The sequence below is a fragment of the Pseudoalteromonas sp. CR1 genome (assembly GCF_019392235.1).
Classification (GTDB): Bacteria; Pseudomonadota; Gammaproteobacteria; order Enterobacterales; family Alteromonadaceae; genus Pseudoalteromonas.
This window is the reverse complement of the sequence record NZ_JAHXRM010000006.1, coordinates 1-115,343: the sequence shown is the minus strand read 5'-3', so window position 1 is coordinate 115,343 and position 115,343 is coordinate 1. Positions and strand designations below refer to the sequence as shown.

The window sequence follows — 115,343 nt, the reverse complement described above, 5'->3', positions numbered from 1 at the left end:
CAGTTTAGTACAGCAGAAGGGCTTTTATCTGCTGAGTTTAATAGCTCTGCAATGGCTAAGCTTAAAGACGGACGAATTGTATATGGCGGTTTAAAAGGGTTAACGTATTTTCATCCAATGGAAAACCAAAGTTACCAACCACTAATAGAGCATGTAAATATTACACGAGTAAATTTAATGTCGCGAGAATTATCCCGCGATTTAAAACAGCCCCTCAATGAAATAATATTAAACCACGATGATATTGGTCTTGAAGTGGCTTTTTCTGCAATGGCTTTTAGCAATCAAGAACGCATTATTTACGAGTATCAACTCGATAACGGGCAAAAAACCTATGCGCGTAACAATAACCGGGTCCTTTTTCCTAAGTTAAACCCGGGTAACTATACATTAAAAGTATGGGCAAAAGACCCGTTAACGGGAAGCTATACCAAGCCTGCAACATTAAAAATAAAGGTTAAATATCCCCTTTGGCGCGCTCCTTATTTTATGGTGCTGTATGCCGCGTTATTTTTATTTTTTATTGCAATGTGGGTAAGGCGACGTAATAAAATTCAACGTATTTTGTTAGCCGCTCATAAAGAAAGTAAAGAGAGTGAGTCGCGCTTAAAACTCGCATTAGAGGGCAGTGAGTCGGGTGTATGGGATTGGCAGTCAAGTAATCCAAGTATTTACCAGCCTCGCTTAAGTAATGAGCTTGGTTACAATAACGATACTGTTAACCTAGATGAATATTTAGCTAAAATACATCCTCAAGATAAGCAATTATTTCGTTTAGAGTGGCTAGAGTTTTTATCTACCGATAAGGGCTACTTTAACTGCACATACCGTGTGCGTCATGCCAAAGGCTATTGGCGTTGGTATAAAGACTTTGGCAAAGTGGTTGAGTGGGATGAAAGAACGCCCCAAAAAGTAGCGGGTACATACACTAATATGACCCGTGAGATGGTTTACGAAGAACATGCTCGCTTATTTACCGCTGCGTTTGAGCAAACCCGTGATTGGGTATTTATTCTCGATAAAAACTTTAATGTACGTGCCTCTAATAAGTCGTTACAAACGGCGTTTAACTTTGCTGCAGAGCCCACCTCAAGCCGAACGCTACACTTGGGGATGTCGCCAAAAAATCGTGTTGATTACTTACGTATTATGAAAAAGCTCTCGGAGGGAGAGCATTTTTCCTGCGAAGACACTGTGTGTCTTCATAACGGCGAAACGCGTCATGTGTTAGTAAAAATAAGCGCGGTCGCCGATACAGAGCAACGTTTAAGTAGTTACGTGATAATTTTAACTGATATACACGCACAAAAATTGGCCGAAAGTGAATTACACCAATTAACTAATTTTGATGTTTTAACGGGACTACCTAATCGTACTCTGTTTAATGATCGTGTTGAACATGCTCTTGAGCAAGCTCAAAAGCACCTATGCAAAGTTGCTTTATTACATATTAATATTAAGCGTTTTAAATATTTTAATGATTCACTTGGGCATGAGGCCGCCGATGAACTTATTAAAAAAGTAGCCGAGCGATTAAAGTGTTCATTGCGTTCCTCAGACAGTATCGCACGGTTTGGAGGAGATGAATTTGTTGTGCTTGTTGAAGATATTCAACAAATTGAAGAAGTGCTTCTTATTTGCACAAAGCTAATGGATTGCGTGAACCAAAACATCAGCATTAACGAGCAAGTGGTAAATATTAATTTAAGCATTGGTGTTGCTATTTCTCCCGATGATGCAACGCAAAGTAGTGCGTTGTTGAAGGCCGCTAATATTGCGCTTTACCATGCCAAGGGAGCGCTTGAGAGTAATTATCAATTTTATAAACAAGAAATGAATAAGCATGTTCAAAAAGCGCTTCACTTAGAATCGCAGCTGACAAAAGCTTATCAACAGCATGAGTTTTGTAATTACTATCAACCTATTATAAATGCCCAAACTTATACAACAGAGGGCTTTGAGGTTTTACTACGTTGGCCTGAAAATAAGCTTATTGAAACGCAGGAGTTTTCTCTTGCGGCTGAAGGTGTTGGGTTAATAACTAAAATAATGCTGCAAACATTTGCAAGAGCATTAACAGAGCTTAATAAATGGCGAAAAGTATCGCCCGAGTTGTATTTATCAATTAACTTATCGGCTTTAGATTTTGAGTTTATAGAGCTCGTGCCAGAGATAAAAAAAGCACTTATTAATGCTAATGTGCCATCGGAGGCAATTGTATTTGAAATAACCGAATCTATTTTAATGCGCGACTCGAGCCTTGCACTGCAAAGTATGAAAAAGTTAAAAGAGCTAGGCTGTAAGCTGTATATGGACGACTTTGGGACTGGTTATGCATCGCTTACTTATTTAAAGCGTTTTCCTATTGATGTGCTTAAAATTGACCGAAGCTTTGTTCAAGACATAGGTATTGACTCTGATGATGAGGCCATTATTGAATCAACACTCACACTGGCGCATAGTTTAGGAAAAGAGTGCGTAGCGGAAGGTGTTGAAAGTAAGCAGCAACTTACATTTTTAAGCGCGTTAGGGTGTAAACATTTTCAAGGTTATTTGTTTAGTAAGCCGGTGCCTAGTTTAGATGTTCCTGCGCTTATAACACGTGACTGGCAAGGTACTTTTAGCGAGAGCTAAAAAACATTAAACCTCATAAACCCAGGTATAGGCGCTTTGCGCCTTGCCTGAGCGTTGTATTATTTTGTGTTGAGTACCATGTTAATACTGCCTTCTTCAAAATCGCGGCTAACTTTAAAGCCCAACTTACGGGCGAGTTCAATCATCCCTGTGTTTTCTGGTAATGTTATGCCCTCAATCCATTCAATGCCTTGGCGTTTACAGTGATTAATTGCTGCGTTCATTAATATTCGTCCAAGGCCCAGACCTTGGCAATCAGAACGTACAACAATAGCAAATTCTGCGTGTATATTATCAGGGTCCATAATTACACGCGAAACCCCTAAGGTACGTGTTTTTCCCTCTGAGCGTTGGCAAACAATAAATGCCATTTCGCGGTCGTAATCAATTTGAGTCATTTTTGCGAGTTGGTCATGATTAAACTGAGGTAACTCACCAAAAAAGCGTTTGTAACGATCTTCTTTATTAAGTGATTGATCAAATGCCTTATGGGCCTGTTCATCTTCAGGTTTAATAGGCCTTAGCGTTGCTTGGGTATTATTTTTAAGGGTCACTATTTCAACAAGTTCAATTGGGTAAGGGCGAATACACAAGCGTTTACGGTTACTTTTTGACTGGTATTTATTTAGGGTTATGGTGGCATCAAGCACTAAAAACTGCCCATTACTAGCAAGAATAGGATTAAGTTCCATTGCGCTGATATCGGATTGATCGATAACCAGTTGCGAAATCCGTGTGAGCAACGCGCATAAACGATATTTGCCGACCTTTTCGGGCAAAATGCGATCTTTAAGCACGCCTTTATCGTGAGCTGCGGCAATTAAATACTTAGCTAGGTTCATGTTAAGGGGAGGGAGAGCTACTGCTGCTTGAGCGTATTCAAGCCCGGTACCTGCTTCGCCAAGTAAAATAACGGGGCCAAAATTAGGCTCTGTTTTAATGGCAATACGCAATTCATTAGCACCTGCACGAGGGGCCATTTTTTGTAAGGAAAACCCATCAATCGTCGCATCTGGGTAAGTATTTTTAATACGAATCAGCATCGCAAAAGCCGTTTGTTCAACTTCACTTGCATCATTTAGGTTTAATACCACGCCACCGACTTCAGACTTTGAAGCAATACTTGGGCTTATGAGCTTAAGTGCGACCGGAAAGCCAAGTTCAATGGCTTGCTCTTTAGCTTCGGTTGGGGTGTAAGCTACTTTAGTTTCAATGCATTCAACACCGTAGTGGCTTAATATCTGGCTTGCACTGTGAGTGGGTAAATAGGTTTGCTCCTCGTCTAAAAATTCAGAGATTAATGCTGTAGCGGCGGCTTTATTTATTTTTGCATCGTCGGTGTTTGACTCAGGTGTTTGCGTTAAATGCTTTTGGTTTCGACGATATGTTACTAAGTGCATAAAGGCGCCAACGGCCCCTTCAGGTGTTCGATAAGTAGGGATTGCATTGTTAGCGCATATTTTTCTGGCTGCAAAAGAGGCGTCTTCTCCCATAAAGTTGGTAAACACATAAGGACGAGCCATTTTTGGCAACGTTTGCAGCGCTTGAACAATAACATCGGCATAGTCTTCACTTGGCGCCAGTGCCGATGGTGTATGTATTATTAGTAAGTTCTTCACTTCTTTTGCATGCAATAATATTTCTAATGCTTGTTTGTAACGCGCTGGTGCTGAGTCACCAAAAATATCAATTGGGTTAGAGGTTGTTTCTGAGCGGGGGATAACGTGATTAAGCGCACTGCGTGTTTCGCTACTAAGCGCCGCTAACTTTCCAGAACGTTGAATTAGCTCATCAACCGCCATAACACCCGGCCCCCCACCATTTGTTAAAATAGTAAGCTGTTCAACTTGTAATAATTTTGGGTGCATTGCTAGTGTTTGTGTTGCTGCAAATAGCTCGCGTAGGTCGTTAACGCGCAGCATACCCGCACGTTGAAAGAGCGCATCGTATACGGCATCAGAGCTTTGTTTTCCACCGCTATGGATCTCTGCCGCAAGAGCGCCAGCATTTGTTTTTCCTGTTTTTATGGCAATAACGGGTTTACTAAATGCAGCCGCTCTTGCTGCAGAAATAAAGCCACGAATATCTTCAATGTTATCAATATAAAGCAAAATGGCTTTAGTTTTTGCATCACGCCCTAAAAAGTCGAGCAGCTCGTCAAAATCTATATCTAAACACCCACCCACAGAAACAAAGTACGAAAAGCCAATATCTTTATTTTTAGCCCAATCTAATATGGTTGAACATACCGCTGCAGATTGCGATACAAATGCAATTTTACCCGGGCTTGCCACTGTATGAGAAAAGCTGGCATTTAAACCAATATGGGGAATTAATAGCCCTAAGCTATTAGGGCCTAACAAAGTGACGTTATGTGTTTGAGCGCATGTTTTTAGCGTACTTTTTTGATCATTCGTTAAGCCATCGGCAATAATAATAGCGCTTTTACAGCCAAGCTCGCCAAGTTGGCTAATGATGTCTAACAGAGTATTTTTATTGGTACAAATAACGGCAAGGTCAGGCACTTTAGGTAACTCAGTAATACATGAGTATGCAAGCACGCCATGAACAGCACTATAGCTTGGCGTTACGGGCATGATCGGCCCTTTAAAACCGCCTTGTAACAAATTACGCATAACGACAAAACCGGCACGAGAGGCGTTATTTGACGCACCTATTACTGCCACTGAGCTTGGGTTAAAAAACTGACTAATTCGCTTTAGGCTCATTGCGTTTCCTTAGCTTTAAAATTTTGCGTTATGTATTGTCTCAATGTACTCTGTTTGAAAGGTTATTTCGAGTTTATAGATGCGTATTATTGATATCAATCAAGGAGTGTTCTGTGATTAAAACACCTGGTTTTCATACTGTGCTGGCGGCTATTTTTTTAAGCCTTGGCTTAATTAGCTTAGGGTTTATTTTAAAAAGTGCAGCACTCAATGTAAAAGAAATGGAGCGCACCGTACAAGTTAAAGGGCTAGCAGAGCAAGAGGTAATTGCCGATACTGTTATATGGCCTTTGCAATTTAGCGATGCAGATAACGACCTTGAAAAGTTAGTGAATAGGGTTGAGAAAAAAAACGCCGCCGTGATCGCATTTTTAAAACTGCATGGTTTTGATGACGCTGAAATATCACTTGGTAGCCAATCGATTGTAGATAAACAGGCGCGCGAGTACGGCAATGAAAACCAGCAATTTAGGTACATTGTTCGTTCAAATATGACCGTGTATTCTAGCGCTGTAGACAAGGTACAAAATGCACTGAGCAAAGTAAGCCAATTAGCTAAACAAAATATTGCCATAGTGCAAGATAGTTACGAAACACGTGTTGAGTATATTTTCACAGGCCTAAACGATGTAAAACCGGCCATGGTGCAACAAGCAACTGAAAAAGCGCGCGAAGTGGCTAACAAGTTTGCGAGAGATTCCAATTCAAAATTAGGCAAAATAAAAACAGCTCGCCAAGGGCAGTTTAGTATTACTAACCGCGATTCAAATACACCACAAATAAAAAACGTAAGAGTAGTAACCACTGTTGAGTACTACTTAAACGACTAAGGGCTATTTAATATTCGAGATTAAATTTACAGCGGTGTAATTAGTATTTATGTAGGGAATAACCTATCAGGGTGAGTTATTCCTCATAAATAATTAATAACGAGTATAGTCAAAAGCATACGCTGAAAAGAGGGCCGTTAGGAGGGGGTAAATCTAGCTCACTCGGTTATAAATCTCGTCCCCCGGAAAGTAGCCCTTAGCGTGGGCTACTTTTAATTCACCAAGGTTATCATGACCTAAACCGCTTGAACTAAATGTGCAACTTGCGCGGTTGAGCGTTGCAGGTATGCAGCACTAAGTAAAATACTGGTTTCGTTAAGGCTCATGCCTTTTAATATATTTGCCAGCTGCTGTTTAGCTGTTGGGTTTTGTTTTTGTTCTATCTCCATCAGAGCTAACAGCGCTGAAAATTCATGCTTAACCGGTGTGTTTGGTTTATTTGCATACGCAATATAACAAGCAACAGGTGTTAGGCCTCGAGCATTGGGTTGAGCAAGCGCTTTTACTAGGTCCTCGTTAGACTCAAATAACATTAATGAGCGTACATAATTAAACGCCAGCTTTTGGGCATTAGCGTGTTTAAATACAGTGTGTAACACGTTATTACCTTGGGTGTCTTGTGCTAAAAAGCCCTGGTTTTCCTTAAGCGCAGGCGTAAAAAACGTCAAGGCATCTGTGGTTGTTAACTGATTGATAAAAGGTGCAGGTGGCGTATTGGTTGTTAAAATACGTGTTGCTACATTTTGCATAAAGTCGTACTTAATACTCATACGTAAAGCGCTTTCGTAAAGATGATTAAGCTGCTGTGTTTGTTGGGCTGGACTTAACTGCTTAAAATCATTATCTAGCTCATCTAACTGATGCTTTGAAATGCGTGCGTTAAGTAATTGTATGCATAACTCCATAATTTTTACGCCTCTAAAATACCTTTTTGTTTAGCTTAACCTATTATTGCGAATAGGTATAAGGTACAAAATGCAAAAAAGGCCGCATAAGCGACCTTTTAGTTAACTCTATAAATGAGTGTTAAGCTTTTTTGCTTGCTACCCATTCATTTACAAAGTTCTCTAGTACGTTTAGTGGTACCGGGCCATTTTTAAGCACTACATCGTGAAATTGACGAATATCAAACTTGTCGCCAAGTTTCTTTTTAGCGTCTTCACGTAGCTCTAAAATTTTCAACATACCTACTTTGTAAGCGGTTGCTTGCGAAGGCATTACAATGTGACGCTCAACCATTTTAACACCGTCAGATGTGGCATTAGGCGTGTTATTTACGTAGTAATCAATCCCTTCTTGACGAGTCCACTTCATTGCGTGAATACCGGTATCAACTACTAAACGACACGCGCGCCATAACTCCATAGAAAGGCGGCCAAAATCTGAATATGGGTCTGAGTACATACCCATTTCTTTAGGTACAAGCTCAGAGTATAAACCCCAACCTTCAATGTAGGCTGTGTAGCCACCAAATTTACGGAACTTAGGCACGCCTTCAAGCTCTTGCGAAATAGCTATTTGCATGTGGTGACCCGGAATACCTTCATGGTAAGCCAATGCTTCCATTTGGTACGTTGGCATCGCTTCCATATCATAAAGGTTTGCGTAGTAAATGCCTGGGCGTGAACCATCTGGCGCCGGCTGTTGGTAAAATGCTTTACCTGCCGCTTTTTCACGGAAGGCTTCAACTGCTTTTACTTTAAGATCGGCTTTTGGCTTAACAATAAATAGCTCATCAAGACGCACTTTCATTGTGTCGATCATGGCTGTTGCTTCGTCAAGGTAGCGTTGTTTACCCTCAGCTGTATTTGGGTAGTAAAATTGCTTATCAGTTTTCATAAACTGCATAAACGCTTTTAGGTCGCCTTTAAAGCCTACTTTATCTTTAATTTCACGCATTTCGTCATGTATACGGCTTACTTCTGATAGGCCAATAGCATGAATTTCTTTTGCAGTTAAATCAGTGGTGGTTGTGCGTTTAAGTGCATTATTGTAAAAGGTATTACCTTCAGGTAATTTCCATGCGCCATCACGGTCATCTGCACGCTTTTCAAGTTGTGCTAGGAAGTTAATAAGCTTTGAGTAAGCTGGTTTAACTGCCGATTTTAACGCGTCAGTTGCTTCGTTAATAAGTGCATCTTTTTCGTCTTGGCTGATTTCAAGTGCCGTTACTTTGCGTTTAAAGTCTGCTAAAAGTGTTGAGTCGTCACCTTTTTCAAACGGTGCACCTTGAATAATGTTTTTGCTTGAATCAATAACATGTGGAAACACAAATTTAGGCGCAATAATGCCTTTATCTGCACGTGTTTCTAAGTCAGTTACTAATTGGTCAAATACCGTAGGCACGCCATTTAAACGCGAAATGTAGTCTTTTGCTTCTTTAACGTTACTAATTGAATGTTGGTTTATTAAAAATGCAGGCACCATAGAGTGCGTACCAAACATTTGGTTTACCGGGTAGTTGTGGTAACGCCATTTAAAGTCAGCAATTGAGCTTTCTAGGTCTTGTTTTTTTAAGTCGTAGCTTACTTTTGTTGCATCGTCTAGCAGGTCGCGGTTTATTGCGTTTAGGGCAACTAAATCGGCTTTAGTTTCAGCTAGGTCTTTGAGTTTTTGCTCTTCGCTGCCGTCATCCCACTTATCGTAATCTTTTTTAATACCCATGTAAGTTTGGTAAACCGGGCTGCTCATTACATCACGGTTAAAGGTATCTTCAAAAAACGCATTGGCTTTGTCAATTTCGCTTTGCACAGGTTGCGCTTGTACAATAGGAGTTGTTACAGATTGTTGTGGTGCTTGTTGGCAACCAGCAAGGAGTGCAACACTCACAGCTGCTGCAATAAAGGTAAGTTTACGCATTGTTTTCCCTTTTGTTGTTAGAAACCCATTAGGGTATTTTAATTTTTCATGTATTCGCTTTGCATGACGTATAACGCCCAATGCATTATACGAACAATTCTAGCAGGTCATTTAAAAAGCGATGCCCTTTAAGGCTCACTTGCCAGTGACCGTCTTTTTCTATTAATAAACCGGTGTTTATGGCTTTATTTAAAGCTGCTTGTTGGCTTTGCAATGGCTGATTAGTCAGCGCACTGTAGTCTTCAATCGGGCATGGTTCGACAAGGCGAAAGCGATTCATAAAAAACTCAAAGGCCAAATCGTCTTGCTCAACGTGCCAACTTTTGTACAAATAAGGTTTTACCATATCCATGTAGCCACGGGGATGTTTGACCTTTTCAGTTCGGGTAATTATGCCAGTTTTTGCATTGGTGACCTTACCATGAGCACCACAGCCAATCCCTAGATAATCGCCAAACCGCCAATAATTTAAGTTATGTTGGCATTGATAGCCCGGTTTTGCATACCCTGAAATTTCGTATTGTATATAACCTGCCTTTGCAAGTAAGGCTTGGCCTTGCTCTTGAATATCCCACAGAGTTTCATCTTGAGGCAGTGTTGGCGGTTTAGATGCAAACTGAGTATTAGGTTCAATAGTGAGTTGGTACCACGAAATATGTGGGGGATCGAGCGCAATAATTTGCTTTAAATCACTTAATGCATCGTCTAGGGTTTGCCCTGGTAAGCCGTGCATTAAATCAAGATTAAAACTATTTAAACCAGCCTCTTTGGCTTGCTCTGCTGCATGAGTTGCTTCGTTAGCACCATGAATGCGGCCAAGCGCTTTTAGCTTATCGTTTTGCAGGCTTTGTACGCCAATTGAAATGCGGTTTATACCCGCTTTTACGTACTCTTTAAAGCGGCCTGTTTCTACTGTACCTGGGTTTGCTTCGAGGGTTATTTCACAGTTATCTGCGAGGCCTATAAGGCTATCTACTTCGCTTAGTAGGCGTGTGTAAGCATCACCAGTTAATAAACTTGGCGTACCGCCACCAATAAATATACTGTGAATTTTGCGCCCTTGCACTAAGTGTAAGTCGGCTTTTAAATCGTCTATTAAATGCTGAACATATTCGGCTTCTGGTATGTCACCTTTTTGTCCATGGCTATTAAAATCGCAATAGGGGCACTTTTGCACACACCAAGGTACGTGCACATATAAACTTAAAGGAGGAAGAGTCACAGGCCGCCTTTTAATTTTAGCTCATTTAGCAAAGCCTGCAATGCTTGACCGCGGTGGCTCACTGCATTTTTTTGTGCTTTTGTAAGCTCGGCGCTTGTACACTCAAGTGACGGAACATAAAAAACGGGGTCGTATCCAAAGCCACCTTCACCATGTTGAGTTTTTGTAATCTTACCTTCCCAACTCGCACTACAGATGAGTGGAGTCGGGTCGTCTGCGTGGCGCATTAATACCAACACACACCAAAAGCGGGCGCTACGCACTGGGTTATTGGCAAGCTCAGCTAATAGCTTGTCTATGTTATCTTGATCGCTTGCGCCTTGTCCTGCAAAACGAGCAGAGTAAACACCAGGTGCACCATTTAAGCCATCAACTTCTAAGCCGGAATCGTCAGCAATTGCTGGCATACCGGTAATTTTAGCTGCGTGGCGAGCTTTAATAATGGCATTTTCAACAAACGTAGTGCCCGTTTCTGCTACTTCGCCAACGTTAAAATCACTTTGTGGAACTACATTAATATTAAGTGGGCTTAGCATGTTGGCCAGCTCACTTACTTTGCCAGGGTTGCCCGTGGCAAGGACTAAAGTTTTGTTCATAATATTATTTATCTACGTAAAATTTTTGCTGAAATTGCAATGTTTGAAATTGATTATTTTGCTGTATTTCAATTTCAAAGCGCAGTATTTCTTCGTTTGTAAAGTCGACTTGGGCAAGATAATAAACTGACTCACCTTCAATTACTTCTTTAAAGTTTAGCGTTTGTTTATTACCAAGTAGGTTTCTAGCTGTGCCAGATAACGTTGCCTTTTGAGCTGTGTTCTCTGGATTGTTTTTTAACACAGAAATATTAACAATCCCTTTATAGCCACTGCGTTCAAGCCCATATGCTTTGGCGATTTGTGGCTGAATAAAGGTTGATGGAAAGGCAATGTAATGTACTTGCCACGGACCTAATTCTTTATATTGCCCGCCCAATGTTTGTTCGCTGTGTGCGTTAAACGCGAGTGTTAAACAAGCAATAAAACAAAATTTAATTAACCGATTCATTGTTCACTCCAAAAAATATAAAAAAGAGGCCATAAGGCCTCTTTTGCTAAAAACAAAAACTTAGGCTAAAAAGTCCATCAACAGCATTTGTAAAAATTGAATACCAATAATTAATACAAGTACTGATAAATCTAAGCCGCCCATTGGTGGAATAATTTTACGAAGTGGCTTAAGCATTGGCTCAGTAAGTTGATGGAAAACCGCTTCAATAGGGTTATAACCTTGGCTTACCCAGCTTAAAATTGCGCGGATAATTAATACCCAAAATACCAAGTTTAAGCCTTCTTTTAATACGGTAATTAGGGCTTGAATAAACACCGGTTGCGCAGCCCATGCGCCGTAAATTACCAACATTAAAGTACTAATTTTGGCAATAGCTACAATAAATGCCAGCAATAGTGAGGCTAAATCAAGCCCCCCTAACCCGGGTATAATTTTACGCAAAGGGTTAACTGCAAACGACGTTGCTTTAACCACAAATTGGCTCATTGGGTTGTAAAAGTCGGCTTTTGCCCACTGTAGCCAAAAACGCAGCAGTACCACCATCAAAAACAAATCAAACAGGGTACTGATTAAAAATTGCATGGCATTCATAGTGTAACCTTCAATAAAAAGTAGTTTTAAAGTTCTTTTTCCATTTGCATCGCTCGAGCAATGCACGCATCCATGGCATCGCCAACGGTTTTAGTTAAGCCTTCGTCTTTTAAGTGCTCAACTGCGGCATGTGTAGTACCGCCTTTAGATGTTACGTTTGCGCGTAGCTGAGAAATACTAATTTCTGGTTGGCTTAACGCCATTTCGGCAGCGCCAAGTGCTGTTTGTTGTACTAAGCGACGGGCATCTTCATCGTTAAAGCCCAGCGCTTTAGCTTTTTCTTCAATGGCTTCCATAAATAAGAAAAAGTAAGCTGGTGATGAACCTGTTACTGCGATGATGTCGTTAATCTTTGCTTCTTGGTCAACCCACACCACAATACCAGTGCACTCGAATACTTGCTGAACAAATTCATGTTCTTGGTGCGTTTCGCCAGCACCAAATAAGCCAGACACGCCACGCCCTAGTAAAGACGGTGTATTTGGCATGCAACGTACAATTTTTACATCTTGCCCTAACATTTCGCGCAAACGGCTTACTGTTAAACCAGCAGCTACTGAGATAAATAGTTTATCACTGAAGTCGATGCCCGATTCTTGAAACGATTTACATAGGTCGCCCATCATTTGCGGCTTAACAGACAAAACAATTACATCAGCATCGCGTAGGGCTTCGTTATTGTCACTGGTGGTTTGCACCTTGAAATCGGCTGCTACCTTTGCAAGCTTTTCTTGGTTGCGGTTAGTCGCAATGATGTTATTTGCGTCAAAGCCGTTTTTTACCATGCCACCAATAATAGCGTAGCTCATGTTACCTGTGCCTATAAATGCGATTTTTTTATCTGACATAAATCTGTTTTTACCTTTTAAGTTCGTGTTCCAAAAATGTCGGTTCCAATCCTCACCATAGTTGAGCCTGCACTAATTGCGGTTTCAACGTCATTACTCATACCCATAGATAGAGTGTCTAACTGTGGATATTGGGCCTTTAGTTTATCAAAGCAAGTTTGTAATTGCTCAAAATATTGAATTTGCGTACTTGGGTCGTCACTTTTTGCGGGAATAGCCATCAAACCACGCAACATTAGCAGGTCACATTGGCTAATAAATTCAGCAAGACTGGCTATGTCATCGGGATGACAACCTGATTTAGCCTCCTCGGCGCTAATATTTACTTGAATAAGTACATTCAGAGGTTGTTTAGTGGTTGGACGCTGAGCATTAAGCCGCTTGGCTATTTTGATCCGATCAACGCTTTGCACCCAATCAAAATTTTCTGCTACTAAAGCACTTTTATTTGATTGAATAGGGCCAATGAAATGCCAAATGATATCGCTATATGAGTGCAGTTGAGCTATTTTATCTACAGCCTCTTGAACATAAGACTCACCAAACTGGCGTTGGCCATGATTATAGGCAGCAACAATATCGTCGCTAGGTTTGGTTTTAGACACCGCCAGCAAGGTTATTTCATCTTTGCTTCTGTGTGTATTTTTTGCTGCGTTTGCAATTCTTGCATAGGCGCAAGTGAGTCGTTCTGCTATTGTAACCATATAATTATCAGCCAGTTGTGGAGTCATAAATGGATATTACCGAATTATTAGCGTTTAGTGTGCAACACAATGCATCCGATTTACATTTATCGTCGGGTGTTTCACCTATGATACGCGTAGATGGTGATGTTCGCCGCATTAATATACCAGCCCTTGCAGATAAAGACGTAAACAGTTTAGTTTACGATATTATGAACGATACTCAGCGCAAAGACTACGAGCAAAACCTTGAAGTGGATTTTTCGTTTGAAGTTCCCAATCTTGCGCGTTTTCGTGTTAATGCCTTTAATTCAAACCGCGGCCCTGCGGCAGTATTTCGTACTATACCCAGTGAAGTATTAACACTTGATGATTTAGGCGCGCCAGATATTTTTAAAACAATATCTGACAACCCACGCGGATTAGTGCTTGTTACTGGGCCAACGGGTTCGGGTAAATCAACAACACTTGCGGCTATGGTTGATTACATAAATCAAAATAAACATCACCATATTTTAACGATTGAAGATCCAATTGAATTTGTTCACGATAACAAGTTAAGTCTAGTCAACCAACGTGAAGTACATCGCGATACGCACAGTTTTTCAAACGCATTACGCAGTGCTCTGCGTGAAGACCCGGATGTTATATTAGTGGGTGAGCTTCGTGATTTAGAAACTATTCGTTTAGCAATGACCGCTGCGGAAACTGGTCACTTAGTGTTTGGTACGTTGCATACAACTTCAGCACCTAAAACTATTGACCGTATTATTGATGTATTCCCTGGTGAAGAAAAGGCAATGGTACGCTCTATGTTGTCAGAGTCATTGCGAGCGGTTATTTCGCAAACACTCCTTAAAAAAATTGGTGGCGGGCGAGTGGCAGCCCATGAAATTATGATAGGTGTACCTGCCATACGTAACTTAATTCGTGAAGACAAAATTGCACAAATGTACTCGTCTATTCAAACTGGCGCCTCAATTGGAATGCAAACAATGGATCAATGTTTAACAAATTTAGTTAACCGAGGCATTGTTACCAACACCGCAGCGCAAGCTAAAGCGCAAGACAAAACACAATTTGGTGGTTAAGGAATTATCATGACTTTATCTTTAAACCGTTACTTAATCACTATGATTGAGAAAAAAGGCTCTGATTTATTTGTATCTAGCCGTTTACCTGTGAGTGCAAAAATAAACGGTGAATTAATTCCTTTAGGCGACGACAAACTCAATGACGAAGAGTCTCTTCAGTTGGTTGAGTCTGCGATGAGCGAAAAACAAAAAGCAGAGTTTCATGCTACCAAAGAATGTAACTTTGCTATTGCAACGGATGAAGGCCGCTTTCGTATTTCAGCGTTTTGGCAGCGCGATAGAGCGGGTATGGTTATTCGCCGAATTGTGACACAGATCCCCGATGTCAGTGATTTGGGCTTACCCTCTACACTCACCGACGTCATTATGGCAAAGCGTGGGTTAGTTTTGTTTGTTGGTGGAACAGGAACCGGTAAGTCGACCTCATTAGCCGCCTTAATTGGATACAGAAACCGAAATCAACGGGGCCATATTTTAACAATCGAAGATCCTATTGAGTTTGTTCATGAGCACCGTAAAAGTATCATTACCCAGCGCGAAGTAGGCCTTGATACAGATAGTTTTGAGTCAGCGCTTAAAAGCTCATTACGTCAAGCTCCTGATGTTATTTTAATTGGTGAAATACGTTCGCAAGAAACCATGGAATACGCATTAAGTTTTGCTGAAACGGGTCACTTATGTGTGGCTACACTGCATGCCAACAATGCTAACCAAGCAATCGACCGTATTATGCATTTGGTGCCAAAAGAAAAACACGACAAGCTAAAATACGATTTAGCACTTAACTTACGCGCCATTGTAGCGCAACAATTAATCCCCACCTCTGATGGTGACGGCCGCGTTGCCGCCATAGAAATATTGCTTAACTCACCGATGGTGGCAGAGCTGATTAAAAACGGCGATATTGGCGGCATTAAAGAGGCTATGGCTAAATCTAATGACATGGGCATGCAAACCTTTGACCAAGCCCTTTTTGAGTTATACAGGCAGCAACGTATTAACTATGCAGACGCATTGCATCATGCTGACTCACCAAATGATTTACGCTTGATGATTAAGCTGCGCAATAACGAACAACAAGGTGCAGGGTTTTTACAAGGTGTTACCATCGATGGAATGGGAGATGACGATAACTAATTTGTTATTTTCATTAAAAAACGCGACTTTTAAGTCGCGTTTTTAGTATTTAACAACCCTAATTGCAGTGTTACTCGCCGTAAAATGATTCAAAAAAACTTTCTAAAATAATTACCGCAGACATATTATCTACATTTCCTTTACCCAGATTTTTATAACCACCTTGCTCAAATAAACGGGCTTTTGCATCTGCGGTTGTTAGGCGTTCATCTTGTGTTTGCACAGGAATGCCATAGTGATTATGTAATCTATTAGCGAACTTTTTAGCTTTAAATGTCACCTCTTGTGAAGTGCCATCCATGTTTAGCGGTAAGCCGACCACCATTAAATCTGGCTGCCATTCGTCTACTTGCACTGCGATATGATCCCAGTTTGGAATACCGTCTTGTGCTTTAACTGCTTTGAGACTTGATGCGCTGCCAGTGAGTTCTTGCCCCACGGCAATACCGATACTTTTGGTGCCAAAATCAAACCCCATTACTGTGCGTTCGCCTTGTGGCTTAAATGTTCTTTTTGTCATTGATAATGTTTTACTTAGGCTGATTTTCAAGCCGTTATGTTAAAGGTTTACATAAAAAATTCACTTGTAATAGCGTATCTATTTTCAAGTGAATTTATATTATGAACTTAATTTAGAGAGGGTATATTTACGCATGCCCAGCTTCAGGGCTGAGTTGGCCTATATCAAAGCCAAGCATCGAAACGGCTTTTTCCCATCGCTTTTCAGCGGGCGTGTTAAAAATAATAGCCGGGTCAGCTTCTATTATAAGCCAACTGTTATCAAGCAGTTCTTGTTCTAATTGACCCTGTTCCCAACCTGCATACCCTAAGGTGATGATAAACTGCTCGGGGGCATGCGACGTCGTTAAGCTTGCAAGCACATCTTTAGAGGTTGTGATCATAATGTCACTGCTTAGTTTTTGACTTGAGGTATACCCGAGTTTTGGGGAGTGAAGAACAAATCCTCTGTCAGTTTTAACTGGGCCACCGGCAAATACTGCCACTTTTGCAGCTTGCTGGGTTTTGTCGTTGTCTATTTCTATTTTATCTAAAAGCTCACCAACGGTAACATCAATAGGTTGGTTGATTACCAACCCCATAGCCCCATCTTCATTGTGCTCACAAATATAGGTAACGGCACGTTTAAAAAAAGGGTCTTGCATCGACGGCATTGCGATTAAAAAATGATTTTCTAATGATTGCATAGATTTCACCCTTTTAGTTTATGAATACTATTTGAACTTTGAGTATGGCATAGATATATACATAGCGTATAAAAAGTCCATTAATGGCATGAAATACTTATATTAATGGACTTTCTTGTGGTGTTTATTTAGCGAGCTTGCGTTCAATTGCGTCAAATAAAATACCGGTAATAGATATATCATAAGCGGCTTCAATTTCACGTACGCAAGTGGGGGCCGTTACGTTAATTTCGGTGAGCTTGTCGCCTATAATATCTAATCCTACAAACACTAACCCTTTTTCTTTAAGTGTAGGTGCAACCGCTTGTGCAATTTTTAGATCTGATTCGCTAAGTGGACGCGCTTCACCACGACCGCCTGCAGCAAGGTTTCCACGCGTTTCACCATTTTGTGGAATACGCGCTAAACAGTATGGAATGACCTCGCCATCAACAACCAATACGCGTTTATCGCCTTGTGTGATCTCTGGCACATAATTTTGCACCATCGCAAAGCGGCTGCCATGCTCGGTTAGGGTTTCGCAAATAACACCTATGTTTGCATCATCATCTTTAACACGGAAAATTGAAGCGCCGCCCATACCATCTAGTGGCTTTAAAATAATGTCTTTGTGCTGTGCTAAAAATTCACGAATTTGTTTTTGGCTGCGCGTAACTAAGGTATCTGGCGTGTGTTCGCTAAACCATGCAGTAAATAGCTTTTCGTTAGCATCACGTAAGCTTTGTGGTTTATTGATAATTAACGTGCCTTCATCTTCAGCGCGTTCTAAAAGGTACGTTGCGTAAATGTACTCCGTGTCAAACGGTGGATCTTTACGCATTAAAATTACGTCAAGATCGGCAAGTGCAATGGTGGTTTTTTCTTCCAGCTCGTACCATTTTTCTTGGTTGTTGAATACACGCGCTTTTGCTGCGGTGGCGTACGACTTACCTTTACGAAGTGATAAATCATTCATCTCCATGTAGTAAATTTCGTAGCCACGCGCTTGCGCCTGCATCATCATTGCAAAACCGGTGTCTTTTTTAATGTTAAACCCACTAATAGGATCTGAAATAATACCTAATTTAATTGCCATGCGCTGTGCCTTAATCTATGTGTAATTGCTACTAGAGTTTACTAATAGCTTTGATATGAGGGTGTTTTTAGCTATTTCAATTAGCTAAATCGCCAAATTGCAGCTGTAATGCACTTAAGACCGTTAAAGCGGCGGTTTCAGTTCGCAAAACACGTGGGCCTAAACGAATATCAACAAATTCTTGCCGTTTAGTTTGTGCTATTTCTTCGTCAGTAAAGCCGCCTTCTGGGCCAACTAAAAAACGAACGCCATCCTTAGGTACTGTAATGGTTTTAATGCTGTGTTCTGCGCGAGGGTGAAGCGTGAGTTTTATTGCGTTGGTTGATTTCTCAAGCCACTGCTTTATGTTTATAGGAGGGTGAACAACCGGCACATAATTACGCCCCGATTGTTCGGCTGCTGCAATCGCTATTTTTTGCCATTGTTGATGCTTTTTAGCAAGGCGGTCGCCAATGAGTTTTACACCACAGCGCTGACTAAAAATAGGGGTGATTTCAGTGATACCTAGCTCAACTGACTTTTGAATTGTAAAATCCATTTTGTCACCACGCGATACACATTGACCCAAATGAATTTTTAATGGTGATTCAACATCGTGAGGATTAAATTGCTGCGGCATAACCACCACATTTTTTTTACTTACTTCAATAATTTCACTGAGGTATTCACCGCCTTCACCGTTAAAAATAGACACATGCTCGCCTACTTTCATACGAAGTACTCTGCCTATGTGGCCAGCTGCATCGTCATCGAGTGACACGGGAGTGTTAAGTGTAATAGAAGACGCTTGGTAAATATGAGGAACTCGCATGTGCTTTCACTTATAAGTTGGCGATAAAGTTATATATCGCTATGGTAAGTAAGCTGCGAGCTAGGTGCAATTATTTATTGTTTATTAAGTAATTCTGTTAACTCAATTATATCAACAGAGGTATCGGCTATGTCGGTATGACAAGATAAGTGATTTGAAAAACCTTCGTCTGTTACAGGGCTAAAGGCAAAACCGCTTTCATCTTGAGTGACTAAAAAACGTTTGTCATGCAATGAGTTATAAATAAATCGTTGTTTTTCATCAGCCAGTAAATAATCTGTTTGATTAAACAATACGCCCTGTATATCGTGATGCTCATGCAAGTAGCTGGCAAGTTCCGAAACGCTAATTTCGTTTTCAAAATCGCAATAGCAGTAGTCTTTAATGAGTTCATCAAACATCATTTTAACTAACTGGCGGGTGTTGGCCCCTGCAATTACTAGGGTGCTAGGGGCACCTCGCTTTGCACTATCAAAATAGTGACCAGCAAACGCTCTGCTAAACTCGTTATCTATATCAATTAATAGATAGTTAGTAACTTCAAATGGCATAATGTCCCAGTGCAATTAAGCAAAGTGTTATGTAAGCAGGTTTAGTGTAAGCCCAAGCGAAACATTTTTAATGTTAAATAGAAAACATGCTAATTAGTAAATAGCCTATTGCACAAAAAACGGCAAATTCAATACACGCTATACCTATGTTGTCTTGGTGATCAACTTCAAGTGCAGCATCAATATTAGGTAGCGATATTTTTTTTACAACAAATGTTAATGCATATAAGAGTATCCACATTACACCGCAATGCATTACCAGTGTAAACAGGTTTTCAACCATTTTACCGTTTTGAAACGTTGCACTTGATAAACCCGCATAGGACGCAAGTGCTAAACCAATTGATTTACCAGCATATCGAATACCAATTGAGGTGTTTTCTAAATTAAAATTACTTTGTAAAGACGCACCTTGATTGGCTTTTGCAAAGCGATGTTCACGAATTTTACTATCAAGTGCAAACATTCCTTGCAGTAAAAAAAAGCTAACTAACGCGATTAATAAGTTACTAAAACCTTGAGTGTGGGTCCATGTATAAATACCGAGTGTCATAATAAAGTTAGCTATTAACATGCCTGAATCAACCAATGCGGCGCATACATTTTGTTTTAAAATAGCGGCTTCTTCATTAAAGCGATGCAATATCCATTTTCGGTGAATTAAGTGTCCCACTTTTATAAATGAAAATAACAGTACAATTAATACAGCCACTTTAAGTGGATTGGACTGTGCGGTGTTGACACTTATTTCATCAAACAAAAAGGCAATGGTTGCAATAACAACCGAAATCTCTGATGCAAAGTTGATCCCCATAGCAAAGTTATCATGCTGGGCTAATTCATCTTTAAGCGCTTGTTTTAATTTAATTTGAGTTATTATTCTTAATAAAAAAATAGTTAAGCAAATAACAGCAAAACTAATAGTAATCGCAACAAAACTAGTGTTAGATAAAGATAAATATGACATGGTTATCCTAATTAGAGTTAACCTTTAAGGTTTTAATCATTCTAGTACGGTTACTGATGATATAAAAGAGAGGATTGATGAGTAACGTAATACAACTTCCTATTCAATTACAAAAACTTGGCCTGCAGCGTTATGAACAGCTTTACCCGCAGCACACGATAGAAAATGAAGTTGTAAGGTTATTAGCGTTAAGCGACTTTGCTTGGCGCTGTATTCAGTCGCAGCCTGATTTAAAAAGCGGGTTACTATGCGAAGCAGAAATTAAAAGCAGAGACATACCTTCTCCCTTTGAAAACTTAACATTGTCAGATATAAACGAAGCACAATGTCATCAGATACTTCGTAAATATCGTGAAAAATACTGGCTAAAAGTCGCTTTTCTAGATTTATGTTGTAACAACCCGATTGCAGATAGCATTGAATATATTAGCCTACTTGCAGATAAATTAATCCAAAGCGCTAACGAATGGGCGCACGCGCAAGTAGCCGCACTCAATGGTGAGCCTTTAGATGAGCAAGGACACGCTTTGCCTTTAATGGTGCTTGGTATGGGCAAGTTAGGCGGTAAAGAACTTAACTATTCTTCCGATATCGACCTTATTTTTGCATACCCTCGCAGTGTTAAAACTCAAGGCGGCCGAAAAAGTATCGAGGCGCAGGTGTTTTACACAAAAGTAGCCCAAAAGCTAATAGCTGCACTTAATCAAACCACAGGGGATGGACAGGTATTTAGGGTCGATATGCGCCTTAGACCGTTTGGTGAAAGTGGCCCGCTGGTCATGAGTTTTAACGCCATTGAAGATTATTACCAAGAGCAAGGGCGTGATTGGGAGCGTTATGCCATGCTCAAAAGCCGTTTAATTGGTACGCCTAATCATTACTGGGATGAATTTAATCAATTACTTAAACCTTTTGTATACCGGCGCTATATTGATTTTTCGGTGATTGAATCGCTTCGTAAAATGAAACTTATGATTGCGCAAGAAGTCCGCCGTAAACGTTTAACCAATAATATAAAATTGGGGGCTGGCGGGATTCGAGAAGTTGAATTTATTGTTCAAGCACTGCAAATGGTGCGCGGTGGGCGAGAGGCTAATTTACAAACGCAATCGTTACTCAATGCGTTAAACCAATTAGCGTTAAACCAAGTTATTGATGATAGCGAAGCAAAAGAGTTAAAAAGTAATTATCTTTATTTACGAAAAGTAGAGCAATACCTGCAAATATTTGACGATCAACAAACGCAAACTCTGCCAGATGATGACATAAACCAGCAGCGATTAAATTACTTATTAGCAAAGCCAGACTTTGCTGCCTTAGTAAACGACATAGAGCGGGTAATGGGGCAGGTGCATAATGAGTTTATACAGGTAATAGGGGAAGAGACCGAGCCGCTAGATACCAATGAAGGCGCCTTTATAAGTGCGTGGGATCATGGCGATGTTAGTTTTTTAAATGAGCCTAAAGACGAATGGCAAGCTCCTTTACAAGACTTTAAGCTTCGTTTGTCTAAAGTCAAAGTAGGAAATAGAGGGCGTGAAATACTCGACAAACTCATGCCTGCCATGCTTAAACAGCTGAGCGACTTTAATGCCAGTGCAAGCGTATTTAGTACTGTGTGCCAAATTCTTAATAAAATTATTTCCCGCACGGCTTACTTAGAGTTGCTCTATGAAAACCCAGGCACGTTAAAGCAGTTGGTTTCTTTATGCTGCCACAGTAAGTGGATTGGCGAACATATTTCTCGCTATCCTATTTTACTTGATGAGTTAATTGACCCTGCCGTGCTTTATAAGCCAACACCATTAAGCGCCTATAAAGACGAGATTCGTCAGTATTTTTTACGAATAGAACACGACGATTTAGAGCTACAAATGGAGTCGTTGAGGCAATTTAAGCAAACTCATCAATTACGTATTGCCGCAGCAGATGCAACCGGTGTTCTTGATGTAATGAAAGTAAGCGATCACTTAACTGCATTGGCAGAAGCTATAGTTGAGCAGGCGGTAAATATTGCATGGCACAACACAGTAAAGCGCTTTGGTATGCCGCCCAATACCGACCACGAACATAAAGGGTTTGCTGTTATTGCCTATGGTAAAACGGGTGGTTTTGAAGTGGGCTACGATTCAGATTTAGATCTTGTGTTTGTGCATAATCACGATGGTTCGAGTCAAACCAGTGGCGATAAAGCAATTGATTCACGCCAGTTTTATTTAAAGCTTGCCCAACGTTTAATGCACTTATTTAATACGCGAACGGCATCGGGTATTTTATATGAGTTAGACACGCGTCTTCGCCCTGAAGGTGCCTCGGGGTTACTTGCTATTAATTTAGAGAGCTTTAATCACTATCAACAAACACAAGCGTGGACATGGGAGCATCAAGCGCTGGTTCGTGCACGTATTATTTTAGGTCAAGATGAGTTAGCCGAGCGCTTTTCACAAATTCGTAAAAATATACTTTGTCAGTCGCGTGAAACGGCTATGTTAAAAGATGATGTCATTAAAATGCGAGAAAAAATGCGCGGTCACCTTGCTAAAGGCAACAGCCAGCAATTTGATTTAAAGCAAGATGCGGGTGGCATGGCCGACATTGAATTTATTACGCAATACCTTGTTCTTAAAAATGCACATGATAACGAGCAGCTAAGTGTATTTTCTGACAATGTAAGAATACTGACTGATGCTGCTAAAATAGGGAGTATTACAAAAGAGCAAAAGCAGCAATTAATTAAAGCGTATATTGACTACCGTTCGTGCTACCACGTATTAAGCTTAAATCAGCAAGGAAAGCTAGTTGAACGCGAACAGTTTTTACAAGATATAACGAATGTAACTGCAATTTGGAAAGCAGTTTTTGAACTGGAGTGATATGGATTTTTTAATCATATTCATTCGCTTTGTAAGCAAATAAGTTTTAGTGATGTGCTGATATAAAAAATCACGCAAAAGCGTGATTTTTTTATACGACTCAAATATTGAGTTTTAAACAATTAGCGCGCACATATTCAGAGGGTAATTCAGTTATAACAGCCGCTCTTTGCTTATTACAAAAGTAGGTATAGACCTCGTGTTCAAAGTCATCATTTATAGCTCTGCCCACTTGGTACAGGGCTGAGGTGAAATTACTGTCGACCCTAAAATGGTCTTTAACGACATAGTCTTTACTTAAGTACCAATAAAGCTCAATACCTTCACTTTTAGCGTACTCAATTAAAACATCTTTTAATGTTGAACCGTTTTCGAAGCGTCTAGGCTCCACACTCCCTGTCCAACTTGCAGGCATGGGGGTAACAGTGCGGGTGCGTTCAGCTAAAACTCTATCGACAGTTTGATCTGGCTTTTTTAAACTCAATACGTATTGATCGCGTTCTTTGTTGCTTTTAACTTGATTTCGAATAGAGGCGTAAAAGCGGGATAATCCTTCGGCAGCAGCATTTTTAGATTCTTTTAAATCCAATGTAGGCACATTTCCCATTAAAAAATAGGCCGCAAGCGCTATTAATATTACCGCAAATGACAAATATCTAATCCAAAACCACATTACAACGACCACCCTTATTTATTCTTATTATTGTTATACCATTACTACTTGTAAAATGAAGGAGTATTTTTATCAGGTCGTGTTTTAAAGCGGCGGTGAAGCCACATATATTGCTCTGGCGCTGCATTAATTGAGAGCTCCATGCGTTGGTTTACGCGTGTAACATCGGCTTTGTCATCACCGCTTGGGAAGTTTTCAAGCTCTGGGATAATTTCTAAATGGTACTTTCCATTTTCGTCTCGGCGGGTAATTAAGCTCATTGTTTCGCAATTTTTACTGCCAGCAAACATCAGCGTACCAGTTGTAGTTGCGGTATCTTGTACAGCGTAAAAAGGCACAAATTCACAGCGGTTACGGCCGTAGTCTTGATCGGGTAAGTAGTAACACACTTTTTTATTTTTTAATGCTTTTAGTAAGCCTTTTACGTCTTTTTTACCGACCAAATATTCATTGGAGCGGAGGCGACCATTAGTCGTAAAGTATTCCATTAACGGGTTATTGTGCGGGCGATAAAAACCAATGCCCATGCAGCCTAATCCCATTAATCGGCCTGCCATTTCAAGGTGTAAAACATGGGGTACTAATAATAAAACCCCTTTGCCAGAGCGCTGCACTCGCTCAAAGTGTTCAAGCCCTTTTAAAGACCCTAACGCTTTTTGTGCACGCCACTTTGGCCACCACCATGCCATTCCGGTTTCAATCATCGCAATGCCGGTGTTTTCCATATTTTTTAGCACTAATGCTTTTTGATCTTCGTCACTCATTTCAGGAAAGCAACGTTTAATGTTTACTTCGGCGATGTGTCGGCGGCGTTTCATGTATTTATGAACTAAACGGCCAAGTAATTTACCCATGGCTAATTGAAGTTTTTGCGGAAGCCAAGAAATTAGGTATAAGAAAAAAACGCCAATCCACGTTAGCCAGTATCGAGGGCCTAAAAAAGATGCTTTAAAAGGAGATGAGGTGACCACAAAAATTGCTCTAATTATAAAAAGGCTAGTTTAACGCTTAGCGCTGAAAAATACAAAAAGCCAGCATGTAGCTGGCTTTGGGTAACCATTTTTGGAAATTTAAGCTGCTTTTAACCCTTGGTTTATAGCTGCTAAATCTTTGCTTGTAAGTGTACCCGCTGCTTGCTTTAAGCGCAGAGTAGACAGCACATAACGATAACGTACATCAGCAAGATTACGTTTAGCATTGTATAGGTTTTGTGTGCTTACAAGTACATCAACAATTGTACGTGTGCCTACTTCAAAGCCCGCTTCTGTTGCTTTTAAAGCACTTTGGGCAGATACAACAGCTTGCTCTAATGCTTTGTAGGTTGCTATGTCAGACACTACTTGATTGTAAGACGTAATAACCGTGCGGGTAATTGCGCGGTAATTGGCTTCGTAATCTTGGCTAGCAGCAACGTAAAATGCACGTGCTTGATCGGTAGCTGCAACTGTCGCACCCCCAGAGTATAGAGGGAGACTAAAGTTAAGCCCTACTGAGGCAGAGTCTGCACGTGGTTGCCTAGTTAGGCTTGTGCCATTTATATCGGTATCTGTTAAAGAGTCGCCATAACTTGCGCTTAGGGTTAGCTTTGGATAGTGACCCGCCCTTGCCAGTTTAATTTGATCTTGCGCTATATCTACCGTTACTTTAGCAACTTGCAAGCTAATGTTTTTATCTTTAGCAATATTTAAAAAATCGCTAGAGTCTCGAGCTGGCTTAGTTGTAGAAAATGTCTCTGTATTTAAAAAGTCTAACTTTGTGTGGTATTTACCCGTAATTTCACGCAGTTGCTCACGCGCTGTTTCTACTGAGTTATTAGCAATAATTTCTTGTGCTACTGAATTATCGAACTGTGCCTGTGCTTCGTGTACATCGGTAATAGCCGTTAAACCAACAGCATAGCGTTGTTTAGTTTGTTCAAGCTGGCGCTCGATGGCGCGTTTTTCCGTTTTAATAAATTCAAGGTTATCAATCGCACTTAAAACATTAAAGTAGCCTTCAGCAACACGAACAATTAAATTTTGCTTAGCTGAATCGTATTGAGCATTTGCTTGCAAGGCTTGTTTGTCTGCAATGTCTAATGAGTTCCATGCGCCTAAATCAAACAAAGTTTGGCTTAAGCTAAGGCCACGTGTGAACTGATCAGAGTCGCTTTCGACTTTAACTTGGTTTGATAAATCCGTCACACTTTCAAAAGAGGTTGAGTCAGTTTTTGTGTAACCCATTGTTAAACCAATTTGCGGCAATAATGCAGCCATTGCAGTGTCTGCTTGGTAAGATTGTGCGTCTGCTTGGGCTTTTGCTTTTAAAACGGTAGGATCGTTGGCCGTTGCAATTTCAAAAACTTGTAGTAAATCTTCAGCGTTTGCTGCTGTTGTGCCTAATGCGCATGATAAACTAACTAGCGCCGCAAGAATGTTCTTTTTCATGTGTTGTTCGGTCCTTAGACAATTTTTATACTAAAACCATGGTAACCTGTTTTACGTAATAACAAAAAATAAAAAGAGTAAAACAGTGCGTCGAAATGTAACAGAATATATTAACGTACTTCAAAGTTTTTCATAAGTAGAGGATGCTTACGTGCCAGATAAAAAACTTGTTCAGTTTACGCATAGAGATGTCAGCGTAAAGCCGGTCAAAAATTTGTATAAAGGCTTTTTTCAGGTTGATTTGTATCAGTTTGAACACGCCTTGTTTGCGGGCGGTAAATCAAAACTTATTAGTCGCGAGATTTTAGAGCGTGGAGACGCCATTGCCGTGCTGCCTTACGATCCGGTGTCAGATACTGTGCTTTTAATAGAACAAATACGTATAGGGGCTATTAAAAGCAAGCATTCTCCCTGGCTGCTAGAATGTATTGCTGGCATGACTGATGGCAGTGACGATTACGAATCGGTAGTAAAAAAAGAGGCGTATGAAGAGGCTGGGCTTAATTTAACAGAACTTGAATTTATGCTTTCGTACCTTTCAAGCCCTGGTGGTACAACAGAGCGACTACATTTGTACCTTGCACGAGCCGATTTAAGTGAGGTTGAATCTGGTGTGTATGGCCTTGAAACCGAGGGTGAAGATATTAAAACTCACGTACTTAGCGTTGATGATGCACTCGCTCGCCTCAATAACGGTGAAATGGATAATGCCGCAACGGTTATTTGTATGCAGTGGCTTGCGCTTAACCATGAAAAAATGAAACACAAGTGGACAGACTCTTCTTCATAGCCGCAAATGGGCTAACAGTATAATGGTGGTATTTTGACAGTACAATTAGCAACAAATCGATATATCCAAAGCCTCCCAAAGTATTTAACGCTTTGTGAGCACAATTACTTACGACTTTTAAAATTATTACCGCCTGAGCGAACGGTTGGCAACAGCCGAGAAGTAAAGCTGGGCAGCAGTGAGTTTGCGACTAAAGTTGATGGTAGTGCAAAATACACCATGGATATTTCGATTAAGCAGCTAAGCGGCATGCTAAAAGGGATTGCACCGCTTTATTTAACGGTTAGGTTGTATCACGATGCTAAAGTGGCTGAAATTATTCATCACGATTATCATCAGCGCATTAAGCCTTCTTATGGTTATCCTAATCCCAAAATGCATCAAAAAGATGAAAAATATCAACTTAATGCATTTTTATACGATTGGCTTGTAGCCTGTGTAGAGCATGGACAAGCAACATTAAATTGGGATGTAAACAATGGCTTGGTTTGATGACCCTTATCGCATTGATAAATCGTCGCTACGCATAGCACACATTACCGATTGCCATTTATTTTCTGATAAAACGGGTGAGTACTTTGGCGTAAATACCGCACATTATTTTGTACATGCGCTGGCTCATATGGCTAAACAATCCCTTGATTTTGTAATATTTGGCGGCGACCTTACGCAAGATCACAGTGCAGAGTCCTATTTTTTGTTTAGTGAGCTTATTGAGCAAAGCGATTTAACGTGCCCTGTTTTTTGGGTGCCGGGTAATCACGATGACATCATGTTAATCAACAGAATGAGTGGTGGGCAAATAAATCGCGCTAAACATATAGTCGCAAATGGCGTTGAGTTATTACTTATAAATTCAAAAGGGCCAACCCCTGCAGGGTGGGTGACTGAGTTACATTTGGATGAAATGACCGAGCGCCTTATCGCATCTTCTAGCCCCAAAATAATATTTTGCCACCATAACCCACTCCCCATTAATGGCTACTTAGACAAACACATGCTGGAAAACGGGCCACAATTACTTAATATATTAGTTAATAGCGAAAACGTTTTTGGTTTGTTTCACGGCCATGTTCACAATGAATACATGCAAACATTTAGAACGCTCCCCATCTACGCGACTCCTGCCAGCTCGGTACAGTTTAAAAAACACAGTCCTGATTGGATACAGCAGGACTTTGGGCCAGCATACAGGCTGATATGTATAAGCACGAAAAAAGATAATATAAGCACAGATATGGAAGTAGTATGGCTAAACGGGTAATCTATATTCATGGTTTTAATAGCTCAGATAAATCATATAAAGCTGTGCGCTTTGGCGAGCTTATGTCACACTATGACGTTGACTATTGTGTACCGTGCCTAAACCATGAGCCCATACAAGCCATCATAGCGCTTGAGCAATTACTTACACCTAATACTGTTTTATTAGGAAGCTCATTAGGTGGATTTTTTGCCACGTATTTATCGCAGCGTTATCAAATTCCTGCAGTGGTTATAAATCCCGCGGTTGCGCCATACAGTTTATTAAAGCCGTTGCTTGGTTTAAATTATAATCCGTATCAAGATTATCATTATGAATTGAATAACAGCCACATAGCGGCTTTAAAAGCATTGGCTGTGGATGACTTAAAACACCCTGAATTGCTGTATTTATTACAGCAAACAGGTGATGAAGTCTTAAATTTTCAGCACGCAGTAAATTATTATTCGCAATGTAAACAAAGGGTCGAGTTTGGTGGCGATCATAGCTACCTTGGTTTTGAACAAACCTTTGCAAGTATTGTAGATTTTCTTAAAATCACGTAAAACTAGTTAAGCATAGCCTTAGCGAATATAAAGATAAAAACTATGAGTGATCAAAATTATAACGCCGAAGCCATTGAGGTACTCAATGGATTAGATCCGGTAAAAAGACGCCCAGGGATGTACACCGATACTGTACGTCCAAACCATTTAGGCCAAGAGGTTATCGATAACAGTGTCGATGAGGCTATGGCGGGTCATGCAACTAAAATTGACGTAATTCTACACGAAGACAACTCGCTTGAAGTCAGTGATGACGGCCGTGGTATGCCAATCGATATTCACCCAGAAGAAGGTATTCCTGGGATAGAGCTTATTTTTACTAAGCTGCATGCCGGTGGTAAATTCTCAAACAAAAACTACCAGTTTTCAGGTGGTTTACACGGGGTAGGTATTTCGGTTGTAAATGCATTATCTACACGTGTAGAAGTAACCGTTCGCCGCGATGCACAGCAATATAGAATGGCGTTTGAAAACGGTGATAAAGTTGAGGATTTAAACGTTATAGGCACTGTTGGTAAACGCAACACCGGGACTACCGTGCGCTTTTGGGCCGATGCCAGCTATTTTGACTCTGCTAATTACTCCATAACCAAGCTTAACCATTTATTGAAAGCTAAAGCGGTACTTTGCCCTGGTTTGCGTATCAAATTTGTTAATAAACAAACAAAAGAAACCCAAGAGTGGTTTTACGAAACCGGCTTAAAAGATTATTTAATTGAAGCGGTTAAAGGTTTTGAAACGCTGCCACAAGACCCATTTGTAGGTGAGTTTAAAAGCGCTATTGAAGGCGTAGATTGGGCCGTAGTATGGCTGCCAGAGGGCGGTGAATCTATCGCTGAAAGCTACGTAAACTTAATCCCCACTGCGCAAGGCGGCACGCATGTTAATGGTTTACGCCAAGGCTTACTTGAAGCCATGCGAGAGTTTTGTGAATTTAGAAACCTATTACCTCGTGGTGTAAAGCTTACCCCAGACGATATATGGGAGCGCTGTAGTTATGTGCTTTCGGTTAAAATGCAAGACCCTCAGTTTGCAGGCCAAACAAAAGAAAAACTATCATCACGCACGTGTGCGGCACTTGTTTCGGGCGTTGTAAAAGATGCATTTAGCCTTTGGTTAAATGAACACACAGATACAGCAGAGTTGTTAGCTGAACTGTGTATATCTAATGCACAAAGTCGTTTAAAAGCCGCTAAAAAAGTAGTGCGTAAACGCGTAACAGCAGGCCCCGCATTACCGGGTAAACTTACCGACTGTAGTGCCGCCGATAACGACCGCACCGAACTATTTTTAGTAGAGGGTGACTCTGCTGGTGGCTCGGCAAAACAAGCCCGAGACCGTGAATTTCAGGCAATTATGCCTTTGCGTGGTAAAATTTTAAATACGTGGGAAGTAGAGTCTGGGCAAATACTAGCATCACAAGAGGTGCATGATATCTCGGTTGCGTTAGGTATCGACCCCGACTCAGCCGACATGAGTGGGCTACGCTATAATAAAATTTGTATTTTGGCCGATGCTGACTCCGATGGTCTTCATATTGCCACTTTGCTGTGCGCCTTGTTTGTTCGTCACTTTCCGCAGTTAGTAAAAACGGGTCATGTATACGTAGCAATGCCGCCATTATTTAGAATCGATATTGGTAAAGAGGTATATTACGCCCTTGATGAAGAGGAAAAAACAAGCATCTTAGCGCGTATTGAGGCAGAGAAAAAACGCGGTAAAGTTAACGTACAGCGATTTAAAGGATTGGGTGAAATGAACCCACTGCAGCTTCGCGAAACCACCATGGATCCAAACACCCGACGCTTAGTTCAGTTAACACTGGATGAAGAGGCACAAACTATGGAAATGATGGATATGTTGCTTGCTAAAAAACGTTCACCAGACAGACGCCAATGGCTTGAAGATCATGGTAATAAGGCGCAAGTATAATTACTGGTGTTTGTCATTAGGAGATACAAATGAATAAATTACTAGCAAGTGTATTGTTGCTGTGTATAACAAGTGCCCCTGTTATGGCTAAAAATATACTCGATAAGCTCACTGTAGCACCTGGTTTTGAACTTAGCTTATTTGCAGATGACGTTGAAAATGCGCGTCAAATTGCGGTATCTAAAAAAGGTATTGTTTATGCGGGCTCTCGTAAAGCGGGCAATGTGTATGCATTAATAGATCATAATAGTGATGGTGTAGCAGACAAAAAAATTGTGGTAGCGAGTGGCTTAAACATGCCATCAGGGCTCGCAATTAAAGAGGGGGATTTATACGTTGCTGAGGTGCACCGTATAATTCGATTTAAAAATATTGATACCCAATTAAAAGATCCAAAATTTGATGTGATTTACAGTGCACTTCCATCAGAGCGCCACCATGGCTGGAAGTTTTTACGCTTTACACCCACAGGGGAATTACTCATTCCGGTTGGTGTGCCCTGTAACATTTGTGCTGAAGATGAGCGCTTCGGTCGTATTTTCTCACTTAATGTAGAAACCAAACAAATTAAAACTGTAGCGCAAGGTGTTCGCAATTCGGTTGGGTTTGATTTTCATCCAAGTACTCAGGCTTTGTGGTTTAGTGATAATGGCCGCGACATGATGGGCGATGATATTCCACCAGATGAAATAAACCGCGTTAGCACTGAAGGTGAGCATTTTGGTTTTCCTTATATTCACGCCGGCGCAATTGTTGATCCTGAATTTGGTGAAGGTAAAAATATTGCTGATTACACTTCTCCTGCGCTGGCACTCCCTGCCCATGTTGCCCCATTAGGTATTCATTTTTACAATGCAAAACAATTTCCAGCAAGCTATAAAGAGCAATTGTTTGTTGCCGAGCACGGGTCGTGGAATCGTAGTAAAAAAGCAGGCTACAAAGTCGCTGTAGCAAACATAGAGCAAGGCCGTGTGACTAAATACACACCGTTTATTACCGGCTTTATGAAAGACGAAACAACATTTGGACGCCCAGTTGCATTTGCAGAGTTAGGTGACGGCAGTCTGTTAGTAAGTGACGATTACGCCAATGTAATCTACCGCGTAAGCTATAAGAAAAACTAGGTAAGCTTTAATGAGTGATACAGATACCTTGCTGATGCAAGGAATAGAGCAACAAACAATGGGGCGCTTTACTGAAGACGCCTATTTAAACTATTCCATGTACGTGATCATGGATCGTGCTTTACCCCATGTGGGTGATGGCTTAAAACCCGTGCAGCGTCGTATTATTTACGCGATGAGCGAATTAGGTTTATCGGCCGCTGCTAAATATAAAAAGTCAGCCCGTACCGTGGGTGACGTACTCGGTAAATATCACCCGCATGGAGATAGTGCCTGTTACGAAGCGATGGTACTTATGGCGCAACCGTTTTCGTATCGGTATCCACTTGTTGACGGCCAAGGAAACTGGGGCGCTGCTGATGATCCTAAATCATTTGCTGCAATGCGTTATACAGAAGCGCGTTTATCTAAATTTTCAGAAGTACTACTAAAAGAGCTTGGCCAAGGCACTGTTGATTGGACGCCAAATTTTGATGGCACAATGGATGAACCCTTAGTATTACCTTCGCGCTTACCGCATATTTTACTTAACGGCATTACCGGTATTGCTGTTGGTATGGCGACTGATATTCCGCCGCATAACGTGCGAGAAGTTGCCAGTGCATGTTGTTTATTACTCGATAAACCAAAAACAGAACTTGATGAATTATTAGAGCTAGTACACGCACCTGACTACCCAACCGATGCAGAAATAATTACCCCAAAAGCCGACATTCATAAAATATATAAAACCGGTCGAGGCTCGATTAAAATGCGTGCGGTGTATACCGAAGAGCAAGGCGATATAGTGATCACCGCGCTTCCGCATCAGTGTTCAGGCGGTAAAGTACTTGAGCAAATAGCAGCGCAAATGAACGCGAAAAAACTGCCTATGATTGCTGATTTACGTGACGAGTCAGATCACGAAAATCCAACACGTATAGTGATTATACCGCGCTCTAATCGTATTAAAGCTGAGCCATTAATGGCTCACCTGTTTGCGACCACCGATTTAGAGAAAAACTACCGTGTTAACTTAAACATGCTCGGGCTAGATGGCCGCCCGCAAGTCAAAGACCTGCGTAGTATTTTAAGTGAATGGCTCATGTTTAGGCGCGAAACTGTTCGTCGTCGTTTGCAGTATCGTTTAGATAAAGTACTCGCACGCTTACATATTTTAGAAGGCTTATTAGCAGCGTTCTTAAATATTGATGAAGTGATTGAGATTATCCGTAGTGAAGATAAGCCAAAGCCTATTTTAATGCAGCGCTTTGATTTAACCGATATACAAGCAGAAGCTATTTTAGAGTTAAAACTTCGCCATTTAGCTAAACTAGAAGAGTTTAAAATTCGTGGCGAGCAAGATGAGCTTGCCAAAGAGCGTGATAAGTTAGAACTAACACTAGGTTCAGATCGTCGTATGTCAACGCTGCTTAAAAAAGAAATTCAAGAAGCTGCAGAAATGTATGGCGACGATCGTCGCTCACCAGTTATTGAACGTAGCGAAGCTAAAGCCCTTAACGAAAAAGATTTAATACCATCAGAGTCAGTGACTGTTGTTCTTTCAGACAAAGGGTGGGCACGTGTCGGTAAAGGCCATGACTTGGATGCAGAAGGCTTAAGTTATCGTTCGGGTGATGCCTATAGGGCTTCTGCTCGTGGTAAGAGTAACCAGCCTGCTGTGTTTTTAGACTCAGCTGGGCGCGCTTTTGCTACTGACGCACATAGTTTACCGTCGGCGCGTAGCCAAGGCGAGCCTATGACGGGGCGCTTTAACTTAACATCGGGTGCTAACTTTGAGCATGTTGTTATGGCTGAAGATAACCAAGTGTTGCTTATGGCGTCAGATGCCGGTTATGGTTTTATCACTGATTTTAAAGATCTTGTGAGTAAAAATAAAAACGGTAAAGCGTTAGTGAGTGTGCCTAAAGGCGGTATTTTACTGCAGCCGATTAGAGTGAGCGATGTAGCTAGCGATTACTGTATGGCTATTTCTAATGAAGGGCGAATGCTTTTATTTCCACTGCGCGATTTACCTAAGCTAGGTAAAGGTAAGGGCAATAAAATTATTTCTATTCCTGGTGCAAAGGTACAGGCTAGAGAAGAGTTTGTGAAAGTACTGGCTGTTGTTCCGCTTGGAAGTAGCGTTACATTACATGCCGGCAAACGCAAGCTAACCCTTAAACCAACAGATTTAGAGCATTACCATGGAGAGCGAGGTCGTCGAGGTAACAAATTACCGCGAGGCTTGCAACGTGTTGATGAAGCCGTTGTTGAGTTAACACCTCAAGATGAAGAGCCTGTTGAAAGTGCAACAGATGAATCATAAGCGTTGAGTTAAAGTATTACGGCCTGCAATTGCAGGCCGTTTTTGTTTATACAACTCTATTTTTATCACCTTATTGTTTTGTGTTAGTCAATTAATTTTAGCATCGACTCTATTTCAGCGTACAGTTGTTCGCTATTGTCTCGTCTGTGTCACAAAATAACGCTATAATAGTGTCATAGTGCGTAATGACATGCGCACCGCACACAATTGATTTGGAGAACGAGTTTGTTAGCTGTAATACGTGTTTTTATTATGTTTATGTTTATATTATTGAGTTGTATTTTTGGTTTATTGCTTTCATTAGTTAGGCCCTTTCACCCAAATAATGTTCACATAATTGCAGGTTGGTTTGGTTCTATGGCCAAAATGATCGGTGTTAAATTAGTGCTTACACGCCATAAAGATGCTGAAAATATTGGCCCTGCAGTGTACGTTGCTAATCATCAAAATAGCTATGATTTATTTACAGTACCAGCAATGGTACCAAAAAACTGTGTAAGCCTTGGTAAAAAGAGCTTAAAGTGGATCCCATTTTTTGGTCAGCTTTATTGGCTGTCAGGTAATATTTTAATAGATAGAGCAAATCGTTCAAAAGCGGCTGGTACTATTTCAAAAGCAGCTGAAAAAATAAAGAAAAATGGTTTATCGGTTTGGGTTTTTGCTGAAGGTACTCGCAGCTATGGGCGCGGTTTATTGCCTTTTAAAACAGGTGCTTTTCATACCGCTATGAGCGCCGATGTGCCAGTGGTTCCCGTATGTATGAATACAACGCACAAAAGCATTAAGCTAAATCGTTGGGATAATGGTACAATTTACATCGAAATGTTAGCGCCTATATCACTTGATAAAAGTATAAGTGCGCGAGAGCACGCTCAAAACGTACATACTGTTATGGCTGCTAAAATAAACGAATTAGATGCTCAAGTGAGAGAGAAATAATGGAAAACTGGCGCGAAATAAGTGAAGACATCGTAAGTTCATTACTTGAAGATGGATCAGATCCTGAAATACTTTATGAAGTAGAACACCACTTTGTGTGTGAAGACTTCCCTAAGCTAGAGCAAGCTGCATTGGCTGCTTTTAAACTAGGTTACGATGTTGAAGAGCCAGCAGAGCTTGAGCTTGAAGATGGCAGCAAAATTTGGAGCTTCGACATAGTAGTAGAAGCTGAGCTAGACGTAGACGTCATTATGGAAGACGTTGATAAACTAGCAGCGCTTGCTATTGAGTGCGACGTTGAATACGACGGTTGGGGCACTTACTTTCAAGAGTAATTAATAGCTCTATACAAATATCAAAAAAGGCGAGCATTTAACAATGCGCGCCTTTTTAGTTTTTAATTGATTGCTATATCAGGTTCATATCAATACTTAATAAACTTGAAGGGCTAAATCTGGGAGGCCATGGTTTAAACTTATGTATTTAGAATAACTAAACATTTGCCCTGTCATGACATGATTTTTCAGCCTCAAGATAGATTACTTAATACTATTAGAGCCATTTTTTATTTTTAAAATACACGCCAATACCACCGGTAAGTATCACTAAAAACACAATAAATAGCGTAAATGCGTAAGGGTTGTCTGTTCCAGGTATACCGCCTACGTTAACCCCAAGCAAACCAGTTAAAAAGCCTAAAGGTAAAAACAAGGCTGCCACTACTGACATCACATACATACGTTGGTTTAACTGCTCAGAAACATGGTTAGTTACTGTTTGTTGAATAATTTGTGCGCGCTCTATTGAGCTGTCTAGCTCTTCAAGGTAGCGAATTAGTAGGTTAGTGGTTTCGTTTAGTTTTGCTTTATCGTCATCCAAAAGCCACTCATAATTACCGTTTACCATTGTAGTGAGCGCCTCTTTTTGAGGTTTTAAATAACGTTTTAGCGCAATAGTTTGGCGGCGTAACTGCGATAGCGCTTGGTTGTCAAAGCGCTTACTTGGCTCGTCAATTTCTTCTTCAAAGTCATCAAGTGTTTCATCTAAAGAATCAATAACACTTTGCATGCGTGAAGTCAGTTTTTGTGTAATAGCGCACACAAGCTCAGATATAGAGCACGGGCCTTTATTATCCTTTAATGAAGTGAGTACATCGTCAATAGATAAAAGGCGACGCTTACGAGAAGTAATAACTATATTTTCGTTAATAAATAAACGTACCGACACCATGTCTTCTGGGCTTTGCGCCGGATTTAAGTTTACACCGCGCAAAAACAGCAAGTGCCCATTTGTAGACTGAGTAATACGTGGGCGTGTTTCATCTGCTATAAACGATTCTAATTCGTAATCGGTTAAAAGCTCACAGTGTTTGAGCCAGTTCACAACATCGGTTTGGCTATAATCCATATGGACCCATAACTTACCTTGCTCAGGTTGCCAGTTGTGAAGATCTTCGCTGCTTTGTATAGCGCGAGCACCGCCTTTTTCATCAAGCACTAGGGCGTGAAGCAAACCGTTAATCATAATAATGTCTCATAATAGTGTAATTTTAATACTATAAACTATAGTGTATCTAACTGACCAAAACATATTTACTTTTAATAAGTTAAGATACTTTTTAAATTATTGGTCTAGCCTAAATGCTGGCTTAATTATATTGCAGCAAGACGTGCATTGTGAGACTAATAGGCATTAAAGATCAATCAAATCGATTCATCGGTAAGATAAATTTATTTTGTTGGTCTTTTTATTTCTATAGCGTATAAACCTCTTTTTTACTAAGGGCACATTTATGACGACAAAAATAACAATAGGTTGGCGTGAGTGGTTAAGTTTACCTGAGCTTGGTATTGAGCGGATCAAGGCTAAAGTTGACACCGGAGCACGTACTTCATGTATTCATGCTATTAACATTGAAGAATACGAAGTTGATGGCGAAAAGTGGGTTAAATTTATAGCTCAACCATTACAAGATGACGAAGAGACTCAGATTACTTGTAATGCTAAAGTGAAAAAAATGAAATACGTAACCAGCTCTAGTGGTGAAAAGCAATTGCGTTATTTTATAGAAACAATATTACACGCGGGTGAACATAGCTGGCCTATTGAAGTCACCCTCACAAGCCGCGCAACCATGAAGTTTAGAATGTTGCTAGGTAGAACAGCCATGGAGAATCGTGTCGTTGTTGACACGGCATTATCTCATTTATTATAAAAAGTATTGGGCTTATGCTGCAAAAAGCAGCCATTAAGCACCAATGCTGTAAAATTTAGTTAAGGTTTTAACTATGAAAATCGGTATTTTATCTCGTAACAGAAAGTTATATTCAACACGTCGTTTAATCGAGGCTGCAGAGGCTCGTGGGCACGAAGTGAAAGTAATAGACGCACTTCGCTCTTACATGAATATAAACTCTGAACAGCCAGAAATTCACTATCGTGGTGAAAATTTAAAAGATTTTGATGCAATTGTGCCGCGTATTGGCGCATCAGTCACCTTTTACGGCTGTGCAGTTTTACGCCAATTTGAAATGATGGGGGTATACCCAGTAAACGAATCTGTGGCTATTTCTCGTTCGCGCGATAAATTGCGCTCATTGCAGTTATTGTCACGCAAGGGCGTAGGCATGCCTGTTACAGGTTTTGCGAGTAAACCAGATGATGTAAAAGATTTGTTAGAAATGGTTGGTGGTGCACCGGTTGTTATTAAATTACTCGAAGGTACACAAGGGATTGGTGTTGTACTGGCTGAAACGCGTAAAGCTGCAGAGAGTGTAATTGAAGCATTTATGGGCTTAAAAGCTAACATTATGGTTCAGGAATACATTAAAGAAGCGGGTGGTGCGGATATTCGCTGTTTTGTATTAGGTGATAAAGTAATTGCAGCAATGAAACGTCAAGCACAAGAAGGTGAGTTCCGCTCAAACCTTCATCGTGGCGGTAGCGCAACATTAGTACGTATTACTCCTGAAGAGCGTAAAACAGCAGTTGCTGCTGCTAAAGCGATGGGATTAAACGTAGCGGGTGTGGATTTACTTCGTTCATCTCGTGGGCCTTTAGTGATGGAAGTTAACTCATCACCAGGTCTTGAAGGTATTGAAATAGCAACAGGTAAAGATATTGCAGGTATGGTGATTGATTTCATCGAAAAGAATGCCTCAAGTAAAGGAACCGCAACTCGTGGCAAAGGTTAAAATTAACCGCCCTTTCACTTTACTAGGTGAAAGTATTGGTGTTGGTGAACGTAAAACGTTAGCTTTAGAAGCTGCAAAACTTTATACCCACTCACCCCTTAATATTCCTATAGAGGTTGTTAATGGCGTAATGGAAGGCCCTGTACTGATGGTATGTGCCGCTATCCATGGCGATGAGCTAAATGGGGTAGAAGTTGTTCGTCAATTACTGGCTAAAATTGATCCAAACCAGTTACGTGGCACGCTTATCGCTGTGCCAATTGTGAATGTGTTTGGCTTTATTCATAAGTCGCGCTATTTACCTGACCGTCGCGATATGAACCGCAGTTTCCCTGGTTCTGAAAGAGGGTCGCTAGCGGGTCGTATGGCTTATATGTTTTTCAATCAAGTTGCGGTGCATTGCACGCATATTATTGATTTACATACAGGGGCTATTCACCGAACAAACTTGCCACAAATACGTGCAAATTTGGCGGATGAAGCTACTGCGCAGATGGCCAAAGCCTTTGGTACACCGGCGGTGATTGATGCCTCGCTACGCAATGGCTCACTAAGAAGTGAAGCGGCTAATTTAGGCATACCGGTTATTACTTATGAAGCGGGTGAGGCACTGCGTTTTGACCCAATTGCAATAGCCGCCGGCGTGCAAGGGGTTGACTATGTAATGCGCCATTTAAAAATGATGCGCGGCAAACGCCCTAAAAAACTACCAGAGCCTGTCATTGCAAGCTCTACAAGCTGGGTACGTGCTGAAGTAGATGGCATTGTACGTGCTCAAGTGTCGCTGGGTGAGCGCGTAACAAAAGGGCAAATACTTGCTTATATAAGTAGCCCGCTTGGTGACTCTGAACTTGAGTTACTAGCACCACGAAGTGGTATTGTAATTGGTCAGCAAACTATGCCATTGGTTAATGAAGGTGATGCAGTTTTTCATATTGCTTATTTTGCTCATGCTAATAGCTTGGTTGAGCAGCAATTAGAAACATTTATTGATGAAATAAATGATTTAGATGAAGAACTAAAAACGGCAGAGTTAAATAACTAACCCTTTAGCAGCTATTAAAAAGCCGTTTTAGTTACTAAAACGGCTTTTTTTATGCAAAATTTATGATTTTTTAGGGCCTATAATTCGCTTAATTACCGGCGCTTTTGATGGTTTAGGCTCTGCGTTTAAAACGAGTACAGGGCGCGTAACAAATAAATTATTTGGGTAAATTACGCGGTGCCCATCAATATGTTCAAGTACAACATTCATTAAGCCCATCTCGACAATTCTACCTTCAACATGATTTGCGCCGTCAATAATACGTACCCAAAAACCAACACGGCAGTCGTTTTGAATAAACATTAATAAAAATGCGGTTAGATTGCTCAGTAATGACCATGCTGCAAATAGCGCGACACCTAACATTGCAAAGAGTGACGAGCCCAGAACCAGTAGCCCTCGTAGTTCAATACCCCAAAATACTAACACTAAACATAACATGACAAAGGCGAGAATAATTTTAAGTAGTAACTCTGCGCGGTATTTACGATGTAAATCTACTTTACCTTTAATGGCTTGCTCAAGTAACTTTTTAGTTAGCTTTAATAGCACTGGAAAAAGTAACAAGGCAATAACGGTCACGATGAGTTTATATTGATCGGTGAGTAATTCTAAAACATCTAAAAATTCCAAAATAGCGCCTTTTACAGTTATGTGGTAGTTAAAAGTAGTAAATAAAGCAACACGTTAGGTTGAATTTCAACTAGCTTAAAGGCCTTAGTTTAGCGTGTTATTTTGGCGCTAAGTAGCAATTTAAAAAGATTTTTTTACACTGACAAGCCACTGCACAGAGTCGACATCATCAGCGCTATCTATGGGAGCGGCTATATCAAGATGGATCATAGTGCCTGCATTTGCTCTACTCGGCGCTAGGCGCAAACCAACGCCCACATTTTTGAGTACATGATTATTTTCGCCATTTGTTTGGTTATTAAACCATGCTCTACCAATATCTATAAAGCCCGCGCCACCTACTTTGAATAGTTGTAGTAAATCGTACTCCCAGTAGTAGCGTTTTTCTAGGCTCACTAAAAAGCTACGGTCGCCATGTTGGTAACCCATAGGGTAGCCACGCAGGCCTGTTTCGCCACCTAAGGTAAGCTGTTGGTCGGCAGTTAGGTTTTTTGTGTATTGCACGCGGCCTTTTACATACCAAGATTGATCAACACTTGTATTTAGATAATATTGTACTTGCGATGTCGCTTTAAAGTTTTCGAGTTGCTTTTGTTCTTCGTTCCAAAATCCCTCTAAATCCGTGCTAAAACGCCAAAGCGTATTATCGCCAGAAAAATGCGCTGTTTTCACATTAAGCGAATAAACAAGGCGGCTATCATCGTTACTCAACGATTCATCTGAATAACCCAGCAGTGCTTTTGCATTCCAACCTAGGTTTAAATCTTCAGTGCGATAAATGCTGTCAAAATTACGCACCTTAATAAAATTATCCTCAAACCAATGACCACTAATATAGGGATAACTGTAGCTTCTATCTTTAGCTAAAGGCTCAAATGTGGTTTGAATAGCAGTAAATGTATGCTGCTCATCTACATAACCTAAGCTAATTCGCTGAGTCCAGTTATTACTGAGTGCCTTAGAGTGGCCGATAAAAATGCGATTTAGATCAGTTGTTTGATCAAACTCACTGATCTCTTTACCACGTCGGTATAGTGATTCTTCTCGTTGTTCTGAATAGCTTAAAATACCGTAACTGTAAGGTGTATCTATGGCATAAAATGGATAAGTAAGCTCAAGTAAATGACGCTTACCATCGCTGTTATCTGCATACTCTATGCGACCACGGTAGCGGCTAGAAAAAATATTAGGATCGTCGTAAACAAATAAGTAACCACTGCGGTCGCTGTCGGTTGTGCGAGAAAAAGACAATCTTTTTCCCCAGCCAAACAAGTTTGATTCTCTAAAACCAATACTCGATTTATTTTCTCCACCGCTGCGGCTAAAGTTTATTTCTGGCAAGAGCGTCCATAAATCACGGGTAATTACTTTAACATCTATATCGCCATCACAGTTTTCTGTTGCGCTAATTTGTGCGTCGTAAAGGTAGTTTTCTTTTCGCAGCAGGCGCTCCGATTCAGAAAGTTTTTTAGCATCGTAAAGGTCGCCAGAGTTAAAAAGCAGTAGGTTTTTGATTACTTCAGGTTCGGTTTGAATGTGCGCGCGGTTAGCAAATCTAAACAGTGCGTTATTTTCTTCTTCCAGCGCAGTATTAAATACATTGAGTTGTTCTAGCGTAATAGTGGCTATTCTAGCATTTGGTTTTGTAGCAACCAGTAGCGTTTCATCGCTGAGTTGGCGACGTAATTTTTCTTCACTCAAATGTATTGATGATTCAAGCGGGCAGGTACCTGTGTTTGTAGGAAATGGCTCTGCATAAGCATTAGACATTAATAGACACAGAACAATAACCCCAACACAACAGGGTGAAAACCACGTATTACTGATCATTTAACCCCTTATTTACTGCGTAGTAAACTACACCCGTAATATTAGCTTACATCATTGTTATTTAAATGTAAGTAAAAAGCATAGGGGGTTAAAAAATAATTAATTTAGTTTATTAAAAACTATTTGTTAAAAAGAGTCGTTTAGGTGTTAACTATTGCCCGATTATAAAAACAGTTTATTCATCCATCGCTAAATCGGGTTAATTTAAATAAAAAGCCAACGCGGCTAATAAATGTTCTGCTTCAGGCCCTTCGCCGTTAATCCAAATACTTTGACTGTAATGCTCGTAATTTAAATTAAATGTTTGTTGGCTATAAGAAAAGCGCACCTGATGCCTATCGGCTCCCGCCGAATACTCGCTAATAGCGATATCGTCCGAATGTAGGAATAATGTACTCCACAGCTCAAAGTCTTCATCGTGAGGTGGCTCTGTCGGGGTAATGATGATGCATTGGTGTGTGTGGTCGTAATCTATTTTGCTCATATTATGCTTATTGTGTGGCTAAGTAGTTGCGAATTGCTGTTAAAAAAGCACCGCCATATTTATTTAATTTGGTAAAACCAACCCCCGACACTTTTAAAAATTCACTGTCGTTGGTAGGCATGAGCTGCGCCATTTCGGCTAACGTTTTATCGTTAAATACCACATACGGTGGCACATCGTCGGCATCGGCTAGCTCTTTGCGTAATGAACGCAAGCGAGCGAATAGTTTTTTATCGTAATTAAATTGCGCGAGCTTATCTTGGTATACGTGTTTTGCTTGTAATCGAGGCTCAGCTAATTGCAGTGCATATTCGCTTTTTAATATAGCGCGGGCGGCTTCGGTTAATCGCAACGAAGCGCCTTGCGTTATATCTTGGCTTAGTAACCCTTGGTGAATGAGTTGGCGTAAAATACTCAGCCAAAACTCACTACTTCTGTCTTTACCAATACCATAGGTGCTCAACTGGTGATGATTGTTATCGCGAATACGACTCGTGTTGGCACCGCGTAATAGTTCTACAATGTACCCTAAACCAAATCGCTGCTCAGCTCTGTATACACACGAAAGTGCTTGCTGGGCAACAAGCGTTCCGTCAAAGCTTTTAGGTGGATTTAAGCAAATATCGCAGTTACCACATTGTTCTCGTTGGTATTCACTAAAGTAGTTAAGCAGTATCTGACGACGACACGTTTGCGCCTCAGCAAAGCTTGCCATAGCATTAAAGCGTTGCTCTTCTACTCTTCGACGTTGTTCATCGTCAATGTCTTCAAAAAATCGCCTTACACGGCCTATATCGGCAGGATCAAAGTACATGATTGCTTCTGCGGCTAAGCCGTCGCGTCCTGCTCTGCCTGTTTCTTGATAGTACGCTTCTATGCTTTTAGGTATGTCGTAATGCAGTACAAAGCGTACATTGGGTTTGTTTATACCCATACCAAAAGCCACAGTAGCAACGACTATTTGGATATCATCACGGGCAAACCCTGTTTGCACAAACTGGCGTTGTTCATTACTCATACCTGCATGGTAAGCGGCTGCATTAAGGCCTGCATCGGCCAGCTTTTCTGCTATGTCGTCAACACGCTTTCGACTAGTGCAATAAATAATGCCACTTTGGTTTTTTTGTTCTTTTAGGTAGCGCAACAGTTGCACCATAGGTTTAAATTTCTCTTCTATGGTGTAACGAATATTAGGTCTGTCGAAACTGCCAGTGTGAATGTAAGGCTGCTGAAGTTTTAACTGTTCAACAATATCAAAGCGTGTGGCTTTATCTGCGGTGGCGGTCAGGGCCATCATAGGCACGTGAGCAAAACGCTGCTTAAGTTCGTTTAAGCGAAAATAATGCGGCCTAAAATCATGCCCCCAATGCGACACACAATGCGCTTCGTCAATGGCAAATAAGCTTATTTTTAAATGCGATAATCGCTCTAAAAAGTCACGTTGTAATACTTTCTCTGGGGCTACATATAATAGTTTAATAAGCCCTTGGTGAAGTTGCTGATAAACTGACTGCTGTTCTTCGCGTGCTAGGCTGTTATTCACATAAGCCGCTTTTACACCTAAAGCTTGAAGCTGCGCAACTTGATCTTGCATAAGTGAAATAAGTGGTGAGATAACAATAGTAACCCCTTCAAGAACTAATGCCGGAATTTGATAACACACAGATTTCCCGCCACCAGTGGGTAGCAAAACAAGTGTGTCCTGACCATTTAAAGCGGCATCAATAACGGCTTTTTGGCCATCTCGAAATTCGCTGTAACCAAACACTTGTTTGAGGACAGTCTCGGGTTTTCGCACTAACGTGCTTGAAGGAAGCGTAGATGTATTCATTGGCGGGTATTTTAGTGTTTTTTTTATAAGATGTCTTTAGCTTTACGCTCGTAGTTTTACACAAGGTATGTTTTACTCGTTGTACCTATTAATTTCAGAGAATAATAATGAATAAAGAAATGTTAATTGAACAAGTGGGTGCGCTATTTGTAAATGGCATGCCGTTTAATCAATTTTTAAATATATCGGTAGAATCACTTAGCCCAGAACAAGCTAAAATTACATTTCCCTGGCAGGATGTTTTTATAGGTAACCCAGCTCAAAAAATTCTTCATGGTGGGATTATTTCAGCCGTACTTGATAACGTAGGCGGCATGCTTGCAGCGGCCAGTGTGATAGACAAGCTAACCGATTTAGATATGAACAGTGTGCAAAAAAAATTAGCAACACTTGGCACTATTGATTTACGCACTGATTATTTGCGCCCGGGAAAAGGGGATGTGTTTACCGCCAGTGCCACGCTTATTCGTTCAGGTAATAAAGTGTGCGTGTGCAGAATGGAATTACATAACGAGCAATCAGTGCAAATAGCTTTTGGAACAGGCACGTATTTAGTTGGATAAAATCTGTTAGGCGAGTAAACTGGCGACCTTTTAAATCACTAAGTGTTTACTATGCCAATTGTTACCGAGCAGCGTAAAGGCGCAATTTTTGCTTGTCTTGCTTTTGTTATGTGGGGTCTTGCCCCCATTTATTTCAAGTTAATCCAACATGTGACCGCATTTGAAATCTTAATGCATCGTGTGGTGTGGTCAGTCGTATTTTTAATTTTAGTGGTGAGTGTTTTAAAGTACTGGCGTAAAATTAAGCACATTATAATACAGCCTAAGCTGATGCTAATGTTAGTTATTACCTCTGGTTTACTTGGTTTTAACTGGGGTTTATTTATATGGGCGATTAACAATAACCATATGCTTGATGCAAGTTTAGGTTATTACATAAATCCGCTTTTAAATGTTTTGTTAGGCATGCTTTTTTTAGGTGAGCGCCTCCGAAAATTTCAAGGGGTTGCTGTTGGGTTGGCATTCTCTGGGGTGATACTTCAATTAGTAAGCTTTGGCTCGTTTCCTGTGGTGGCCTTTTCACTTGCTATATCGTTTGCACTGTATGGCCTATTACGAAAAAAGCTGCCTGTTGAGGCGTTACCCGGTATATTACTCGAGGCATTAATATTATTGCCAGTAGCACTGGTTTACTGGTGGATGATGACACCTTCTGCTACATCAAGTTTGCCTAATAACGATTGGCTTACCAACTTATTACTTATAAGCGCAGGCATTGTTACCACACTACCGCTGCTTTGCTTTACAGGTGCGGCTAAACGCCTGCAATATACAACCCTTGGCTTTTTCCAATACATTGGGCCTAGTTTAATGTTTATACTTGCTGTGGTGTTTTACGATGAGGTATTTGATACTGAAAGGCTTATTACCTTTGCGTGTATTTGGAGTGCACTGGCTATTTTTAGTTGGGATTCTTACCATCAATCACGTAAGCGTAAAAAAGCGGCCATTACAGCCGCCGAAATTGCTTAAATTTTAGTTTAACTGACTACCTTATTTCGGCCGGATTCTTTCGCCTCGTAAAGTTTTTGGTCGGCCTGTTTTAATAACGTATCCATTTGATAAACAGGCCCTGTAGAAAAGCCTATTGAAATAGTCAGTTTTATTTTGTCTTTACTAAATTCTTGGCTGTTATTCTCTACAAAATACCTAAACCCTTCGAGTCGTTTAAGCGCTTCTTGCGGGGTTTCATCTGCAAAATAAACAGCAAATTCTTCGCCACCTAAACGCGCAACTAAATATTTTTCAAAGTATTTTTTAAGGCAGATAGCCAGCCCTTTTAAAACCTGGTCGCCTGCATCATGGCCATAAGTGTCGTTAATAGATTTAAAGTGATCTATATCAATCATGGCCAGCGCGCCGTTTACCTTTTTGAGACTGAGCTCTTTAAGAGAGTTATTTGCTTGCTCAAAGAAATAACGACGATTAGGGAGGTCAGTTAGGTAATCTGTGTTGGCTTGGCGTTTTATTGTCGCTATTTGTTCAAGCATGCCAACGTTTTGGCTTAGCCTGCAATAAAACTCTTCGTTATTAAACGGTTTATGCAGGTAATCGTTTGCACCATTTTTTAGGAATAAGCTTGATAGCTCAGATGAATCAGCGCCAGAAATACCAATAATTGCCTTTTCATCGTTACTGTAAATTCTGCGAATTTCGCTACACAACTCATCGCCGTTCATATTGGGCATTTCGTTGTCGGTAATGATCACTGAGATATCGGGTGAGTTAGCAAGAACTTCTAGTGCTTTTTTTCCATCTTCAGCTTCAGATACTTGATATTTGTGACGTAACAATAAGCTCACAACATAGTGGCGGGTAGATATAGAGTCATCAACAACTAGTACTTTTACATTTTCATTGCGAGGTAAACGTTTTAACTGTTTTTCAAGATATTGATAGGCCTGTTTATTTTCTTTTATTATATAGTCAATAATAGGGTACTTTTCTACCATGTTACGCGTTTTTTTATCTATATTTCCCGTCATAACAATGGTAGGAATTTCAGCGTCAACGGTGCAGGTAATCGCTTCACCCATTGGTGCGTCAGGCAAAATAAAATCAACAACCGCACAAAAATAATCGTTTTGACTAATCAATACTTTTGTTTGTGCTAACGTTTCTGCTACATCTACCTCGTAGCCTACCTTTAGCGCTATGTGTTTTTGCACAAGCGCTATAGCAGGTGTATCTTCAACTATTAATATCTTTCGCTTCACGGAACACCTAAATCATATTATGCAAAAATGCTGCTTAATACATGTTGTAACCGTAAAAGCGCCAAAAAGCAAATTGGTTACGTGTTTATAAGCTGTCAGATTCTGAATAACTTTCATGATTTATTGGCGCAGGGCTCGATATTTTAGAGCGCCCAAACAAGGTATGAAACTTCGTTTTACACGTCGTAAGCTTTAGGTATTTTAGCCATGCTCGCTCAATCGGATTAGTTGGTTCTTGTGAGCCAGTTACTACGGCTACAAAATTTTCTTGGTGCTCATTTTGTGGTTCAATCGTCTTACTATATAAACCTTTTAAAACAATGCCATGTTGTTCTAGTATACTGGCTTCTAATAAGGTGAAATTTCCGCTGCGGCTAAAACCACGTGGAAAATTTTGATCATCATAAAATTGACGTTGGCTAACAAATGCTTGGCGTAGTAATGAAATGTTAATGCTCATAGCTATATCCTCATACCCTATTAATTAGTTGGAGTATGATGCAAGTTTGGCAATTTTTTAAACAAGTTATTTTTATCGTGAGGATAAAAAAGTGGATATCGATTTATTAAAAACATTTGTTGAAGTAGTGCGCACGCGTCATTTCGGTAAAGCCGCAGAAAACCTATATATAACGCAGTCGGCGGTAAGCTTTCGTATTCGCCAATTAGAGCAAGGACTTGGCGTTAATTTATTTATTCGCCAGCGTAATAATATTCAATTAACAGCGCCTGGTGAGCGGTTATTACCTCACGCGCAAATGATCATAACCGGTATGCAGCGCGCGAAGGTAGATGTGGCCCTTGCCGACAACATGCATAAACAAATTAGCTTAGCGGGCACCCCTAATATCTGGGATGCTTTTTTGCAGTTTGGTATTACTAATATCGTGTCGGCTATGCCGGGAGTGTCTTTGGTGGCTGAAGTTAAAGCCCAACAAGAAAGTACGCGATTATTGCTTGAGCGCACGCTTGATTTGGCCATTTTATTCGATCCACCAAAAGTGGATGAGTTAGTTGTTGAGCGTATTTGTGAACTACCTATTATTCCTGTGAGTGGGTATGACACGGCAACAAACGAGAATTTTTTTGATAATCAGTACGTGTATGTTGACTGGGGGACGACATTTTCGCTTTGGCATGCACGCCAGTTTACCGGTAAAACCCCTCCTTACTTTAGAACAAGCACCGGCCGAATTGCACTCGATTTAATTTTGCAATGTGGTGGCAGTGCATTTATTCCTCATGTTTTAGTAGAGCAACATTTAGAAAATGGTGAATTATTTCATGTAAAAAACGTAGAAAATACGTCAAGAGATATATTTGTAGCCTACCATAGAGATAACGAGCAAAAGGAACTAATAGAAACACTAATAAATTTACTTCCTACTATTGAGCTTAACGCTTAAACGTTGGAGGTTAAGTGGGTACATATTTGCTTGATTAGTGTTCGTGTCCTTTTGATTTCAAAAATAATGCAGTTTTATTAACTTTAAAAGTCAAAAATATTTCATTTGTAATATTTCTGTCATTTAGTGGTGACAAACTGCAGTCGTTTTAAAAATTAGTCTTTTGTGATTATCGAGGAAATAACATGAAATTTGTAAAATCGAGCTTATGTGTCGCTTTGCTAAGTGGTTTATCTTTTAATGTACTTGCAGACGTGGATGTTTACGGTAAAGCAAATGTAACTGTGCAGTCTACAGATGACGGTGAAGGGTCGTTTACTGAAATTAAAAGTAACGCATCTCGCTTTGGTCTTAAAGGTTCTGAAAAAATTACCGATGGCTTAGAAGCAGTTTATAAGTTTGAGTTTCAAGTTGATGTAACTGATGCAGACTCAAAAGGCGACGACGATAATATTTCTGCGCGTAACCAATACGTTGGTGTTAAAGGCTCATTTGGTCAGGTAGTAGTGGGTCGTAACGACACGGCGTTTAAACAAGCGCAAGGTAAACTCGATTTATTTAATGACCTTGAAGGCGATATTAAAAACGTATTCAAAGGTGAAAACCGTTTAGGTGATTCAATTTCTTATGCGTCAAACTCATACGAAGGCTTTAAAGTACTTGCTACTTTTATTGCTGAAGATGATGTAGATGCAGATAACGGTTATTCAATGGCTGTAACATACGGTGATTCAGCGCTTAAAAAGAGTGCAATTTATGCCTCAATTGCAGCTGACAGCGAAGTAAACGGTTATGATGTAGTGCGCGCATCAATCCAGGGTAAAGTTGAAGACTTTAAACTAGGTGCTATGTACCAAACTCAAGAAAAAGTAGACGGTTCAGCTGAAGGTGACGGTTACTTATTAAATGCGGCATACAGCATGGGTAAAAATACATTTAAGGTTCAGTATCAGGCAATGGACTTTGACGATAGCGATGATAAAACAGCTATTTCGGTTGGTGTTGATCACAAGCTTAACAAAAACATTAAAGTATTTGGCTTTTACTCAAGCTTTGATATGGACAACAACGTAGACCAAGATTACTTAGGTTTAGGTATGGAATATAAGTTTTAACGGCAGGACGTGTTGAACTTTGGTGGTTGAATTTCCAGCAGTATGTTTGGTTTTTAGGCAAGGCAGAGCCTGTGCAATGTGGTTATTCCCCATAAATAGGCGATAACGTAGCATAAATACCAAACATGCGCTGCCCTCTGGGTTCTTTCTAGGGACTATTAACTCTTTGTTGCTCGGTTTTTACTTAGCCCACTAGGTTACAAACCTCGCGCCGCGATTTAATCGCCCCTAGATTGAACAAATTTAAATCCACAAAGGTCAACACGCCCTAGTTAAAACACTCCCTTTTTAACCGCGCTGTTATTAGCGCGGTTTTTTTTGCTTTAAATTATTTACTTACCCGCCCATAATAGAGCTTCATTTGGAATGAGGTGCAATTCCTCAACTGTTCCCGCAACTGTAATTAGCACTTTGCTTTAAGTCAGATACAAATCAATTTTTAATGAGCGGGCCTACTCATGCTAATTTTAATGTACTCCTTTTTGGTCGTTGCATTACAAGTGGGTACTCGTGTCTAGGACAGAGTATTGCAAACTAAAGCACCATTATTAAGCGTTCAAAACCTCTCGTGGGGAATAGCAAATAAATCTATTCTCAAACATATTAATGTGCAAATACCCGCAGGTAAATTTGTTGGCTTAATAGGGCCCAATGGTGCAGGTAAATCGAGTTTACTGCGTTGTTTATATCGTTTTAATAAGCCAAGCGAAGGGGTTGTAGAGTTTAATAACCGAGATATTTGGCAGCTCAAAAGTGACGAATATGCAAAGTGCGTTGCTGTTGTTTTGCAAGAAGCACCATCGCATTTTAACTTGTCGTTATTTGATGTTGTGGCGCTTGGCCTCACTCCTCATAAATCGTTATTTAGCTCTACATCGCAAAGCGAAAAAACACAGATCACTCAAGCTATAAAAACGGTAGGGCTTGAGCAGCACACCAATCAAAATTTTGAATCGCTCTCTGGAGGAGAAAAACAACGCGCACTCATTGCACGTGCTATTGTTCAGCAACCTCAACTGTTAATAATGGATGAACCCACTAGCCACCTTGATGTTAAGTACCAAATACAGGTTATGGAATTGGCAAAGTCTCTAGGTGTTACGGTGTTTGCTTCATTTCATGATCTTAATTTAGCCGCGGCTCTTTGCGATGAGCTCGTAGTCATTAAAAACGGAGAAATAACGCATACCGGTTCGCCCGCAGAAGTACTCACTGAGCACATGCTTGATGATGTATTTGGTGTATGCGCACAGATAAATAGCCACCCACAAGAATCTCAGCTTGGCAAAAGCACACCTCATATTACTTATTTTTATGGTTATAAATAACATGCTGGCCTCTCGATTTCGCCATTCTGCGGCGCTATTTATGTTTATTGTCATTGCTACAGTAAGTCTGTTTTTAGCTTTGAGCTTTGGCGCAACAGATACGTCAATAAACGATGTATTTAACAGTCTTGTGCATTTTAATGATTCGTCACTGACCAGCCGTATTATTTTTGAATTAAGAGTGCCGCGCACATTATTGGCGTTTTTGGCCGGTGCAGGTTTAGCTATTGCGGGGCTAATTTTACAAACTGTGACACGTAACCCATTAGCCGATCCCTATTTATTTGGTATATCGTCAGGTGCTTCGTTTGGTGTAGTTATCCTTATGGCATTTGTGGGTATTAGCGCGGGCGTTGCCCTTTCTGCGGCGGCGCTACTAGGTAGTTTATTAGCAATGAGCTTGCTTATATTAATAGCCACAAGGCAACAAGGTGGGCAGGTTGAATCGATGTTGTTAGCTGGTGTTGCACTCTCATTTTTATTTAGTGCATTTACTAGTTTGTTACTTTATTGGAGTGAGCCGCAAGCCGTTGCCGCTATTTTATTTTGGACCTTGGGTAGTTTTGCACGTGCGCAGTGGGCAACACTATGGATACCATTTTTAGTGATTACATTGTGTACCTGCGTAATGATTAGCTTTAGGCGCCAACTTAATGCCATGTTATTAGGTGATGAAAGTGCCATAACTCTTGGTGTTAAAGTGAAACGATTTAGGTTACTGATGCTAATTTTAAGCTCATTAATAACCGCTGTGCTGGTGGCAATGTGTGGTGGTATTGGTTTTGTTGGGTTAATGGTGCCACACATTGTGCGCTTTTTTATCTCGCAGGGAACCGTCGCAGGGCTATTAATAACAAGCTTAGCAGGAGGCACATTTATGGTATGGGTCGATGTACTGTCACGTTCTTTACTACAAAATCAAGAGCTACCTGTTGGGGTGATCACGGCCGCTGTGGGGAGTGCGTTTTTCTTAAGTTTACTCTTTTTTAGAAAGTCGAAGGTATAGCCATGAAAACGCTTATGATACAAGGCACGACCTCTGATGCAGGAAAAAGCACCCTAGTGGCTGCGCTTTGTCGAGTATTTGCAAATCAAGGTATAAAAGTCGCACCGTTTAAGCCACAAAATATGGCACTTAATAGCGCAGTGACAAACGACGGTGGCGAAATTGGCCGAGCACAAGCTTTGCAAGCTATTGCTGCTAGAGTTGAGCCCGAAACTGACTTTAATCCCATATTACTTAAACCCAATAGCGACACTGGCGCGCAAGTTATTATTCATGGTAAAGCGATTAGCAACATGGAAGCGGGTAAATACCACGATTATAAAAAAGTCGCTATGGATGCCGTCATTACATCACACGAGCGTTTAGCAAAACGGTTTGAGTTGTTATTGGTGGAAGGTGCGGGAAGCCCCGCTGAGATAAATTTGCGTGAAAACGACATCGCTAACATGGGCTACGCTGAAAAAGTAGACTGCCCGGTGATCATCATTGCCGATATAGATAAAGGTGGTGTATTTGCTCATTTAGTGGGGACATTGGCATTACTTAGCGAGTCAGAGCAAGCACGTGTAAAAGGGTTTGTAATTAACCGTTTTAGAGGAGATATAAGTTTACTGCAAGGAGGGCTTGATTGGTTAGAGAACTATACAAATAAGCCTGTTTTAGGTGTACTGCCATACCTCCACGATTTGACTCTCGACGCGGAGGACGCTGTTGCAATAGGCAATAACGTCACCCATGCAACTATCAATATTGCAATATTATTAGTGCCACATATTAGTAACCATACCGATTTTGACGCACTGCGTTTACACCCAAATATTAATGTTAATTATGTACGCCATACGCAGGTAATTCCTGATGTTGATCTTATTATTTTACCAGGCAGTAAAAACGTACTTGGCGATTTAACTTTCTTAATAAATGAAGGGTGGGATAGGCAAATAAAACGCCACTTACGCTATGGGGGTAAAGTGCTTGGAATTTGTGGTGGCATGCAAATGCTGGGTAATATTATCCACGATCCAGAGGGGGTTGAGTCGTCATTAAAAAGGGTGAATGGGTTGGCCTTATGTGATTTTGAAACCACACTGAGCGCGCAAAAAGTACTTTCTAAATTATCAGCGACGATGCAGTTAAATGATTTACAAACACCGTGTAGTGGCTACGAAATACATGCAGGTATTAGCAAAGGGGCCGCGCTTAATAAGCCATTTTTAACTTTTAATGAGCATCCAAATGGATTTAAAACGGATGGTTTTATAAGTGACGATAACGCAATTGCGGGCACTTATTTACACGGTTTATTTGATGAGCCCAACGCCACTATGGAAATTTTCAAGTGGGTAAAACCAACTTTACAGCTTGACCCAATAAGTATTGATACACACCGCGAACAGCAGTTAGCGCGTTTAGCAACTATGTGCGAAACACATTTAGATATAGCGCAAATTATCTCGATTTATAAAGGACACAATAATGACTGAACAGACAAACGACAAGCATAAACAGCGCCAGCAAAAAGTAAAAGAACACGTAGATGCCCGTGTTGAAGCTGCGCAAGAGGTTAAAGGTATTTTTCAAGTCATTACTGGTAATGGGAAAGGTAAATCGACCTCTGGTTTTGGTGTGGTAGCACGCTGTGTAGGCCATGGTCAAAAAGCCGCTGTGTGTCAATTTATAAAAGGGACATGGGAATGTGGTGAGCGTAATTTATTACAAGGCGCAGGTGTTGAATTTGCTGTAATGAATACTGGTTTTACGTGGGATACACAAAATAAAGAGGCTGATACTTTAGCAGCGCAAGCAACATGGCAAGAAGCAAAGCGTATGCTTGCCGACAGCAGTATTAACTTAGTACTACTTGATGAACTCACTTACATGGTGACTTATGGCTACATCGACTTAGACGAAGTAGTGAGCGCACTTAATAATCGCCCGGCTATGCAATCGGTTATTATCACAGGGCGCGCAGCGCACAGAACATTGACTGACCTTGCCGATACAGTGAGCGAAGTGCGCAATGTAAAACACGCATTCGATTCAGGTGTAAAAGCACTAGAAGGGTTTGATTACTAGTGATTAAATTGCTTTTTATAGGGTTAATGCTGTTTAGTTTACAGAGCAATGCAGTGGCGAACGCAGAGCCTGAGCCTAAAAAACTACGTATAGTTGCACTTGCCCCACACATAGTTGAAAACCTATTTGCTATTGGTGCAGGTAGCGATATTGTGGGTACCGTTGACTATGCTGATTACCCACATGAAGCAAAAAATATAGCTCGCATTGGCGGGTACTATGGCATTTCTCTTGAGAAATTATTAGCTTTAAAACCTGATTTAGTGATTGCCTGGAAAAGCGGAAATCAACAGGAAGATATAGCACAAATAGAGCGCTTGGGTATCAAAGTGCATTTAAGCAACCCTACAAGCATAGAAGGCGTGCAAACTGAACTACTCACTCTTGGTAAATTAACAGGGTACGAAAAGCAAAGCCAACAGGTTGCCAAAGTGTTTAAGCACAAGTTAACCGCTATTATAAAAAACCAGCAAGGGAAGCTGCCTATATCTGGTTTTTATCAGTTATGGGCCGAGCCAATGATGACCATCAGTGAAAGCACATGGATTGGTCAATTAGTAAGTACCTGTCATGTAAATAATGTATTTGCTAATAGCACGACCCAGTACCTACAAATCAGCATTGAAAATGTCATTGTTACTAAGCCTCAGGTGATTATTATTCCTGACGAAAAGTCTAATACCCCGCAGCCAAATGTTAATTGGAAGGCATGGCCAGAAGTGCCTGCGGTTAAAAATAATCAGTTTATTCGCGTTAACGCCGATTTACTTCACCGTTTTACACCGCGTATGCTAGATGGACTGGCGGATATGTGTGATAAAATAGACGCGTCACGAAAACAAATAAAGAGTATGTAATGAGCGACTGGGATACATTTATACACAACGAGTTACAGCAACCTTATATGCAGAAAACCTTAAACGCAGTCGAAAACCGCCGAGCGCAAGGTGTTGCTGTTTATCCCCCTGAATCGCTCGTATTTAATGCGTTTAATGTCACGCCTCTAAACGATATTCGTGTGGTCATTTTAGGGCAAGACCCTTACCACGGTGAAGGGCAAGCTCACGGGTTATGTTTTTCTGTTCTGCCAGAGGTAAAAAAATTACCACCCTCGCTTAAAAATATGTACAAAGAGCTGGCTACAGATATTGAGGGTTTTGTTATACCTGAACATGGTTACTTGCAAACCTGGGCGGAGCAAGGCGTATTTTTACTAAATACTGTTTTAACGGTAGAGCAAGGACAAGCACATTCGCATAAGCATTTAGGCTGGGAGCAATTTACCGATAATGTTATTGCTCATATTAACGCGAACTGTGATGGGGTTGTGTTTATTTTGTGGGGAGCGCATGCGCAAAAAAAAGGAAAAGGCATAGATAGCACTCGCCACTCTATTTTGAGTGGTCCGCATCCGTCGCCGCTGTCGGCTCATCGAGGCTTTTTTGGTTGTAAGCACTTTTCGCGAACTAACGAACTACTGTTAGCGCAAGGTAAAAAGCCCATAAATTGGCAGGTTTAGTTAAATAAGTTTGAACATTAAAAAAGCCCTCATAAATGAGGGCTTTTGTGTAATTGGTGGGTATAGAAATTAAAAATCTAGCTCATCAATTGCAATTGTGTCTGCAAAGTAATCAAATTCCTCTAATTCTTTACGTAGACGTTGTTTATCTTTTATTGCTTCTATTTCGCGCCATTTTCTTTTTTTGTTCTTCTGAGAGGTTTTTCTTTTTTCATCAGGACCTTCTAGTATCTCTAATATATCGTTTAGGCTATCCATGAACTTCTCCTATTGATTTTATTGACCTCAAGAGTACCTATACCACAGGCCTAGCTAAAATAGAATAAAAAAGTGACAGAGATGTTACAAAATTGTGATGCTTAAATGAAGGTTTATACCAGTAAAGTATTGTTTTTAAATATGAACACGTGAAATACAGTTTACGAAAAATTTAAGCCGATGAGAGTTATTTTTCTATAGATAAAAGATGTGAGGGAGGTGGGTTTATTCGCCCGTTTTTTACAGACATAAAAAAACGCCATAAATAATACGGCGCTTTTTTATTTTTTTACAGCAAATTACATTGCCTTGAAGCGTTCTTCTAATTGCTCTTGTGCTTGTGCAAATGAACGAATACCTTCAGCTAGCTTTTCAGTGGCCATTGCGTCTTGGTTATGTAACCAACGGAATTGCGCTTCTGTAAGCGGCTCAGGTTTTGGCTCTTTAGGAATATCACTTTCTAGTAAATATTCTTGTGCGCCTTCAAGGTTACCTAAGTCTTCTAAAAGGTTAGGGCTAATAGTTAGCTTGTCACAACCTGTAAGAGCAATAATTTCACCCGTGTTACGGAAACTTGCACCCATAACCACTGTTTTGTAATCATGGCGTTTGTAAAACTCAAAAATGCTGCGTACTGATTGCACACCAGGATCTTGTAGTGGATCCGTTGGTTTTTCCATACCGTTGGCAACGTGCCAATCTAAAATACGGCCAACAAATGGCGAGATTAGAAATACATTTGCATCAGCACATGCACGGGCTTGGGCGTCGCTAAATAATAAAGTAAGGTTACATTTAGTCCCTTCTTTTTCTAACTGCTCAGCGGCTTTAATACCTTCCCATGTAGACGCAACTTTAATTAAAATTTTGTCTTTGCTTACACCTTCTTTTTCGTAAAGGCTAAGTAGAGTGTGTGCTTTAGCAATGGTTGCTTGAGTATCAAACGATAAACGGGCATCTACTTCTGTAGAAATATAACCTGGTACAATTTCACTAATTTCTTTACCAAGTAATACAGCAAAATAGTCACATGCAAGTTCTAGTTGTTTAGCTGGCTCTTGCTCGGTTTCTTTTGCATAGCTCCAAGCTTTATCTAGGTAAGGCTTATAAGCTTCAATCTCGCTCGCTTTTAATAAAAGCGACGGGTTTGTGGTTGCATCTTCTGGTTGATGCTTTTTGATCGCTTCAATATTGCCAGTGTCGGCTACGATAGATGAATGTTGTTTTAGCCTTTGTAGAGCTGAAGTCATTTGCTTTCCTCATTCCAAGCAAGTTAAAAGAATAATCTACCCTTAATATATAACATCCATACTGCAACAGTGTGACAATGCTTGATAGGTCTTATGTCCTTATCAATTAAAAAACGGCAATGTATGAATTTTTAAGGGAGGATTTATTTAAACAAAACGTGCTTTTCGTTTCATTTAATGTTGAAATTGACATTAAATAATTTACAAGTCAATAGCTAACTATGATCACTGTTATTTCACCTGCAAAAAATCTTGATTACGACACGCCACCGGCAACCGATAAGTTCACTCAGCCTGAATTACTCGAGCATAGCGAGGAACTCATGAAAGTATGCCGTGAACTAACACCTGCGCAAATTGGCAGTTTAATGAAAATTAGCGACAAGCTTTCAGGCCTTAACGCAGCGCGTTTTAGCGAATGGTCGCAACCTTTTACCTCTGATAACGCCAAGCAAGCCGCACTTGCTTTTAATGGTGACGTATACGGTGGGTTAGAGGCGAGCACGTTAACTGCAAGTGACCTTGATTATGCGCAAAGCCATTTGCGTATATTATCTGGATTATATGGTTTATTAAAACCGCTTGATTTAATGCAAGCGTACCGACTAGAAATGGGCACTAAGCTTGAAAACTCGCGAGGTAAAAACCTGTATGAGTTTTGGGGCAGTATTATTGCTGACAAACTAAACGAAGTAATAAAAGCACAAGATGCACAATATCTCGTTAACCTAGCTTCAAACGAATACTTCAAAGCGGTAGATAAAAAAGCGCTTAACGCGCAAATTATTACGCCGCACTTTAAAGACTGTAAAAATGGGCAATATAAGGTCATTAGTTTCTACGCTAAAAAAGCGCGTGGCATGATGGCGCGTTACATTATAGAAAACCAAGTAACGCAGTTAAGTCAGCTAAAAGAATTTACCGTTGCAGGTTATTACTTTAGCGCTGAGGCAACAACTAAAGAGTTAGAGCCTGTATTTATGCGCGACGAACAAAGCTAACGTGTTAAATACAGCTAAACATATATTTAAAAAGCCATGCAATGCATGGCTTTTTATATGCTGGCGCTAAACTTGCACCTATGAGTAAAGTATTCACATTATTATTTACTCATAGGTGCACAAAAATGATCAGCATACCCTCGATAACAGAAGCCGAAAAACTTATCGAAGAAAAACTCGGCGGTTGGTTTGATGTTGTTATAAGTCACATCCCTAATTTTATAGTGGCGGTTATTATTGCCATTATATTTTCAATGCTAGCGCGCTTTGCTGGCAACCTAATGAAAAACATTTTGCGCCGTTCACTCGACTCACAACAAATAGCCGATTTAATGGCCTCTATATTTAAGGTTATTGTACTGTGTGTTGGGGTGTTTATAGCGCTAGATTTTGTGGGGTTAAAAGGTACGGTTACCTCTTTATTAGCCGGTGCGGGTATTGTTGGTTTAGCCATAGGTTTTGCGTTTCAAGATATGACCGAAAACTTGATTGCGGGTATCGCAATGGGTATACGCAAACCCTTTAAAACAGGAGACGTAATAGAAACCGACGACGTGTTTGGCTCAGTACACTCAATAAACCTGCGCAACACGCTAATAGAAAGCTTTTACGGGCAGTTAATCTTAGTGCCTAACAAGGTGTTGTTTAGAAATGTGTTAAAAAACTACACCACACTCGGGGTTAGACGCATCGAAGTACCGGTAGGCATTTCGTATGGTGACGACATAGAAAAAGCGAAAGAAGTTATTGTAGATAAGATTAACGATTTGGACTTTGTTATTCGTAAAAACGAAACCGATGTTTATGCCGAAGGCTTTGGTGACAGTAGCATTAATTTATTGGTGTGGTTTTGGATTAAATACCCAGGTGAACCAGACTTTATGACAGTGCGCCATAAAGGTGTAGTCGCCGTTAAACAAGCGTTGGATGAAGCTGATATTAGTATTCCATTTCCTATTCGTACGCTCGATTTTGGTATTAAAGGCGGTGAAAAACTCGATGCCATGATCAGCGATAAAATAAGCCAGCAATCATCAAATAAAGGCAACGCTAGTGGAGCAGATTCAAGCCAAAACGAATAAATGAGCCATTAATACCATTGGGAATTATTTACTCACTCTTAGCGCACTTTTACATTTATATGTGCGCCGTTAGCTAAAGAAAAAATGACTTACGAGTCACAACAACTAAATGCAGCTTTATAAAGCTGCATTTTTTTATGGCTACTTAAATGTTTGAGAAGGTGAGAACAACGTTAACTAATTATAAATTTATGTCTACTTACCTTTTGAGATGAAATTGGAAGCGGGCTATGTAATATATCGATAAGGCTAAGGCTATTGTGTAGTTACTTCCCGAAACCGACGATAACGCAGCATAAATATAAAACATGCAGTAACCTTTGAGGTCCCCCCTTAGGTTGCTTCTCCTTGTTGCTTAAAGAATAGGTCATAAAGAGCAAGTAGGGCATATGAGCTGTATACGACTTTAAGTTATACGTACATAGGCGTAGTCATTAAAATAATGCAGAAGTAGGGACCGAGCTTACTGGGTCACAAATCGCGCACCTTAGTTATGTTACGCCTAGATAGAACACGCTTTAATAATGGCAGTTAAACAGGCCTAGCCTTAATATAAATTTATTATTTAAAGGGTAAATTGTTTAGGCAAATATCAGGTTGTAAGGTATGCAATTTACAATTGGTCTTTGGCGGTAAATAAGAGGTAATTAAAGCAAGTTTATTTTTGTAGTTAATGTGAGTTGTAAGTAACTACAGGCACAAAAAAGGCGCAGCATGTGTTGGAGTTGCGCGCTGCGCCTAGGATCAATTGAGTTAATAAAAGTGTGATTTAAATAACACTAATTTTGTTACGAATGATTTTAACCCCATCCATATTTTCTAAAAATTTTTGTGCAAGCGCACGTTCAAAACCTGTTTGCGCTTGACCATGTAATACTACCTCGCCATCTTTAACCTGAACGCGAATATTGCTTAATGCAAAGTTAGGGTTAGTACGAAGTGTGCTGGTAATGGTTTGTTGTAGGTTAGGTTGAGTTGCTACGCTGCTCACTACGGCTAGGTGCGTTGCTGCACTCACTTTGGTAGCACATGCTAACAAAAATAAACAACAAAACGAAACTAAAGCAATAGTTAACTTTAAGCGGTTCATAACTCAATCCTTTTATATCAATTAAAAATTTAGCCAAACCATTAAGTATTCTGGCTATTCTGTCTCTAATAATACAAGTTCAGTGCCATTGTTAATTTATTGAAATATAAGGTTATTTCATTAAGTGGGAATTCAGGTGGGCAATAATTACATTTAAATGGGTAGGTGTTACATGCTCTGGTTACATTTGTAACGCGTATTAAAAAGCCGGCATGCTCCGGCTTTGGTAAAAAATGCTAAGTTATTTTTTCTTTTTAACTTTCGCTTTTTTCTTCGCTTTCATTTTTACCGGATCTTTACGCTTTTTAGCGGGTGGCTTAGCTTCTTTATGCTGCGGCTCTATGCCTTTAATTACACGACGTTTAAGCTTTTGTTCAATGTAGCGTTCTACTTTGTACAAAATACCAATATCGTGCGCTTCCACTAATGATATAGCGATACCTTTTTTACCTGCACGACCCGTACGGCCAATTCGGTGTACATATACGTCAGCTGTTCGTGGCATGTCAAAGTTAATAACATGGCTAATGTCAGATACGTCAATACCTCGGGCGGCTACATCTGTTGCAATCAATATTTTAGTGCGGCCGCTATGAAAGTTTTCCATTGCTTTCATGCGCTTGTCTTGGGGCATTTCACCACGCAGCCAGGCGGCTTTTACGCCGTTATTAGTTAATTCACCAATGAGTGTTTCTAAACGCTCACGGGTTTTAACAAACACAATAGCTTTACTAACGTCTGGGCCGTTAAGGGTATTGACTAAAAGTTCTAGTTTATGGTGGTAATCATCAGCAAGGTGAACCCACTGGTGAATTTTAGCTTTTTCTTTGCGTGACGATTCAGCTTCAAGTAGAGCAGGGTCGTTTAGCGTTGTTTCTGCAAATCGCTCTACGCTGTCGCCCTCAAGGGTGGCAGAGAACAAAAAGCACTGACGGCGGTTTTTAGCTTCGTCACAAATACGGCTCATTTCTTTTTTGAAACCCATGTCTAGCATGCGGTCGGCTTCATCAATAATAAGCATTTCGACGTGTTCAGCATGAAAGTTTTCAGTTTCAAGGTATTCCATTAATCGCCCTGGAGTGGCAATTAACACGTCGTTATTTTTTTCAAAAATTTCTTTATGCGTTCCGTAGTTAATACCGCCGGTTACTACACCTATTTTCAGGTGCGTACGTTTTGCTAGTAACTCACATTGCTCATGAATTTGATAAGCCAGCTCACGTGTTGGGGTCATTATTAATACGCGGGCAAAACCAGGTTCACGGCGCGGAAAATCCAATAAGTATTGAATAGCAGGAATTAAAAATGCCGCTGTTTTACCTGTGCCAGTTGGCGCAGACGCTAAAATATCACGTCCCTGAAGGGCTTCAGGAATAGCTTGCTGTTGGATACTGGTCGGCGTTTCGTAACCCATTTTATTAATGGCGTCGAGTAATTTGGTATCAAGATCAAATTCAGAAAATTGCATAGAGTGTCTAAAATAGTGGACAATTACCTTGATTATACGCGCTATGCTGCGCTTGGTGAATGAAAAGGTGAAAAAATGTCTGGTTTTGCATTTAAACAATTTAAGGTTGAACACGACCATTGCGCAATGAAGGTTTCAACCGACGGCATTTTGCTTGGCGCGTGGGCAAACTTAACAGATGCAAACACGTTATTAGATATTGGCACAGGCACAGGGTTATTGGCGTTAATGTGTAAGCAGCGCAGGCCAACATTGAGTATTACCGCGGTTGAAATAGATAAAAACGCATACAATCAAGCATTACAAAACGTAGCAAATAGTCCGTGGCCCAATATAACTATTCAGCACCAAACTATTCAAAGCTTTAATAGTGATGCTCCCTTTGACGTAATCATTTCTAATCCGCCTTATTTTAATCACAGTCTAAAAGGCAATAATGCCGCCCGAAACACTGCACGCCACACTGATGGTTTAAGCTTTGAGGAGTTAATTAACGCGTTTAGGCAGCTTAGCCATTCACACTCACGGTTTAGTTTAATACTGCCAAGCACTGAGGCCGAGGTATTTATTGAACTTGCCGTTAAACATGGACTTTATTTAAATGCACACTGCCAAGTGCAAGCGACACCTAGCAAACCTATAAGCCGCAGTTTAATGACATTTAGCTACCTACAATCACAAACCGACAATTCAACGCTATGCATTAGAGAGCTAAACAACAATTACACCACTGATTACGTTGCTTTGTGTAAGGCGTTTTATTTAAAAATGACGTAACTATGTGGATGATTATCTAATAATAAAGGATAGTTTACCCATAATGCATACGTATTCAGTTGTTATTTAATCAATCTCAAGACTAGTGTTAACCACTTGTAAATAACTAAGAGCATGTTGTTTAGCTCGCCAACATTTGGAAACACACACTATGAAGCTGAATAAAATTGTCACCACCGCCGGGTTAAGCCTAGGTTTGCTTGTACCTAACCTTGCAGCTGCTGCACCCACTACGTTTGTTCATTTATTTGAATGGAGTTGGCCCGATGTCGCACAAGAGTGTGAGCAGTTTTTAGGACCAAAAGGGTACGCTGCTGTACAGGTTTCTCCACCTAACGAGCATATTACAGGCAACCAATGGTGGACTCGCTATCAACCTGTGAGCTACCAACTGCAAAGCCGAGGCGGTAACCGAACGCAGTTTATAGATATGGTTAACCGTTGTAAAAGTGCAGGGGTCGATATATATGTAGATACCCTAATTAACCACATGGCAGCTGGGAGTGGGAATGGCGTAGCGGGAAGCACGTTTGGGAATAAACAATACCCAATTTATAGCCCACAAGATTTTCATGAAAGCTGCTCAATTAACCCAGAAGATTACGGTAATAACCGTTATCGCGTTCAAAACTGTGAGCTGGTAGGGCTTGCCGACTTAAACACATCTTCAAATTACGTGCAAAATACCATAGCGGCTTATATTAATGACCTTCAAGCTATTGGAGTAAAAGGCTTTAGGTTTGACGCGGCTAAACACGTAGCCGCTAGCGATATTCAAAGCCTTATGGCTAAAATAAACGGCTCGCCGTTGGTCTTTCATGAAGTGATTGATCAGGGAACAGAAGCCGTTGATGCCTCTGAGTATTTAAGTACAGGGCTTGTTACCGAGTTTAAATACAGTACACAACTCGGTAATACATTTAGAAACGGCTCACTTGCGTGGCTAAGTAATTTTGGTGAAGGGTGGGGCTTTATGCCAAGCTCATCGGCGGTCGTATTTGTAGATAATCACGACAATCAGCGCGGGCACGGTGGTGCGGGTAATGTAATTACTTTTGAAGATGGCCGTTTATACGACTTAGCTAACGTATTTATGTTGGCGTATCCATATGGTTACCCAAAAGTGATGTCAAGTTACGATTTTCATGGTGATACCGATGCTGGCGGGCCAAATGTTCCCGTTCATAACAATGGTAATTTAGAATGCTTTGAAAGCAATTGGAAGTGTGAGCACCGGTGGTCATATATTGCTGGTGGCGTTGATTTTAGAAATAACACCGCCGACAACTGGGCTGTGACAAATTGGTGGGATAACACGAATAATCAGATTTCATTTGGCCGCGGTAGCTCAGGTCATATGGCTATTAACAAAGAAGACTCAACGCTTAATGCTACTGTGCAAACAGACATGGCACCCGGTCAATATTGTAATGTATTAAAAGGTGAATTGTCGGGCGATGCTAAAAGTTGTAGCGGTGAGGTTGTAACCGTTAATAATAACGGCACTATTAATTTAAATGTGGCGCCGTGGGATGCCATGGCGATTCATAAAAACGCTAAGTTATCACAAGGGTCGACTTCAACCCCGAATGGTGATTGGCAGCGTACTGTTATTTTTATTAACGCACAAACCCAAAGTGGGCAAGATATGTTTGTACGTGGCGGAATAGATCATACCTATGCCAATACAAATTTAGGAAGAAACTGCCAAACAACCAATGTTGAATGCGCGATGCCTATTCGCCATAACAATTTAAAAAATGCCACTACAAGTCTATGGAAAGCAAACGATAACTTCCTAGATTGGTACGGTATTGAAAGCGGGCAAAGTACGCAAGCAGAGGGGACAGCAGCCGATTGGACTACAAACGTGTGGCCAAGTGCGTATGGTACACAAAAAACAGTGACCAACGATGGTTTTGGCGTTACACCGCTTAATATTTGGGGTGAACACTACTGGATGCTAGATGTAGATATGGATTGCAGCAAAGCGGTGAATGGGTGGTTTGAGGTAAAAGCATTTGTAAAAAATGGTCAAGGTTGGGAAAGCGATATAAACCAAGCCAATACACCCTATGCCAGCACTAACCATGTGGCACAGTGCGGAAAAATTAATATGTTTAAATTTAATAGCTCAAGTGTAGATATTCGTAGCTTTTAAACTTATGCGTTAAGTTTAGCCTTGTGCATTACTACTAAAGCCAAACACCTAAGCGTGTTTGGCTTTTTACTGCAACCATTGCGCTTGAGCAGTTAAAGCGTTTCGCCGTACTCGGTCATTACTTGCTCAACCCAGCTGGCTATGCGTTCATCGCTTAGCTCGTACTGGCTGTCTTCATCAAGGGCGAGCCCTACAAACTGTTTGCCATCGGGGGTGAGTGCCTTTGAAGCTTCAAACTCGTAGCTGCTGTCGTTTGGCCAAAAGCCAAGTTGTGTAAATGTTTGTGTGTTTATTTCGTCGTGCAGCATACCCAGAGCGTCTTGAAACCACTGTCCGTAACCTTGCTGGTCGCCCATGCCAAATAAAGCAATAGTTTTACCATGTAGGTTTACATCTTTTATGTCGTCCCATTTTGACTCCCAGTCTTCTTGTATTTCGCCAAAGTCCCATGTTGAAATACCAAAGATGATAAAGTCGTACTGCTCTGCATTTTTTAGTGGTTCGTCTTTAATATTGTGAAGGCTGACTATATCGTCACCAATAAGGTCACGAATTTTTTCTGCTGCCATTTCGGTGTAGCACGTAGTAGAGCCAAAAAATAAACCAATTTGCATCGTATTTATCACTGTGTAATTGCCTGATATGATAGGCTCAAGTTTACCGTAAGGTATTTTTAATTGATACCTTAGCAAAGCATGAGAGCATAATGTGACAACGCTATCTGACGATTTTTCAGAAAATAAAAGCAGTATGAGCACCAATAGCGACTACCTAGAAACCTTTTTAGATAGCCTTTATTTAGAGCAAGGTGTAAGCGAAAACACATTAAGTGCTTACCGCAGCGATTTAGATAAGTTTTGCCAGTTTTTAAAAGGCGAAAACTTAATGACGGTAACAGGGCACGACATTGAAAGCTATTTAGCGCACCGGGTCGACTTAGGCCTAAAGCCGCGCAGTACTGCGCGCAGTATTAGTGCGTTAAAACGGTTTTATCAGTATTTTGTACGTGAAAAACTGATTACCGATACACCCATGTTAAACATTGCTCAACCCAAAGCGGGGCAATCGTTACCTAAAACACTTTCTGAAGCCGAAGTAGAAGCGCTTCTCAGCGCCCCCAATACTGAAGAGCCAATGGGACTGCGCGATAAGGCGATGCTTGAGTTACTTTACGCCACAGGCCTGCGTGTCAGTGAGTTGGTTGGGCTACGTATGGAGCAAATTAACTTACGCCAAGCGGTTGTGTTTGTAAAAGGTAAAGGCAACAAAGAACGTTTAGTGCCGCTTGGCGAAGAAGCCATGCATTGGCTTGAGCTTTTTTTAAAAGTTGGGCGCGCACAAATGATCAAACACGCCACCGACTTTGTATTTCCGTCAAAGCGTGGTGTAGGCATGACTCGACAAACCTTTTGGCATAGAATCAAACACTATGCTATTTTGGCATCGGTTGAATCGCCATTATCACCTCACACATTGCGCCATGCATTTGCTACGCATTTATTAAATCATGGGGCCGATTTACGTGTTGTGCAAATGATGTTGGGACACAGCGACCTATCAACAACGCAAATTTATACTCATGTTGCTAATGAACGGTTAAAATCGGTACACGCGCAGCATCATCCGCGCGCTTAATTTGAAATTAAATAGTATTAAGCCGGTCAATATATTAAGTATTTTTAGGATAGAGAGAAGTTATGAAAAAATTAATGTTAGCAGGTGCCATGTTGTGCACAAGTATGAGTGCATTGGCAAATGACGTTGCAGTAACGCCAAATGCTAATGATCCTATTGTTACTAAGTTTGCGGCACTTGGCGTAACAGTTAAGCAAATAAATCCAAGCCCAGTGGCTGGTTTAAAAGAGCTAATTACAAACAAAGGTGTGTTATACGCAAGCCCAGATGGTCAGTTTTTAATGCAAGGCACGTTAATCGATTTAGACAATCGTAGTAACCTAACAGAGCAAGCTTTAAATAGCGTGCGCGCTGAAGGTATTACAGATTATGAAGAGTCGATGATTGTGTACAAAGCACCAAACGAAAAACACAGCATCACTGTATTTACTGATATTAGCTGTGGTTATTGTCGTAAATTACACCGTGAACTAAACGATTTGCTTGATGCGGGTATTACCGTTAAGTATTTAGCGTTTCCACGTGGTGGCTTACAAGGTTCGGGCTATGCAGATTTAATGAATGTATGGTGTGCGAAAGATCAACAAGAGGCGTTAACAGAAGCTAAAGCAGGTGAAAGTACCACGGTAGTTGCAGGTTGTAGTGCGCCTATTGCTGAGCATTATCAGCTAGGTCAAAGCTTTGGCATTAGTGGCACGCCAGCCATTATTTTAGATGACGGCACAATGATCCCAGGTTACCAACCTGCTGCTGCATTAAAAGCAGCGTTAGATGCTAATAAAGCATCTTAATAACGTGTTTACGTTTATAAAAAGGCCTTAATGGCCTTTTTTTGTCTTTTTAATACGACTCAATAAGTTAAAAAACCTGCATGAAAAAACTGATCATTGCGCGCGAAAGCGTTAACGACTCGCACTTACCGAGTCATTTGCATCCGGTTATAAAACAAATTTACGCGACTCGTCGTGTAGTTGATGCCCAAGAGCTCGATAACGGTGTTGCTACGCTTCACGACTATAAATTGTTTAAAGACATCGACAAGGCAAGTGCATTACTCGTCGATGCGCTTAAGGCGCAAAGCCACATTTTAATTGTGGGCGACTTTGATGCCGATGGCGCAACCAGTACTGCAACCTTAATGCAGGGGTTGCAAATGTTTGGTTTTCAAAATTTAGATTACCTCATTCCAGACCGCTTTAGCTTAGGTTATGGCTTAAGCCCCGCACTGGCCGAACAAATAGTACAAATAAAACCCGATTTAGTGATCACCGTAGATAACGGTATATCCTGTATTGCCGGTATTGATATTTTAAAATCGGTAGGTATAAAAGTGTTGGTTACAGATCACCATTTACAAGGTGAACAGCTTCCTAATGCCGACGCCATCGTCAATCCAAACAGACACGAATGTAACTTTCCGTCAAAGTCGATTGCTGGTGTAGGCGTGGCGTTTTACTTATTAATTGCACTAAGAAGCCTAATGCGCGAACAAGGTTACTTTACGCAACAAGCACCGCCTAACTTAGCAAACTTATTAGACATAGTTGCGCTGGGTACAGTAGCTGATGTCGTTGCGCTTGATGCAAATAACCGAACACTAGTACACCAAGGTTTAGCGCGTATTCGCAGTGGTAAAACTCGCCCAGGTATTACAGCTCTTATTGAAGTGGCTAACCGAAATGCAGCACGCCTAAGTGCCAGCGACTTTGGCTTTTCACTTGCGCCGCGGTTAAACGCAGCAGGGCGATTAGACGACATGAGCTTGGGCATAGCCTGTTTACTGAGTAACGATATAAACCAAGCAAGGCGTATTGCAGGCGAACTCGACAGCTTAAACCATGCAAGGCGTGAAATAGAGCAGGGCATGCAAGCTGAAGCGCAAGCCGTGCTTGATAGGCTCGCCTTTACCGACGACAACATTCCTGATGCTATCTGTTTGTTCCAAGATGACTGGCATCAGGGCGTTATTGGTATTTTGGCTGGTCGCTTAAAAGAAAAATACCATCGTCCAACGGTTATTTTTGCTGGTGGCGAAAACGGCGAAATTAAAGGCTCGTGCCGCTCCATTGAAGGGCTACACATGCGCGACCTACTAGAAGGGTTAAATACCGCGGACCCCCACCTAATTAATAAGTTTGGTGGCCATGCCATGGCGGCGGGTTTAAGTATTAACGAGCAAAACTTTAACGACTTTAAAAAAGCGTTTGATGCCGCAGTAAGTGCGCAATTAAGCGAAGAAAGTAAGCGTTGTATTGTGTTTACCGACGGTGAACTGCCAAACGACTGCTTTACCATGGAGTTTGCCCAATTATTAAAGCAATCAGGTCCATGGGGGCAGCAGTTCCCAGAGCCGGTGTTTGAACATACCTTTGAATTAATTCAGCAACGTATTGTGGGCGAAAAACATTTAAAACTGGTGCTTAAACATCAATCAGGGCGGTTAGTTGACGCTATTGCTTTTGGTATTGACGTAAAAGAATGGCCAGATACCGAAGCGCGCTTTGTTAAAGTGGCTTATCAACTCGATATTAACGAGTTTAGGGGTAAGTTTAGCCTACAGCTAATCGTCCGAGAGCTTGAAAAAGTACATTAAAAAATATGCACAATACATGCATAAAAGGCTAATAAAACGCGCGATTTTTTGTTAAAATCGGGCGTTTTTATCATTTGACGATAACTTATTGCGGATATTCCTTAAGTCGGGCCGTAATAATCTAGCCATTTTGGAGTAATGTACATGTTTGAAGTGAATCCTGTGATTAATCAAATCAAGGAAATTCGCGATCGTACTGAACTGCTTCGGGGGTACCTTTGACTACGCTCTTAAACAAGAACGCTTAGAAGAGGTTAACGCCGAACTTGAAGATTCAGCTGTATGGAATGAACCTGAACGCGCACAGGCACTTGGCCGTGAAAAGTCAGCATTAGAGGCGGTTGTTGAAACAATCGACAACTTAGTTGCTGGCGCTGATGACGTTGAAGGCTTGCTTGAGCTTGCAATAGAAGCCGAAGACGAAGACACCTTTGACGAAGCAAATGCAGAGCTTGAAGGCCTAAACGCGCAATTAGAAGGTTTAGAGTTTCGTCGCATGTTTTCGGGCACGCACGACGCAAACGATGCATACCTTGATTTACAATCAGGTTCAGGCGGCACTGAAGCTCAAGACTGGTGTAACATGTTACTTCGCATGTATTTACGCTGGGGTGAAGCAAAAGGCTTTAAAGTTGAGCTAGTAGAAGCAACCGATGGCGATGTGGCCGGAATAAAAGGCGCAACAGTTCGCTTTGTTGGCGAATATGCTTACGGTTGGTTACGTACAGAAACAGGTGTGCACCGTTTAGTGCGTAAAAGCCCATTTGACTCAAGTGGCCGCCGTCATACTTCGTTTGCCTCTGCGTTTGTATACCCAGAGATAGACGACAATATTGAAATTGACATTAATCCGTCTGACCTACGTATAGACGTGTACCGTGCATCGGGCGCGGGTGGTCAGCACGTTAACACCACCGAATCAGCAGTACGTATTACGCACGTACCTACAAACACGGTAGTGCAATGTCAAAACGAGCGTTCGCAACATAAGAATAAAGCCCAAGCAATGAAGCAATTAAAAGCTAAATTATTTGAGCTTGAGCTACAGCAGCAAAATGCTGAAAAACAAACGCAAGAAGATGCAAAATCAGATATTGGTTGGGGGAGTCAAATTCGTTCATACGTTCTTGATGACTCGCGTATTAAAGATTTACGCACCGGCGTAGAAAACCGCAATACCCAATCGGTACTTGACGGTAACTTAGACAAATTTATTGAAGCCAGCCTTAAATCTGGCCTATAACCACCAAGCTAATAAAGAGCTAAAAAATGACTGATAAAATCCAAGACGAAAACAAGTTAATCGCTGAGCGTCGCGGCAAGTTAGATGCTATTCGCGAAAATTGCCCAGCCAACGGTCATCCAAACCAATTCCGTCGTGAACATTACACGGCTGATTTGCAAGCTGAGTTTGGTGATAAAACAAAAGAAGAATTAATTGAGCTACAGCACGTAGTATCAATTGCTGGTCGTATTCTTGCTAAGCGTGGTCCATTTATGTCTATTCAAGATATGAAAGGCCGTGTACAAGTTTACGCATCAAAAGACGTACAAAAAGACTTAAAAGCAAAATATGGTCAGCTTGATATTGGCGATATTATCGGTGTTAAAGGCCCACTTAATAAATCAGGTAAAGGCGATTTATACGTAGATATGGCCGAGTACGAATTACTTACTAAGTCACTACGCCCATTACCAGAAAAATTTCATGGCCTTTCAGACCAAGAAACTAAGTACCGCCAACGTTATGTTGATTTAATTACTAACGAAGCAACGCGCGAAACATTCCGCATTCGCTCACAAGTAGTTGAAGGCATTCGTCGTTTCTTAGCAGAGCGCGACTTTATGGAAGTAGAAACGCCCATGCTACAGGTTATTCCTGGCGGCGCATCTGCGCGTCCATTTGTGACTCATCATAACGCGCTTGATATCGACATGTACTTACGTATAGCGCCTGAGCTTTACCTTAAGCGTTTAGTAGTAGGTGGTTTTGACCGCGTATTTGAAATTAACCGTAACTTCCGTAACGAAGGGTTATCAACGCGTCATAACCCAGAATTCACTATGATTGAGTTCTACCAAGCGTACGCTGATTACATCGACCTGATGAACATCACCGAAGACATGCTACGTACTGTTGCAACTAACGTATTGGGTAGCCCAATTGTTATTAATACAACAAAAGACGAAAACGGCGAAGTAACCGACTCAGTCGAGTACGACTTTGGCAAACCGTTTGAGCGCCTAAGCATGGCTGATGCTATCTTAAAATATAACCCTGAGTTTGATGCTGCGGTATTTAACGACCCAGAAAACCACTTTGAAGAATTAAAAGCGTACGCTAAACAAGTACACGTAAAAATTCCTGAAAACTGTGTGTGGGGCCCAGGTAAGTTTTTATGTGAAATATTTGAAGAAACGGCTGAGCACATGCTTATCCAACCTACATTTATTACAGGTTACCCATGGGAAGTATCGCCACTGGCGCGTCGTAACGACGAAAACCCATTTGTTACCGACCGTTTTGAGTTTTTTGTTGGCGGACGTGAGCTTGCAAATGGTTTCTCGGAGCTTAATGATGCACAGGATCAAGCTGAACGCTTTACTCGTCAAGTTGAAGAGAAAGACGCCGGTGATGATGAAGCAATGCACTACGATGAAGACTACATACGCGCACTAGAGTACGGTTTACCGCCTACCGCTGGTGAAGGTATTGGTATTGACCGATTAGTCATGTTGTTTACTGACTCGTCTACAATTAAAGACGTTATTTTATTCCCGCATATGCGCCCGCAAGCTGACTAAGCTTAATGTAAAATAACACCTTGAAACGCCGCTTAATTGCGGCGTTTTTGTTTTAATTTTGTTTATTCATAGCTAATAAGAGCATTATTCATATATTAAGCTATTGATATTTAGTTGTAATTTTTTATGAAAATTTTTATGTGCATATAACAAATTAATGAGTAACTTTTAAACATTATGTTGTATTTTTGTAACTTTGTTAGCTACAATACGGCCAAATTTTAAACGGCCTAACTTTTAGGTGCTGTAAATAATAAAAACGGATTTATAAAATAATAAAATGACAGATAAAACTATCGAAGAGTCGGAAGAACTCAGTCAAACCGAGCGAGAGCGAGAAGCGTTTTACCGAGCATGTATTGCCGAGTTTCAACAGCTAGGTTATCAAGAGCAGTACCTGGCTAGTTTAAAAGATAAATGTGCACCAACCGACGACACACTTACGCCTAACGAAGAGAGTTGATTAGCTTAAAAATTAGGCTTCTTTCATATAAAAACATAACATATGTGTGTTCTGTAACCATATAGACACTTTTGATAGAAAAGTGTTTGACATATTTTCTGAAATCTTTATTATACGCCCCACAAGACGGAGAGGTGTCCGAGTGGCCGAAGGAGCTCCCCTGCTAAGGGAGTATAGAGTTTGTAGCTCTATCGAGGGTTCGAATCCCTCCCTCTCCACCATTTTTTTAAATGGCGAAATCTTGTAAACGTAAAGATGGGCGCATAGCTCAGCTGGATAGAGTACCTGGCTACGAACCAGGCGGTCGGAGGTTCGAATCCTCCTGCGCCCACCACTCTTTACACACTCAGCTTAGAGTATAAATAAGTTAAAGTGTTTGGTTTTTAACCAAATGGTCGGAGGTTCATTCTTACAAGATACGTCCTGCTTCCAACACTTTTCACACACTCTGCTCAGAGTATAAATTAGCAAATAGTAAAAGTGGGCGCATAGCTCAGCTGGATAGAGTACCTGGCTACGAACCAGGCGGTCGGAGGTTCGAATCCTCCTGCGCCCACCACTTTTACAACACTCTACTTAGAGTATAAACAAGTAAAAAGAATGAAAGTGGGCGCATAGCTCAGCTGGATAGAGTACCTGGCTACGAACCAGGCGGTCGGAGGTTCGAATCCTCCTGCGCCCACCACTTTCTATTACTACTAAAGTTAATAGAAAAGAAACCGACGAAAGTCGGTTTTTTTATGTCTGAAATTTGAGAAAGCTTTCAGATATCAGATTTCAGTTAAGCCAAACAAACACACCTGTTAAAAACTTCAGCGTAGACGCAGAACTTGTTCGCGTGAGAAGCGCAGCTTCTAATTACTTACGTATCTATCCAAAACCATTTAAGAGTGATGCTCGTCTCGCAAGCTAAGCGCCTACGGTGAACCTTAAACTGTGAGTAAAATTATTGTATACGCAGAACTTGTTCGCGTGAGAAGCGCAGCTTCTAATTACTTATGTATCTACTCAAAACCATTCACTGCTCTTTAACCTAAGCTGTGTTATTTTAAACGCCTTGTTTAAAAGGGTCTTGTTGTATGTTTAAAACCGTATTTTTTATATTCTTATTTATTTTAAGCGCACTTTTTACTATTAACGCACCCGCAAATGAAGCAAAGCATTCAATAACCGTCGGGGCTGAGCAACCTGCTTTATACTTACCGCAATTAAAAAATAAACGTGTTGGGTTGGTGGTAAATCAAACCTCTTTAGTTGGGCCTATCCATTTAGTCGACAGCCTGCTGGCTAAAAATATAAACATAACCAAAATTTTTGCACCTGAGCATGGCTTTAGGGGCGATCACGATGCTGGTGCCCATGTTAAAAATGCAGTTGATAGCAAAACCGGTATCCCGCTTATTTCTATTTATGGCAAAAACAAAAAACCAAGTGCGGAGGCACTTAGCAATGTAGATGTTATTGTTTTTGATATTCAAGATGTGGGCGTACGTTTTTATACCTACATAAGCTCTATGCATTACATGATGGAAGCCGCAGCCGAGCAAGGTATTGAATTTATGGTACTTGATAGGCCAAACCCGAATATAGCCTATGTTGATGGGCCTGTTCTTGAAAGCGAATTTAAGTCGTTTGTAGGTATGCACCCAATTCCTGTGCTGCACGGCATGACGGTAGGCGAACTTGCTAACATGATCAAAGGCGAGGGCTGGATCAATAAAGCAGTCGATCTACAGCTCACCGTGATCCCCGTTGATCGTTATACACGCACAACCCGTTATAGCTTACCTGTAAAGCCCAGCCCTAATTTACCAAACGATCAATCAATCGCGCTTTACCCGTCGCTTTGCTTTTTTGAGGCTACACCTGTAAGTATTGGCAGAGGTACTGACTTTGCGTTTCAGGTTATTGGCTACTCGCCCGTTGCGCTTGGAGAGTTTAGTTTTACACCACGCTCTATTAAAGGCGCCTCAGCAAACCCTAAATTTAAAAATACCTCTGTAAAAGGGCTCGATTTACGCACGGAAAATACGCATGGGCTTAATTTAAGATACTTAATAACGGCTTATAGTAAATTAACTAAAAACAATATTACCTTTTTTGAACGCGCTGATTTTATGGATAAACTAGCAGGTACTAATAAGTTACGTTTAGCTATTGAAGCAGGGCGGTCGGCTGAGCAAATAAAGCAAGGCTGGCAAAGCGGCCTTACACGATTTAAAGCGCAACGAGCGCCTTATTTGCTATATAAGTAAGGCCTAACCATGCTATTTACTTTAAAAAATACCCGCTTAATTCAAAACACGTGGTTAGTTGCTTTGAGTTTAATTATTGTGGGCTGTGGTAGTACACATAACTCATTAAAATCGCAGCAGGTGCTGACTAAAAGCCAGTTAGTACAGCTGCCAAATGCACAAGTTGTAGCCCGCTTTCCTGATCCAAACCCAAGTAGCCGGTTTTATGTAAACAACCGTGGCACATTTAAAGCGTATAAAGGGCGTGGCCAATTATTAATACAAAACCACAGCGCAGAAAGCGCCGATATTTACATAAACAATCAAAAACTTGCTACCAATGCGTTAACCGCTAATACGCTTTATAATTACAGCTTAGCAGCGCATACCCATAATGGTATAAACACATTTAAGGTAGAAAATATTAAGCCTAAAGGCACAAGCTTAACGCTGCGCTTTGCATTTCCCACTTTAAATTTAACGCCTAACAAGCCAGTTGATTTTACTGACGTTGATGAACTCATTGAGCGCGATATTAAAGCGGGGTTTCCTGGTGCAGTGCTGGCAGTTGTTAAAAATGGCGAGCTAATAAAACTTACAGCTTATGGCGATGCAAAGCAGTACCAGCAAAACGATTTAATGCTACTGCGCCCAGAGCCTATGCAAACGAATACTCTATTTGATTTAGCCTCAAACACTAAAATATTTGCTACTAACTTTGCACTTATGAAATTAATAAGCGAAGGGCAACTCAATATAAACAACCCCGTGCAAAGTTATTTAACAGAATACACAGGGGGTGGGCGAGAGCAACGCACAGTAAAAGAGTTACTTACGCATACCGCAGGCTACCCACCCGTATTTGATTTTCACCGAAAAGATACACAGCAAGGCAATACATTTTATTCTCAAAATAGCCAAACCACTAAACAGCTTTTGTTAACAAAAGTACCGCTTAACAACAAAAGCCCAGTGCAACATGTTTATTCTGATATTGATTACATGATTTTAGGTGTACTGGTTGAGCGCATAACAGGGCAGCCACTAGACGAGTATTTAGAGCAGCACATTTATGCGCCCCTTGAACTGAGTAACACGCTATTTAATCCACTTAAAAAAGGGTTTGAACGCAATCAATTTGCAGCCACTGAGCTTAGCGGTAACAGCCGCGATGGGCGTATTACTTTTGATAATATTCGTACTCATGTTTTGCAAGGTCAAGTTCATGACGAACGCGCATTTTACTCGTTTGGCGGCGTTGCAGGGCATGCAGGATTGTTTAGTAACGCTCACGATTTGGCTGTGCTGTGTCAGTTATTACTAAATAATGGCGGTTATGGTAACGAGCAATTATTTAGCGCAAGTGCCTTGGCGCAGTTTTTAACCCCGCAAAGCACTAACGAAACGTATGGCCTAGGTTTTAGGCTTGCAGGCAATAATCAAGCACGGCGTTGGCATTTTGGCCCTTATGCCAGCGCACAAGCTTATGGCCATACCGGTTGGACAGGCACCGTAACGGTGATCGATCCCGCTTACGACTTAGCGATTGTTTTGCTTACTAACGCGCGCCACACTGCAATTAAAGGTACACAAAAACGTTATGAATTTACAGGCAAACAATTCGAAACCGCTCAGTACGGATCTGTGGTATCGCTTGTTTACGAAGCGCTGTTAAATCAATAAATTATCGTATAGGTTAAAATGGGCTAATACAGTTATACCCAATGGCTTATTTGCAGGTGACTTGGCAACATCAATCCATTAAGCTAGGCGGTTTACTCCATTAAGCCACTTTTTAAGTATTGGGCTTAACATATGAGCGTTTAAGCGCGGGTTGTTAATAATTAAGGTTAACTTTTTATGCATTGGTATTCTATTTTACCGCCGCTAATTGCGATAGCTATCGTGTTTTGGCGCAAAGAAGTCATTATGGCGCTGTTAGTTGCCGTGGCGTCTTCTGAGTTTTTACTTGCCTTACAAGGTGAAGGAAATAGCGTATTTACAACGTTTTTAAATACCATAGAGCGTATTATTTCGGTGGCAAGCTCGCCGGGTAATAGCCGCATACTCATATTTAGTATTTTAATAGGCGCCTTACTTGCCTACATACGCGAATCTGGCGGTGTAGCAGCAACGGTTAACTTATTAATGAACAAAGGGGTTGCAAAAGGTAAGCGGCAAGTTGGCTTTTTAACTATGTTTACCGGCGTTGCGGTGTTTATAGAGTCAAACCTAAGCGTGCTTACGTCGGGTATTTTGTCACGCGGCCTGTTCGACAAATTTAAAATGAGCCGTGCACGCCTTGCCTACATTATTGATAGTACTAGCGCACCTGTGTGTATTTTAATACTCCTTAACGGCTGGGGCGCATTTGTGCTGGGTTTATTAGGTAATTACGAATTGGGCGAATCGGCCGTATCGGTACTGTGGGGCAGCGTAGGTTATAACTTTTACGCCATAATCACCCTGGTTATTGTTTTTTACACCATTGCGTTTGATAAAGTACACGGCCCAATGAAAGAGGCCGAACAAAAATTAGAACTACAAACAAACGAGCTAAAAGAAGAAGTAAAAGGTTCTAAAGCACGCTTTATGCTAGTGCCACTCATCACGCTGATTGCCAGCATGGTAGGCTTTATGTTTTACACTGGTAATGGTGTTTTAGCAGAGGGTAGCGGCTCTAAATCGGTATTATACGCAACCGTGCTTGCTATTGTGGTTGCTTACTTATTAATGATTAGTTCGCGCCAATTCACTCACCATCAACTAGTTGATACTGGCTTTAAAGGCATGGGTGAGTTACTTCCGCTGGTAAGTATTGTTTTGCTTTCACTCACACTGGGCGCAAGCTTAAAAGATCTAGGAACGGGTGTGTTTGTTGCCTCCTTAGTAGGTGACTACTTACCTATTTATTTAATAGTACCCGTGCTGTTTTTAACAGGGGCAGTTATGTCGTTTACTACGGGGACATCGTGGGGCACGTTTGCCATACTTATCCCTATTGGAGTACCGCTTATACAAGCATTAGGTTTACCACCTTCATTGGTTGTAGGCGCTATTTTAGGTGGCGGCATATTTGGCGATCACTGCTCGCCTATATCCGACACCAGCGCGGTATCGGCACTTGCATCGGGGTGTGACCTACTCACTCACGTTAAAACGCAGTTACCGTATGCGTTATTTGGTGGCGCACTGACCTTTATTGCTTATTTGGTTATTAGCATTATTGTGTTGTGAACACATTTCAGAACGCTACAGTTCTAAACATTCAAAAGCCTGCTCAATTGCAGGCTTTGTGGCTTAAGATTGCTTACCACCGAGGGCACCGAGGCGCTGCGCGCTACACAGAGATAAATAGTAATAGCTTTTTATTAATGGGTTACGTTTATTGGGCGTTGTATGTCACTGTGTGCAAAAGGATTATTTAAAAGGAATTAAATGAAAGAGATTAAAGACTTCAATTGGAATAAGCCAACCAACAGTTTACTTGGGGAGCTTTTTCCTGCTGATAAATTAGATCGAGCTCGCTACGCTACATTCTTATCAAGGCTATTGGCTCAAGAGGGATTTGACGAAAGCTGGCCTGATGAAGAGCAAAAGAAAAACTATGTATTGAATCTCAATGCAGAATGGGGGGCAGGTAAAACCTATTTTCTTAAGCGTTGGTCACAAGAATTAATAGTAAATTACCCTGTCGTATATATTGACGCATGGCAGCAAGATTATTCAGACGATCCATTTTTAACTGTCATTGCAGGTATCATTAAGCAGCTTCAACTTCAGGCTAAGTTTAATATAAAAATACCTAAAAGCGCCGTTTCGATGTTTAAGGCTGTTGCACCTGCTATAGCACAAGGCTTGACTAAAAAAATATCAGGCATAGATTTAGATGAACTACACACATTATTATTTTCTGATGATGAAATTGATACCGAGCAAAAACAAAGCTCCAATAAACCGTCTGGCAGCGACTTTTCACCGGCAGTAAAGGCGCTTGCACAAAACTTGATTAAAGATCATGAAGCTAAAAATAAAAGTATTGAAGTAATCAAATCTAAGCTAGCTGATTGGGTCAGTAAGTTTGAAAAGCAGGAAGGTAAGTCGTTACCCATATTTATTTTTATTGATGAATTAGATCGTTGTCGCCCAAGTTATGCAGTAGAAATGTTAGAGACGATTAAACATATTTTTGATGTTAAAGGTATTGTATTTGTTGTTGCTACGGATACTGAGCAACTTCAACATACAATCAAATCAATTTATGGTGAAGGGTTTGACGCTAAGATTTACCTAGGCCGCTTTTTTAATAGTCGCTATAGCTTAAAACGACCTGTTTTAAAGGATTTTTTATCAGTTCACAGCGATAGAACTAAATTTGAATCTGCTTATTTAGAAAGTAAAAATATTGAGATACTGCCCCGAACAGAAGCCCCTGAAATTGCTTTAACTAATATTGCGGTTGTATTAGATGCATTCAAAGTATCTCCGAGGACAGCTATTCAAATTACTGAACGTATTACAGCCATTATTATAAGTTTACCAAGTGGTAAGAAAGTAGATGTACTTGTGCTCGCTGTTTTGTTTTGTATCCATGAAAAAGATCACTCTCTTTATGAAGAGATAATAAGTGGGCGATTTCAACGAAAAGAAACAAACTATACAGGTAAAATACAAGATATAAGTTTGAGTACATTTTTACAAAGCATAATATTAAGAGAGCATTTATCAGCTGAGTTGACCTATTTTTTTGAGCCTCAATCATACACTTCCAACTTGTATTGTGAGAATGTAGGTAGAAGGAAAAATAATTATTCTGATGGTAGTTACCCAATGACATTTTCTAAATTTATAGCTGATGTTTTTTGTAATATTTTTTCTGGTAAGGCTGATGTTTCATTTATGCTTTCTGAATATATTTCTGGTAATGGAGTGACTGACCAGCAAAAAGCAGAAAATGAGCTTGCTGAAAGTAACGTCATTATCAGCGAAGAGGTAACTATATTATGGCTAAATTATATTTATATCAAAGATGGATATAACAAAATTACAAACGATCAATATCGTGATTTTATAGAGCTTTCCTCACCATTAGATTATATGGGCGATAGTTAACTTCCTCTGTGTAGCGCGAAGCGTCTCTGTGTTCTCGGTGGTAATTTTATCTGAATTACTACCTTACTAAAAACAACCTAAGCCTTACACTGCTTCGCTCCAACCCCCGCATGTTTAAGCCCTACAATCTGCCCTTTGCCGTTATGTGCCATGGCCAGCATATCACCGGTGTTTATATTACTTTCAATTGCATGCTTTCCTTTTAAATCACTGAGCAATGATTGCTTAATTTGCACTAGCACCTCGTCATGACAGCTGGCTATGTACCAGTCGTTGTCGACCTTTACGAGCGTGCCGTATTCTATGTGGCGTTGCTGGTGGCGGCGTAAATCGCTTGCTAATTGGGTGTCGAGCGCGCGTTTTTGTTGCGTTATGGCGCTTGCGTAGCTGCCTGTTTGATCTATTTCATGCGTTGTTATAAACGAGTAGTCGTGTATATCTATAGTGTTTAATACGGTTTTAGGGGCAGTATTTATTACGTTGTTGCTGTTGAGTACTATAAAGGCCAGTAAGCCCAGAGCGCAGGTAAGGCTTGTGAGTTGCAGGGCAAAACCTAACTTTTTAGGTTGTTTTTGAGCTACGCTGTGTTTTAACGCCTGTTGTTGAGCATGCGAAAGGGTGGTACGTGCTTTACGCGCTTTAAAGTGGTTTGACAGCTTTTCATCAAACTGCTCATCAGGCTTGTTCATTATAATCTCCTAATAATTTTTTTAGGTTTTGTTTGGCGTAGCGTAGCCTTGTTTTTATGGTTTGGGCGTTGCTTTGCGTTATAAGCTCTATGTCGGCAAGGCTAAAACCTTCTTGTTGTAAGGTGATGGCTTCGCGCTGCACAAAGCTTAGTTGATTGAGCGCTGTGTTAAACGCTTCGTAACTTATGTGTGTGTCACCTATGTGCGAGTCACTATGTGTTAATTCGCTTTGATTGCCACTTTGCAAAGGTTGTAGGTTGTTTTCGTCTAGCTCCACAAAATGTTGCTGTTTGCGGTATTCGTCTATTAACGTGTTACGTGCGAGTTTAAATAACCACGCTTTAGGCGTGGTTTTCGCTTGGTAAAGGTGGCGCTTTTCAATTACTTTTAGCCACGTTTGCTGGCTTACGTCGTATGCTAAGTGAGTATTAGACTGCGTAACTAGGTAGTGGTATAAATCGTTACTGTAAAGGGCAATAAGCTGCTCTAAGTGACGGTTTTCTCCACTTTTTGCATAACGCGCCATGCAGTCTTTGCTGGGCGTTTCAAATAACCAGGTTTTAATACTCATTAGCATAGGCGTTTAGTCCGTTAAATAGAGTTATCTAATTTAAAATCAAGTTGAACTGTTTGATCTGTTTGTAATTGTGCCACACCTTCAATTACTTTTGGGCGGTATTTCCAACGTTTAATAGCGCGCAGTGCTTCGCGGTTAAAAATACGTTTTGGTTCGGCGTTTAAAACTACCGCGTCTATTACTTCGCCAGTGGGCGAAATATTAAAGCTAAGTTGTACCCAGCCTTCTATGCCATCACGCGCAGCAGTGGTTGGGTACTTTGGGTTTATGCGCACTATGGGTGAGGCATCTCCCGTTGGGCGGTTAAGGGTATTGTTAATGCCATCACCAAAGTTATCCATTATTAATGGCGGCGCCGTGTTGATTGCCATAACTGGGTCGGCACTCGGTGTTACCCGCGGTGGCGCTTTAGGCGGCATTTTTGGTGTAGGTGGTTCTGGCATTTTATCTATGTGCCTTACTTTTGAATCTTCGGGCACTTTAAATATTTCAACCGTTATTTCTTTGCCTGGGTCGAGTGGTGCGCGTTGGTCGCCACTGATTAGGTATTGCATAAATGCAAAGGCGGCAAAGGTCATTGCTGCACCACCAATAACGGCGGTTGATGTTTTTATAAATGTTGGGTTATTTGGGGTTTCAAGTGTGTGCATAAGCCGCTCCTAGTTAACTCATTATGTGGTTTTCAGAGCTATAACGGGTGGCAAATCAAAAAGGGGTGAAATATTTTTATAAAAAATGCGGGGTTTAGTTACAATAGCGTTTCGCATTCTTTTACTTATTAACTTTTTAGGCTGTTATGCAACTCATTGAAATAAATAAAGCGCGTTACCGTAAGCATTTAAACCGGGTAATTGCAGGCTGTGCGGCTTCGCTTGCGGCGGGGAGCTTAGCTATATCGCAAACGCTAATTGCGTTGTTTCCGGATGAAAGCGGAAGCCATTTTCATTGGAACTTAACCGGTGTGGTTATTACAAGTTTAGCCATAGGGTGGTTGTTAAATAAATACCGTACTCATCCTTACATGACTGAAGTAGTGTATGTATGGGAGCTAAAACAGGCACTTAATAAAATAACCCGTAAAATGCCAAAGTTAAAAGCGGCTGGGCGCGAGGGTAACCCTGCTGCGTTATTAGCCATTCATTACAGTTATGCGGGCTCGCGTTTATTGTGGCAGCTAGACGACAACCTTATAACAATGGAAGACCTAGCCATTAAGCAAGCTGAGTTAGATTCGGTTGCTGCACAGTTTAATTTAACGCTTAATGCTGATGATTACGAAGAGAGCATACTAAAACAGTTTTAAAGCCCAATTTAAGGAGCCGCAATGAAAAAGGTATTGATTGTATGTTTAGGTAATATTTGCCGTTCACCTACTGCCGAGGCGGTACTAAAAGCGCGTGCAAAAGCCTTGGGTGTAAAGGTGGTGGTCGATTCTGCAGGTACAATTGGCTATCACGAAGGTAATCCGCCCGATAGCCGCTCAATGGCGGCGGGTGAAAAACGCGGCTATAGCTTTAAAGGAATACACTCACGTAAAGTTCGCACCAGCGACTTTACCGAGTTTGATTTAATTTTAGCGGCCGACAAACAAAATTTAGCTGATTTACAAGAGCAGTGCCCAGCGTATTTACATTATAAATTAGCGTTGTTTTTAGAGTATGGCGATCAAAGTATTAGCGCTATACCCGACCCATATTACGGTGGTGACGACGGCTTTGAAAACGTGCTCGATTTAATAGAAGCGGCCAGCGATAACATACTTTCTAAAATGTAAGCGCCTTTTATCAGCTTTGTTACATTAACGAACATTTGTTTTATTGCCCTATGTTCCTTAATTAAGTACGATTTATGCTTACTTAAAAGGAATGTTATGAATACAAAAATATTACTACTGGCTTTATCACTTAGTTCGGGTTCTGCTTTTGCCAATGATGTGAGCTTTTCGATTGGTGGTGGCTACCCTTATTTGGTTGTTCCTGAAGCGTCTTTATCGGCAGACAACAATACCCAGCGCTGGTATGCAAACTATAAAATTGGCCTAGATGATGGCTTTTCAGTGGGCTTTGAACAAGCTGTAAGTAATAACAATAAACATGCATTTGGTGTATTAGTTGGGGCTATTGGCGCACGTGATACCGATCAACCATGTGAAAGTACAAACACTGACGACATTGCTAGCGAGCTGGGTAATATTTTTGGTTGTGCGCTCGGGCAAATATTTGATGATGAAACCACACATGGTGTTGGGCTTACATACAGTTATAACTTTAACGGCTTAAATAGTCGTGGTTTTAGACTCATACTTGATGCGGGCTACGGTAAAACAAGCGACAGCAACGAAAAAAGAGCCGATGGGGCTATTCGTATCAGTTACGAGTTTTAGGACGCCGTAAACTAAAACAACACTAAAACAATACAAAAATAAAAGGCGCTAAATAGCGCCTTTTGCATTTGTAAAACCGCTAGCGGTTTATTTTAAAATCTATTTGCACCTGAGTGCTTGCTACTACAGGGCTTCCGTTTTCAAACTTGGGTGCGTAACGCCATTTTTTAAGTGCCTCTAGTGCTGACTTTTCAAATGCGTGGCCACCTTCTGAGCTTATTACTGATGAGTTTTTTACAAAACCCGCGGTGTCTACATCAAACTGAAGAACAACAATACCATCTGTATTTTGGCGGGCTTTATTTATTGGGTACTTAGGCGGTTGGCGATAAACCGGTGTTTGTTCTTGTGAATCTTTCCATGGCACCATTTCAGCAATGGCTAAACAATGTTTAGTTGCTTGCTCGCTTTGACCTGTTTTTTCGTAAAGGTTTACAAGTTTTGAGTGCGCGGTAAGTTCGGCGTTATGATCAAAGCTTAGGTTGCTATCGAATACCGAAACAACATGGTTTAGACGCTCAATCGCTTTTGTATATTTTTTCTTACTTTGCGCAAACGAGGCGACTAAAAAGTCTGCTTTGATTCGCTCAACCGTGTTTTCGTCTAAATTGTCACGGTAGTATTCATCGGCTTCGGTTAGCAATTTTTGGGCTGCACGAAATTTTTTATGTGCAAACTTACTAGCTAACAACGACGCGGCTTCAAATTGCATATCGGCAACAAATTTTGGTTTATTTTGTGCTTTAGCAATGTCGATTATACGCTCGAGATGATCTTCTGCCAAAGACGCTGATTTAGCATTTTCGGCTTTACCTAAAAGTGCGTCGAGTGTTTGTATTGAATTTTTACCATGGTTATCAGCTAAAATTGTATAGGCTTGCGAGTAAAGGCTGTAACGCTGTTGCCTGATGTTTTTTTTGCTGCTTGTTGTGCTTGGCGGTGTAATGGCTTTAGCATAATTAATAGCAAGGTTTGCTGTGTTGTCGCTTTTATCACCGTAAAAATTAAGCCCTGTGATGTAAGCCTGTTTTGCGGCTTGCTCAATATTGTGTTTTGTTTCTACAGCGTTTAGGTAGCTCTGGTAAGCAGTTGAAAATGCGGCTTTAGCGTTATCAGCTTGGCTAGCAAGTGCATTATTTGTAAAGGCAGATAAGCTTAATCCAACAAGTAGAGCAAGGTGTTGTGGCTTCATAATGATCCTTATTAATTGTGAACCTGAACGTTGAATAATTACGCAATTTTAAATCGCTATTTTAGCGTTAGCTGCATTAAATTTAATTGAATAGGCATGTAAAATTACGAATAATCTAATTAAAAGTAATTTACTACACATGATAACTGTTGTCATTATACAGGTACAAAAGCCACTATTATGTGCTGATTTACTGTGTTTTTTAATTAGCCTGAACGCTGGAACAGAGACTTACTAACGTATTGAATAATGGTGATATTTAAATTTTATTTTTCTAGTCAGAGATTTTCAATGAAACAAGGCGAATTTACGCGTCAATAGTAGGCCTATTGCAAGTAAATTCAACGTAGTTAGCGCTAAAAATAGTTGCTAAAGATAGGTTTATTATTCAGAGTTCAGGTTAATTAGGTTTAATCATTGAAAACAGGGGCTGTCGTCGCCATATAATTGCGATAAACAGTGTTGTACTACGATCTAATTTTACTCTTTTGTGATATTATCACTTTATTGTCGTGTCGTAGTTATTTAAATATTTGGATTTGTCGTGGCGCAAGTAAGAGCAAGAGTCCAGCTAAATGTTGGCAAAAACAGTGATATCCCTGCAGAAATAGTGTCATTTACTGACCTAAAAGATGGTCAAGAGCATATTGCTATGGTGTTTAATAACGCAGATACCGAGCAAGATGTACCGCTTATTCGTATGCATTCGGAGTGTTTAACGGGGGATGTATTTCATTCATCACGTTGTGATTGCGGCGAACAGTTAAACGAATGTATTGAAATGATGCATGAGCAAGGCGGTATTTTGTTGTATTTACGCCAAGAAGGCCGTGGTATTGGTTTATACAATAAAATTGATGCTTATGTACTGCAATCGCAAGGTATGAATACCTATGAGGCCAATAATCATTTAGGTTTTGCAGATGACTTACGCGACTTTTCTGATGCGGTATTAATGCTTAATGCGCTTAATTTAAAGCACGTTAAATTAATGACCAACAACCCTAAAAAGCTCAATGCCTTAAAAGATGCGGGTATTAAAGTTGATACGGTTATTGGTACACATGCACACATAAAAGCGGGTGTAGCAGGTAATAAAGCCTACTTAGAAACCAAAATAAAGTATGGCGCACATATGCTAGATATTAAAAAAATTAAAAAACCTTAATATTACTGATCTGCCTCTGTGATCCCACCCAACGCCAAGTTATACTTGGCGTGTTTCGTTATAAATTAAGAGCAAGTATGTCTACACAATTACGAGTATTTAAAGCAGATGCCGGGCTAAAGTGGTTAAAAGCGGGATGGCTTATTTTTAAAACCCAGCCAATGACGTTTATTTTTATGCATTTATTTATTGGCATTGTGGGCTTACTGTCGTTGTTTTTACCTTTACTGCAAGTGGTTGCTGCACTGGCTACGCCTTTTTTAACTGCCGGCTTTTATCAAGCGGTGCTGACCAAGCAGCAAGGCGGCAAAATTATGTTGGCTGACATTCTTAAGCCATTTTCAGCCAAAGGAAACCGTTTAGGTTTGGTGCGTTTGGCGTTATACCAAATGGGGGCGGGTATTTTAATGGCGTTATTAGCAAACGGTTTATTTGCCGATGCCGTAGCAATTATGAGCCAGCCAGGGCTTGAGCCTCAGGCTGCACTTGAGCAAACTCTTGTGAGTATTTCGGGTGCGAGTGTTATTTTATTTTTTATGGCCATGCTTATTTATTTAACGGCCTTTGCCTATGCGGTACCGCTTGTTTATTTTAATAAAGAGCAACGTATTTTAACGGCGCTTAAGCAATCGCTTATGGTTTTTTATCATAATTTGTTTCCGCTAAGTGTTTTTGGTGTTATTTGCGTACTATTTATGGCGGTTTCTATGTTCTTATCGTTCTTACCACTGTTGATTTTAATGCCGATTTGCTACATTAGTTTTTTTGTTTCTTATCAGGCGATTTTTATGCCGATTGTCCCGCCAAGTGACGACAAAAATGTTAAGCCACTTAGCAGTGAAACAAGCGGACGCTTTGACGCTTAATGGATGATAAGTTAAAACAAAAATTAAAAAATTATGTACTTTGGTTACTCGGACGCCAAGAATACTCGCGCCGTGAGTTAACCTTTAAATTACAGCAAAAAGAAGCCACAGATGAGTTTATCGAAAACTTGCTTGATTGGTGCGAAAAGCACAATTTTATAAACGAGCAACGTTACTGTGAAGGCTTTGTAAGAAAACACATTTTTAAATGCCATGGGCTTAAGCGAATTCAAAGCGAGGCTATGGGCAAAGGGATTGAGCGTTCGCTACTCGAAAGGGTAGTTGAAGAGCTTGAAATAGACTGGTTTGAACTTGCGCAGGATGCGTACAACAAAAAATATTCAAATACACCGGCAAACCTCGACTACAAAGACAAGGCCAAGCGCGTGCGCTACTTAATGTATCGAGGTTTTAGCTATGAACAAATCGATTTTGCAATGCAATCACAGTAAATACAGGTGAGATTTTCACATGCAGCACATGACTACCGCACAAATTAGGCAACAGTTTTTAGACTTTTTTGCCAGTAAGCAACACCAAGTTGTTCCTTCAAGCTCGCTTATTCCGGGCAACGATGCCACGTTATTGTTTAACAATGCCGGTATGGTGCAATTTAAAGATGTATTTTTAGGCGCTGAATCTCGCCCATATACACGTGCAACAAGCTCACAGCGTTGTGTACGTGCTGGTGGTAAACATAACGATTTAGAAAACGTAGGTTACACGGCGCGCCACCACACATTTTTTGAAATGTTAGGTAACTTCAGTTTTGGTGACTACTTTAAGCAAGAAGCTATTAAGTTTGCGTGGGAGTTCTTAACTGAGGTTGTTAAATTACCTCAAGAAAAACTGCTTGTTACTATTTATCATGATGATGAAGAAGCGTTTGAGTACTGGTCAAAAGATATTGGCTTAAGCGAAGACCGCATTATTCGTATTGCTACCTCAGACAACTTTTGGTCAATGGGCGATACAGGTCCGTGCGGTCCGTGTTCTGAGATATTTTACGATCACGGTGAGCATATTTGGGGCGGACCTCCAGGCACGCCAGAGGAAGACGGCGACCGTTTTATCGAAATTTGGAACCTAGTATTTATGCAGTACAACCGTCAAAGCGACGGGACAATGCTGCCACTACCTAAGCAATCTGTTGATACAGGTATGGGGCTTGAGCGTATTTCTGCTATTTTGCAGGGCGTTCATTCAAACTACGAAATCGATTTATTCCAAGGCTTAATTGCAGCAGCTGCAAGTGTCACTAACGCGCAAGATATGGACGATAAGTCACTTCGCGTAGTAGCCGATCATATTCGTTCGTGTGCATTTTTAATTTCAGATGGTGTTATGCCATCTAACGAAGGCCGTGGTTACGTGCTTCGTCGTATTATTCGCCGTGCAGTTCGCCATGGTAATAAGCTTGGCGCACAAGGCGCGTTTTTCTTTAAATTAGTTGCTGCACTTATTGAGCAAATGGGTCAAGCGTACCCTGAGCTTGCTAAGCAACAAGAAATTATCGAAAAAGTATTACGGATTGAAGAAGAGCAATTTGGTAAAACACTTGAGCGTGGCTTAGCTATTTTAGAAGAAAGCTTAAGTGACCTTAAAGGCGATGTGATCCCAGGCGATTTAGTATTTAAACTTTACGATACCTATGGTTTCCCTGCCGATTTAACAGCCGATGTTGCGCGTGAACGCCAAATGACGATTGATCATAAAGGCTTTGAAGAATGCATGGCTGTACAGCGTAAAACTGCACAGCAAGCGGGTAAATTTGGTGCTGATTACAACGAGCAATTAAAATCAGATAAACACACTGACTTTAAAGGCTACGACAGCACGCATTATAGTGCGACAGTGGTTGAAGTGTTTGCTGGTGGTGAGGCCGTACAGTTATTAGAAGATGGCCAAGAAGGTATTGTTGTACTAGACCGCACACCGTTTTACGCAGAATCTGGCGGCCAAACGGGCGATACTGGTACAATTATAGTTGCTGGTGGCGAGTTTAATGTGACTAACACCACTAAATTGGGTAATGCATTTGCGCACCACGGTAAAGTACAAGGCCGTATTGGTATTAACGATAAAGTGGATGCCACTATTGATGACGCACGCCGTGATCGTATTAAGAAAAACCATACAGCTACGCATATTTTACATGAAGCATTACGCCAGTTATTAGGTGAACATGTAAGCCAAAAAGGCTCGTTAGTTCAAGCGGATCGTTTACGATTTGATTTCTCGCACTTTGAAGCCGTTACTAAAGACGAGCTACGTGATATTGAGCGTGTAGTTAACGACGAAATTCGCCGTAACTTTGCACTTAACACTGAGCTTATGGCTATTGATGATGCTAAAGCGAAAGGTGCTATGGCGCTGTTTGGCGAAAAATACGATGACGAAGTACGCGTAGTAACCATTGGTGATTACTCAATTGAGCTTTGTGGTGGTACACACGTTGAGCGTGCGGGTGATATTGGCTTATTCAAAATTGTATCTGAAAGCGGTATTGCTGCCGGTGTTCGCCGTATAGAAGCAGTAACTGGCGCAGATGCAGTTGCTTATGTAAGTGAACAAGAGCAACAGCTTAGCGATGTAGCAGCGCTTGTGAAAGGCGATAGCGCATCAGTACTTGAAAAAGTAACAGCATTGCTTGAGAAGTCTAAAGGCCTTGAAAAGCAAATTGCTCAGCTTAACGACAAGTTAGCGAGCGCTGCAGGTGCGTCTTTACTTGATTCGATTGTAGAAATTAATGGCGTTAAGCTATTGGTTGCAAACGTTGAAGGAACTGAGTCTAAAGCGCTTCGTGGTATGGTTGATGACCTTAAAAACAAGATTGGCTCAGGTGTTATTGCCCTCGGTGTTGCCAGCGGCGACAAGGTAAGCCTAATTGCCGGTGTGACTAAAGACTTAACTGGTAAAGTAAAAGCCGGTGAGTTAGTTAACCACATGGCCGGCCAAGTAGGCGGTAAAGGTGGCGGCCGTCCTGATATGGCACAAGCCGGTGGTTCTGAGCCACAAAACCTTGCTGCTGCACTTGATAGCGTTACTGCTTGGTTAACTGAGCGTACTTAAGCCTAAGTGGCGTTAATTGTACAAAAGTATGGCGGCACGTCGGTTGGTTCAATAGAGCGAATAGAAGCGGTCGCCGACCTTGTTGTTAAAACTAGGCAACAAGGTCATCAAGTGGTTGTGGTTCTCTCGGCTATGTCGGGAGAAACCAACCGCTTAATTAATCTTGCCAAACAAATAGATTCCCGTCCAAGCAACCGAGAACTCGACGTGCTAATTAGTACCGGCGAGCAAGTATCGGTTTCGTTATTGGCTATGGCTATAATCAAACGCGGCCACTCAGCCGTAAGCCTATTGGCCGATCAAGTTAATATTCAAACCGATAATATGTTTGGTAGAGCCCGCATTACAGACATTGCAGCTACACGTTTAAAGCATGAGCTTGAGCATAACCGTATTGCTATTATTGCCGGGTTTCAGGGGCGTGATGTTGAAGGCAATATAACAACCCTTGGCAGAGGCGGTACTGATACGTCGGCGGTAGAAATAGCTGCGGCTATAAAAGCCGACGAATGTCAGATCTATACCGATGTTGACGGCGTATATACTACAGATCCTCGGATTGAACCTAACGCACGAAGAATGAGTAAAGTGACCTTTGCTGAAATGCTAGAGTTGGCAAGCTTAGGTGCTAAAGTATTGCATATTCGTTCTGTTGAGGCGGCGGGTAAACACAATGTTCCACTAAGGGTGCTTTCGAGCTTTAATCCCGATGAAGGGACATTGATTACGTTTGAGGAAAACGACATGCCAAGTAAAGTTGTTTCGGGTATTGCATTTAACTCAGATGAGTGCTTAATTAAGGTACAGGGTGTACATAGTGGCACTCAAAATCTTGTAAAAATATTGAAACTTTTTGCTGATAACGGCATCGAAATAGATATGATTAATCAAGTTAATCATATCTTTGAAAAAATAGACTATGCTTTTACTGTGCACTCGAATGACTACCTGCAAGCACTTGAATTACTAACCGAGAAAAAGGTGTCCTTAGGTGCTGAAAATATAAGCGGGATAACAACCATAGCAAAAGTATCTGCTGTTGGTATGGGCATGAAATCGCACTGGGGTGTTGCTAGTTTATTTTTTGATGCATTGGCGCAGGAAAATATTAACGTGGTTTTAGTGTCTACTTCAGAGATTAAAATCTCTGTTTTAATAGATGAAAAGTACCTTGAGTTGGCAGTTCGTGCATTACACAAAGCATTTTTAACGTAAAGTAGATAGATAGTGAGTTTTTACTTACTTTTTAGTCTATTTTTCATTAATATGGATAAGCGGAATCTTATAATTTTAATTGGAACATGGGAGCAAGAGAATGCTAATACTAACTCGTAGAGTAGGTGAAACCCTTATGATCGGTGACGAAGTAACAGTGACCGTTTTAGGTGTTAAAGGAAATCAAGTTCGAATTGGTGTAAACGCACCAAAAGACGTATCAGTGCATCGTGAAGAAATTTACATGCGTATACAAGCTGAAAAGTCTAACCCTAATCCGGGCAATGCTTAATCAACACGTATACCTAGCTAAATAAATTATTTAGTTAAGTCAAAAAGCCACTCATTGAGTGGCTTTTTTGTTTATAAAATCGAGCATTTCATCTGTGAGTATTTGCTTTGAAATATATTGCAGGCTGTTTTTATTTTTAATTAACACGCCCCGTGGCGTTTCAATTACCTCAGCGATGTCTTGCCAAGCTAGTTGGTAGCTTTTGTAATGGTTTGCCGATTTAATGCCTTCATCATCAAAAGTGAGTGTAACCTCAGAACCTGATGCTCGGCTAAACATTTGTCTGGTCACCCACCATGGCCTGCGGTAATAAAAAGCAACGCATTCAAGCACAGCAACCATGATCAAAAATGTTCCTAAATAATGATCAGCTAAACCGTAAATGCTAAATAAACCAAGCGAGACTAACAGTACCAGTAAAAAGTACTTAGGTTGTGCGCGTTTGCTGTAAGGAAGTGACTCGTCAAAGCATTCGTAAAAGTAGGGTTTATCAAGTGTGTAGGTGGTTGAAAATGACATAGTGCCTTGCTTTAAAAATCGTTTTATATATTTTAGCAAGTTCGCTTATGAATGAGCAGCTTTATAATGCGTGCATTTATTTTAGGCACAAAAAAACGGCTTAAGAGCCGTTTTTTTAATAATATACTAACGATTAACAGTTAGTTTCTTCAGCGTTTACGCCTTCTTTCACTTCTTCGCACGTATCTTCAACAGAATTTTGTACATCTGTTACTACTTCATCGATACGTTCACCGGCTTCTTCTGCGTTGTTATCTTGACAACCCATGATGAAAAAACTTGCGAAAAGACCAATTAGTGCTGCTTTTAAAGTTGTAGAGTTCATAATGTAATTCCTTGTAAATAAATAAAATTGTAGTGTTAGTTGAGTATATGCCTACCTGGGCGATTTACCACGTAGCGCACCCGAAACTAACGAAATAACTAAAAGTACTATAAAAATAAAGAATATAATTTTTGCTATACCAGCTGCGGCACCTGCTATGCCACCAAAACCCAACACTGCAGCGATTAAAGCAATAACTAAAAATGTGATTGTCCAGCGTAACATTGTTTTCTCCTTGGTTATCAAATTTGTACACAATAGTTAATGCCAGTACTGTGCCATAATGTATTTTTGTTTTATATCAGTATCTTGCGTGTTTTTGTTTGTTTTTTGACTTTGTTAAATTGGTAACTTTTACGTTGGGTTGTGTAACTTATTCACACACAAGTATAGGTTGCAATTTAAAGATGCTTAAAAAAGCCTCTCTTGGTAAGACCAATTAACAAGTTTGTTTTTTTCTACACATTATGAGTGATTTTAGGTTCAGTAAAGTACGGGGAATTCGGCTTTGTTAAAAATTCAGCTATAGCTTATAAATATAGTGAGTATTTTTTGTGTGTATTATGGGGTGTTGATGGGTAAGGGTTTTTACTCTGGTTAATAAATTTGGTTATATGTTATTTTTATTTTAATTGGTTTTACCAATTTACAATGGCTAGACAAAGATATTTGTTTTGTTATTATCTAGTGAATAAATATTTAACTAAATCGACTTTTTATTTTCGATATGGGTTTCAAGGGGAGAAAAATGGATATAGGTGCTGTACTTACAACCGCTGGTAGCTTAATGCTGACAGGTATGGTTGGAGTGTTTGTCTTTCTTTCGATATTAATTGGCGCAGTTACAATAATGTCTAACTTAGTGGCGCGTTTTAGCCCTGCTGAAGTTGCGACTCCAGTTAAGTCACCATCGTTTAAATCTCAAGGTGTGCCAAATGAGCACATCGCTGCTATTAGTGCTGCCATTGCTCAGTACAAATCAAATAACAAATAAGGGGCACACATGGCTAAATTAAAATTAACAGAATTGGTTCTTCGTGATGCGCATCAGTCATTACTTGCCACGCGTATGCGCTTAGATGACATGCTACCGATTGCAAGTAAATTAGATGATGCAGGTTACTGGTCAATTGAATCGTGGGGCGGTGCGACCTTTGATTCTTGTATTCGTTATTTAGGTGAAGATCCGTGGGAACGTATTCGTGCGCTTAAAAAAGCGATGCCAAATACTAAGCAGCAAATGCTATTACGCGGTCAAAACTTATTAGGTTACCGCCATTATGCTGACGATGTTGTTGAAAAGTTTGTTGAGCGCGCACACAAAAACGGTGTTGATGTGTTTCGTATTTTTGATGCAATGAATGATGTACGTAACCTAGAAACAGCCATTAAAGCAGCTGTTAAGGTAGGTGCTCATGCTCAAGGTACTATTTCGTATACGGTAAGCCCTGTTCATACACTTGATATGTGGTTAACGCTAGCCAAGCAATTAGAAGAGCTGGGTTGTCATTCAATTTGTATTAAAGATATGGCGGGTTTGTTAAAGCCATATGACGCAGAAGAGCTTATAAAAGCGCTGAAAGAAACAGTGTCGATTCCAATTGCTATGCAATGCCATGCTACAACAGGTTTAAGTACTGCTACGTACCAAAAAGCGATTGATGCAGGTATTGATATGCTTGATACCGCTATCTCGTCTATGAGTATGACTTACGGTCACTCAGCAACAGAAACCATTGTAGCAATTGTTGAAGGTACAGCGCGAGATACTGAGCTTGACTTAAACCAACTTGAAGAAATTGCAGCTTACTTTAGAGATGTTCGTAAAAAATATGCAGCGTTTGAAGGGAGTTTAAAAGGCGTAGATGGACGTATTTTACTCGCTCAAGTACCAGGTGGCATGTTAACTAACATGGAAAACCAACTTAAAGAGCAAGGTGCCGCTGATAAGCTTAACGAAGTACTACTTGAAATACCGCGTGTACGCGAAGACTTAGGCTTTATTCCTCTTGTTACACCAACATCACAAATTGTGGGTACTCAAGCTGTACTTAATGTGCTGACAGGTGAGCGTTATAAAACTATCACTAAAGAAACCGCAGGCGTTTTAAAAGGCGAATATGGTTTAACACCAGCTCCAATGAATAAAGAGCTGCAAGAGCGCGTACTCAATGGCAGCGACGTTATTACGTGTCGCCCTGCTGATAACATTGCTCCTGAGCTGGAAACACTTGAAGCTGAGCTATTAAAAGAAGCACAAGAGCAAGGTTTAACGCTTGCTGAGGATAAAATAGACGACGTACTTACTTATGCGTTATTCCCACAGGTTGGTTTAAAATTCATCAAAAACCGTAATAATCCTGATGCATTTGAACCGGTACCAAGCGAAGAAAATAACACAAGTAAATCGCCAGCTAAGACATCAGCAAGTAGTAATAGTGTTAAGGCTGAGCAATACAGCGTTAAGGTAGACGGTAAAGTTTACGACGTTGTCGTAGCGCAAGGCGGTGAACTTAAAGAGGTCACATTAAAAGATTCAGAGCATTTACCTCAGTCTGCTTCAGTGGCTTCGGGTGAAACGCTAAATGCACCTTTAGCAGGTAATATTTTTAAAGTTAAAGTGAAAGCGGGTCAGGTTGTAAACGAAGGTGATGTTGTTGTGATTATGGAAGCCATGAAAATGGAAACTGAAGTACGTGCAATGCATACAGGTACAATTGCTGAAGTGCTTGTGTCTGAAGGTGACTCAGTGACCACTGGTGACGCAATTATTGCGTTGGCTTAAGGAGGTCGTATAAATGGAAGGTCTTTTAAACCTTTGGCATGCAACAGGTCTTGCTAACTTTACGTTTCCTGGCTTGATAATGATTGCAGTAGGCTGTTTGTTATTGTTTTTAGCGATATCTAAAAACTTTGAGCCTCTGCTTTTATTACCAATTGGCTTTGGCGCGATATTAACTAATATTCCGGTTGCTGGTATGTCTGACCCAGGCGGGCTTCTGTACTCAGTTTACTATGTGGGTATAGATACCGGGATTTTTCCGCTATTAATATTTATGGGGGTTGGTGCATTAACTGACTTTAGTGCGCTAATAGCAAACCCACGTATGTTATTGCTGGGGGCTGCGGCTCAGTTTGGTATTTTTGCGACCTTGTTTGGTGCAATTTTACTTAACTTCATACCTGGTTTTGAGTTTTCGCTTCAAGATGCATCAGCTATTGCTATTATTGGCGGGGCTGATGGCCCAACGGCAATATTTTTAGCCTCAAAGCTAGCGCCTGATTTATTAGGGGCAATTGCAGTAGCTGCTTACTCTTACATGGCACTAGTACCAATAATTCAGCCTCCTATTATGCGTGCACTTACAACGCCTGAAGAGCGCCAGATTAAAATGCCTGAGCTACGTAAAGTATCTAAAAAGGAAAAAATTATTTTTCCACTTATGGTACTCACTGCAACCGCGATGTTTTTACCAGCAGCAATTCCGCTAGTAGGTATGTTCTGTTTAGGTAATTTAATGCGTGAGTCGGGTGTTGTTGACCGTTTAAGTAACAGTGCGCAAAACGAAATTATCAACATAACGACTATATTTTTAGGGTTAGCGGTTGGCTCTAAGCTTGCGGCAGATGATTTCTTAACGCTAGAAACCATAGGTATTTTAGTGCTGGGCGCCCTTGCTTTTGGTATTGGTACAGCGTCAGGTGTATTTATGGCAAAAGGCTTAAACAAAATATCTAAAACACCTATTAACCCGTTAATTGGTGCCGCTGGTGTATCTGCTGTTCCTATGGCTGCTCGCGTGGTAAATAAAGTGGGACTTGAAAATAACCCACATAACTTTTTACTTATGCACGCGATGGGCCCTAATGTGGCGGGCGTGTTAGGCAGTGCCGTTGCCGCAGGTATTTTGTTGGCACTTGTTGGCTAAATTGATTTTAGATTTCAACCAACCATTGAGCGCAGTTTACTGCGCTTTTTTTTGCCCGGAATTTCTATTCGTTAATGGTTTCTTGTTTTAAGTTTTTTGTTTAAAGTGGTGGCTCTTCGTAATTTTAAGGATAGTCATTATGCTTCACACTCCATTGGCTCACTATTTACCTAATGTTAGTAAACTTGTATTTGGATGTATGGGGTTGGGAGGCGGTTGGAATAAAGACCCAATTACCAGCGCACATCTTAAACAAACCCACGAATGCATTGATAACGCGATTGAAGGCGGCATTAATTTTTTTGATCATGCGGATATATATACTTTTGGTAAAGCAGAACAGGTATTTGGTCAGGCACTGAGTGAGCGACCAGAGCTTAGGGAGCACATGTATATTCAGTCAAAATGCGGAATAAAATTTGCTGACGATCAGGGTCCTAAGCGCTATGACTTTTCAGCAGATTGGATTGAGCAGTCGGTAGAAAACTCACTTAAGCGATTAAATACGCAATACCTTGATGTACTAATGCTACATCGTCCAGACCCTTTAATGGAAGTTGATGAAGTTGCACGTGTATTTAGCTGTTTAAAAGAAAGTGGCAAAGTAAAACATTTTGCCGTATCAAACATGCAGCAACACCAAATCAACTTTTTACAGCATGCCCTTGATATGCCGATTGTTGCTAATCAAATAGAGGCCAGTTTGCAAAAACATCAATTTATAGACGAAGGTCTTTATGTTGGTAACAGCGACGGTAAAGACATTAACTTTACGCCCGGTAGCATTGAATACTGCCGCAGCTTTGATATTCAAATACAGAGTTGGGGTAGCTTGTGCCAAGGTTTATATACCGGTGGCGATTTATCAAAGGCGTCGCAAGCCGATATCAACACAAGTATTTTAGTAAATAAACTTGCTGCAATTTATGATACCTCTGCTGAGGCAATTGTACTTGCTTGGCTGCTGCGCCATCCTGCATCGATTCAACCCATTATTGGCACCACTAACGCTAAACGTATAAAAGCATCGTGTGAGGCTATTAATGTTCATTTAAGCCGAGAGCATTGGTATGCCCTATATGAAAGCGCTAAAGGCTGTGAAGTGCCATAAAGAGGGTTTTTAATGAACGTAATTATTATTTTAGTGTGTTTATTTGTCGCGTTGGCAATACTGATCCCATTACTTGAAAAGTACCAAAGCAAAATGGGGCTTGAGGGGGCGGCAAAATACAGTAAATATATTTGGCCATTAGTGATGGGCTCTTTAGTTATTCAACTTATTTATGTGTTAATGAATTAGGTGTGTAAAGCTATTAATATAAAATTAAGATGCAAAGCCTTTAATGAAGAACGGCTCTATGTGAGCTAACTAGCTTATTCTTAACACAAAGATACTAAAAAAACCCTTGCAGGTTAAACCTGCAAGGGTTTTTTAATAAATTAATAACGCGGTTACTTAAGTGCTAGTTGTAACTCGCGATTACGCTCTAATTGAGCAATAAAGTTTTCGGCAATAGGTTTAAATTTAGCAAGCTCAGAGCGGGGGAGTGGCTCAGACTTTGGTAATTTAACCGTTTTAGGATTACGGTGAACACCGTTAACCAAAAACTCATAATGTAAATGCGCGCCAGTCACTCGACCTGTAGCACCTACAGTACCAATTTTGTCACCTTGTTTTACTTTTTGACCTGTTCTAACAAGCTTTTTGTTAAGGTGTAAATACTTGGTGACATACTGTGTACCGTGGCTAATAAATACGTAGTTACCATTGTACTTACTGTAACCTGCCTTAACCACTTTACCATTACCCGATGCAACAACGGGTGTGCCAGTACGTGCAGCGTAATCAATACCGCGGTGTGCTTTTACTTGCCCTGTAACTGGGTGTAAGCGACGCGGGTTAAAACTCGAGCTTATATATTTAAAATTAACGGGGGCACGTAAAAATGCTTTTTTCATACTACGGCCTTCGGGGGTATAAAAATTGCCGTCGGTGTGTCGAATTGCTGTAAAGCGTTGCCCTTGGTTAATGAACTCAGCTGCTATAATTTTACCGGTACCAATAAATTCGCCTTCAACATAGTGAGATTCATAAATTAAACCAAATTGATCGTTTTTACGAATGTCGTTAGCAAAGTCCACATCCCAACCAAAAATATCAGCAAAGTTCATGATTTGGCGCTCGCTTAAACCCGCTGCAATTGCAGAAGTCCAAAAGCTGCTAGAAATTTCACCGCCAGCTGTTTTGGTCAGCGTTTCTATTTCTTTGCTATCTATAGATGTATTGTAGTTACCTTCGTCATCTAGAGTTACATACAACGTATCTGTTTTAGAAATAACGTAACGCAATTGCGCAAGTGTGCCATCTTTACCGGTTGCAAAGCTCAGAACTTCGCCTGGGTGAATTTTAGTTAGCTTACGAGTTTCCGCGTTAGTGTTAATTAGCTTATGTAGCGTTTGCGCTGAAAAGCCTGCGCGTTTAAATATAATTGCTAAGTTGTCGCCCGTTTTTACTTGGTGGTCGACTAAATCGTATTCTGGAAGTTTTTCGGCTGCTTGCTCTGAATTTAACTCGGTTAATTTTTCGTTGTCATCAACTTTAACTTGAAGCTCGTAGCGCTTGCCAATCTCTAGTGCATTTGCATTGTTGTCTTTAGACGCGGTTGCTTTCTCAGATGGAAGAAACGTCAAGGCGGCAATAGCAGAAACCAAACATAAGATAAGCAATTTGTGTTTTTTGGGGAGGGTATTAACCACGTGAACCATAACGTGCCTTTTTCTGCTGTCAAGATAATAAATACATAATATTGCAGGATATACCTAATATTGTGCGAATACCAGTGCTTTGTAGATTTTAAATCGCGCTGAATTACGCTAAAATCGGGCTTTATATGCCTTTTTAGCGCTTAATTTATCTCAGACTATGCGCATTTTATTTAGTTGCATTAATCACTTAAAAAGTTGTTTTAATTAGGTAGAAATTTGTTATGTTAGTTGCACATATAAGTTTGATTTAGCCCTTGTTAAACTAAGGTTATACAAAACAACTAGTAGCCCTCTTTGTTGGCAGAATTTTGGAGTAATAGACTGTGGATTTACAAACCGCTCTTGCAGAGATAAAACGCGGTGCAGAAGAAATATTAATTGAAGACGAGTTAGTTGAAAAACTAAAGTCGGGCAAAAAGTTAAAAATCAAAGCGGGTTTCGATCCAACAGCGCCAGATTTACACTTAGGGCATACAGTACTAATTAATAAAATGAAAACTTTCCAAGACTTAGGTCACGAAGTTATTTTCTTAATTGGTGATTTTACGGGCATGATAGGTGATCCAACCGGTAAAAACGTGACACGTAAACCGCTTACCCGTGAAGATGTTCTTGCCAATGCTGAAACGTATAAAGAGCAGGTTTTCAAAATTCTTGATCCTGCAAAAACAACCGTTGCTTTTAATTCAACCTGGATGGAAAAGTTAGGCGCAGCTGGCATGATTAAACTAGCTGCTAACCAAACGGTTGCACGTATGCTTGAGCGTGATGATTTTAAAAAGCGATACAATGGCGGACAGCCAATTGCAATACACGAATTTTTATACCCGCTAGTACAAGGTTGGGATTCGGTTGCTTTAGAGTCAGATGTAGAGCTTGGTGGTACTGATCAGCGCTTTAATCTACTTATGGGGCGTGAGCTTCAAAAAGTTGAAGGTCAAAAGCCACAAACTGTTTTAATGATGCCATTACTTGAAGGTACTGACGGCGTTCAAAAAATGTCTAAATCTTTAGGTAACTATATTGGTATTACTGATGCACCTAATGACATGTTTGGTAAAGTGATGTCGATTAGTGATGTATTAATGTGGCGTTACTACGATTTACTAAGTGGTCTTTCGATTGAGCAAATAGCAGCGCAAAAAGAACGTGTTGAGCAGGGTACTAACCCGCGTGATATCAAAATTGAACTTGCTAAAGAGCTTATTGCACGTTTTCATAGTGAAGAAGATGCACAAGCTGCACACAACGATTTTATTCAACGTTTTCAGAAAAAAGCGCTGCCAGATGAAATTCCTGAGCTGACAATAACCATTGCAGAAGACACTATTTTAATAGCAAACTTATTAAAAGAAGCTAATTTAGTTGCCAGTACATCAGAAGCGATGCGCATGATAAAACAAGGCGCTGTTAAACTTAACGGTGAAGAAAAAATCACTGATACCAAACTAGAAGTAGCAAAAGGTACAACCGATATTTACCAAGTGGGTAAACGTAAGTTTGCCAACATTACCGTAGCTTAAGTATACGGGTAATAAAAAAACCAGCTGAGGCTGGTTTTTTTATATTCAATTTTTTACTAAGTAAAGCTTAAATGCTTTTTAGGATTTCAATACACACAATAACGAGTATCCATAAGGCACGCGCCTGATTAAGCCGATTTAATAAGGCTGGCACATCGTCAGCGTTAGGTAGCCTATCAGTACCAACACGCATTTTGTTATACCGCTTATTAAAATATATAGCGGGCCCACCCAGTTGCACGCCAAGTGATGCTGAACATGCACTCAGTAACCACCCTGTATTTGTTTGATAGAAGTGTTGGCCGTAGTGTTTTATGTAGTGAATACTTTGTTTTGTGGCCTTGCTCGCAGCAATTGTTAGGGACAATAAACGTACCGGAATATACTCAATAACGAATAAAATAAGCTTTAATGGCTTTAAAAATGCGCTGTTTGGTGAAACATCATGGCGCCATGCTTGCTGTATTAAGGTAAGTAGTCGGTACCCAAGAGCTGCAATGGGGCCTAAAAGTAAAAAAATAAAGACAACCACAAAGTAATAACGGGCAGTGCGAAGTATTAAGCTCTCTATAAGTGCTTTAATAATGCCGGCTGTAGAAAGCTTGCTTACTTCACGTGCGAGTATCGGTTTTAATAGTTCGCGCGCGGCTGACTTTTGGTTTTGCTTGGTCAACTTTGCAATACGACGCGCTTTTTTGTTGAGGCTTTGGCTTTCAAGGCAAAGGTATAAAATAAGGCCTGCCAGTAACCCGGGGTAAAATGCAAATTCAAGCAGTAAAGTAATAATTATTAAAATAACACTGAGCACCAGCACGATGGCAAGGATGGCTGCTAAATAGTGGTAGCTGCTTGTATTTTGTTTACTATAAATACGTTTGCCCATGGCGCGAAACACGGCCACTAAAACGGTATTAGGGTGGTACCAACTAACGAGTGGTAAAAAGCGCTCAGCAAGGAGCGCTATTATGAATACAATAAAGTCCAAATGGTTTTGAACAATATTGCTAAGCATTTACAGTGTTACAGCCGTTAGCTTTTCAAGCAGAGCAACAACCATTTTAGATGAGTTAATTGATGCTGTTTCTAGGTACTCTTCAAATGATTGTGGCGATTCTTTACCTGCAATATCAGACATTGAACGAATAACAACAAAAGGTGTTTCAAGCGTATGACAGGTTTGCGCAATAGATGCACCTTCCATTTCTACTGCAAGCATTGATGGGAAGTCGCTGCGCGCTTTATCAATACGAACAGGGTCACACATAAAAGTATCGCCAGTACAAATAAGGCCAACCAAGGTTTTAACTTCGCTAATTTGTGCAATAGTTTGTTGTGCTGCTTCAACCAATTTAGGATGCGCAACAAAACCTGCAGGCATTTGCGGTACTTGGCCAATTTCGTAGCCAAAAGCGGTTACGTCTACATCGTGGTGACGAACTTCTGACGATATGACGACATCGCCAACACTTAATGATGGATCAAAACCGCCAGCAGAGCCGGTGTTAATAACACAATCAGGTTTAAAGTTATCAATAAGTAATGTAGTTGCAATGCTTGATGCTACTTTGCCAATACCTGATTGAACAAGAGTAACTGTACAACCCGCTAATTCACCAGTGTAAAATGTAAAACCTGCTTTAGTTAAAATAGCTGGGTTTTGCATTGCTTCACGCAATATTTTAACTTCTGGCTCCATTGCGCCAATAATACCAACATTCATAGTATTTGATTCCTGAGTTTGAATAGCATGATTATACGTGAAGTTAACAATAAAAAACAAAAAAGCGAGACATTTAAAATGCTCGCTTTAATGCAAGTTTAGTTACCTGATAATTATATTTCGGCTAATGCTGTTGAATGGGCTTTAGCTTGTGAAGGTGATAAAACGGCAGGTTTGTGAACTCGATTGCGCAATGGGCGCTGTGCTGTCGGTGCAGGTTTGCCTAACTTAAACATAATGGCATCGCGTACTTCTGACGGACGATAGCCTGCTTTTACCTTCATGCGAATATGTGGAATACCTGCAGCTTCTAAGGCGCCATTCACAAACCAGTCGCGCTGTGCTTTGTGGCCATCTTTGTTGGCGTTATTTACTAAATCAACGGCGGCAACTATGGTCATCTTTTCTTTGTCGATTAACACAAAATCAAGCTGCTTATTTTTGGCTTTGGCAATAGCAGCGCGTTTTGATTTAGGTGATAAGCCTTCTTTGCAGTCGATGACATCAATAAGCTTAACTCGGCTCACAATTTTGTATTGATCGCCAATAGCACGCTCTAATAGATTTAAAAAGGCGCTTTCTACTTGCGTAAATACGCTTTGTTTACGTTTGAAAGGATAAGGATTACCGCCGTCGTCACTAAATTTTGACGCGGCAATTGATGCACCTACCACTAATACTAAAATCGACAATAAAGCGAATTCCATACGGTAACTCCATAACAACAAATTGACACTGTTTTGTTAAAGCAAATACTGTGCCTAAGTTGTATCTGAATTACCGAATGGCGATTTAAGTTGACGCAGGTGTTTTATGCTTTATACCCGCCATTGATACCTTTCACAGCAACAGCTACGGCATCGTGTGCATGAAGCGATTCGTAATGGTTTATTTGTAGCCAGTAATCTGCGTAACTGTCTACTTCTAATATTGCTTTAATTTTACGTGCTGCATCTTCGCAAAACATTAAATTTTGACCATTTAAACGGGCAAATTCTTGTTCATCTTCACGCTTTACTGCCGCTTGTACGGGGGTTTTTAGCTCGTCTTCAAGGGTGTTTATTAAGTTAACTACATCAAACTCCTGGATGTTGCTATCGAGTTTAACTTTTACGTTAGCAATTGAGCGTTGCGAGTGAGGTGTTGCCACTATGCCTTGTGTTGTGCCAAGCCAATCAAGTACGTCTTTTTGGTTGAGTGTGTCTTGGTTAAACTTTTCGCTGAATGCGTTTTGTATCAGCTGGCGTGCAAGTGCTGCCGAACAAGGGCAAGTAGATGAGTAGGTAACATCAACAGTTAGCTCGTAACTAATAATATTGTTTTCAATTGTACTTGTCAGTGTAATTGGATAGCTTTTCCAGCCAGCTTTCCCACTTAATAGAGACTTGCGGCGAAGTGGAAGCTCAAATTTAAACTCAATTTGCGCCTTATTACTCAAGCCTTCATGGCTTGATATAAAGGTATCAAGCGCTTGGCCAATTGTTTTAGGATTTACTTGTTGCTCTGTTGAGAGTAAATCAAGCGCTAAAAATAAGCGCGACATATGAATGCCTTTGGCGTCTTCTTTATGTAAGTTTACGAATGCGCGCGCTTTAGCATTAACGGTAACAGGGCTTAAATCACGCGATTCAAAAATAAATGGCAGTTCAATTTCACCCATGCCAACCCAGTCTAATTTACCTGTTTGTAATGCGGGAGCGGTGTCGGCTATATCGGGCATATTGGTTTGCATGCTATGTTACTCGTTATTGGCAATGATAAGGCGCCTTATTTTACACGAAATAATCAGTGGCTGAAACGAGGACTTTATTGCCAGTCAAAATCGCGTATGAATTTTTACTGTTTTTGTCGCACAACACGAAAATAGCGAATAGAAAAATGCTAAAATCTGTAAAATAGCATTGCCTTACTTATATTTAAGCAAACAGCAAAGAGATAAAACTACGTATGACCGATTATTCTTTGAGCCCTTGGGTTCGGGTGCTTTCAAGTTCTATAGCGCGATTTGGCGAGTTAAAAACGGCTGCCATTTGTTACGCTTTATTTTTAGCTGCGTCTCTTATTTTATCGAGTATGTTTTATTACGTAGCGATAGGTGAATTGTTTCTTGTAGATATTTTGGCTGTGGTATTTTTTTCAGCTGTAGTGTCACCTCTAATTATTAGCGTACTTATAAACTCAATTCGTCAGTTAGACGCTTCATACGCCTACTTAGATAGCGCAACCAAACAAGAAAAACTATTAAACCAAACACTTAAAGATAATATTAATCGGCTTAATATTGAAATAGATGAACGTAAAATGGCCTTTCATGCCAAACATCGCGCCATTGAAGAGCTTCGTAGAGAAATTGCAGAGCGCAAAAAAACACAGCAAGAGCTAGCTCAGCAAAGCATGCTACAGCGCTCAATTGTTGATTCATCCCCCGATTTATTTTATTACCGCGACAACAATGGGGTATTTGCTGGCTGCAATAAAATGTTTGAAGAAGTAATGGGTAAATCAAGCCGTGAGCTCATTGGTAAAACGGTAGAACAAATATTTCCAAATGACTTTTTATCTGAAGTACTTCGCACAGACAAAGAGGTAGAGCAAACTCACAAAGCAATCACCATCGATGTAGGTTATGAAGTTAATGGCGCAACACGCTGGTTTGAATTACGAAAACTTCCTTTTATAAACGATGAAGGTGACTACATTGGTTTGCTTGGTTTTGGGCGTGATATTACTAGCCGTAAAGAAGCCGCTGAGGCTCTTGAAACCGCATATAAAGATAAAGGTAAGTTTATTGCTACATTAAGCCATGAGTTGCGTACACCGCTTAATGGTATTGTGGGTTTAACACGCATGTTGCTTGATACCGACCTTAATAAGCAGCAGCGTAGTTGGTGTAATACGGTTTTTTCAAGTGCAGAGACGCTCGGGAATATTTTTAACGACATTATAGATTTAGATAAAATAGACAGAGAACAGCTCGATATTGCTGCAAATTCTATCAATGTATCTGATTTTATAAACGATGTTGTGAATTTTGCAGGTTTAATTACAGAGCAAAAAGGGCTGGAGTTTGATATTGAACGAAATGGTAAGCTAGACATATATGCGCTGCTTGACCCCACTCGTTTACGCCAAGTGGTTTGGAACCTGATAAATAACGCGGTGAAGTTTACCCAGCATGGCAAAGTAACACTTGAATGTAGCCGTGAAAATCGCCCTGAAGGTCCGTGGTTAGTTATTAAAATATCAGATACAGGGCAAGGTATTCCTCAAGAGCAGCTTTCTCGTATTTTTGATATGTACTACAAAGCACCTGACTTACAAGGCACAAATGCCATTGGTTCAGGTATTGGTCTTGCGGTAACCAAAGCGCTAGTGACCGCAATGAAAGGCAGTATTACAGTAAATAGTACAGAGGGGGAGGGCAGTTGCTTTACAGTACAAATACCGCTTAGTTTATGTATTGCCCCCACAGAGCAGAGCTATGTTGGACGAGAGCTTTACATTTTACTTGTTGAAGATGTACCGCTTAATGCAGAAATAGCCACCAATTTATTAGAACAACGCGGTCACGAAGTGTTATGGGCTGAAACAGGCGAAGATGCTCTTTCGTTTGTAGATACCGAAGACGACCTAGATTTAGTATTACTTGATATGCAGCTACCCGATATAAATGGGGACGAAGTTGCAAGGCAAATTCGTGCCGATAGTCATTTTGATAACCTGCCTATTGTTGCACTAACCGCTAATGTAAGAAGTGCAGAAGAAGAGCTTGAAGGTATTTCTATTCAAGGCGCTCTAGCTAAGCCTATCAATACAGTAAAGCTTGATAAAATGCTTGCTGACTTGTTTGATATTAAGCAAGCTCAATGCACCGAGCCACAGCTAAAAGTAACCGACGAGGCACTTAAAAATATTGATGCACATTTGCTAGATGTTGAAACAATAGAAGACTTTGTTAACTCAATGGGATTAGTTGTTTTTCGGCGCAGCAGTCAGCTATTCGAAAAGCTAAATCCGCAGTATCAACAAGAACTGCTTACATCATTAAATACAGGCGACAGGGAAGAGTATAAATCGGTTGCGCATAAGCTTAAAGGTGCTGCAGGTTCTGTTGGTTTAAACGATGTTCAACTGCATGCAAAAGTGATGGAGTACGGCGCAATAGAAGAGTCAGATGAGGTGCTTGAGGAGTGGCTGCTCGTGTTGGCAAATAAAATAAATGAAGGACAACATGCCCTTCATTTATTTCTACAGCAATTAGAATGAACCCTAATTAGCTGTCGATTTTACCAATAAAGCGGTAGCCTTCACCATGAATGGTGCTGATAAGCTCCGATGTAGAGTTATCGCTTTCAAAATGCTTACGAATACGGCGGATAGTTACATCGACAGTACGGTCGTTTGCACGAAGTTCACGCCCAGTCATATGTTTAATCAGTTGTTCACGGCTAAAAATACGACCCGGAGAATCAAGCATTAAACGCAGTGCTCTATACTCGCCTTTAGGCAAGCGTTTAGCATCGCCATTAGGAGATGTTAAACAGCGGCTGTTTTCATCTAATTCCCAACCGTTAAATGTAATAACGCCATTGGTTTCAAGCGCTGATTCATCATCACTTAGGCCTGTACGCGTAATAAGGTTGCGAGCTCTAATAGTCAATTCACGAGGGTTAAATGGTTTAGTAATGTAATCATCAGCGCCAATTTCAAGCCCTAAAATACGATCAACATCGTTATCACGACCTGTTAAGAAAATAAGGCCTACTTTGCGTTTTTGGCGTAGTTCACGGGCTAATATAAGGCCGTTTTTGCCTGGAAGATTGATATCCATAACTACGAGATTAACGTCGTCGTTATTTGTAAGCTTGTCATGCATGTCATCGCCATCAATGGCTTCAATAACTTTGTAACCTTCAGCTTCAAATAAACTAACGAGGTTTAGTCGAGTTACGTCTTCATCCTCTACGATTAGAATGACTGGCGTTTGCATTATTAATTAACCTTTTTGGAATATTTTATTTACAAAAAATCGGTATTTAGTATAAATCCGACTACTAGAGATTATAGGATTATATCCAATTGTTAACAAGAAAAAACAAGTTGGATAAAAATAAAACAGCAAGAGTTCAAAGTTTGCTCAAAAAGCCCGTGTAAAAACTACTGTTAAATTGATCATTACACGTATGAAGTTCATTTACTTTGAAAATTTATGGACCGGCTGACTATGCAAAACTGTTAAATAATCAGACTAATTCAAAGTTAAATTATATCACTATCTAATCTTTCATCAATGTATGTGATATCGCAAAAGTAATAAAGTTCAAAAAATTGCGCTCTATAAACGATAACTATTACCCTTACTTGTCACATAAAGCATAAATATGGTCGATAAGTAGTAATTCAATGAGTGTAAGCAAATAAATACACTTGGTTACTTCACTTTTAAGGGATGGTTATGATGAATCGCGCACCGTGTTTTTTTTCTAAATCAATTAATATGTGGCCGCCTAAAGCTTGTGTTACTAAATTGTAAACTAAGTGCATGCCTAGTCCACTCGCTCCTTGCCCTCTTTTTGATGTTACGAAAGGATCGAAGATCCTATGTTTAATTTTTTTGTCTACACCTTGGCCATTGTCACTGTAAATAATAGTGAGTTTTTTACCCGTTAACTCCACATCAAACTGTATTTCGTTATTTTCATTACCTATAAACCCATGTAGCAGAGAGTTTGTTAGTAGTTGTATAAATACTTGTTGTAGTGGTTCAGATTTGCTTTCTATTGTTAAGTCGGTTGCACAATTTATGTTTATAACAGGTTTTTTCTCTTCAAGTTCAGAGCTTATTGATGTCAAAACATCCGTTATTAACTTATGAATATTGATGTAGGTAGTTACGTCATCATCTTGAATAACCGCTACTTTTTTAAAAGTTGAAATTAAGTCTGCTGCACGGTTTAAGTTACGGTAAATTAAATCTAAATTTTCTATGCCTTCATCAATAAAGCGCTTTAATTGATTTGAAGTCAGCTTTTTGTCATCAAAGCTAATTTGTAAATCAGCTAACTTATCGCGCAGCAAGGTTGAACTAGTAATGCCAAGCCCTATTGGGGTATTAACTTCATGTGCAACACCGGCGACCATTTGGCCAAGGGATGCCATTTTTTCATTTTCAACAATTTGTGTTTGATACTGATGCATACGCTCAAGGGTTGACAACAATTCTTGATTTGCCTCTCGTAAGGCTATGGTTCGTTGGTTTACTTTTTCTTCTAATCCCTGGTTAAGCTGTTTAATTTCTTCTTTGTCTTTTTCATGGCGGGTCAGTTGTTTTTGAGTGCGTGTAAGCATGATATTTAAACTGTTTGAAAGCGCTGATATTTCTTTTACGTCGGTTACCGGTGCGCGTACATCGTAGTTATGATTTTTTGATACGTCTTGTAATAGCATGCTCAATCTTTCTATCGGTCGGGCTATTCTTTTTTGAACATTTATTGCAATAAAATACACAACAACAAGTATCAATAAAGTAAGTAAGGCATCCACAACTATTTTTTGTTTTATATAATCGTCTAAGCTTTCAAGGCTACCGCGGATGTATACATGGCCAACAAGCTTTTCATTATGAAAAATTGGCTTTATTAGTTCAATATCTTCGTTGGTTATACGTGGTGTTTTTAGTTCCTCAATACTGTCGATTCTGAGGGGGACTGGTGGCGTTTTTTTTGCGTTGAAACTAATAAAAAAAACAGGCTTTTGAGATGCTTGCTCAATAGAATAAACATGTATGTTTTTAACTAGAGAGATTTTTTCAAAGTATTTAAGGCGTTTTTCTTCTGTTTCTCTGTCATCTTCAAAAACTGACATTCCTGCGTCAAAGGCAACAATTTCAGCGAGAATAACGAGCTTACTAACTATTAATTGTTTTTGCTCTTTAACACTTAGGTAAGTCGATATAGAAATCGATAACGACAAGCAAATAGCAGTTATAAGCATGATTAAATTTATAAGTGCTTTACGAATACTGCTTTGATGAACTTTTCTAGGCATTATTAAAGTGTCGCCTGAGTCGTTAAGTTTTATTATTTTATTAGTTTAGCAAAGAAGGCAGAGAGTGGCGCAAAAAAACACATAAAATTAAGTATACATTCAAATACTAAGCCAAACATACTAATTGTTTAACTGAGCATTTAAGCGTGTTTAACTGCTATATACGGCAAATTTATTGTTTTTGAATACGGTTTGATACGCTTCAAATTGTGTTTCTAAAATTGGCGGGTATTTTAAAAAGCTGTTTGCAACAATAGTTAGCTTTCCGTTTTTAGTTAAATGCTGTTTAGCGTTAGCTAAAAACGTTTCGGCAACGCTGTAGTCTGTAGCAATTCCTGTGTGAAACGGCGGATTACTCACTATTAAATCAAACTTACCACTAATATTTTTAAGGCCATCACTGAGAATTGCTTCACCAGTTACCCCGTTTAACTTTAAAGTTTGAGTTGTTGCATAGGTTGCAAGTGCGCTTACGTCGCTACATACAAATTCAAGAGCTGTATTTTTTAACCCTAAAAAGGTCGCAATTAAGCCAGCACCACAACCAAAGTCGAGTACTTTACCTTGTTTAGTTGAAGGGGCATTTTCGAGTAGCATTTTCGTACCAGCGTCTAAACAGCCATGGTTAAACACGCCGGGTACGCTAATAGCTGAAAATGATGTATCGGCAATACTAACGGTAAATGTTTTATGGTAGTGGCTAATATCAAATTGCGCATTGAGTTCAATTTGAGAAAATGAGTAAAGTACGCAGTGTTTAGCCGAATCAATTTTATTACTATATTCAGTTTTAGCTGCTAATTGTTTTTCAATGGATTTAACGCCACTTTTATTTTCACCAACAACTAATAACTCTGCGTCGGCAGTTATTACAGCGCGTATGTTATCAAGGGCCATTAAAAGCTCTGGTTTTGATTTAGGATAATAAAGAATGACTAAATCATAATCACTGCCAGTAATGGTGTGGTTAACTTTTACATCAACACCATGAGTATTTTTAGCAAATTCACCATTAGCATGGTTATAGCTAAACGCTGTAATTTTGCTATTTGGATTAAGCGTTTTAAGCTCAGCTAAAAAGCCATCTTGAACAAAGTTGACCACCAATATAGATTTACCCGTTAATGCATCACTATTTCGCAGCAACAGTAAACTTGGGTTGGTTAATACGCTCATAAATGGCTTTGCCTTACAGTATGTTAAATTAATATAAAAGTGTAATTACTTTGTGCGCTCAAACATTAAGTCCCAAACGCCGTGACCTAATCGGTGGCCGCGTTGCTCAAATTTGGTAAGAGGGCGTAAATCAGGGCGAGGCACATAATCGTTAGTTTCTGATTGATTTTTATAACCCGGGGCAGCTTGCATAACTTCTAGCATATGTTCTGCGTAGTTTTCCCAATCAGTAGCCATATGAAAAACACCGCCTATTTTTAATTTAGAACGTAGTTTTTCAGCAAATTCAGTTTGTACAATACGGCGCTTATGGTGGCGCTTTTTGTGCCATGGGTCTGGGAAGAATAATTGCAATGTAGTTAGGCTTTCATCGCTTAGGCAGTCAGCAAGTACCTCTACAGCATCATGTTCAAACACGCGCAAATTAGTTACACCCGCTTCATCGGCATCCATTAAACATGCACCAACGCCTGGGCGGTGTACTTCAATACCAATAAAGTTTAAGTGTGGGGCATTTTTAGCCATTTCTACAAGCGACTTGCCCATACCAAAGCCTATTTCTAGCACTACATCATTGTTGTTGCCGAATACTTGGCTTAAATCAAGCATGCCGTTTTTATGCTCTAAGCCCATTGTTGGCCAGCACTTTTCGATTGCAGCGGCTTGGCCTTTGGTTAATCGACCTTCGCGTTTTACAAAACTGCGAATGGTGCGGATGTATTTACCTTCTTGCTTAGCTTGCTCGAGGTTGGTATTGCTTGATTCACTCATATCTTATTGGCCTGACAAAACAATGTGTTTAAAAATGGTTGCATATTATCCCTGACGATGGCCTCAATCACAAGTATTAGCTGGTTTTACAGCCTCTATAGCTTGATCTTTTTATTCACTGCAATAGACTGACCCGCCATTGAGCATGAGTAAAAAGTATAATATGTTGGACTTAAATAAAGAGCAGTCTCACTGGTTTTCAAAGCAAGTAGTTGATTGGTATCACCTTCATGGCAGAAAAACGCTGCCGTGGCAATTGGGTAAAACGCCTTATAAAGTGTGGGTTTCTGAGGTTATGCTTCAGCAAACTCAAGTTGTTACTGTGATCCCTTATTTTGAAAAATTTATGAAAAGTTTTCCTGATATTATTGCTTTGGCAAATGCCGAAGAAGATCAGGTGCTACACCATTGGACTGGTTTAGGTTACTACGCCCGCGCGCGAAATCTTCATAAAACAGCAAAAATAGTTCGCGACAAATACAACGGACAGTTTCCTCAAACGCTTGAAGAGGTTATTGATTTGCCGGGCATTGGCCGCTCTACAGCAGGGGCTGTATTGTCATTGTCGCTTGGTCAACATCACCCTATTTTGGATGGTAATGTAAAGCGAGTATTGGCACGCTATTTTATGGTTGAAGGGTGGTATGGTGTAAAAAAAGTAGAAAACCAGCTTTGGCATTTATCGTCGCAATTAACACCTAAAAATAATGTGACAGAATTCAACCAAGCTATGATGGATTTAGGTGCAAGCTTATGTTCACGTAGCCGTTTTGACTGTGAGGCGTGCCCGTTAAATAGTCGCTGTGGTGCGTTTAATGCGAGTAAAGTTAAAGAGTTTCCTCATTCGAAGCCTAAAAAAACAGTGCCTAAAAAAAGCTGTCATCAGCTAATTATAAAGTGCGACGATAAGGTCCTTATGGAAAAACGCCCTAGCTCTGGTATTTGGGGTGGGTTGTTTGGTTTTTTCGAGTTTACTGAACGCCAACAGCTAGATGAGTTTATAGCTCAACATGGCTTTATATCAGAACTTGAATCATTAGCAGCGTTTACCCATGTATTTTCTCATTTTGAGCTGACTATTAATCCACATATATTAAATCTTAAACAAATCCCGGATGTAATTAACGAACGCCAGCTAGTTTGGTACCCGCTAGATCAATCAGTGGAAGTCGGTTTAGCTGCGCCAACTAAAAAGTTGGTTAAACAAATTGCACCAATAGGTTAAACTGTTGGCATTTAACGCTTAAGAGAAATTAATTATGGCACGTACTGTATTTTGTCAAAAGTTACAAAAAGAAGCCGAAGGCTTAGGTTTTCAACTTTATCCGGGTGAAATTGGTGAAAAGATTTTTAATAACATCTCTAAAGAAGCCTTTGCTCAATGGCAACACAAACAAACGATGCTAATTAACGAAAAGCATTTAAATATGATGGACCCAGAGCATCGTACATTTTTAGAAGAGCAAATGGTTGGCTTTTTGTTTGAAGATAAAGATGTAGAAATTGAAGGCTATAGACCGCCAGAAAAATAAATTGTAAATACAATAAAAAAGGGGCTATTAGCCCCTTTTTTATTGTTAATTATAAAGTGCTAAAACTCTTCGTTTTCCTGCTCTGCCTTTCTAACTTGCTCTTTTAAAAATTGAGCCGCTTTAGAATATTCAATTTCTAACTGATCACGTAAATCAATTAATTCATCGGTTGTTAGCTCTCCCGCTTTGCATTTATCTTCAAATGCACCAGCTAGTGTTCCTACTGTTTGCGCACCAATAGTTTTAGATATAGATCTAAGTTGATGGCAGCCTTCAATTATTTCTGCCAAGTCGTTGACCATAACACCAGAATTTATAGACTTAATTAAACTTTGACTTTGCTCTAAATACATCTTGAAAAAGCGTAGTTGCTTAGCTTTATCGCCATTTACGTACTTAGAAACTGCATCCATGTCTATGGGTAGCGCCATACTTTGTTGAGGAATTAACTCTTGTTTAGGTGCTTGCTTATCAAACCAGCGTTTAAGAGTATCTTCTAAGGCATTTAGCTCTATAGGTTTAGTAATAAAATCGTTAATACCTACGGCTAAACAGCGCTCTTTTTCACCTTTAAGGGCGTTAGCTGTAACTGCCACAATATAGGGTTGAGCGTCTATAGCTTCTAGCAATTCAGCTTCGTTACGAATTTTTTCAACCATGTCGTATCCTGACATTTTTGGCATGTGTAGATCGGTTAAAATAAGTGAATAGTTGTTCTTTCTCCACATATCCAAGCCTTCTTCACCATTGTTTGCAACCTCTACGCCATACCCTAATATATGCAATTGGTCGGTTAAAACTTGCTGGTTTAGAAGGTTGTCTTCAACAAGTAAAATCAATTTATTTGATTCTCTAGCTTGCTCTACATTTAAATAGTTATTAAGTGTTTTGGCTTTTTTAATTTGTTTTGGTTGATGCAAGCCTGCGGCAACTAAAATCGAAAGCATAAAGTTAGATTTACAAAGTGGAGATGCATTGATGTAAAAAATATTTTTATGGTTAATGGCCGCTTCGTCTAATTTACTCAGTACAACAACTTGTTGATTGTAATCTTCTAGTGAATATAACAGGCGCCTTAATAGAGAGTTAATATCATCAATGTTATCGATGCCATCAGCGACCCAAATAGCACCCTCAGTGTTTTGGTGTTGCTCAATTTCTTTTTCTGTGTGTGCGTAAATAACTTTTGCCCCCATAAATGATAAATAACGGTACATTATTTTTTCGCGTTGAAGATTGTTACTTACAACAATAATTTGTTTGCCGTCTAAGGCATTTTTATGAGCATATTTTATTTTACCTGAAGTACTAAAAGGCAGTTCAACGGTAAACTCACTGCCAATACCAGCATGGCTATTTACATGAATCGTCCCTAACATTAATTCTGTAAGGCTCTTACAAATAGAAAGCCCTAAGCCGGTGCCACCGAACTCTCTGGTTATCGAGCTCTCAGCTTGAACAAACGGGCTAAATATGTCTCTTAGCTGAGCCTGTGTCATTCCTTTGCCGTTATCGGTTACGCAAAAGCGTAGGGTAAAGTGATCGGCGGTGTTATGCGCAACCTCAACCGAAATTCTTACATGGCCTTGGGTTTTTTCATCGGTGCTTGTGAATTTAATTGCATTGCTGCACAGATTATAAAGTACTTGGCGCACACGTACGCTGTCACCTACTAGATTTACTGGAATATCTGGCGCAATTGATAGCTCTAAGTCGAGTTCGCGTTTTTTAGCAACCGACGACAAAACGCGAGTTACCTCTTCTAGGGTATCGCCAACTGAAAAAGGGGTTGGGTCAATATTAAGCTTACCGGCTTCAATTTTAGAAAAATCTAAAATATCATCCAAAATACTCAGTAATGAGAATGCTGATTCGCGAATAATAGTACTTAAGCGATGCTGAGCACCATCTAGCTCGGTTTGACGCAGTAAATCAATGGTACCAATAACACCATTCATCGGCGTTCTGATCTCGTGGCTCATAGTAGCTAAAAAGGTGGTTTTAGTTTCGCTAGCTCTTTGTGCTTTTAAGGTTTCTCTCTCGAGTGCAATAGTGCGGTTTTGTACCTCTGACTCTAAGCCATTTTGTAGTTTTTTCAGTTCTTTTTGTACCGACTCGTTATCGCTTAGGGCTGTTTGTACTTGCTTAAGGAGTACATTTATATTTTGTGCAACGACGCCTAAACCAATATCAAGTTGTTCATTAATATTACTATTATAGTTACCTTGTTCCGTAATAGCCTGAAGCTCTTGTGACAGTGAGTCGGTACTCTTACGCAAACGCCCATTAATATACACATTAAAAAGTAACGCAAAGATAAATAAAGAAATAACAGTTGCGATTGCAATGCCATATGCAATTACTTGAGAGTCTTGCATGCTTAATGGTGGTTGGGCTAACTCCTGCTTAATAATTAGCTCACCAATTGGCTGGTCGTTAAGTAAGAGAATATGATGCAACACACCTGTGTTCTCATTATATTGTGTAATTTTAATAGACTCAGGTGCGGTCTCGCTATTGCTATAAACGAGCTGTGTATCAGAAGTCGCGCTGAAACGATAAAGAGTGTATTCAAACTCATCATCTAAAGAGGATGTTAAGTCGAGTAATTGCTTAACCTTGTCTTGGCCATACATTGTTAGCGCGTCGATCATTGGCTGGTTTAATGTAGATGCAAGTGTTTTAATATTTACCGATTGTTCAGGTTGAACTACTTGTGTTTTATTTTTTACATAGAACGAGTAACCAAATACGGCAAGTGCGGTAACTGCAATATTAAATATTAAAAAAAGTGGTAATAACCCTTTTACCGGCGAAGAGAATTTACTCTGCATTGAATGTTCCCATTGATGTGTTTTTGCTACTTTAGCCATTAGCATAGGTATCTGAACTAATCGTACCATTTACCAAAAATAATTCACTACGGTTTTAGTCTGATTTAGTTATAATATTTCATATATATAGACTGGTTTGTGGTAAAAATGTACGTTATCAATAAAAAACGTACTGAGTTGCTTGAAAACCGTTCAAACAGTCGTAAAGGATAAAAAAAAAGTTGACTTGTAAGGGCAAAACTCGTTTAATACGCCGCACGCCCAGACAGCTGACTCAGTATAGGTTGTTGGGAAATGCATTAAAAATCTATTAAGATTTTTAATTAGCACTGTTAAAGTGCCTCGATAGCTCAGTTGGTAGAGCAGAGGATTGAAAATCCTCGTGTCCCTGGTTCGATTCCGGGTCGAGGCA

106 protein-coding genes, 5 tRNA genes and 1 riboswitch (1 of these 112 running past the window's edge) are annotated in these 115,343 nt (G+C 40.4%); of the genes, 64 read left to right on the top strand and 47 right to left on the bottom strand.

Going from position 1 to position 115,343, the window contains the following annotated elements; genetic code table 11:
• Positions 1-2,634 carry the 3' portion of an EAL domain-containing protein gene (locus KZZ04_RS07605; RefSeq protein WP_219422307.1) on the top strand. It extends 1,875 nt beyond the left edge of the window, so 2,634 of the gene's 4,509 nt are visible here — the last part of the coding sequence; the start codon falls outside the window, past its left edge; the stop codon is at positions 2,632-2,634.
• A 59-nt stretch (positions 2,635-2,693) separates the two neighbouring features.
• Here the strand turns inward: KZZ04_RS07605 and KZZ04_RS07600 are convergent, their stop codons facing one another.
• A complete protein-coding gene (locus KZZ04_RS07600) occupies positions 2,694-5,363 on the bottom strand; it encodes a bifunctional acetate--CoA ligase family protein/GNAT family N-acetyltransferase (RefSeq protein WP_219422306.1) in 2,670 nt (889 codons plus the stop codon).
• Positions 5,364-5,476: 113 nt separating this feature from the next.
• On the opposite strand from KZZ04_RS07600, the gene KZZ04_RS07595 reads away from it, so the two are divergent.
• Complete coding sequence (locus KZZ04_RS07595) at positions 5,477-6,193, top strand: SIMPL domain-containing protein (RefSeq protein WP_010556584.1); 717 nt, start codon at positions 5,477-5,479, stop codon at positions 6,191-6,193.
• A gap of 236 nt (positions 6,194-6,429) precedes the next feature.
• On the opposite strand, the gene KZZ04_RS07590 is transcribed toward KZZ04_RS07595, so the two are convergent.
• The 8 genes from KZZ04_RS07590 to KZZ04_RS07555 all read right to left on the bottom strand — a co-directional run bounded on the left by KZZ04_RS07590 (position 6,430) and on the right by KZZ04_RS07555 (position 13,494).
• A complete protein-coding gene (locus tag KZZ04_RS07590; RefSeq protein WP_219422305.1) occupies positions 6,430-7,098 on the bottom strand; it encodes a hypothetical protein in 669 nt (222 codons plus the stop codon).
• Positions 7,099-7,219: 121 nt separating this feature from the next.
• A complete protein-coding gene (locus KZZ04_RS07585) occupies positions 7,220-9,052 on the bottom strand; it encodes a DUF885 family protein (RefSeq protein ID WP_219422304.1) in 1,833 nt (610 codons plus the stop codon).
• Positions 9,053-9,137: 85 nt separating this feature from the next.
• The gene (gene hemW, locus KZZ04_RS07580; RefSeq protein ID WP_058405822.1) at positions 9,138-10,274 is read right to left on the bottom strand and encodes a radical SAM family heme chaperone HemW; all 1,137 of its coding nucleotides are present in this window, start codon (positions 10,272-10,274) and stop codon (positions 9,138-9,140) included.
• The gene (locus KZZ04_RS07575; protein ID WP_058405823.1) at positions 10,271-10,870 is read right to left on the bottom strand and encodes an XTP/dITP diphosphatase; all 600 of its coding nucleotides are present in this window, start codon (positions 10,868-10,870) and stop codon (positions 10,271-10,273) included. Before KZZ04_RS07575 ends, hemW begins: the two co-directional genes overlap by 4 nt.
• 4 nt (positions 10,871-10,874) lie before the next feature.
• Positions 10,875-11,321, bottom strand: a complete 447-nt coding sequence (locus tag KZZ04_RS07570) for a DUF4426 domain-containing protein (protein WP_058405824.1) — start codon at positions 11,319-11,321, stop codon at positions 10,875-10,877.
• A 60-nt stretch (positions 11,322-11,381) separates the two neighbouring features.
• A complete protein-coding gene (locus tag KZZ04_RS07565; RefSeq protein ID WP_058405825.1) occupies positions 11,382-11,915 on the bottom strand; it encodes a YggT family protein in 534 nt (177 codons plus the stop codon).
• A 26-nt stretch (positions 11,916-11,941) separates the two neighbouring features.
• Positions 11,942-12,763, bottom strand: coding sequence for a pyrroline-5-carboxylate reductase (gene proC / locus KZZ04_RS07560; protein ID WP_058405826.1), 822 nt, complete (start codon positions 12,761-12,763; stop codon positions 11,942-11,944).
• Positions 12,764-12,780: 17 nt separating this feature from the next.
• Positions 12,781-13,494: a YggS family pyridoxal phosphate-dependent enzyme gene (locus tag KZZ04_RS07555; RefSeq protein WP_058405827.1), complete on the bottom strand. Its 714-nt coding sequence runs from the start codon at positions 13,492-13,494 to the stop codon at positions 12,781-12,783.
• Between the two features lie 2 nt (positions 13,495-13,496).
• On the opposite strand from KZZ04_RS07555, the gene KZZ04_RS07550 reads away from it, so the two are divergent.
• Positions 13,497-14,537, top strand: a complete 1,041-nt coding sequence (locus tag KZZ04_RS07550) for a type IV pilus twitching motility protein PilT (RefSeq protein WP_006793191.1) — start codon at positions 13,497-13,499, stop codon at positions 14,535-14,537.
• Positions 14,538-14,546: 9 nt separating this feature from the next.
• Positions 14,547-15,677 (top strand): PilT/PilU family type 4a pilus ATPase, encoded by a 1,131-nt coding sequence (locus KZZ04_RS07545; protein WP_219422303.1) that lies wholly within the window; start codon positions 14,547-14,549, stop codon positions 15,675-15,677.
• Positions 15,678-15,747: 70 nt separating this feature from the next.
• Here KZZ04_RS07545 and ruvX read toward each other — a convergent pair whose 3' ends face one another.
• The 6 genes from ruvX to KZZ04_RS07515 all read right to left on the bottom strand — a co-directional run bounded on the left by ruvX (position 15,748) and on the right by KZZ04_RS07515 (position 20,286).
• Complete coding sequence (gene ruvX, locus KZZ04_RS07540) at positions 15,748-16,197, bottom strand: Holliday junction resolvase RuvX (RefSeq protein ID WP_058405828.1); 450 nt, start codon at positions 16,195-16,197, stop codon at positions 15,748-15,750.
• A 127-nt stretch (positions 16,198-16,324) separates the two neighbouring features.
• Positions 16,325-16,882 (bottom strand): YqgE/AlgH family protein, encoded by a 558-nt coding sequence (locus KZZ04_RS07535; protein WP_058552448.1) that lies wholly within the window; start codon positions 16,880-16,882, stop codon positions 16,325-16,327.
• Between the two features lie 124 nt (positions 16,883-17,006).
• Positions 17,007-17,957, bottom strand: a complete 951-nt coding sequence (gene gshB, locus KZZ04_RS07530; RefSeq protein WP_219422302.1) for a glutathione synthase — start codon at positions 17,955-17,957, stop codon at positions 17,007-17,009.
• A gap of 76 nt (positions 17,958-18,033) precedes the next feature.
• On the bottom strand, positions 18,034-18,768 hold the full coding sequence (gene rsmE, locus KZZ04_RS07525) for a 16S rRNA (uracil(1498)-N(3))-methyltransferase (RefSeq protein ID WP_219422301.1): 735 nt from the start codon (positions 18,766-18,768) through the stop codon (positions 18,034-18,036).
• Between the two features lie 74 nt (positions 18,769-18,842).
• Positions 18,843-19,319, bottom strand: a complete 477-nt coding sequence (locus KZZ04_RS07520; RefSeq protein WP_058405832.1) for a hypothetical protein — start codon at positions 19,317-19,319, stop codon at positions 18,843-18,845.
• 73 nt (positions 19,320-19,392) lie between these two features.
• Positions 19,393-20,286, bottom strand: coding sequence for a hypothetical protein (locus KZZ04_RS07515; RefSeq protein WP_058405833.1), 894 nt, complete (start codon positions 20,284-20,286; stop codon positions 19,393-19,395).
• A 77-nt stretch (positions 20,287-20,363) separates the two neighbouring features.
• Between KZZ04_RS07515 and glnE the strand changes: the two genes are divergently transcribed.
• Positions 20,364-23,159 (top strand): bifunctional [glutamate--ammonia ligase]-adenylyl-L-tyrosine phosphorylase/[glutamate--ammonia-ligase] adenylyltransferase, encoded by a 2,796-nt coding sequence (gene glnE / locus KZZ04_RS07510; RefSeq protein WP_219422300.1) that lies wholly within the window; start codon positions 20,364-20,366, stop codon positions 23,157-23,159.
• 100 nt (positions 23,160-23,259) lie between these two features.
• Here the strand turns inward: glnE and KZZ04_RS07505 are convergent, their stop codons facing one another.
• The 3 genes from KZZ04_RS07505 to tolC all read right to left on the bottom strand — a co-directional run bounded on the left by KZZ04_RS07505 (position 23,260) and on the right by tolC (position 26,258).
• Positions 23,260-23,832 carry a toxin co-regulated pilus biosynthesis Q family protein gene (locus KZZ04_RS07505; RefSeq protein ID WP_058405835.1) on the bottom strand — a complete coding sequence of 191 codons (573 nt, stop codon included), beginning with the start codon at positions 23,830-23,832 and terminating at the stop codon, positions 23,260-23,262.
• A gap of 44 nt (positions 23,833-23,876) precedes the next feature.
• Positions 23,877-24,803, bottom strand: coding sequence for an LpxL/LpxP family Kdo(2)-lipid IV(A) lauroyl/palmitoleoyl acyltransferase (gene lpxL / locus KZZ04_RS07500; protein WP_219422299.1), 927 nt, complete (start codon positions 24,801-24,803; stop codon positions 23,877-23,879).
• A gap of 99 nt (positions 24,804-24,902) precedes the next feature.
• Entirely contained in the window at positions 24,903-26,258 is a 1,356-nt protein-coding gene (gene tolC, locus KZZ04_RS07495) for an outer membrane channel protein TolC (protein ID WP_219422298.1), read from the bottom strand.
• 151 nt (positions 26,259-26,409) lie between these two features.
• On the opposite strand from tolC, the gene KZZ04_RS07490 reads away from it, so the two are divergent.
• The 9 genes from KZZ04_RS07490 (at position 26,410) to rraB (ending at position 35,495) form a co-directional block, all read left to right on the top strand.
• Entirely contained in the window at positions 26,410-27,048 is a 639-nt protein-coding gene (locus KZZ04_RS07490; protein WP_219422297.1) for an NUDIX domain-containing protein, read from the top strand.
• Between the two features lie 33 nt (positions 27,049-27,081).
• Positions 27,082-27,540, top strand: a complete 459-nt coding sequence (locus KZZ04_RS07485; RefSeq protein WP_058405839.1) for a DUF1249 domain-containing protein — start codon at positions 27,082-27,084, stop codon at positions 27,538-27,540.
• Positions 27,527-28,312, top strand: coding sequence for a metallophosphoesterase (locus tag KZZ04_RS07480; protein WP_219422296.1), 786 nt, complete (start codon positions 27,527-27,529; stop codon positions 28,310-28,312). The genes KZZ04_RS07485 and KZZ04_RS07480 overlap by 14 nt, the downstream gene beginning before the upstream one ends.
• Positions 28,297-28,857 (top strand): YqiA/YcfP family alpha/beta fold hydrolase, encoded by a 561-nt coding sequence (locus tag KZZ04_RS07475; protein ID WP_219422295.1) that lies wholly within the window; start codon positions 28,297-28,299, stop codon positions 28,855-28,857. The genes KZZ04_RS07480 and KZZ04_RS07475 overlap by 16 nt, the downstream gene beginning before the upstream one ends.
• Positions 28,858-28,899: 42 nt before the next feature.
• Positions 28,900-30,789, top strand: a complete 1,890-nt coding sequence (gene parE / locus KZZ04_RS07470) for a DNA topoisomerase IV subunit B (protein WP_058552436.1) — start codon at positions 28,900-28,902, stop codon at positions 30,787-30,789.
• 29 nt (positions 30,790-30,818) lie between these two features.
• A complete protein-coding gene (locus KZZ04_RS07465; RefSeq protein WP_058552435.1) occupies positions 30,819-31,913 on the top strand; it encodes a sorbosone dehydrogenase family protein in 1,095 nt (364 codons plus the stop codon).
• 10 nt (positions 31,914-31,923) lie between these two features.
• Positions 31,924-34,221, top strand: a complete 2,298-nt coding sequence (parC, locus tag KZZ04_RS07460; protein ID WP_058405844.1) for a DNA topoisomerase IV subunit A — start codon at positions 31,924-31,926, stop codon at positions 34,219-34,221.
• A 225-nt stretch (positions 34,222-34,446) separates the two neighbouring features.
• Complete coding sequence (locus tag KZZ04_RS07455; protein ID WP_058552433.1) at positions 34,447-35,160, top strand: 1-acylglycerol-3-phosphate O-acyltransferase; 714 nt, start codon at positions 34,447-34,449, stop codon at positions 35,158-35,160.
• Positions 35,160-35,495, top strand: coding sequence for a ribonuclease E inhibitor RraB (gene rraB / locus KZZ04_RS07450; protein ID WP_058552432.1), 336 nt, complete (start codon positions 35,160-35,162; stop codon positions 35,493-35,495). The genes KZZ04_RS07455 and rraB overlap by 1 nt, the downstream gene beginning before the upstream one ends.
• A gap of 217 nt (positions 35,496-35,712) precedes the next feature.
• Here rraB and KZZ04_RS07445 read toward each other — a convergent pair whose 3' ends face one another.
• Positions 35,713-36,684 (bottom strand): zinc transporter ZntB, encoded by a 972-nt coding sequence (locus KZZ04_RS07445; protein ID WP_058405846.1) that lies wholly within the window; start codon positions 36,682-36,684, stop codon positions 35,713-35,715.
• A gap of 268 nt (positions 36,685-36,952) precedes the next feature.
• Here KZZ04_RS07445 and KZZ04_RS07440 point away from each other — a divergent pair, with 268 nt between their 5' ends.
• The 3 genes from KZZ04_RS07440 (at position 36,953) to KZZ04_RS07430 (ending at position 39,399) form a co-directional block, all read left to right on the top strand.
• Positions 36,953-37,375, top strand: coding sequence for a RimK/LysX family protein (locus tag KZZ04_RS07440; protein ID WP_058405847.1), 423 nt, complete (start codon positions 36,953-36,955; stop codon positions 37,373-37,375).
• A 73-nt stretch (positions 37,376-37,448) separates the two neighbouring features.
• Positions 37,449-38,354 carry a 30S ribosomal protein S6--L-glutamate ligase gene (gene rimK, locus KZZ04_RS07435; protein ID WP_058405848.1) on the top strand — a complete coding sequence of 302 codons (906 nt, stop codon included), beginning with the start codon at positions 37,449-37,451 and terminating at the stop codon, positions 38,352-38,354.
• Entirely contained in the window at positions 38,341-39,399 is a 1,059-nt protein-coding gene (locus tag KZZ04_RS07430; RefSeq protein ID WP_058405849.1) for a succinylglutamate desuccinylase/aspartoacylase family protein, read from the top strand. The genes rimK and KZZ04_RS07430 overlap by 14 nt, the downstream gene beginning before the upstream one ends.
• A gap of 60 nt (positions 39,400-39,459) precedes the next feature.
• On the opposite strand, the gene KZZ04_RS07425 is transcribed toward KZZ04_RS07430, so the two are convergent.
• The 4 genes from KZZ04_RS07425 to recQ all read right to left on the bottom strand — a co-directional run bounded on the left by KZZ04_RS07425 (position 39,460) and on the right by recQ (position 44,177).
• Positions 39,460-40,032, bottom strand: coding sequence for a mechanosensitive ion channel domain-containing protein (locus KZZ04_RS07425; RefSeq protein ID WP_058405850.1), 573 nt, complete (start codon positions 40,030-40,032; stop codon positions 39,460-39,462).
• Between the two features lie 120 nt (positions 40,033-40,152).
• A complete protein-coding gene (locus KZZ04_RS07420) occupies positions 40,153-41,862 on the bottom strand; it encodes a POTRA domain-containing protein (RefSeq protein ID WP_219422294.1) in 1,710 nt (569 codons plus the stop codon).
• A 199-nt stretch (positions 41,863-42,061) separates the two neighbouring features.
• Positions 42,062-42,346, bottom strand: a complete 285-nt coding sequence (locus tag KZZ04_RS07415) for a DUF3630 family protein (protein ID WP_008128966.1) — start codon at positions 42,344-42,346, stop codon at positions 42,062-42,064.
• 7 nt (positions 42,347-42,353) lie between these two features.
• The gene (gene recQ / locus KZZ04_RS07410) at positions 42,354-44,177 is read right to left on the bottom strand and encodes a DNA helicase RecQ (RefSeq protein ID WP_058405853.1); all 1,824 of its coding nucleotides are present in this window, start codon (positions 44,175-44,177) and stop codon (positions 42,354-42,356) included.
• Between the two features lie 107 nt (positions 44,178-44,284).
• On the opposite strand from recQ, the gene KZZ04_RS07405 reads away from it, so the two are divergent.
• Both KZZ04_RS07405 and rarD read left to right on the top strand, forming a co-directional pair.
• The gene (locus tag KZZ04_RS07405; RefSeq protein WP_006793162.1) at positions 44,285-44,740 is read left to right on the top strand and encodes a thioesterase family protein; all 456 of its coding nucleotides are present in this window, start codon (positions 44,285-44,287) and stop codon (positions 44,738-44,740) included.
• 51 nt (positions 44,741-44,791) lie between these two features.
• On the top strand, positions 44,792-45,712 hold the full coding sequence (gene rarD, locus KZZ04_RS07400) for an EamA family transporter RarD (RefSeq protein ID WP_058552426.1): 921 nt from the start codon (positions 44,792-44,794) through the stop codon (positions 45,710-45,712).
• A gap of 8 nt (positions 45,713-45,720) precedes the next feature.
• Here rarD and KZZ04_RS07395 read toward each other — a convergent pair whose 3' ends face one another.
• Positions 45,721-46,956: a diguanylate cyclase gene (locus KZZ04_RS07395; RefSeq protein WP_138529084.1), complete on the bottom strand. Its 1,236-nt coding sequence runs from the start codon at positions 46,954-46,956 to the stop codon at positions 45,721-45,723.
• Between the two features lie 85 nt (positions 46,957-47,041).
• A complete protein-coding gene (locus KZZ04_RS07390; RefSeq protein ID WP_006793159.1) occupies positions 47,042-47,416 on the bottom strand; it encodes a DUF413 domain-containing protein in 375 nt (124 codons plus the stop codon).
• 91 nt (positions 47,417-47,507) lie between these two features.
• On the opposite strand from KZZ04_RS07390, the gene KZZ04_RS07385 reads away from it, so the two are divergent.
• From KZZ04_RS07385 to ung, 8 genes are all read left to right on the top strand, one after another.
• The gene (locus tag KZZ04_RS07385) at positions 47,508-48,362 is read left to right on the top strand and encodes a LysR family transcriptional regulator (protein ID WP_058405856.1); all 855 of its coding nucleotides are present in this window, start codon (positions 47,508-47,510) and stop codon (positions 48,360-48,362) included.
• Between the two features lie 185 nt (positions 48,363-48,547).
• Positions 48,548-49,477 carry a porin gene (locus tag KZZ04_RS07380; protein ID WP_058405857.1) on the top strand — a complete coding sequence of 310 codons (930 nt, stop codon included), beginning with the start codon at positions 48,548-48,550 and terminating at the stop codon, positions 49,475-49,477.
• 312 nt (positions 49,478-49,789) lie between these two features.
• Positions 49,790-49,929, top strand: a riboswitch (cobalamin riboswitch).
• Positions 49,930-50,004: 75 nt separating this feature from the next.
• A complete protein-coding gene (locus tag KZZ04_RS07375; RefSeq protein ID WP_219422293.1) occupies positions 50,005-50,805 on the top strand; it encodes an ABC transporter ATP-binding protein in 801 nt (266 codons plus the stop codon).
• 1 nt (position 50,806) lies between these two features.
• The gene (locus KZZ04_RS07370) at positions 50,807-51,811 is read left to right on the top strand and encodes an iron ABC transporter permease (RefSeq protein WP_058405894.1); all 1,005 of its coding nucleotides are present in this window, start codon (positions 50,807-50,809) and stop codon (positions 51,809-51,811) included.
• 2 nt (positions 51,812-51,813) lie between these two features.
• On the top strand, positions 51,814-53,295 hold the full coding sequence (locus KZZ04_RS07365; protein WP_219422292.1) for a cobyric acid synthase: 1,482 nt from the start codon (positions 51,814-51,816) through the stop codon (positions 53,293-53,295).
• Positions 53,288-53,887 (top strand): cob(I)yrinic acid a,c-diamide adenosyltransferase, encoded by a 600-nt coding sequence (cobO, locus tag KZZ04_RS07360; RefSeq protein WP_058405860.1) that lies wholly within the window; start codon positions 53,288-53,290, stop codon positions 53,885-53,887. Before KZZ04_RS07365 ends, cobO begins: the two co-directional genes overlap by 8 nt.
• Complete coding sequence (locus KZZ04_RS07355) at positions 53,887-54,744, top strand: cobalamin-binding protein (RefSeq protein ID WP_219422291.1); 858 nt, start codon at positions 53,887-53,889, stop codon at positions 54,742-54,744. The genes cobO and KZZ04_RS07355 overlap by 1 nt, the downstream gene beginning before the upstream one ends.
• Positions 54,744-55,406 (top strand): uracil-DNA glycosylase, encoded by a 663-nt coding sequence (gene ung, locus KZZ04_RS07350; protein ID WP_138529078.1) that lies wholly within the window; start codon positions 54,744-54,746, stop codon positions 55,404-55,406. The genes KZZ04_RS07355 and ung overlap by 1 nt, the downstream gene beginning before the upstream one ends.
• Positions 55,407-55,475: 69 nt before the next feature.
• On the opposite strand, the gene KZZ04_RS07345 is transcribed toward ung, so the two are convergent.
• The gene (locus tag KZZ04_RS07345; protein ID WP_006793150.1) at positions 55,476-55,664 is read right to left on the bottom strand and encodes a DUF3545 family protein; all 189 of its coding nucleotides are present in this window, start codon (positions 55,662-55,664) and stop codon (positions 55,476-55,478) included.
• A 299-nt stretch (positions 55,665-55,963) separates the two neighbouring features.
• Positions 55,964-56,914: a transaldolase gene (gene tal / locus KZZ04_RS07340; RefSeq protein WP_219422290.1), complete on the bottom strand. Its 951-nt coding sequence runs from the start codon at positions 56,912-56,914 to the stop codon at positions 55,964-55,966.
• Positions 56,915-57,135: 221 nt separating this feature from the next.
• Between tal and yaaA the strand changes: the two genes are divergently transcribed.
• Positions 57,136-57,915, top strand: coding sequence for a peroxide stress protein YaaA (gene yaaA, locus KZZ04_RS07335; RefSeq protein WP_058405864.1), 780 nt, complete (start codon positions 57,136-57,138; stop codon positions 57,913-57,915).
• A 125-nt stretch (positions 57,916-58,040) separates the two neighbouring features.
• Complete coding sequence (locus tag KZZ04_RS07330) at positions 58,041-58,997, top strand: mechanosensitive ion channel family protein (protein ID WP_058405895.1); 957 nt, start codon at positions 58,041-58,043, stop codon at positions 58,995-58,997.
• A 769-nt stretch (positions 58,998-59,766) separates the two neighbouring features.
• Here KZZ04_RS07330 and KZZ04_RS07325 read toward each other — a convergent pair.
• Entirely contained in the window at positions 59,767-60,087 is a 321-nt protein-coding gene (locus KZZ04_RS07325) for a BON domain-containing protein (protein WP_006793146.1), read from the bottom strand.
• 241 nt (positions 60,088-60,328) lie between these two features.
• Positions 60,329-61,555: an ATP-dependent RNA helicase SrmB gene (gene srmB, locus KZZ04_RS07320; RefSeq protein WP_058405865.1), complete on the bottom strand. Its 1,227-nt coding sequence runs from the start codon at positions 61,553-61,555 to the stop codon at positions 60,329-60,331.
• A 75-nt stretch (positions 61,556-61,630) separates the two neighbouring features.
• Here srmB and KZZ04_RS07315 point away from each other — a divergent pair, with 75 nt between their 5' ends.
• Together KZZ04_RS07315 and KZZ04_RS07310 are read left to right on the top strand one after the other, a co-directional pair.
• Positions 61,631-62,332 carry a tRNA1(Val) (adenine(37)-N6)-methyltransferase gene (locus KZZ04_RS07315; protein WP_219422289.1) on the top strand — a complete coding sequence of 234 codons (702 nt, stop codon included), beginning with the start codon at positions 61,631-61,633 and terminating at the stop codon, positions 62,330-62,332.
• A gap of 151 nt (positions 62,333-62,483) precedes the next feature.
• Positions 62,484-64,493: an alpha-amylase family protein gene (locus KZZ04_RS07310; protein ID WP_219422288.1), complete on the top strand. Its 2,010-nt coding sequence runs from the start codon at positions 62,484-62,486 to the stop codon at positions 64,491-64,493.
• Between the two features lie 92 nt (positions 64,494-64,585).
• Here KZZ04_RS07310 and fldB read toward each other — a convergent pair whose 3' ends face one another.
• Complete coding sequence (fldB, locus tag KZZ04_RS07305) at positions 64,586-65,107, bottom strand: flavodoxin FldB (protein ID WP_058405868.1); 522 nt, start codon at positions 65,105-65,107, stop codon at positions 64,586-64,588.
• A 94-nt stretch (positions 65,108-65,201) separates the two neighbouring features.
• Here fldB and xerD point away from each other — a divergent pair, with 94 nt between their 5' ends.
• The 14 genes from xerD (at position 65,202) to KZZ04_RS07235 (ending at position 79,335) form a co-directional block, all read left to right on the top strand.
• Positions 65,202-66,128 carry a site-specific tyrosine recombinase XerD gene (xerD, locus tag KZZ04_RS07300; RefSeq protein ID WP_219422287.1) on the top strand — a complete coding sequence of 309 codons (927 nt, stop codon included), beginning with the start codon at positions 65,202-65,204 and terminating at the stop codon, positions 66,126-66,128.
• 62 nt (positions 66,129-66,190) lie between these two features.
• The gene (gene dsbC / locus KZZ04_RS07295; RefSeq protein WP_219422286.1) at positions 66,191-66,919 is read left to right on the top strand and encodes a bifunctional protein-disulfide isomerase/oxidoreductase DsbC; all 729 of its coding nucleotides are present in this window, start codon (positions 66,191-66,193) and stop codon (positions 66,917-66,919) included.
• An 80-nt stretch (positions 66,920-66,999) separates the two neighbouring features.
• Positions 67,000-68,721 carry a single-stranded-DNA-specific exonuclease RecJ gene (recJ, locus tag KZZ04_RS07290; protein ID WP_219422285.1) on the top strand — a complete coding sequence of 574 codons (1,722 nt, stop codon included), beginning with the start codon at positions 67,000-67,002 and terminating at the stop codon, positions 68,719-68,721.
• A 144-nt stretch (positions 68,722-68,865) separates the two neighbouring features.
• A protein-coding gene (gene prfB / locus KZZ04_RS07285; RefSeq protein ID WP_152995648.1) for a peptide chain release factor 2 occupies positions 68,866-69,964 on the top strand; the annotation gives its coding sequence in 2 pieces (ribosomal slippage) (positions 68,866-68,940 and positions 68,942-69,964; 1,098 coding nt in all).
• Between the two features lie 26 nt (positions 69,965-69,990).
• Positions 69,991-71,526: a lysine--tRNA ligase gene (lysS, locus tag KZZ04_RS07280; protein WP_138529064.1), complete on the top strand. Its 1,536-nt coding sequence runs from the start codon at positions 69,991-69,993 to the stop codon at positions 71,524-71,526.
• A gap of 280 nt (positions 71,527-71,806) precedes the next feature.
• On the top strand, positions 71,807-71,989 hold the full coding sequence (locus KZZ04_RS07275) for a hypothetical protein (protein WP_058405874.1): 183 nt from the start codon (positions 71,807-71,809) through the stop codon (positions 71,987-71,989).
• Positions 71,990-72,117: 128 nt separating this feature from the next.
• Positions 72,118-72,210, top strand: a tRNA-Ser gene (locus KZZ04_RS07270).
• A gap of 36 nt (positions 72,211-72,246) precedes the next feature.
• A tRNA-Arg gene (locus KZZ04_RS07265) sits at positions 72,247-72,323 on the top strand.
• 148 nt (positions 72,324-72,471) lie between these two features.
• Positions 72,472-72,548 (top strand) — tRNA-Arg (locus tag KZZ04_RS07260).
• Positions 72,549-72,597: 49 nt separating this feature from the next.
• Positions 72,598-72,674, top strand: a tRNA-Arg gene (locus KZZ04_RS07255).
• A gap of 394 nt (positions 72,675-73,068) precedes the next feature.
• Positions 73,069-74,244 (top strand): exo-beta-N-acetylmuramidase NamZ domain-containing protein, encoded by a 1,176-nt coding sequence (locus KZZ04_RS07250; protein WP_219422284.1) that lies wholly within the window; start codon positions 73,069-73,071, stop codon positions 74,242-74,244.
• A 9-nt stretch (positions 74,245-74,253) separates the two neighbouring features.
• On the top strand, positions 74,254-75,906 hold the full coding sequence (gene pbp4b / locus KZZ04_RS07245; protein ID WP_219422283.1) for a penicillin binding protein PBP4B: 1,653 nt from the start codon (positions 74,254-74,256) through the stop codon (positions 75,904-75,906).
• A 177-nt stretch (positions 75,907-76,083) separates the two neighbouring features.
• Entirely contained in the window at positions 76,084-77,460 is a 1,377-nt protein-coding gene (locus KZZ04_RS07240) for a Na+/H+ antiporter NhaC family protein (protein WP_058404842.1), read from the top strand.
• Between the two features lie 201 nt (positions 77,461-77,661).
• Positions 77,662-79,335, top strand: coding sequence for a P-loop NTPase fold protein (locus KZZ04_RS07235; RefSeq protein ID WP_219422282.1), 1,674 nt, complete (start codon positions 77,662-77,664; stop codon positions 79,333-79,335).
• Positions 79,336-79,412: 77 nt separating this feature from the next.
• On the opposite strand, the gene KZZ04_RS07230 is transcribed toward KZZ04_RS07235, so the two are convergent.
• Genes KZZ04_RS07230 through KZZ04_RS07220 form a run of 3 tightly spaced genes read right to left on the bottom strand, consistent with a single transcriptional unit; the run spans position 79,413 to position 81,251 of the window.
• Positions 79,413-80,024 carry a hypothetical protein gene (locus KZZ04_RS07230; protein ID WP_219422281.1) on the bottom strand — a complete coding sequence of 204 codons (612 nt, stop codon included), beginning with the start codon at positions 80,022-80,024 and terminating at the stop codon, positions 79,413-79,415.
• Complete coding sequence (locus KZZ04_RS07225) at positions 80,011-80,601, bottom strand: RNA polymerase sigma factor (RefSeq protein ID WP_219422280.1); 591 nt, start codon at positions 80,599-80,601, stop codon at positions 80,011-80,013. Before KZZ04_RS07225 ends, KZZ04_RS07230 begins: the two co-directional genes overlap by 14 nt.
• A gap of 14 nt (positions 80,602-80,615) precedes the next feature.
• The gene (locus KZZ04_RS07220; RefSeq protein ID WP_219422279.1) at positions 80,616-81,251 is read right to left on the bottom strand and encodes an energy transducer TonB; all 636 of its coding nucleotides are present in this window, start codon (positions 81,249-81,251) and stop codon (positions 80,616-80,618) included.
• 146 nt (positions 81,252-81,397) lie between these two features.
• Here KZZ04_RS07220 and KZZ04_RS07215 point away from each other — a divergent pair, with 146 nt between their 5' ends.
• The 3 genes from KZZ04_RS07215 (at position 81,398) to KZZ04_RS07205 (ending at position 82,984) form a co-directional block, all read left to right on the top strand.
• Complete coding sequence (locus KZZ04_RS07215) at positions 81,398-81,904, top strand: DUF3087 domain-containing protein (protein WP_058552403.1); 507 nt, start codon at positions 81,398-81,400, stop codon at positions 81,902-81,904.
• Positions 81,905-81,925: 21 nt separating this feature from the next.
• Positions 81,926-82,375 (top strand): low molecular weight protein-tyrosine-phosphatase, encoded by a 450-nt coding sequence (locus KZZ04_RS07210; protein WP_219422278.1) that lies wholly within the window; start codon positions 81,926-81,928, stop codon positions 82,373-82,375.
• A gap of 96 nt (positions 82,376-82,471) precedes the next feature.
• Positions 82,472-82,984 (top strand): hypothetical protein, encoded by a 513-nt coding sequence (locus KZZ04_RS07205; RefSeq protein ID WP_138530646.1) that lies wholly within the window; start codon positions 82,472-82,474, stop codon positions 82,982-82,984.
• A 79-nt stretch (positions 82,985-83,063) separates the two neighbouring features.
• Here KZZ04_RS07205 and KZZ04_RS07200 read toward each other — a convergent pair whose 3' ends face one another.
• Positions 83,064-84,176 (bottom strand): energy transducer TonB, encoded by a 1,113-nt coding sequence (locus KZZ04_RS07200; protein WP_219422277.1) that lies wholly within the window; start codon positions 84,174-84,176, stop codon positions 83,064-83,066.
• 544 nt (positions 84,177-84,720) lie between these two features.
• Between KZZ04_RS07200 and ribA the strand changes: the two genes are divergently transcribed.
• The 6 genes from ribA (at position 84,721) to csrA (ending at position 90,789) form a co-directional block, all read left to right on the top strand.
• Positions 84,721-85,344, top strand: a complete 624-nt coding sequence (gene ribA / locus KZZ04_RS07195) for a GTP cyclohydrolase II (protein ID WP_219422276.1) — start codon at positions 84,721-84,723, stop codon at positions 85,342-85,344.
• A 77-nt stretch (positions 85,345-85,421) separates the two neighbouring features.
• Positions 85,422-86,210 (top strand): BPSS1780 family membrane protein, encoded by a 789-nt coding sequence (locus tag KZZ04_RS07190; RefSeq protein ID WP_219422275.1) that lies wholly within the window; start codon positions 85,422-85,424, stop codon positions 86,208-86,210.
• Complete coding sequence (locus KZZ04_RS07185) at positions 86,210-86,662, top strand: regulatory protein RecX (protein WP_219422274.1); 453 nt, start codon at positions 86,210-86,212, stop codon at positions 86,660-86,662. Before KZZ04_RS07190 ends, KZZ04_RS07185 begins: the two co-directional genes overlap by 1 nt.
• 19 nt (positions 86,663-86,681) lie before the next feature.
• Positions 86,682-89,282 carry an alanine--tRNA ligase gene (alaS, locus tag KZZ04_RS07180; protein ID WP_219422273.1) on the top strand — a complete coding sequence of 867 codons (2,601 nt, stop codon included), beginning with the start codon at positions 86,682-86,684 and terminating at the stop codon, positions 89,280-89,282.
• Between the two features lie 6 nt (positions 89,283-89,288).
• Positions 89,289-90,497 carry an aspartate kinase gene (locus KZZ04_RS07175; protein ID WP_219422272.1) on the top strand — a complete coding sequence of 403 codons (1,209 nt, stop codon included), beginning with the start codon at positions 89,289-89,291 and terminating at the stop codon, positions 90,495-90,497.
• Positions 90,498-90,597: 100 nt separating this feature from the next.
• Positions 90,598-90,789 (top strand): carbon storage regulator CsrA, encoded by a 192-nt coding sequence (csrA, locus tag KZZ04_RS07170; protein WP_004587515.1) that lies wholly within the window; start codon positions 90,598-90,600, stop codon positions 90,787-90,789.
• Between the two features lie 51 nt (positions 90,790-90,840).
• On the opposite strand, the gene KZZ04_RS07165 is transcribed toward csrA, so the two are convergent.
• From KZZ04_RS07165 to KZZ04_RS07155, 3 genes are all read right to left on the bottom strand, one after another.
• On the bottom strand, positions 90,841-91,308 hold the full coding sequence (locus KZZ04_RS07165) for a YcxB family protein (protein ID WP_058404829.1): 468 nt from the start codon (positions 91,306-91,308) through the stop codon (positions 90,841-90,843).
• Positions 91,309-91,441: 133 nt separating this feature from the next.
• Positions 91,442-91,633, bottom strand: a complete 192-nt coding sequence (locus tag KZZ04_RS07160; RefSeq protein ID WP_006794346.1) for a hypothetical protein — start codon at positions 91,631-91,633, stop codon at positions 91,442-91,444.
• A 51-nt stretch (positions 91,634-91,684) separates the two neighbouring features.
• Positions 91,685-91,858: a DUF1328 family protein gene (locus tag KZZ04_RS07155; protein WP_006794345.1), complete on the bottom strand. Its 174-nt coding sequence runs from the start codon at positions 91,856-91,858 to the stop codon at positions 91,685-91,687.
• A 523-nt stretch (positions 91,859-92,381) separates the two neighbouring features.
• On the opposite strand from KZZ04_RS07155, the gene KZZ04_RS07150 reads away from it, so the two are divergent.
• From KZZ04_RS07150 to KZZ04_RS07130, 5 genes are all read left to right on the top strand, one after another.
• A complete protein-coding gene (locus KZZ04_RS07150; RefSeq protein ID WP_058404828.1) occupies positions 92,382-92,627 on the top strand; it encodes an OadG family protein in 246 nt (81 codons plus the stop codon).
• 9 nt (positions 92,628-92,636) lie between these two features.
• Positions 92,637-94,418 carry a sodium-extruding oxaloacetate decarboxylase subunit alpha gene (gene oadA / locus KZZ04_RS07145; RefSeq protein ID WP_219422271.1) on the top strand — a complete coding sequence of 594 codons (1,782 nt, stop codon included), beginning with the start codon at positions 92,637-92,639 and terminating at the stop codon, positions 94,416-94,418.
• A 13-nt stretch (positions 94,419-94,431) separates the two neighbouring features.
• Complete coding sequence (locus tag KZZ04_RS07140; RefSeq protein WP_058404826.1) at positions 94,432-95,562, top strand: sodium ion-translocating decarboxylase subunit beta; 1,131 nt, start codon at positions 94,432-94,434, stop codon at positions 95,560-95,562.
• Between the two features lie 139 nt (positions 95,563-95,701).
• On the top strand, positions 95,702-96,673 hold the full coding sequence (locus tag KZZ04_RS07135; RefSeq protein WP_219422270.1) for an aldo/keto reductase family oxidoreductase: 972 nt from the start codon (positions 95,702-95,704) through the stop codon (positions 96,671-96,673).
• A 12-nt stretch (positions 96,674-96,685) separates the two neighbouring features.
• Positions 96,686-96,862 carry a hypothetical protein gene (locus KZZ04_RS07130; RefSeq protein WP_219422269.1) on the top strand — a complete coding sequence of 59 codons (177 nt, stop codon included), beginning with the start codon at positions 96,686-96,688 and terminating at the stop codon, positions 96,860-96,862.
• A 152-nt stretch (positions 96,863-97,014) separates the two neighbouring features.
• Here the strand turns inward: KZZ04_RS07130 and KZZ04_RS07125 are convergent, their stop codons facing one another.
• Positions 97,015-98,328 carry a peptidoglycan DD-metalloendopeptidase family protein gene (locus KZZ04_RS07125; RefSeq protein WP_058552096.1) on the bottom strand — a complete coding sequence of 438 codons (1,314 nt, stop codon included), beginning with the start codon at positions 98,326-98,328 and terminating at the stop codon, positions 97,015-97,017.
• 323 nt (positions 98,329-98,651) lie between these two features.
• Here KZZ04_RS07125 and tyrS point away from each other — a divergent pair, with 323 nt between their 5' ends.
• A complete protein-coding gene (gene tyrS / locus KZZ04_RS07120; protein WP_219422268.1) occupies positions 98,652-99,851 on the top strand; it encodes a tyrosine--tRNA ligase in 1,200 nt (399 codons plus the stop codon).
• A gap of 67 nt (positions 99,852-99,918) precedes the next feature.
• On the opposite strand, the gene KZZ04_RS07115 is transcribed toward tyrS, so the two are convergent.
• The 4 genes from KZZ04_RS07115 to folE2 all read right to left on the bottom strand — a co-directional run bounded on the left by KZZ04_RS07115 (position 99,919) and on the right by folE2 (position 103,303).
• Positions 99,919-100,863, bottom strand: a complete 945-nt coding sequence (locus KZZ04_RS07115) for a regulatory signaling modulator protein AmpE (RefSeq protein ID WP_219422267.1) — start codon at positions 100,861-100,863, stop codon at positions 99,919-99,921.
• Positions 100,864-101,571, bottom strand: a complete 708-nt coding sequence (gene mtnN / locus KZZ04_RS07110) for a 5'-methylthioadenosine/S-adenosylhomocysteine nucleosidase (protein WP_219422266.1) — start codon at positions 101,569-101,571, stop codon at positions 100,864-100,866.
• Positions 101,572-101,684: 113 nt separating this feature from the next.
• Positions 101,685-102,278, bottom strand: a complete 594-nt coding sequence (locus KZZ04_RS07105; protein ID WP_006794335.1) for a DUF2726 domain-containing protein — start codon at positions 102,276-102,278, stop codon at positions 101,685-101,687.
• A 104-nt stretch (positions 102,279-102,382) separates the two neighbouring features.
• On the bottom strand, positions 102,383-103,303 hold the full coding sequence (folE2, locus tag KZZ04_RS07100; RefSeq protein ID WP_219422265.1) for a GTP cyclohydrolase FolE2: 921 nt from the start codon (positions 103,301-103,303) through the stop codon (positions 102,383-102,385).
• Between the two features lie 215 nt (positions 103,304-103,518).
• Here folE2 and arcB point away from each other — a divergent pair, with 215 nt between their 5' ends.
• Positions 103,519-105,837: an aerobic respiration two-component sensor histidine kinase ArcB gene (gene arcB, locus KZZ04_RS07095; RefSeq protein WP_219422264.1), complete on the top strand. Its 2,319-nt coding sequence runs from the start codon at positions 103,519-103,521 to the stop codon at positions 105,835-105,837.
• 7 nt (positions 105,838-105,844) lie between these two features.
• Here the strand turns inward: arcB and arcA are convergent, their stop codons facing one another.
• The 4 genes from arcA to trmB all read right to left on the bottom strand — a co-directional run bounded on the left by arcA (position 105,845) and on the right by trmB (position 110,565).
• Positions 105,845-106,561 (bottom strand): two-component system response regulator ArcA, encoded by a 717-nt coding sequence (arcA, locus tag KZZ04_RS07090; RefSeq protein ID WP_006794331.1) that lies wholly within the window; start codon positions 106,559-106,561, stop codon positions 105,845-105,847.
• Positions 106,562-107,013: 452 nt separating this feature from the next.
• Positions 107,014-108,618 (bottom strand): sensor histidine kinase, encoded by a 1,605-nt coding sequence (locus tag KZZ04_RS07085; RefSeq protein ID WP_058404818.1) that lies wholly within the window; start codon positions 108,616-108,618, stop codon positions 107,014-107,016.
• 150 nt (positions 108,619-108,768) lie between these two features.
• Positions 108,769-109,794, bottom strand: coding sequence for a methyltransferase (locus KZZ04_RS07080; RefSeq protein ID WP_058404817.1), 1,026 nt, complete (start codon positions 109,792-109,794; stop codon positions 108,769-108,771).
• Positions 109,795-109,839: 45 nt separating this feature from the next.
• Positions 109,840-110,565, bottom strand: a complete 726-nt coding sequence (gene trmB, locus KZZ04_RS07075) for a tRNA (guanosine(46)-N7)-methyltransferase TrmB (RefSeq protein ID WP_006794328.1) — start codon at positions 110,563-110,565, stop codon at positions 109,840-109,842.
• A 163-nt stretch (positions 110,566-110,728) separates the two neighbouring features.
• On the opposite strand from trmB, the gene mutY reads away from it, so the two are divergent.
• Complete coding sequence (mutY, locus tag KZZ04_RS07070; RefSeq protein ID WP_219422263.1) at positions 110,729-111,790, top strand: A/G-specific adenine glycosylase; 1,062 nt, start codon at positions 110,729-110,731, stop codon at positions 111,788-111,790.
• Positions 111,791-111,824: 34 nt separating this feature from the next.
• Positions 111,825-112,097: an oxidative damage protection protein gene (locus tag KZZ04_RS07065; RefSeq protein WP_058404815.1), complete on the top strand. Its 273-nt coding sequence runs from the start codon at positions 111,825-111,827 to the stop codon at positions 112,095-112,097.
• A gap of 59 nt (positions 112,098-112,156) precedes the next feature.
• Here KZZ04_RS07065 and KZZ04_RS07060 read toward each other — a convergent pair whose 3' ends face one another.
• On the bottom strand, positions 112,157-114,931 hold the full coding sequence (locus tag KZZ04_RS07060; protein ID WP_219422262.1) for an ATP-binding protein: 2,775 nt from the start codon (positions 114,929-114,931) through the stop codon (positions 112,157-112,159).
• Between the two features lie 339 nt (positions 114,932-115,270).
• Here KZZ04_RS07060 and KZZ04_RS07055 point away from each other — a divergent pair.
• Positions 115,271-115,343 (top strand) — tRNA-Phe (locus tag KZZ04_RS07055).

Excerpts from the sequence above, each read along its gene's own strand:
- KZZ04_RS07085 (WP_058404818.1), bottom strand. The coding sequence starts at position 108,618 with ATGCCTAGAAAAGTTCATCAAAGCAGTATTCGTAAAGCACTTATAAAT.
- recQ (WP_058405853.1), bottom strand. The coding sequence starts at position 44,177 with ATGAATACATCTACGCTTCCTTCAAGCACGTTAGTGCGAAAACCCGAG.
- mtnN (WP_219422266.1), bottom strand. The coding sequence starts at position 101,571 with ATGAATGTTGGTATTATTGGCGCAATGGAGCCAGAAGTTAAAATATTG.
- KZZ04_RS07185 (WP_219422274.1), top strand. The coding sequence starts at position 86,210 with ATGGATGATAAGTTAAAACAAAAATTAAAAAATTATGTACTTTGGTTA.
- KZZ04_RS07330 (WP_058405895.1), top strand. The coding sequence starts at position 58,041 with ATGATCAGCATACCCTCGATAACAGAAGCCGAAAAACTTATCGAAGAA.
- KZZ04_RS07210 (WP_219422278.1), top strand. The coding sequence starts at position 81,926 with ATGAAAAAGGTATTGATTGTATGTTTAGGTAATATTTGCCGTTCACCT.
- KZZ04_RS07480 (WP_219422296.1), top strand. The coding sequence starts at position 27,527 with ATGGCTTGGTTTGATGACCCTTATCGCATTGATAAATCGTCGCTACGC.
- cobO (WP_058405860.1), top strand. The coding sequence starts at position 53,288 with ATGACTGAACAGACAAACGACAAGCATAAACAGCGCCAGCAAAAAGTA.
- KZZ04_RS07370 (WP_058405894.1), top strand. The coding sequence starts at position 50,807 with ATGCTGGCCTCTCGATTTCGCCATTCTGCGGCGCTATTTATGTTTATT.
- KZZ04_RS07160 (WP_006794346.1), bottom strand. The coding sequence starts at position 91,633 with ATGAACTCTACAACTTTAAAAGCAGCACTAATTGGTCTTTTCGCAAGT.
- KZZ04_RS07125 (WP_058552096.1), bottom strand. The coding sequence starts at position 98,328 with ATGGTTCACGTGGTTAATACCCTCCCCAAAAAACACAAATTGCTTATC.
- KZZ04_RS07165 (WP_058404829.1), bottom strand. The coding sequence starts at position 91,308 with ATGTCATTTTCAACCACCTACACACTTGATAAACCCTACTTTTACGAA.
- KZZ04_RS07325 (WP_006793146.1), bottom strand. The coding sequence starts at position 60,087 with ATGAACCGCTTAAAGTTAACTATTGCTTTAGTTTCGTTTTGTTGTTTA.
- KZZ04_RS07230 (WP_219422281.1), bottom strand. The coding sequence starts at position 80,024 with ATGAACAAGCCTGATGAGCAGTTTGATGAAAAGCTGTCAAACCACTTT.
- KZZ04_RS07345 (WP_006793150.1), bottom strand. The coding sequence starts at position 55,664 with ATGGATAGCCTAAACGATATATTAGAGATACTAGAAGGTCCTGATGAA.
- KZZ04_RS07505 (WP_058405835.1), bottom strand. The coding sequence starts at position 23,832 with ATGTGGTTTTGGATTAGATATTTGTCATTTGCGGTAATATTAATAGCG.
- KZZ04_RS07585 (WP_219422304.1), bottom strand. The coding sequence starts at position 9,052 with ATGCGTAAACTTACCTTTATTGCAGCAGCTGTGAGTGTTGCACTCCTT.
- KZZ04_RS07190 (WP_219422275.1), top strand. The coding sequence starts at position 85,422 with ATGTCTACACAATTACGAGTATTTAAAGCAGATGCCGGGCTAAAGTGG.
- tal (WP_219422290.1), bottom strand. The coding sequence starts at position 56,914 with ATGACTTCAGCTCTACAAAGGCTAAAACAACATTCATCTATCGTAGCC.
- KZZ04_RS07275 (WP_058405874.1), top strand. The coding sequence starts at position 71,807 with ATGACAGATAAAACTATCGAAGAGTCGGAAGAACTCAGTCAAACCGAG.
- recJ (WP_219422285.1), top strand. The coding sequence starts at position 67,000 with ATGAAAAAACTGATCATTGCGCGCGAAAGCGTTAACGACTCGCACTTA.
- parE (WP_058552436.1), top strand. The coding sequence starts at position 28,900 with ATGAGTGATCAAAATTATAACGCCGAAGCCATTGAGGTACTCAATGGA.
- KZZ04_RS07440 (WP_058405847.1), top strand. The coding sequence starts at position 36,953 with ATGACGACAAAAATAACAATAGGTTGGCGTGAGTGGTTAAGTTTACCT.
- folE2 (WP_219422265.1), bottom strand. The coding sequence starts at position 103,303 with ATGCAAACCAATATGCCCGATATAGCCGACACCGCTCCCGCATTACAA.
- tolC (WP_219422298.1), bottom strand. The coding sequence starts at position 26,258 with ATGAAAAAGAACATTCTTGCGGCGCTAGTTAGTTTATCATGCGCATTA.
- KZZ04_RS07315 (WP_219422289.1), top strand. The coding sequence starts at position 61,631 with ATGTCTGGTTTTGCATTTAAACAATTTAAGGTTGAACACGACCATTGC.
- KZZ04_RS07535 (WP_058552448.1), bottom strand. The coding sequence starts at position 16,882 with ATGCAATCATTAGAAAATCATTTTTTAATCGCAATGCCGTCGATGCAA.
- KZZ04_RS07550 (WP_006793191.1), top strand. The coding sequence starts at position 13,497 with ATGGATATTACCGAATTATTAGCGTTTAGTGTGCAACACAATGCATCC.
- KZZ04_RS07570 (WP_058405824.1), bottom strand. The coding sequence starts at position 11,321 with ATGAATCGGTTAATTAAATTTTGTTTTATTGCTTGTTTAACACTCGCG.
- parC (WP_058405844.1), top strand. The coding sequence starts at position 31,924 with ATGAGTGATACAGATACCTTGCTGATGCAAGGAATAGAGCAACAAACA.
- trmB (WP_006794328.1), bottom strand. The coding sequence starts at position 110,565 with ATGAGTGAATCAAGCAATACCAACCTCGAGCAAGCTAAGCAAGAAGGT.
- oadA (WP_219422271.1), top strand. The coding sequence starts at position 92,637 with ATGGCTAAATTAAAATTAACAGAATTGGTTCTTCGTGATGCGCATCAG.
- arcB (WP_219422264.1), top strand. The coding sequence starts at position 103,519 with ATGACCGATTATTCTTTGAGCCCTTGGGTTCGGGTGCTTTCAAGTTCT.
- KZZ04_RS07600 (WP_219422306.1), bottom strand. The coding sequence starts at position 5,363 with ATGAGCCTAAAGCGAATTAGTCAGTTTTTTAACCCAAGCTCAGTGGCA.
- rsmE (WP_219422301.1), bottom strand. The coding sequence starts at position 18,768 with ATGCGAGTTCCTCATATTTACCAAGCGTCTTCTATTACACTTAACACT.
- KZZ04_RS07590 (WP_219422305.1), bottom strand. The coding sequence starts at position 7,098 with ATGGAGTTATGCATACAATTACTTAACGCACGCATTTCAAAGCATCAG.
- glnE (WP_219422300.1), top strand. The coding sequence starts at position 20,364 with ATGAGTAACGTAATACAACTTCCTATTCAATTACAAAAACTTGGCCTG.
- ruvX (WP_058405828.1), bottom strand. The coding sequence starts at position 16,197 with ATGACAAAAAGAACATTTAAGCCACAAGGCGAACGCACAGTAATGGGG.
- KZZ04_RS07215 (WP_058552403.1), top strand. The coding sequence starts at position 81,398 with ATGCAACTCATTGAAATAAATAAAGCGCGTTACCGTAAGCATTTAAAC.
- alaS (WP_219422273.1), top strand. The coding sequence starts at position 86,682 with ATGCAGCACATGACTACCGCACAAATTAGGCAACAGTTTTTAGACTTT.
- yaaA (WP_058405864.1), top strand. The coding sequence starts at position 57,136 with ATGATCACTGTTATTTCACCTGCAAAAAATCTTGATTACGACACGCCA.
- KZZ04_RS07240 (WP_058404842.1), top strand. The coding sequence starts at position 76,084 with ATGCATTGGTATTCTATTTTACCGCCGCTAATTGCGATAGCTATCGTG.
- KZZ04_RS07420 (WP_219422294.1), bottom strand. The coding sequence starts at position 41,862 with ATGATCAGTAATACGTGGTTTTCACCCTGTTGTGTTGGGGTTATTGTT.
- lysS (WP_138529064.1), top strand. The coding sequence starts at position 69,991 with ATGACTGATAAAATCCAAGACGAAAACAAGTTAATCGCTGAGCGTCGC.
- srmB (WP_058405865.1), bottom strand. The coding sequence starts at position 61,555 with ATGCAATTTTCTGAATTTGATCTTGATACCAAATTACTCGACGCCATT.
- rarD (WP_058552426.1), top strand. The coding sequence starts at position 44,792 with ATGCCAATTGTTACCGAGCAGCGTAAAGGCGCAATTTTTGCTTGTCTT.
- KZZ04_RS07390 (WP_006793159.1), bottom strand. The coding sequence starts at position 47,416 with ATGAGCATTAACATTTCATTACTACGCCAAGCATTTGTTAGCCAACGT.
- proC (WP_058405826.1), bottom strand. The coding sequence starts at position 12,763 with ATGTCAGATAAAAAAATCGCATTTATAGGCACAGGTAACATGAGCTAC.
- KZZ04_RS07065 (WP_058404815.1), top strand. The coding sequence starts at position 111,825 with ATGGCACGTACTGTATTTTGTCAAAAGTTACAAAAAGAAGCCGAAGGC.
- KZZ04_RS07150 (WP_058404828.1), top strand. The coding sequence starts at position 92,382 with ATGGATATAGGTGCTGTACTTACAACCGCTGGTAGCTTAATGCTGACA.
- KZZ04_RS07250 (WP_219422284.1), top strand. The coding sequence starts at position 73,069 with ATGTTTAAAACCGTATTTTTTATATTCTTATTTATTTTAAGCGCACTT.
- KZZ04_RS07205 (WP_138530646.1), top strand. The coding sequence starts at position 82,472 with ATGAATACAAAAATATTACTACTGGCTTTATCACTTAGTTCGGGTTCT.
- KZZ04_RS07105 (WP_006794335.1), bottom strand. The coding sequence starts at position 102,278 with ATGGAATTCGCTTTATTGTCGATTTTAGTATTAGTGGTAGGTGCATCA.
- pbp4b (WP_219422283.1), top strand. The coding sequence starts at position 74,254 with ATGCTATTTACTTTAAAAAATACCCGCTTAATTCAAAACACGTGGTTA.
- KZZ04_RS07135 (WP_219422270.1), top strand. The coding sequence starts at position 95,702 with ATGCTTCACACTCCATTGGCTCACTATTTACCTAATGTTAGTAAACTT.
- KZZ04_RS07310 (WP_219422288.1), top strand. The coding sequence starts at position 62,484 with ATGAAGCTGAATAAAATTGTCACCACCGCCGGGTTAAGCCTAGGTTTG.
- KZZ04_RS07515 (WP_058405833.1), bottom strand. The coding sequence starts at position 20,286 with ATGTCATATTTATCTTTATCTAACACTAGTTTTGTTGCGATTACTATT.
- KZZ04_RS07235 (WP_219422282.1), top strand. The coding sequence starts at position 77,662 with ATGAAAGAGATTAAAGACTTCAATTGGAATAAGCCAACCAACAGTTTA.
- KZZ04_RS07445 (WP_058405846.1), bottom strand. The coding sequence starts at position 36,684 with ATGATTAACGGTTTGCTTCACGCCCTAGTGCTTGATGAAAAAGGCGGT.
- ung (WP_138529078.1), top strand. The coding sequence starts at position 54,744 with ATGAGCGACTGGGATACATTTATACACAACGAGTTACAGCAACCTTAT.
- KZZ04_RS07140 (WP_058404826.1), top strand. The coding sequence starts at position 94,432 with ATGGAAGGTCTTTTAAACCTTTGGCATGCAACAGGTCTTGCTAACTTT.
- KZZ04_RS07080 (WP_058404817.1), bottom strand. The coding sequence starts at position 109,794 with ATGAGCGTATTAACCAACCCAAGTTTACTGTTGCTGCGAAATAGTGAT.
- rimK (WP_058405848.1), top strand. The coding sequence starts at position 37,449 with ATGAAAATCGGTATTTTATCTCGTAACAGAAAGTTATATTCAACACGT.
- KZZ04_RS07520 (WP_058405832.1), bottom strand. The coding sequence starts at position 19,319 with ATGCCATTTGAAGTTACTAACTATCTATTAATTGATATAGATAACGAG.
- gshB (WP_219422302.1), bottom strand. The coding sequence starts at position 17,957 with ATGGCAATTAAATTAGGTATTATTTCAGATCCTATTAGTGGGTTTAAC.
- KZZ04_RS07565 (WP_058405825.1), bottom strand. The coding sequence starts at position 11,915 with ATGAATGCCATGCAATTTTTAATCAGTACCCTGTTTGATTTGTTTTTG.
- KZZ04_RS07555 (WP_058405827.1), bottom strand. The coding sequence starts at position 13,494 with ATGACTCCACAACTGGCTGATAATTATATGGTTACAATAGCAGAACGA.
- KZZ04_RS07155 (WP_006794345.1), bottom strand. The coding sequence starts at position 91,858 with ATGTTACGCTGGACAATCACATTTTTAGTTATTGCTTTAATCGCTGCA.
- KZZ04_RS07415 (WP_008128966.1), bottom strand. The coding sequence starts at position 42,346 with ATGAGCAAAATAGATTACGACCACACACACCAATGCATCATCATTACC.
- KZZ04_RS07575 (WP_058405823.1), bottom strand. The coding sequence starts at position 10,870 with ATGAACAAAACTTTAGTCCTTGCCACGGGCAACCCTGGCAAAGTAAGT.
- KZZ04_RS07130 (WP_219422269.1), top strand. The coding sequence starts at position 96,686 with ATGAACGTAATTATTATTTTAGTGTGTTTATTTGTCGCGTTGGCAATA.
- KZZ04_RS07060 (WP_219422262.1), bottom strand. The coding sequence starts at position 114,931 with ATGCAGAGTAAATTCTCTTCGCCGGTAAAAGGGTTATTACCACTTTTT.
- fldB (WP_058405868.1), bottom strand. The coding sequence starts at position 65,107 with ATGCAAATTGGTTTATTTTTTGGCTCTACTACGTGCTACACCGAAATG.
- KZZ04_RS07365 (WP_219422292.1), top strand. The coding sequence starts at position 51,814 with ATGAAAACGCTTATGATACAAGGCACGACCTCTGATGCAGGAAAAAGC.
- KZZ04_RS07220 (WP_219422279.1), bottom strand. The coding sequence starts at position 81,251 with ATGCACACACTTGAAACCCCAAATAACCCAACATTTATAAAAACATCA.
- KZZ04_RS07225 (WP_219422280.1), bottom strand. The coding sequence starts at position 80,601 with ATGCTAATGAGTATTAAAACCTGGTTATTTGAAACGCCCAGCAAAGAC.
- KZZ04_RS07200 (WP_219422277.1), bottom strand. The coding sequence starts at position 84,176 with ATGAAGCCACAACACCTTGCTCTACTTGTTGGATTAAGCTTATCTGCC.
- dsbC (WP_219422286.1), top strand. The coding sequence starts at position 66,191 with ATGAAAAAATTAATGTTAGCAGGTGCCATGTTGTGCACAAGTATGAGT.
- mutY (WP_219422263.1), top strand. The coding sequence starts at position 110,729 with ATGTTGGACTTAAATAAAGAGCAGTCTCACTGGTTTTCAAAGCAAGTA.
- arcA (WP_006794331.1), bottom strand. The coding sequence starts at position 106,561 with ATGCAAACGCCAGTCATTCTAATCGTAGAGGATGAAGACGTAACTCGA.
- KZZ04_RS07380 (WP_058405857.1), top strand. The coding sequence starts at position 48,548 with ATGAAATTTGTAAAATCGAGCTTATGTGTCGCTTTGCTAAGTGGTTTA.
- rraB (WP_058552432.1), top strand. The coding sequence starts at position 35,160 with ATGGAAAACTGGCGCGAAATAAGTGAAGACATCGTAAGTTCATTACTT.
- KZZ04_RS07115 (WP_219422267.1), bottom strand. The coding sequence starts at position 100,863 with ATGCTTAGCAATATTGTTCAAAACCATTTGGACTTTATTGTATTCATA.
- csrA (WP_004587515.1), top strand. The coding sequence starts at position 90,598 with ATGCTAATACTAACTCGTAGAGTAGGTGAAACCCTTATGATCGGTGAC.
- KZZ04_RS07545 (WP_219422303.1), top strand. The coding sequence starts at position 14,547 with ATGACTTTATCTTTAAACCGTTACTTAATCACTATGATTGAGAAAAAA.
- KZZ04_RS07465 (WP_058552435.1), top strand. The coding sequence starts at position 30,819 with ATGAATAAATTACTAGCAAGTGTATTGTTGCTGTGTATAACAAGTGCC.
- KZZ04_RS07405 (WP_006793162.1), top strand. The coding sequence starts at position 44,285 with ATGAATAAAGAAATGTTAATTGAACAAGTGGGTGCGCTATTTGTAAAT.
- KZZ04_RS07475 (WP_219422295.1), top strand. The coding sequence starts at position 28,297 with ATGGCTAAACGGGTAATCTATATTCATGGTTTTAATAGCTCAGATAAA.